This window comes from Wolbachia endosymbiont of Drosophila aff. chauvacae BK-2020, assembly GCF_032848195.1.
Taxonomy (GTDB): domain Bacteria; phylum Pseudomonadota; class Alphaproteobacteria; order Rickettsiales; family Anaplasmataceae; genus Wolbachia; species Wolbachia pipientis.
The window spans coordinates 865,069-980,411 of sequence record NZ_CP136586.1; the positions used below are offsets into that span (position 1 = coordinate 865,069).

General features: G+C 35.7%; 111 protein-coding genes, 4 tRNA genes and 11 pseudogenes. 89 read left to right on the top strand and 37 right to left on the bottom strand.

Annotated features, from left to right (window positions below; translation table 11 throughout):
- Positions 1-27: 27 nt before the first annotated feature.
- Both R0F62_RS04565 and R0F62_RS04570 read left to right on the top strand, forming a co-directional pair.
- Positions 28-186 (top strand): hypothetical protein, encoded by a 159-nt coding sequence (locus R0F62_RS04565; protein WP_274979140.1) that lies wholly within the window; start codon positions 28-30, stop codon positions 184-186.
- A gap of 152 nt (positions 187-338) precedes the next feature.
- Positions 339-3,017, top strand: coding sequence for a hypothetical protein (locus R0F62_RS04570; RefSeq protein WP_095742669.1), 2,679 nt, complete (start codon positions 339-341; stop codon positions 3,015-3,017).
- On the opposite strand, the gene R0F62_RS04575 is transcribed toward R0F62_RS04570, so the two are convergent.
- The 5 genes and pseudogenes from R0F62_RS04575 to R0F62_RS04595 form a co-directional block, all read right to left on the bottom strand.
- Complete coding sequence (locus R0F62_RS04575) at positions 3,009-3,605, bottom strand: Maf family nucleotide pyrophosphatase (RefSeq protein ID WP_010082554.1); 597 nt, start codon at positions 3,603-3,605, stop codon at positions 3,009-3,011. The genes R0F62_RS04570 and R0F62_RS04575 overlap by 9 nt on opposite strands.
- Positions 3,583-3,846, bottom strand: a complete 264-nt coding sequence (infA, locus tag R0F62_RS04580; RefSeq protein WP_007550159.1) for a translation initiation factor IF-1 — start codon at positions 3,844-3,846, stop codon at positions 3,583-3,585. Before infA ends, R0F62_RS04575 begins: the two co-directional genes overlap by 23 nt.
- 112 nt (positions 3,847-3,958) lie before the next feature.
- Positions 3,959-6,436 (bottom strand): coiled-coil domain-containing protein, encoded by a 2,478-nt coding sequence (locus tag R0F62_RS04585; protein ID WP_316660083.1) that lies wholly within the window; start codon positions 6,434-6,436, stop codon positions 3,959-3,961.
- A gap of 251 nt (positions 6,437-6,687) precedes the next feature.
- A pseudogene (locus R0F62_RS04590) lies at positions 6,688-7,416 on the bottom strand (IS5 family transposase).
- Positions 7,417-7,519: 103 nt separating this feature from the next.
- Positions 7,520-8,797 carry an adenylosuccinate synthase gene (locus R0F62_RS04595; RefSeq protein ID WP_070357042.1) on the bottom strand — a complete coding sequence of 426 codons (1,278 nt, stop codon included), beginning with the start codon at positions 8,795-8,797 and terminating at the stop codon, positions 7,520-7,522.
- A 180-nt stretch (positions 8,798-8,977) separates the two neighbouring features.
- Between R0F62_RS04595 and R0F62_RS04600 the strand changes: the two genes are divergently transcribed.
- The gene (locus R0F62_RS04600; protein ID WP_274978978.1) at positions 8,978-10,582 is read left to right on the top strand and encodes a hypothetical protein; all 1,605 of its coding nucleotides are present in this window, start codon (positions 8,978-8,980) and stop codon (positions 10,580-10,582) included.
- Between the two features lie 51 nt (positions 10,583-10,633).
- Here R0F62_RS04600 and R0F62_RS04605 read toward each other — a convergent pair whose 3' ends face one another.
- Positions 10,634-11,050, bottom strand: a complete 417-nt coding sequence (locus tag R0F62_RS04605; RefSeq protein ID WP_083250453.1) for a GNAT family N-acetyltransferase — start codon at positions 11,048-11,050, stop codon at positions 10,634-10,636.
- Between the two features lie 8 nt (positions 11,051-11,058).
- On the bottom strand, positions 11,059-11,769 hold the full coding sequence (gene ccmC, locus R0F62_RS04610; protein ID WP_010962525.1) for a heme ABC transporter permease CcmC: 711 nt from the start codon (positions 11,767-11,769) through the stop codon (positions 11,059-11,061).
- A gap of 135 nt (positions 11,770-11,904) precedes the next feature.
- Between ccmC and R0F62_RS04615 the strand changes: the two genes are divergently transcribed.
- The 4 genes and pseudogenes from R0F62_RS04615 to R0F62_RS06805 all read left to right on the top strand — a co-directional run bounded on the left by R0F62_RS04615 (position 11,905) and on the right by R0F62_RS06805 (position 14,434).
- Positions 11,905-12,735 carry a pyruvate, water dikinase regulatory protein gene (locus tag R0F62_RS04615; RefSeq protein WP_274978979.1) on the top strand — a complete coding sequence of 277 codons (831 nt, stop codon included), beginning with the start codon at positions 11,905-11,907 and terminating at the stop codon, positions 12,733-12,735.
- A 49-nt stretch (positions 12,736-12,784) separates the two neighbouring features.
- Positions 12,785-12,913 carry a ribosomal protein bL36 gene (locus R0F62_RS04620; protein WP_191111540.1) on the top strand — a complete coding sequence of 43 codons (129 nt, stop codon included), beginning with the start codon at positions 12,785-12,787 and terminating at the stop codon, positions 12,911-12,913.
- Positions 12,914-12,962: 49 nt separating this feature from the next.
- On the top strand, positions 12,963-13,277 hold the full coding sequence (locus R0F62_RS04625; protein WP_010962526.1) for an FtsB family cell division protein: 315 nt from the start codon (positions 12,963-12,965) through the stop codon (positions 13,275-13,277).
- 79 nt (positions 13,278-13,356) lie between these two features.
- A pseudogene (locus R0F62_RS06805) lies at positions 13,357-14,434 on the top strand (IS3 family transposase).
- A 57-nt stretch (positions 14,435-14,491) separates the two neighbouring features.
- Here R0F62_RS06805 and R0F62_RS04650 read toward each other — a convergent pair.
- The 4 genes and pseudogenes from R0F62_RS04650 to R0F62_RS06810 form a co-directional block, all read right to left on the bottom strand.
- Entirely contained in the window at positions 14,492-15,574 is a 1,083-nt protein-coding gene (locus R0F62_RS04650; protein WP_274979221.1) for an efflux RND transporter periplasmic adaptor subunit, read from the bottom strand.
- 201 nt (positions 15,575-15,775) lie between these two features.
- A complete protein-coding gene (locus tag R0F62_RS04655) occupies positions 15,776-16,858 on the bottom strand; it encodes a Fic family protein (protein WP_010082532.1) in 1,083 nt (360 codons plus the stop codon).
- Between the two features lie 237 nt (positions 16,859-17,095).
- Positions 17,096-18,844 carry a DNA primase gene (dnaG, locus tag R0F62_RS04660; protein WP_274979220.1) on the bottom strand — a complete coding sequence of 583 codons (1,749 nt, stop codon included), beginning with the start codon at positions 18,842-18,844 and terminating at the stop codon, positions 17,096-17,098.
- Positions 18,845-19,459: 615 nt separating this feature from the next.
- A pseudogene (locus R0F62_RS06810) lies at positions 19,460-19,549 on the bottom strand (WPE palindromic element domain-containing protein); the annotation flags it as partial.
- Positions 19,550-19,744: 195 nt separating this feature from the next.
- Between R0F62_RS06810 and ubiG the strand changes: the two are divergent.
- On the top strand, positions 19,745-20,920 hold the full coding sequence (ubiG, locus tag R0F62_RS04670) for a bifunctional 2-polyprenyl-6-hydroxyphenol methylase/3-demethylubiquinol 3-O-methyltransferase UbiG (RefSeq protein WP_010962529.1): 1,176 nt from the start codon (positions 19,745-19,747) through the stop codon (positions 20,918-20,920).
- Between the two features lie 11 nt (positions 20,921-20,931).
- Here ubiG and R0F62_RS04675 read toward each other — a convergent pair whose 3' ends face one another.
- Positions 20,932-21,354 (bottom strand): TrbC/VirB2 family protein, encoded by a 423-nt coding sequence (locus R0F62_RS04675; protein WP_317051343.1) that lies wholly within the window; start codon positions 21,352-21,354, stop codon positions 20,932-20,934.
- 157 nt (positions 21,355-21,511) lie between these two features.
- Here R0F62_RS04675 and metG point away from each other — a divergent pair, with 157 nt between their 5' ends.
- Positions 21,512-23,149, top strand: coding sequence for a methionine--tRNA ligase (gene metG / locus R0F62_RS04680; protein WP_038228048.1), 1,638 nt, complete (start codon positions 21,512-21,514; stop codon positions 23,147-23,149).
- Positions 23,150-23,222: 73 nt separating this feature from the next.
- On the opposite strand, the gene R0F62_RS04685 is transcribed toward metG, so the two are convergent.
- Both R0F62_RS04685 and R0F62_RS04690 read right to left on the bottom strand, forming a co-directional pair.
- The gene (locus tag R0F62_RS04685; protein WP_010962531.1) at positions 23,223-24,407 is read right to left on the bottom strand and encodes a hypothetical protein; all 1,185 of its coding nucleotides are present in this window, start codon (positions 24,405-24,407) and stop codon (positions 23,223-23,225) included.
- An 87-nt stretch (positions 24,408-24,494) separates the two neighbouring features.
- On the bottom strand, positions 24,495-25,946 hold the full coding sequence (locus R0F62_RS04690) for a replicative DNA helicase (protein ID WP_010962532.1): 1,452 nt from the start codon (positions 25,944-25,946) through the stop codon (positions 24,495-24,497).
- Between the two features lie 114 nt (positions 25,947-26,060).
- On the opposite strand from R0F62_RS04690, the gene R0F62_RS04695 reads away from it, so the two are divergent.
- The 4 genes from R0F62_RS04695 to R0F62_RS04710 all read left to right on the top strand — a co-directional run bounded on the left by R0F62_RS04695 (position 26,061) and on the right by R0F62_RS04710 (position 28,817).
- Positions 26,061-26,143 (top strand) — tRNA-Leu (locus tag R0F62_RS04695).
- 24 nt (positions 26,144-26,167) lie between these two features.
- A complete protein-coding gene (locus R0F62_RS04700; RefSeq protein WP_190321214.1) occupies positions 26,168-26,764 on the top strand; it encodes an RDD family protein in 597 nt (198 codons plus the stop codon).
- Between the two features lie 810 nt (positions 26,765-27,574).
- The gene (gene radC, locus R0F62_RS04705) at positions 27,575-28,249 is read left to right on the top strand and encodes a RadC family protein (RefSeq protein WP_274979007.1); all 675 of its coding nucleotides are present in this window, start codon (positions 27,575-27,577) and stop codon (positions 28,247-28,249) included.
- A gap of 277 nt (positions 28,250-28,526) precedes the next feature.
- The gene (locus R0F62_RS04710; RefSeq protein WP_010082530.1) at positions 28,527-28,817 is read left to right on the top strand and encodes a GIY-YIG nuclease family protein; all 291 of its coding nucleotides are present in this window, start codon (positions 28,527-28,529) and stop codon (positions 28,815-28,817) included.
- Positions 28,818-29,141: 324 nt separating this feature from the next.
- Here R0F62_RS04710 and R0F62_RS04715 read toward each other — a convergent pair whose 3' ends face one another.
- A complete protein-coding gene (locus tag R0F62_RS04715) occupies positions 29,142-32,405 on the bottom strand; it encodes a UvrD-helicase domain-containing protein (RefSeq protein ID WP_274979008.1) in 3,264 nt (1,087 codons plus the stop codon).
- A gap of 81 nt (positions 32,406-32,486) precedes the next feature.
- Here R0F62_RS04715 and R0F62_RS04720 point away from each other — a divergent pair, with 81 nt between their 5' ends.
- The 9 genes and pseudogenes from R0F62_RS04720 (at position 32,487) to R0F62_RS06815 (ending at position 40,379) form a co-directional block, all read left to right on the top strand.
- Positions 32,487-33,353: a 4-(cytidine 5'-diphospho)-2-C-methyl-D-erythritol kinase gene (locus tag R0F62_RS04720; RefSeq protein ID WP_274979009.1), complete on the top strand. Its 867-nt coding sequence runs from the start codon at positions 32,487-32,489 to the stop codon at positions 33,351-33,353.
- A gap of 3 nt (positions 33,354-33,356) precedes the next feature.
- On the top strand, positions 33,357-33,722 hold the full coding sequence (locus R0F62_RS04725) for an Mth938-like domain-containing protein (RefSeq protein WP_010082536.1): 366 nt from the start codon (positions 33,357-33,359) through the stop codon (positions 33,720-33,722).
- A 1-nt stretch (position 33,723) separates the two neighbouring features.
- Complete coding sequence (locus R0F62_RS04730; protein ID WP_274979010.1) at positions 33,724-34,524, top strand: metal ABC transporter permease; 801 nt, start codon at positions 33,724-33,726, stop codon at positions 34,522-34,524.
- Positions 34,525-34,655: 131 nt separating this feature from the next.
- Positions 34,656-34,835: a hypothetical protein gene (locus R0F62_RS04735; RefSeq protein ID WP_274979011.1), complete on the top strand. Its 180-nt coding sequence runs from the start codon at positions 34,656-34,658 to the stop codon at positions 34,833-34,835.
- 5 nt (positions 34,836-34,840) lie between these two features.
- On the top strand, positions 34,841-35,833 hold the full coding sequence (holA, locus tag R0F62_RS04740) for a DNA polymerase III subunit delta (protein ID WP_010962537.1): 993 nt from the start codon (positions 34,841-34,843) through the stop codon (positions 35,831-35,833).
- A gap of 169 nt (positions 35,834-36,002) precedes the next feature.
- Complete coding sequence (locus tag R0F62_RS04745; RefSeq protein ID WP_010082541.1) at positions 36,003-37,049, top strand: Fic family protein; 1,047 nt, start codon at positions 36,003-36,005, stop codon at positions 37,047-37,049.
- 624 nt (positions 37,050-37,673) lie between these two features.
- Complete coding sequence (dapB, locus tag R0F62_RS04750) at positions 37,674-38,459, top strand: 4-hydroxy-tetrahydrodipicolinate reductase (protein WP_010962542.1); 786 nt, start codon at positions 37,674-37,676, stop codon at positions 38,457-38,459.
- Positions 38,456-39,214 carry a phosphate ABC transporter ATP-binding protein PstB gene (gene pstB / locus R0F62_RS04755; protein ID WP_317051344.1) on the top strand — a complete coding sequence of 253 codons (759 nt, stop codon included), beginning with the start codon at positions 38,456-38,458 and terminating at the stop codon, positions 39,212-39,214. The genes dapB and pstB overlap by 4 nt, the downstream gene beginning before the upstream one ends.
- 78 nt (positions 39,215-39,292) lie before the next feature.
- Positions 39,293-40,379 (top strand): annotated as a pseudogene (locus R0F62_RS06815) (IS3 family transposase).
- A gap of 136 nt (positions 40,380-40,515) precedes the next feature.
- Here R0F62_RS06815 and prfB read toward each other — a convergent pair.
- A protein-coding gene (prfB, locus tag R0F62_RS04780; protein WP_141456981.1) for a peptide chain release factor 2 occupies positions 40,516-41,620 on the bottom strand; the annotation gives its coding sequence in 2 pieces (ribosomal slippage) (positions 40,516-41,544 and positions 41,546-41,620; 1,104 coding nt in all).
- Positions 41,621-41,773: 153 nt separating this feature from the next.
- On the opposite strand from prfB, the gene mgtE reads away from it, so the two are divergent.
- Entirely contained in the window at positions 41,774-43,144 is a 1,371-nt protein-coding gene (gene mgtE, locus R0F62_RS04785; protein WP_274979104.1) for a magnesium transporter, read from the top strand.
- Positions 43,145-43,399: 255 nt separating this feature from the next.
- On the opposite strand, the gene R0F62_RS04790 is transcribed toward mgtE, so the two are convergent.
- Positions 43,400-44,860 (bottom strand): TrkH family potassium uptake protein, encoded by a 1,461-nt coding sequence (locus tag R0F62_RS04790; RefSeq protein ID WP_274979105.1) that lies wholly within the window; start codon positions 44,858-44,860, stop codon positions 43,400-43,402.
- 266 nt (positions 44,861-45,126) lie between these two features.
- Between R0F62_RS04790 and R0F62_RS04795 the strand changes: the two genes are divergently transcribed.
- On the top strand, positions 45,127-46,059 hold the full coding sequence (locus tag R0F62_RS04795; RefSeq protein WP_317051345.1) for a hypothetical protein: 933 nt from the start codon (positions 45,127-45,129) through the stop codon (positions 46,057-46,059).
- Positions 46,060-46,131: 72 nt separating this feature from the next.
- Here the strand turns inward: R0F62_RS04795 and R0F62_RS04800 are convergent, their stop codons facing one another.
- Positions 46,132-47,148: a substrate-binding domain-containing protein gene (locus R0F62_RS04800; protein WP_274979107.1), complete on the bottom strand. Its 1,017-nt coding sequence runs from the start codon at positions 47,146-47,148 to the stop codon at positions 46,132-46,134.
- Between the two features lie 141 nt (positions 47,149-47,289).
- On the opposite strand from R0F62_RS04800, the gene dcd reads away from it, so the two are divergent.
- Complete coding sequence (gene dcd, locus R0F62_RS04805) at positions 47,290-47,847, top strand: dCTP deaminase (protein WP_317051346.1); 558 nt, start codon at positions 47,290-47,292, stop codon at positions 47,845-47,847.
- Here dcd and R0F62_RS04810 read toward each other — a convergent pair whose 3' ends face one another.
- Positions 47,848-48,840 (bottom strand): hypothetical protein, encoded by a 993-nt coding sequence (locus R0F62_RS04810; protein ID WP_274979109.1) that lies wholly within the window; start codon positions 48,838-48,840, stop codon positions 47,848-47,850.
- Between the two features lie 281 nt (positions 48,841-49,121).
- Here R0F62_RS04810 and R0F62_RS04815 point away from each other — a divergent pair, with 281 nt between their 5' ends.
- The 5 genes and pseudogenes from R0F62_RS04815 (at position 49,122) to R0F62_RS04835 (ending at position 57,259) form a co-directional block, all read left to right on the top strand.
- The gene (locus R0F62_RS04815; RefSeq protein ID WP_274979110.1) at positions 49,122-52,457 is read left to right on the top strand and encodes a glycoside hydrolase/phage tail family protein; all 3,336 of its coding nucleotides are present in this window, start codon (positions 49,122-49,124) and stop codon (positions 52,455-52,457) included.
- A 57-nt stretch (positions 52,458-52,514) separates the two neighbouring features.
- A pseudogene (locus tag R0F62_RS04820) lies at positions 52,515-53,329 on the top strand (hypothetical protein).
- A 394-nt stretch (positions 53,330-53,723) separates the two neighbouring features.
- The gene (locus R0F62_RS04825; protein ID WP_010082551.1) at positions 53,724-54,887 is read left to right on the top strand and encodes a multidrug effflux MFS transporter; all 1,164 of its coding nucleotides are present in this window, start codon (positions 53,724-53,726) and stop codon (positions 54,885-54,887) included.
- A gap of 133 nt (positions 54,888-55,020) precedes the next feature.
- Entirely contained in the window at positions 55,021-55,518 is a 498-nt protein-coding gene (locus R0F62_RS04830) for an ankyrin repeat domain-containing protein (protein WP_274979111.1), read from the top strand.
- Positions 55,472-57,259, top strand: a complete 1,788-nt coding sequence (locus R0F62_RS04835; RefSeq protein WP_274979112.1) for an ankyrin repeat domain-containing protein — start codon at positions 55,472-55,474, stop codon at positions 57,257-57,259. Before R0F62_RS04830 ends, R0F62_RS04835 begins: the two co-directional genes overlap by 47 nt.
- A 30-nt stretch (positions 57,260-57,289) precedes the next feature.
- Here R0F62_RS04835 and R0F62_RS04840 read toward each other — a convergent pair whose 3' ends face one another.
- Both R0F62_RS04840 and tkt read right to left on the bottom strand, forming a co-directional pair.
- Complete coding sequence (locus tag R0F62_RS04840; protein WP_138264940.1) at positions 57,290-57,496, bottom strand: hypothetical protein; 207 nt, start codon at positions 57,494-57,496, stop codon at positions 57,290-57,292.
- 17 nt (positions 57,497-57,513) lie between these two features.
- Positions 57,514-59,565, bottom strand: a complete 2,052-nt coding sequence (gene tkt / locus R0F62_RS04845; RefSeq protein WP_316659880.1) for a transketolase — start codon at positions 59,563-59,565, stop codon at positions 57,514-57,516.
- Between the two features lie 113 nt (positions 59,566-59,678).
- Here tkt and rpsD point away from each other — a divergent pair, with 113 nt between their 5' ends.
- The 8 genes from rpsD (at position 59,679) to R0F62_RS04885 (ending at position 64,498) form a co-directional block, all read left to right on the top strand.
- Positions 59,679-60,293, top strand: a complete 615-nt coding sequence (gene rpsD, locus R0F62_RS04850) for a 30S ribosomal protein S4 (RefSeq protein WP_010962555.1) — start codon at positions 59,679-59,681, stop codon at positions 60,291-60,293.
- 9 nt (positions 60,294-60,302) lie between these two features.
- Positions 60,303-60,389 (top strand) — tRNA-Leu (locus R0F62_RS04855).
- A 30-nt stretch (positions 60,390-60,419) separates the two neighbouring features.
- On the top strand, positions 60,420-60,620 hold the full coding sequence (gene iscX / locus R0F62_RS04860) for a Fe-S cluster assembly protein IscX (RefSeq protein ID WP_010962556.1): 201 nt from the start codon (positions 60,420-60,422) through the stop codon (positions 60,618-60,620).
- Between the two features lie 446 nt (positions 60,621-61,066).
- A complete protein-coding gene (locus R0F62_RS04865) occupies positions 61,067-61,408 on the top strand; it encodes a DUF721 domain-containing protein (RefSeq protein ID WP_010082513.1) in 342 nt (113 codons plus the stop codon).
- 37 nt (positions 61,409-61,445) lie between these two features.
- Positions 61,446-61,760, top strand: coding sequence for a 50S ribosomal protein L28 (gene rpmB, locus R0F62_RS04870; RefSeq protein WP_006279619.1), 315 nt, complete (start codon positions 61,446-61,448; stop codon positions 61,758-61,760).
- Positions 61,753-62,616, top strand: coding sequence for a lipoyl synthase (gene lipA, locus R0F62_RS04875; RefSeq protein ID WP_317051347.1), 864 nt, complete (start codon positions 61,753-61,755; stop codon positions 62,614-62,616). Before rpmB ends, lipA begins: the two co-directional genes overlap by 8 nt.
- Before the next feature lie 53 nt (positions 62,617-62,669).
- Positions 62,670-63,386, top strand: a complete 717-nt coding sequence (ubiE, locus tag R0F62_RS04880) for a bifunctional demethylmenaquinone methyltransferase/2-methoxy-6-polyprenyl-1,4-benzoquinol methylase UbiE (protein WP_010962557.1) — start codon at positions 62,670-62,672, stop codon at positions 63,384-63,386.
- Positions 63,383-64,498 (top strand): FtsW/RodA/SpoVE family cell cycle protein, encoded by a 1,116-nt coding sequence (locus R0F62_RS04885; RefSeq protein WP_274979114.1) that lies wholly within the window; start codon positions 63,383-63,385, stop codon positions 64,496-64,498. Before ubiE ends, R0F62_RS04885 begins: the two co-directional genes overlap by 4 nt.
- 370 nt (positions 64,499-64,868) lie before the next feature.
- Here R0F62_RS04885 and R0F62_RS04890 read toward each other — a convergent pair.
- From R0F62_RS04890 to R0F62_RS04910, 5 genes and pseudogenes are all read right to left on the bottom strand, one after another.
- Positions 64,869-65,608 (bottom strand): annotated as a pseudogene (locus R0F62_RS04890) (Rpn family recombination-promoting nuclease/putative transposase).
- Positions 65,605-65,790: a hypothetical protein gene (locus R0F62_RS04895; RefSeq protein WP_084741732.1), complete on the bottom strand. Its 186-nt coding sequence runs from the start codon at positions 65,788-65,790 to the stop codon at positions 65,605-65,607. The pseudogene R0F62_RS04890 and the gene R0F62_RS04895 overlap by 4 nt, the downstream one beginning before the upstream one ends.
- Before the next feature lie 15 nt (positions 65,791-65,805).
- Positions 65,806-67,152 carry a group II intron reverse transcriptase/maturase gene (gene ltrA / locus R0F62_RS04900; protein ID WP_316659861.1) on the bottom strand — a complete coding sequence of 449 codons (1,347 nt, stop codon included), beginning with the start codon at positions 67,150-67,152 and terminating at the stop codon, positions 65,806-65,808.
- Positions 67,153-67,189: 37 nt separating this feature from the next.
- Positions 67,190-67,333, bottom strand: a complete 144-nt coding sequence (locus R0F62_RS04905; RefSeq protein ID WP_173862902.1) for a hypothetical protein — start codon at positions 67,331-67,333, stop codon at positions 67,190-67,192.
- Positions 67,334-67,787: 454 nt separating this feature from the next.
- A pseudogene (locus tag R0F62_RS04910) lies at positions 67,788-68,033 on the bottom strand (PD-(D/E)XK nuclease family transposase); the annotation flags it as partial.
- 210 nt (positions 68,034-68,243) lie between these two features.
- On the opposite strand from R0F62_RS04910, the gene ppdK reads away from it, so the two are divergent.
- The gene (gene ppdK / locus R0F62_RS04915; protein ID WP_274979078.1) at positions 68,244-70,979 is read left to right on the top strand and encodes a pyruvate, phosphate dikinase; all 2,736 of its coding nucleotides are present in this window, start codon (positions 68,244-68,246) and stop codon (positions 70,977-70,979) included.
- 84 nt (positions 70,980-71,063) lie between these two features.
- Here the strand turns inward: ppdK and R0F62_RS04920 are convergent, their stop codons facing one another.
- Positions 71,064-71,864: an ankyrin repeat domain-containing protein gene (locus R0F62_RS04920; protein ID WP_274979076.1), complete on the bottom strand. Its 801-nt coding sequence runs from the start codon at positions 71,862-71,864 to the stop codon at positions 71,064-71,066.
- 50 nt (positions 71,865-71,914) lie between these two features.
- Positions 71,915-72,352, bottom strand: a complete 438-nt coding sequence (locus R0F62_RS04925) for a hypothetical protein (protein ID WP_245683340.1) — start codon at positions 72,350-72,352, stop codon at positions 71,915-71,917.
- Between the two features lie 123 nt (positions 72,353-72,475).
- On the opposite strand from R0F62_RS04925, the gene glpX reads away from it, so the two are divergent.
- The 4 genes from glpX to R0F62_RS04945 all read left to right on the top strand — a co-directional run bounded on the left by glpX (position 72,476) and on the right by R0F62_RS04945 (position 75,146).
- Entirely contained in the window at positions 72,476-73,393 is a 918-nt protein-coding gene (glpX, locus tag R0F62_RS04930; protein ID WP_274979077.1) for a class II fructose-bisphosphatase, read from the top strand.
- A 210-nt stretch (positions 73,394-73,603) separates the two neighbouring features.
- Entirely contained in the window at positions 73,604-74,443 is an 840-nt protein-coding gene (locus tag R0F62_RS04935) for a hypothetical protein (RefSeq protein WP_274979075.1), read from the top strand.
- 201 nt (positions 74,444-74,644) lie between these two features.
- On the top strand, positions 74,645-74,848 hold the full coding sequence (locus tag R0F62_RS04940) for a hypothetical protein (RefSeq protein ID WP_223823107.1): 204 nt from the start codon (positions 74,645-74,647) through the stop codon (positions 74,846-74,848).
- Between the two features lie 52 nt (positions 74,849-74,900).
- Positions 74,901-75,146 (top strand): hypothetical protein, encoded by a 246-nt coding sequence (locus R0F62_RS04945; protein ID WP_317050322.1) that lies wholly within the window; start codon positions 74,901-74,903, stop codon positions 75,144-75,146.
- A gap of 122 nt (positions 75,147-75,268) precedes the next feature.
- Here R0F62_RS04945 and R0F62_RS04950 read toward each other — a convergent pair whose 3' ends face one another.
- On the bottom strand, positions 75,269-75,763 hold the full coding sequence (locus tag R0F62_RS04950) for a hypothetical protein (protein WP_010962761.1): 495 nt from the start codon (positions 75,761-75,763) through the stop codon (positions 75,269-75,271).
- Positions 75,764-75,968: 205 nt separating this feature from the next.
- Between R0F62_RS04950 and carA the strand changes: the two genes are divergently transcribed.
- The 36 genes from carA (at position 75,969) to R0F62_RS05130 (ending at position 96,926) form a co-directional block, all read left to right on the top strand.
- A complete protein-coding gene (gene carA / locus R0F62_RS04955; RefSeq protein ID WP_010962760.1) occupies positions 75,969-77,168 on the top strand; it encodes a glutamine-hydrolyzing carbamoyl-phosphate synthase small subunit in 1,200 nt (399 codons plus the stop codon).
- Positions 77,169-77,282: 114 nt separating this feature from the next.
- Positions 77,283-77,365 (top strand) — tRNA-Tyr (locus R0F62_RS04960).
- Between the two features lie 4 nt (positions 77,366-77,369).
- A tRNA-Gly gene (locus R0F62_RS04965) sits at positions 77,370-77,440 on the top strand.
- Between the two features lie 78 nt (positions 77,441-77,518).
- Positions 77,519-78,691 (top strand): elongation factor Tu, encoded by a 1,173-nt coding sequence (gene tuf / locus R0F62_RS04970; protein ID WP_317051348.1) that lies wholly within the window; start codon positions 77,519-77,521, stop codon positions 78,689-78,691.
- Positions 78,692-78,705: 14 nt separating this feature from the next.
- Positions 78,706-79,026 carry a 30S ribosomal protein S10 gene (gene rpsJ / locus R0F62_RS04975; RefSeq protein WP_012673184.1) on the top strand — a complete coding sequence of 107 codons (321 nt, stop codon included), beginning with the start codon at positions 78,706-78,708 and terminating at the stop codon, positions 79,024-79,026.
- 9 nt (positions 79,027-79,035) lie between these two features.
- Entirely contained in the window at positions 79,036-79,758 is a 723-nt protein-coding gene (gene rplC / locus R0F62_RS04980; RefSeq protein WP_274978945.1) for a 50S ribosomal protein L3, read from the top strand.
- A gap of 2 nt (positions 79,759-79,760) precedes the next feature.
- Positions 79,761-80,375, top strand: coding sequence for a 50S ribosomal protein L4 (gene rplD, locus R0F62_RS04985; protein WP_012673183.1), 615 nt, complete (start codon positions 79,761-79,763; stop codon positions 80,373-80,375).
- Positions 80,372-80,659 carry a 50S ribosomal protein L23 gene (locus R0F62_RS04990; protein ID WP_010962755.1) on the top strand — a complete coding sequence of 96 codons (288 nt, stop codon included), beginning with the start codon at positions 80,372-80,374 and terminating at the stop codon, positions 80,657-80,659. The genes rplD and R0F62_RS04990 overlap by 4 nt, the downstream gene beginning before the upstream one ends.
- 1 nt (position 80,660) lies before the next feature.
- Positions 80,661-81,485 (top strand): 50S ribosomal protein L2, encoded by an 825-nt coding sequence (gene rplB, locus R0F62_RS04995; RefSeq protein ID WP_015589143.1) that lies wholly within the window; start codon positions 80,661-80,663, stop codon positions 81,483-81,485.
- 3 nt (positions 81,486-81,488) lie between these two features.
- Positions 81,489-81,773 carry a 30S ribosomal protein S19 gene (gene rpsS, locus R0F62_RS05000; RefSeq protein ID WP_006279181.1) on the top strand — a complete coding sequence of 95 codons (285 nt, stop codon included), beginning with the start codon at positions 81,489-81,491 and terminating at the stop codon, positions 81,771-81,773.
- A 5-nt stretch (positions 81,774-81,778) separates the two neighbouring features.
- A complete protein-coding gene (gene rplV / locus R0F62_RS05005; protein WP_007549821.1) occupies positions 81,779-82,126 on the top strand; it encodes a 50S ribosomal protein L22 in 348 nt (115 codons plus the stop codon).
- Between the two features lie 39 nt (positions 82,127-82,165).
- A complete protein-coding gene (gene rpsC, locus R0F62_RS05010) occupies positions 82,166-82,780 on the top strand; it encodes a 30S ribosomal protein S3 (protein ID WP_264329534.1) in 615 nt (204 codons plus the stop codon).
- A 14-nt stretch (positions 82,781-82,794) separates the two neighbouring features.
- Positions 82,795-83,208, top strand: a complete 414-nt coding sequence (gene rplP, locus R0F62_RS05015) for a 50S ribosomal protein L16 (RefSeq protein WP_010962752.1) — start codon at positions 82,795-82,797, stop codon at positions 83,206-83,208.
- A gap of 11 nt (positions 83,209-83,219) precedes the next feature.
- Complete coding sequence (gene rpmC, locus R0F62_RS05020; RefSeq protein ID WP_274978944.1) at positions 83,220-83,423, top strand: 50S ribosomal protein L29; 204 nt, start codon at positions 83,220-83,222, stop codon at positions 83,421-83,423.
- Positions 83,416-83,652 carry a 30S ribosomal protein S17 gene (gene rpsQ / locus R0F62_RS05025; RefSeq protein ID WP_274978943.1) on the top strand — a complete coding sequence of 79 codons (237 nt, stop codon included), beginning with the start codon at positions 83,416-83,418 and terminating at the stop codon, positions 83,650-83,652. Before rpmC ends, rpsQ begins: the two co-directional genes overlap by 8 nt.
- 13 nt (positions 83,653-83,665) lie before the next feature.
- Complete coding sequence (gene rplN / locus R0F62_RS05030) at positions 83,666-84,025, top strand: 50S ribosomal protein L14 (protein WP_274978942.1); 360 nt, start codon at positions 83,666-83,668, stop codon at positions 84,023-84,025.
- Complete coding sequence (gene rplX, locus R0F62_RS05035) at positions 84,025-84,342, top strand: 50S ribosomal protein L24 (protein ID WP_006279347.1); 318 nt, start codon at positions 84,025-84,027, stop codon at positions 84,340-84,342. Before rplN ends, rplX begins: the two co-directional genes overlap by 1 nt.
- 6 nt (positions 84,343-84,348) lie before the next feature.
- Entirely contained in the window at positions 84,349-84,882 is a 534-nt protein-coding gene (gene rplE / locus R0F62_RS05040; protein WP_274978941.1) for a 50S ribosomal protein L5, read from the top strand.
- A gap of 16 nt (positions 84,883-84,898) precedes the next feature.
- A complete protein-coding gene (gene rpsN / locus R0F62_RS05045) occupies positions 84,899-85,207 on the top strand; it encodes a 30S ribosomal protein S14 (RefSeq protein ID WP_006279345.1) in 309 nt (102 codons plus the stop codon).
- A gap of 21 nt (positions 85,208-85,228) precedes the next feature.
- Complete coding sequence (gene rpsH / locus R0F62_RS05050; RefSeq protein WP_007551150.1) at positions 85,229-85,624, top strand: 30S ribosomal protein S8; 396 nt, start codon at positions 85,229-85,231, stop codon at positions 85,622-85,624.
- 16 nt (positions 85,625-85,640) lie between these two features.
- Positions 85,641-86,186, top strand: coding sequence for a 50S ribosomal protein L6 (gene rplF, locus R0F62_RS05055; protein WP_007551152.1), 546 nt, complete (start codon positions 85,641-85,643; stop codon positions 86,184-86,186).
- Positions 86,187-86,191: 5 nt separating this feature from the next.
- Positions 86,192-86,563: a 50S ribosomal protein L18 gene (rplR, locus tag R0F62_RS05060; protein WP_006279867.1), complete on the top strand. Its 372-nt coding sequence runs from the start codon at positions 86,192-86,194 to the stop codon at positions 86,561-86,563.
- A 12-nt stretch (positions 86,564-86,575) separates the two neighbouring features.
- Positions 86,576-87,088 carry a 30S ribosomal protein S5 gene (gene rpsE, locus R0F62_RS05065; protein ID WP_274978940.1) on the top strand — a complete coding sequence of 171 codons (513 nt, stop codon included), beginning with the start codon at positions 86,576-86,578 and terminating at the stop codon, positions 87,086-87,088.
- Between the two features lie 3 nt (positions 87,089-87,091).
- Positions 87,092-87,562 carry a 50S ribosomal protein L15 gene (rplO, locus tag R0F62_RS05070; RefSeq protein ID WP_006279863.1) on the top strand — a complete coding sequence of 157 codons (471 nt, stop codon included), beginning with the start codon at positions 87,092-87,094 and terminating at the stop codon, positions 87,560-87,562.
- Positions 87,563-87,565: 3 nt separating this feature from the next.
- Positions 87,566-88,894: a preprotein translocase subunit SecY gene (gene secY / locus R0F62_RS05075; RefSeq protein ID WP_010962747.1), complete on the top strand. Its 1,329-nt coding sequence runs from the start codon at positions 87,566-87,568 to the stop codon at positions 88,892-88,894.
- A complete protein-coding gene (locus R0F62_RS05080) occupies positions 88,891-89,532 on the top strand; it encodes an adenylate kinase family protein (RefSeq protein ID WP_274978939.1) in 642 nt (213 codons plus the stop codon). The genes secY and R0F62_RS05080 overlap by 4 nt, the downstream gene beginning before the upstream one ends.
- 59 nt (positions 89,533-89,591) lie before the next feature.
- Positions 89,592-89,960 (top strand): 30S ribosomal protein S13, encoded by a 369-nt coding sequence (gene rpsM / locus R0F62_RS05085; RefSeq protein WP_010962745.1) that lies wholly within the window; start codon positions 89,592-89,594, stop codon positions 89,958-89,960.
- 24 nt (positions 89,961-89,984) lie between these two features.
- A complete protein-coding gene (rpsK, locus tag R0F62_RS05090; RefSeq protein WP_015589137.1) occupies positions 89,985-90,371 on the top strand; it encodes a 30S ribosomal protein S11 in 387 nt (128 codons plus the stop codon).
- Between the two features lie 21 nt (positions 90,372-90,392).
- A complete protein-coding gene (locus R0F62_RS05095; protein WP_274978938.1) occupies positions 90,393-91,460 on the top strand; it encodes a DNA-directed RNA polymerase subunit alpha in 1,068 nt (355 codons plus the stop codon).
- Between the two features lie 7 nt (positions 91,461-91,467).
- Positions 91,468-91,896 carry a 50S ribosomal protein L17 gene (rplQ, locus tag R0F62_RS05100; protein WP_007550873.1) on the top strand — a complete coding sequence of 143 codons (429 nt, stop codon included), beginning with the start codon at positions 91,468-91,470 and terminating at the stop codon, positions 91,894-91,896.
- 23 nt (positions 91,897-91,919) lie between these two features.
- Positions 91,920-92,270 carry a YraN family protein gene (locus R0F62_RS05105; RefSeq protein WP_274978936.1) on the top strand — a complete coding sequence of 117 codons (351 nt, stop codon included), beginning with the start codon at positions 91,920-91,922 and terminating at the stop codon, positions 92,268-92,270.
- Between the two features lie 41 nt (positions 92,271-92,311).
- Positions 92,312-92,872 (top strand): ATP synthase F1 subunit delta, encoded by a 561-nt coding sequence (gene atpH / locus R0F62_RS05110; RefSeq protein WP_010962742.1) that lies wholly within the window; start codon positions 92,312-92,314, stop codon positions 92,870-92,872.
- Entirely contained in the window at positions 92,869-94,410 is a 1,542-nt protein-coding gene (atpA, locus tag R0F62_RS05115; protein WP_038198926.1) for a F0F1 ATP synthase subunit alpha, read from the top strand. The genes atpH and atpA overlap by 4 nt, the downstream gene beginning before the upstream one ends.
- Positions 94,411-94,419: 9 nt before the next feature.
- The gene (gene greA, locus R0F62_RS05120; protein ID WP_010962740.1) at positions 94,420-94,914 is read left to right on the top strand and encodes a transcription elongation factor GreA; all 495 of its coding nucleotides are present in this window, start codon (positions 94,420-94,422) and stop codon (positions 94,912-94,914) included.
- 6 nt (positions 94,915-94,920) lie between these two features.
- A complete protein-coding gene (gene ribB / locus R0F62_RS05125) occupies positions 94,921-95,574 on the top strand; it encodes a 3,4-dihydroxy-2-butanone-4-phosphate synthase (RefSeq protein WP_038198925.1) in 654 nt (217 codons plus the stop codon).
- A gap of 71 nt (positions 95,575-95,645) precedes the next feature.
- Entirely contained in the window at positions 95,646-96,926 is a 1,281-nt protein-coding gene (locus tag R0F62_RS05130; protein WP_316659999.1) for a M48 family metalloprotease, read from the top strand.
- Between the two features lie 21 nt (positions 96,927-96,947).
- On the opposite strand, the gene R0F62_RS05135 is transcribed toward R0F62_RS05130, so the two are convergent.
- Together R0F62_RS05135 and fabG are read right to left on the bottom strand one after the other, a co-directional pair.
- A complete protein-coding gene (locus R0F62_RS05135) occupies positions 96,948-97,283 on the bottom strand; it encodes a TrbC/VirB2 family protein (protein WP_070356877.1) in 336 nt (111 codons plus the stop codon).
- Positions 97,284-97,378: 95 nt separating this feature from the next.
- Positions 97,379-98,113, bottom strand: a complete 735-nt coding sequence (gene fabG, locus R0F62_RS05140) for a 3-oxoacyl-[acyl-carrier-protein] reductase (protein ID WP_274978934.1) — start codon at positions 98,111-98,113, stop codon at positions 97,379-97,381.
- Positions 98,114-98,378: 265 nt separating this feature from the next.
- Between fabG and R0F62_RS05145 the strand changes: the two genes are divergently transcribed.
- Complete coding sequence (locus R0F62_RS05145; RefSeq protein ID WP_274978933.1) at positions 98,379-99,899, top strand: HlyD family type I secretion periplasmic adaptor subunit; 1,521 nt, start codon at positions 98,379-98,381, stop codon at positions 99,897-99,899.
- Positions 99,900-100,041: 142 nt separating this feature from the next.
- Positions 100,042-101,092, top strand: a pseudogene (locus tag R0F62_RS06820) (IS3 family transposase).
- Between the two features lie 23 nt (positions 101,093-101,115).
- On the opposite strand, the gene R0F62_RS05160 reads toward R0F62_RS06820, so the two are convergent.
- Positions 101,116-101,948 (bottom strand): IS5-like element ISWpi1 family transposase gene (locus tag R0F62_RS05160; RefSeq protein ID WP_317051349.1). Its coding sequence is split into 2 segments (ribosomal slippage): positions 101,116-101,717 and positions 101,717-101,948, totalling 834 coding nucleotides; the frame shifts between segments, so codons are not numbered across the junction.
- 228 nt (positions 101,949-102,176) lie between these two features.
- Between R0F62_RS05160 and R0F62_RS05165 the strand changes: the two genes are divergently transcribed.
- A complete protein-coding gene (locus tag R0F62_RS05165; protein ID WP_317051350.1) occupies positions 102,177-104,003 on the top strand; it encodes a hypothetical protein in 1,827 nt (608 codons plus the stop codon).
- A 91-nt stretch (positions 104,004-104,094) separates the two neighbouring features.
- A pseudogene (locus tag R0F62_RS06825) lies at positions 104,095-104,514 on the top strand (portal protein); the annotation flags it as partial.
- A 308-nt stretch (positions 104,515-104,822) separates the two neighbouring features.
- Here the strand turns inward: R0F62_RS06825 and R0F62_RS05170 are convergent.
- The 4 genes and pseudogenes from R0F62_RS05170 to R0F62_RS05190 form a co-directional block, all read right to left on the bottom strand.
- A pseudogene (locus R0F62_RS05170) lies at positions 104,823-104,948 on the bottom strand (Rpn family recombination-promoting nuclease/putative transposase); the annotation flags it as partial.
- Positions 104,949-105,145: 197 nt separating this feature from the next.
- Positions 105,146-106,492 (bottom strand): group II intron reverse transcriptase/maturase, encoded by a 1,347-nt coding sequence (ltrA, locus tag R0F62_RS05180; RefSeq protein WP_316659861.1) that lies wholly within the window; start codon positions 106,490-106,492, stop codon positions 105,146-105,148.
- 37 nt (positions 106,493-106,529) lie between these two features.
- Positions 106,530-106,673, bottom strand: a complete 144-nt coding sequence (locus tag R0F62_RS05185) for a hypothetical protein (RefSeq protein WP_173862902.1) — start codon at positions 106,671-106,673, stop codon at positions 106,530-106,532.
- Positions 106,674-107,127: 454 nt separating this feature from the next.
- Positions 107,128-107,373: pseudogene (locus tag R0F62_RS05190) on the bottom strand (PD-(D/E)XK nuclease family transposase); the annotation flags it as partial.
- A 1,058-nt stretch (positions 107,374-108,431) separates the two neighbouring features.
- Here R0F62_RS05190 and R0F62_RS05195 point away from each other — a divergent pair.
- The 6 genes from R0F62_RS05195 (at position 108,432) to R0F62_RS05220 (ending at position 113,433) form a co-directional block, all read left to right on the top strand.
- On the top strand, positions 108,432-110,138 hold the full coding sequence (locus R0F62_RS05195; protein WP_010962562.1) for an ABC transporter ATP-binding protein: 1,707 nt from the start codon (positions 108,432-108,434) through the stop codon (positions 110,136-110,138).
- A 195-nt stretch (positions 110,139-110,333) separates the two neighbouring features.
- On the top strand, positions 110,334-110,552 hold the full coding sequence (locus R0F62_RS05200; protein ID WP_010962563.1) for a hypothetical protein: 219 nt from the start codon (positions 110,334-110,336) through the stop codon (positions 110,550-110,552).
- A gap of 93 nt (positions 110,553-110,645) precedes the next feature.
- A complete protein-coding gene (gene argS / locus R0F62_RS05205) occupies positions 110,646-112,352 on the top strand; it encodes an arginine--tRNA ligase (RefSeq protein ID WP_010962564.1) in 1,707 nt (568 codons plus the stop codon).
- Between the two features lie 94 nt (positions 112,353-112,446).
- On the top strand, positions 112,447-112,671 hold the full coding sequence (locus tag R0F62_RS05210; protein WP_010962565.1) for a hypothetical protein: 225 nt from the start codon (positions 112,447-112,449) through the stop codon (positions 112,669-112,671).
- Positions 112,649-112,951 carry a type II toxin-antitoxin system RelE family toxin gene (locus R0F62_RS05215; protein WP_233395579.1) on the top strand — a complete coding sequence of 101 codons (303 nt, stop codon included), beginning with the start codon at positions 112,649-112,651 and terminating at the stop codon, positions 112,949-112,951. Before R0F62_RS05210 ends, R0F62_RS05215 begins: the two co-directional genes overlap by 23 nt.
- A gap of 326 nt (positions 112,952-113,277) precedes the next feature.
- Positions 113,278-113,433 carry a hypothetical protein gene (locus tag R0F62_RS05220; protein ID WP_167513690.1) on the top strand — a complete coding sequence of 52 codons (156 nt, stop codon included), beginning with the start codon at positions 113,278-113,280 and terminating at the stop codon, positions 113,431-113,433.
- Positions 113,434-113,952: 519 nt separating this feature from the next.
- Here R0F62_RS05220 and R0F62_RS05225 read toward each other — a convergent pair.
- On the bottom strand, positions 113,953-115,248 hold the full coding sequence (locus R0F62_RS05225) for a Na+/H+ antiporter NhaC family protein (RefSeq protein ID WP_006280467.1): 1,296 nt from the start codon (positions 115,246-115,248) through the stop codon (positions 113,953-113,955).
- Positions 115,249-115,343 lie beyond the last annotated feature (95 nt).

Sequence of the window (115,343 nt, forward strand, 5' to 3'; positions counted from 1 at the left end):
AGGCTATGCAGCTGTTGTGATATAAGAGTGATTTCCGCCAAGAAGGATGTCATCCCAGTGCCCAGACACTGGGATCCAGGAATCTTGATTGGCACTAAGTTAGTGAGCATAAAAGTAGCTAATCTTATGTTCAAACACAACATTTTTGATGGGGTTCGTGAAAGGCTGGATTCCAGACTGGAATGACAACTTAAATCGTTTGATGTTACCATAAAATAGCTTGTGTTATCACATTAGTAACACAACCTTCCTTAATAAAAATTCAACCAATGCTTGTGATAATTATATTAGCTAGTATTAGCTAGAACTAAAGGCAGAGGGTTATTAGTGAGGGATATATGGGCACTAACGATACACAACAAGAACACATTTATAATGAGCGCATTCAAGAAATTTTTCCTTTATTTGATAAAATAAAAAAGGAAGACGACCCAATTTATAATGCTAGAGTTGATTTTAACACAGTAAAGTTTTTAACAAAACACGCCAACTGGAATTGGGACGAAGAAGAAAACAAAGATAAAGCATATGGAGTTATTCTTCAGAAATGCGACAAGACAAAGAAAGCTGGACAAGACCTTGAAAGTGAAGTTAAAGAAAGGTTGAAAGAGTATGTTGATGATGTTGCAGGAGTTTCAATATACGGTAATCACGCAAGTATTACGCTGGGAAATAACAAAAAAGAGTTTAAAATCAGCGAATTTTTAAACAGTGATTTTTGTGAGAAGAATGAAATCTCGGGATTTTCAACATTGCATAGTGATGGAAAGAGCGGAATGCATGGTTTTGTTGCCGAGGAAGAAGGGAAAAAAATAAGACATTATGTCGTAACTGATGGTTCATATGAAATGACTTTAAAGTGGTATGCGGAGGGGAAGGAATGTAAGATCAAAATTAAGATTGATGCTAACGGTGTAGACCTTGTTAAAGGTGATGATTTTTCTCTAGAACGGTTAGAAGTAAACAGAGATGTAAAAATAGGTGGTTTATTCTTGCATGAAATACAATTCAGGGAGAAAGGACAAGGAAAAGCGAATGAGATGCAACATAATAAAGACAGTAACGAGCTATCATCTGAAACTACAACAAGAATTGATGTTAATAGAGGTGTTAGCGTTCAAGCTACTGATATAACTCAAAAAAAAGAAGACCACCATTCACATTTTGGACTACAATCTAACAGCAGAAGGCAGTCTTACGATAGCGGAATTGGAAAAGATTTTGACGATAAAATTAATTCTCAGGAGGCTAAAGAAAAGCGTGAGCTTAGACAAGCAGCACGAGAAGCAAATTCGGGAGGTCAAGTTTATAACCTACAATCGCTTTTTGAGGAGAATCCTCAGAACAAAAAAACTCCTCCGCCACTTCCACCTAGAACTAGTTCACTACCACCTAAAAAAGGTGTTTTCGATGAGCAAGGGGGAGCCAAATCTGGAAGCCAAAAACCAGATGACTTGCGCGAAAATGAGCAAACACCTAATAATCAGCAAAAAGGTGCAACTTCTGATTCTTCAGATAGTTCTACTTTCACCAAGTCTGTAAGCCACAATCAAGATAATAGGCAAGAAGATGAACGGTATGACAATCCTACATTTGGACATGCTGTACCTGGAAGCCAAAAACCAGATAGAAGTGAGCAAACACCTAATGATCAGCAACAACCTAAAACCCAGCAACAAGAAGGAAATAGCAAAGGCGATCTGTTACAAGACATCAGAAATTTCAAGAAAAACAACTTACGGCACATTGATGTTGATGATAGAAAAGCATCAATTGCAGGAAGTAGAAAAAATAACCCATCACCGTTAGAGACATTAAAGGACATAATTCCTTATTCATCTTCTCCAGATAACAGTGATAACCAAGATGCTAGTGATGCTAAGTGGAAAGAAAGTGAACAGCCGCTCTCTGCTACAGCACTCAATAATAAAAGTGACTCGGGCTATTCATCTCCAACTCATGACAATAATGAACAATCTCAAGTAAATCCTGAACAGTTAAAGAAGAGCTTAGAGAACATTGAACAAAGTGATCAAACTCCACCTGAAAATCTTCTTAAAGAAATCAGAGATAGATCACAGCAGGATAATAGAGGATTAAGGCAAGTTGATCCTACTGATAAACTGTCACAAGATAAAGAAGATGGATTGCAAAAAGACGATTTAGCAGATGTAAAAATAGTGGAAGGTCCAACTATTAGTGTCTCTGCTTCAACACCAAATAGTATAAGTGATTCAGGCTATATATCTCCAACTAATAGTGATAGTAAATCTCAAACAGATTTAAAACAGGTAGGAAGGAAATTAGAAGAACATATTAGACAAAGTAATCTAACTCTATTTGAAGAACTTAAAAATACATTAGGTCAAGAAAATCTCGGGTTAAAATCAGCTGATCAGAGTCAGATTAGCGAAGAAACTAAAAAACGCTTGAGAGAAGTTGGGTTGCTAAAAGACAGCTCAACAGACATAAAAGCAAACGATTCGGGCTATTCATCTCCAACTCATGACAATAATGAACAATCTCAAGTAAATCCTGAACAGTTAAAGAAGAGCTTAGAAAACATTGAACCAAAAGAAATCGGAGATACGAGTGAGTTAAAAGGAGCATTGGGAAACCCGGATAAAGGGTTAAGAGAACCGGCACAACAGGCTACTAAAGAAAATATTCCTAAAGATTCATTCTCAGAAAACATTTTAGAAAAGATAGGAGAAGGTAAACAATATGACCCTATACGTAAGTGGTTAGAAAAAACAGTGGCAGAACGAGAAAATAATGACACTAATCCAACTGTAGATAAAAATAGCGAACTATATAAATTACTAGAGAAAGATGAAGCACAACTGAAAGCTGGAGTAATAGAAGAAGAAAGAGGAGATACTTTAACAGAACACACTGATGGTTATGATCGCAATAGAATTGCATTAGCTAACAGAAATAAAAGACCACTAGATTGGGCTAAACAGGTTGCTGAGTCACAACAAAAAAAAGATACTAATAAAGGTATTTCAATATAAATTGAAGTTAAAATAATTGCTTAGCAAACAATAGGTTTCATGTAATGGTAACCCTATAACGGAAGAGTAGGAGCCGCGTAAGAACAATACGAACACTCCAGCTAGGCCTTGTATATTGCATCCCCCCGCCCTATTTTTCCACTCTTCTGATGCTAAATAATACTTAATTTCTTGTTCACTGAGACGTTTAAATTTCACTATTGTAACCACAGTCCTGATATGTTGTTTAGATTGATCGGGAGTTAATAGACATACACTGGTGTATACTCTATGCCTTCTTCCTGATAACAAGCGGATACATTTTTCTGCTTGCTCAACGTTTTCAGCTTTGAGCAATATCCTTCTACCACAAGCAACAACTGTATCAACACCAAGCACAAAATAATTTGGATTTAAACTTTGTATTTTCTCAGCTTTACTTTTTGCCATACGGATTGAGTAATCCTTCGGAAGTTCCTTTTTTAAAGGGGCTTCATCTATATCTGCTGGCAAAATTAAACCTGGCTCAATGTTTATTTGTTTTAGTAAAGCTATACGCCTTTTCGATGATGAAGCAAGAATAAGATTATTTAGAGATCGTTCTGTCACTTGTACCTTTAAGCCTTCTAATGATCCTACCCTTTCTCGCATTCCTATCGTAAATGCTCATCTCAACTAACACCCTATCCCCTATAATGATGCGTATTTTACTTCTTCTCACTTTCCCTGATACATGACAGATAATCTCATGTTCATTGTCCAGTTTCACTCTAAATTCTGCTGCAGGTAGTAAAGCAGTTACTGCCCCTTCCACTTCAAAAATTGTTTTCGATTTCTCGTCTTTTATCATATGTTATATTATAATTTAATAATCTTTTTTAGTCTACTATAGATTTTAAATTATTATCAACACAAAAGACCTTTTGCGCCCCACTTAAGTTGCAACTTAACCCCAACCATCTTCACAATGATACCCTACCTACGTTTCTACTCTCTGCCACCTTCTCAATAGAACTTATAGGACTTATGTTGAAAGATAAATCATTATCACAATTTTCTTCATCGCTATCAAGTCCACTATCAACGCTTAAAGATCTGAGTAATGTTGTCTTCTCTCTCAGTGGAACATAAGACTCATTATCAACGCTTGAAGATTTGGATAACCTTTTCTTCTGTCGTGGAGCATTACCAGACTCATTAGAAATTTCTCCCGTTAATTGATTGTTGAAGCTCCTTTGTTCATCAGCACGAATTTTTTCTTCCAGTCCATCAAGCATTCCTACCAATTCATCACCCCATTCATTTTCTTCTTCTAATAATTGTTTACACTTTTCTTTCTCACGCTCTAGCTCGTTTCTTAACTCTTCGACTTTATCTTCATCTTTAGTGAGTTCAAGTGTAAGCACCTTATCTCCTGGAAATTCCTCGTACTCGTTTTCTAGTTCTTCAATGTTGAGTTTTAGTCTCTCTTCTCCAAGTGTATCTTGTAAATCGCTATCCTGCCTATCTGATTCTTTAATCTTTTGCTCAATTTCTACTTGTACCTTATATTCCTGATCTAATTCTCTTAGCTGATCTTTCAAGCGCTCTTTCTGCTGGCGTCGTTCAACCATTATCTGTTCCGCATCTTCTCGTGCTTGATTTAGCTCTTTTTCCAAATTCTTCTTTCCTGCATTAACAATTTTCAGCTCTTCCTTTAGCTTTCTTTTTTCTTCATATACACCTTTAAGTTCTTGTGCTTTCCCTTGTAGCTCTTTTAACACACCTGCTAATTCTTCATTTTTTTGTGCCAGTTCAGTTTGCAATTCCGTGTTTTTTTGCTCCTCTTTTTCAAACCTGTCTTGTAAATTGCTATTCTGCTTCTCTAACTTTACAATTGTTTGATTAGCTTCTGCTTGGGTTGTTTCTAGTTTCTCCTGTAGTCGCTGATTTTCTTGTATTAATTCATGGTGCTTTTTATTTATCACTTGCAACCCTGCTTCTATTTTTTGCTTCAATTCAACAGCTTCTTTTTTCAAATTTGACATTTCTTGCTTCAATTCAACGTTTTTTTCGGACAGCATCTGATTATTTAAAATCAATTCATCCATTTGTTGTGAAGCAAATTCTGTCTGAGTTCCAGTGTGCTGTAAATTGACTTCCGTTTTAGTTTCGATTTGTTGTGAAGCAACTTCTGTTTGAGTTTCAGTGTATTGTAAATTGACTTCCGTTTGAGTTGATGCATTGCTATTAATAGAAGGAGGAAGGCTATTGTCAGCATCAACTTTAGGGTCTAATTCCCCCTCTGGTTCCTCGCGATAGGCCGCTATAGACTCATTTTGAAAATTATTATTAGCAGTAGGTACAACATCAGCAGCCTTACCTTTTTCTAGTACAGCATCATATAAGGAGAGACCTTGAATATATAATTCATCGTTTTGCTTTATTAATTCTAAGATCTCATCCGATAGCACAAAATCTTCATCATTAAATTTTAGTACTTCAGTTATGCCATCGCTACTCACATTCATAATCATGGTACACATTTCGGATCCATCCTTTACAGGCCAAGTGCTTTTCATTTCATAATATGCGCCCTCTTTAAATTCATAATATCTTTCCTTACCTTTCCGATGAGAGTGTATTTCATGTTTTTTATTGCAACAGATATTCAGCTCTTTCATATCTTTCTCTTGCTGTAAAATGTCACTAATCCTGATTTGCTCACTTCTATTGTAATTAATAAGATTGATATTCAAAACTCTATGAGTGTTATCAGTTTCTGTGTAATAAGCTCGAAACTCTACGCCTTTCTCTCCAAGATATTTACTTGCAGCTTCTTTTCCCTGCTCTGCCAACTTTATGCATTTATCTATATCTTCCTTAAAGCTCTTATTAGCAGACTCTGTTACTGCTTTATCTATGTACGTTTTTTTAAAATCTCCATCATTTATTAGGTCATAAAAACTCCACTTATCCCCAAAAGCCCTCTGCACGTAAGTGAAATTCTTTTTTTCCTTTAGTTTTCCTAAGAACCACACCTTTTCTTTCAGATTTTTTAGTTGAAAGCTTACCCTTGCCTTTACACTAGAGTTTTTGGCAGGAATACTAACTTCTTCTAATTCTTTAAGTAATTTGTTATTTTTTATAATTGAGGAGCAAAACTTTACAATAGCAGAATTTGCAAACGAAGGATCTTTTTTTATATCTTCATCAATAATTTCTTTAAAACGTGCAAATTGAGGTAGAACATAAAAATTGATTATTTCTTTTTCTGATCTTGTTTTATTAGCATAAGAGATATCACCTAATTGTGAATATAACTCTTTTAATGTATAGTAGATAAGCGTAGAGTAATAAACCTCCCTATTCAGTGAAGTTGGTCCAATACACTTTTCAAGTTGATCACCTGTTTTTCCTGCCTCTGCTGTTTTTTCTTCTTTAGCCAAACTTCCAATCATAATACACCTCCTTAACTATATTTATATTATACCAATTAACATATATTAAAAGAAAGCAAACTGTATAACCTCGCCCTACACTAACTTTTATGATTACTTAATTGTGTAAAAATAACTGCAAGTGTTAAACTTGAGCTTTTATTTTTCATTATACATTTCTTACTACATGTTTATACTGTTGTCTTGCATAATAGACTATTCGAAGTTACACAAGTATTTTTTTTATTAGATAAGAGTTAGTAAGAGCCTGTTCATAATTTTTTCAGAAGTAAGGCAGTGAAAGCCAGAACTACCATTTGTAGGCTAGTATTGAGTTTTCGCTCACAATTTTTCCACAATCTTCTACATTTTTCTAACCAAGCAAAAGATCGCTCCACAACCCATCTTTTGGGCAATACAACAAAGGAACGTAATTCATTTCTTTTGATCACTTCAACGGTTGCACCAATAATCGTTTTTATTTGAGTTACAAAATTCTCTCCAGTATAGCCTGCATCAACCAGTACATTTTTAACTCCCGAGAGGTTTTCTTTTGCATTTTCGACCATTCTCACAGCACTGCTACGGTCAGTTATCTCTGCTGTTGTTGTATAAATTGCATGCTTGCGTATCTACTGCAATACGGCCCTGAAATCTTCTTGCCTGCATCATAGCTTCAGCAGTATCTGCATTTTTTATACTCTGTGCATCAATTATACAGAAGCTTTTCCGACCATTGTTTTGTCGCAATTATTTTTTTTTAATACCAGCTCCAGAACACTTTCTTTATTTACATCTGGTTTTTCACTCCACTTCTTAAAATAGTCGTAACAATTGCGCCATTTTGGGAACTCTTTTGATACCATTCTCCACTGGCAACCACTTTTTAACACGTATAACACTCCACAAAATATATCATGTAAATCAAGTGTTCTTGGTTTTGTCTTCTTTCTGCAAGATTCCAGATCTGCTACAATAATCTCAAACTTTTCTCGACTTATGTCACTTGGTTATAAACTTCGCATATCCTACTTTATATACTTTATCCTCTCACTTTATCTCTTTTTTGAGATTACGTACAGGCTCTAAGATACAAAGACGTTTTCAGAAATCTTTAAGCTTAATAACATCCTCTCTCTTTGGACTAGTTGAGATTAGATGAATTGGTACACCTATTAATTTTTCTAACCCTTCTATATATTTTATTAAATTGATAGGCAATGTTTCAATCGACCTTTTACCTTGAGTGTTTTCTTTCCAGCCAGGAAACTCTTCATATATTGGCTCTAATTCCCCTTGTATTGAATGCGATGCGGGTAAATAATCATACATTTTTCCGCTATACTTGTAACCAGTGCATATTTTAATTGTATCAAAAGAATTAAGCACATCTAATTTGGTTAATACAATGCTTGAAACTCCAGAGAGTTGTACGGCCTGGCGCACTAAAACTGCATCGAACCATCCGCAACGCCTTCTTCTATTGCTCACTGTTCCAAGTTCCTTACCTATAGTAAACAAGCTATCTCCTACTTCATTTTTCTGCTCAGTAGGAAATGGGCCATTGCCCACTCTTGTTGTATAAGCTTTTACCACACCAATAATGTAAGCATTGGAGGATAACCCTGAGCCTGTTATTGCTTGCGATGCTACAGTATTACTTGAAGTAACAAAAGGGTAAGTTCCGTGGTCGATATCTAAAAATGCGCCTTGGGCACCTTCAAATATTATTTTCTTACCTTCTTTCATCAAGTCATTTAATATCTTCCACACAGGTTTTTTATATGAAAGAATTTTTTCTGAAATCTCTTGAATTTCCTTTAATATTTCTTCTTTTTTAACCACCTGGTAGTTAAGGCCTTTCCTGATAGCATTGTGGTAATTCAAAAGAGTATCCACTCTTTTATTGAGCTCATCTGCGTTTTCTAAGTCACAAAGGCGTATAGCTCTCCTTCCAACTTTATCTTCATAACATGGCCCTATCCCTTTGTTTGTTGTACCAATTTTGTGATTTCCATTTAAATCTTCAAATAGCTTTTCCTTGTCCTTATGTATGCTAAGTATTAATGGACAGCTCTCGGATACCATCAAGTTGTTATAGTTTACGTCTACTCCTTTAACTTTCAATGACTCTATTTCTGAGATTAGAGCGTGTGGATCAAGAGCAACGCCATTTCCTATGATAGATATTTTGCCTGGCCTCAAAACAGCAGAGGGCAGTAAATTTAATTTATAAACCTCATCATCTACTACTATAGTGTGCCCTGCATTATTTCCTCCCTGAAATCTCACAACTACATCTGCATTCTCAGAAAGATAATCTACTATTTTACCCTTGCCTTCGTCACCCCATTGCAGACCAACAATTACAATGTTATTCATCATTATTTTCTAGATTAATACATAAATATTAATGCAGTACGCTACAAATGGAAAGAGAAATCTACGCCTTTCCTACACCCCTTAAATAAAGAAATATACTGTCGATTTTCTTAATATATTACCAAATTATTCATCATTATATGATATAACTTACAGCATATTTACAGTAAGGTGTTATTTATGAAAGAGACAAAAGGAAAAAATAATAAGAGTCCAGTAGTTAGATTAAAGGCCACAGCTAAAGAGTTCAATTTTAGTAAATTAAGAGCAGATCAAGATAATAAATTAGCGAATTCCGGTGAAACAATGTTCTTAGATTTTCAAAGGATGAATTTTATTATTAACGGAAAAGAAATAGATAAAAATCTTATTATTGCATTTAAGGAAGGAGCTAAGCACCGCAAAAGCGAACTTTTTAATAGTGATGATATATATAATGACGAAATATTTAACAAAAAAGGAACAAGAGAAATAGATACGGATCATGGCAAAGCTTTTGTTGCTTCAGTACTCGAAGATATTGAGAAAGAGCTTGTAAGTAATGCATTGGGTGAGCTATGGAAAAATTACTGTGAAAATTCCAAAACTGCCAATCATCAAAAAACCGATTCATATAAGAAAGAATTTGAAGAATTTTACAATGCTGGCCAAAGGTATATCCATCTATTACCAACAGAGAAAGATGAAAACAAGGATTACCGTTCCTTTGCAAAAGAAGTTTTCAAAAAAATGTTCAGATACGCTGGGGCAGAAGTTCCAAGTGATGCTATTTTAGAAGAGCTAGTTACCAATTGTAATCAAGCAGGGTATGAGGCTGCTCCATTTATACAAACCCAACTTGCACTTGGACAGTCGTTCATAGTAGAAAATCCTAAAAAAGTAATAAATATTGATTGTGCTAACCAAAATAATGTGAGAATTAGATCTGATATGAGGCTACCAATACTCTCTGTTAAAAATCAAGTTATGCATGGCGATAAGATATGTAATCTGTCTAGTTCATTGGAATTTACAATTGAATCTCACAATGGTGAAGACTTTGTAACATACAGAGATGGTAAATTGTCACTTACTATTCCTAAAGAGTTAAAAAATTATAAAGATAATGGCAAGAGCTTGTTTGACATTATTAAAGAATATTTTCAGCAATTCTGTGCAAAATTAGGATTTAAACCTGAGACAAAAATACAAATAGAGCATGGCTTCGGTGCTCAAAGTAACTATTTAGATGGTACAATATCAACCACAGGATCAGATGCAAATGAAGAATTTATCAATCTTTTAAGCGAAAATCTCAGAGAGAGGTTATTTGGGTCAGGAGTTGCTCTAGAAGATGAAGATGTTGATGATGTTGTTGAAGTCAGAGTATCTACCGTTATAGATCTATTGAGTGATTATGCTAAATTGGAAGATAATAAAGAACACAGAGAGTTATTAATAAGTAAAGTAGCAGATAATTTAGGACTTTCCACTCAAGATAAAACAGCACCAGAAGTATTGATGGAATTAGGCTCTTTACCTTCTTTGACAAAAGGTCAGGTTAAGCATAATCAAGTGCAGTCTGTTGTAAATACTTTTATTAAGTTAATTATTGAAGGGAAAAGCGAAGTATACAAAAAAGGAGGTGCGATTAATGCAATTGATGCAATTCATAAGGAGATAGATAAGGCAATTGTTGAGCAAGAAAAAAAAGCAACCAACAAACAAGATATAGAAAATGATAAATGGACAGATAGAATCAAAAAACAGAATTATTCTGCGGAATCACATGAACATTTACCTTAAAGATATTAGTAGGCTCTTTAAATATTTTAGAGTTCATGGTTACAACGGTTGCTATTTTACAGTGCATCTCACAACACTTTCTTCAAAAATATACATGTTAACATACCCTGGACGTACAAGATCACACTTATACCCAAGCTTTTCATAAAATACTTTCGCTTTTTGAAAATTCATGGTTGCAACGGTTGCTATTTTACAGTGCATCTCACGACCATAATCATGAACTTCTTCCATTAGCTGCTTTCCCATACCTTTTCTTCTATAATCAGAGTGCACCCAAAGCAAGTCAGTGTAAATTGAACCATAGATAACAAAACCGCTACAACCTACAATAATTTGTTCAGTATCATCGCGAATAAAAAAAGCAAATGGGTTACACGTACCTTTATCAACGGTTTCTTCATTAATCTTTTTGAGTAGGAATTCAATGTCTTTGCTACTTGGTGATGTGGTGTGTTCTATTTTCATCTCTCGGCCTAATACCGCATACTGATTTCTCTCTTTATCTTATATAAATTAATTAAGTAAAGTGAATACAGTATCCACACTACTAAAAAAAATGTGGCACAAAACATAAACATTGCAACCAGTGGCAACAGCAGGGAACTTTCTATTGCTATTCCACCTTTTCTCAAAATGCTTGCTGGCTGATGGAGAGTGGACCATAAATTCACGGAAAATTTTACTATAGGAATATTTATAGCACTAAAGATGGCAAATACTGCTGCTGATTTTTCTGCCCTCGCTTCATTATCAAAAGCGCTCCACAATGAAAGGTAGCCAACATATAGGAAAAATAAAATCAGCATTGAAGTAAGCCTTGCATCCCATACCCACCAAGTGCCCCAGGTTCCTTTTCCCCAGATGCTGCCTGTGATTAAGCATATTGCCGAAAAGACTGTCCCTGCAGGAGCAGCAGCATGTGCCAAGACACTAGCAATGCTATTGTTCCATACCAATGAAATGAAACCAAGTGATGCAATTAATCCATATATTCCAAGAGCAAGCCATGCAGAAGGCACATGAATGTACATGATTCGTACAATTTCTCCTTGTTTATAATCTTCTGGAGAGAAGAATAACGCCAAAGACATTCCAATTAAAAAACATGCGAAACAAATAACCCCAAGCCAAGGTAGAGCTTTCTTAGAAAAATAAGAGAAATTTGTAGGCTTTAATAAAAACATTCGTTTTGAGAATAATTGTGTTAAGAATTTACCAATTAGTTTGAGTTTTATCAACAGGATAGTTTTTCTATATTTACGTAGGTCAACAAATTAGCATAATTTCAGTAGCAGATTGCTAGCTATTATTTTTAGTATATGACCCTTAAAAAGCTTAATCTACACTTAGTATCAGATTCAAGTGGTGAAACTGTTATATCAGTTGCAAAATCAGCTCTGAAACACTTTCGTTCTGTAGAAACGATCGAATATGTTTGGTCTTTTGTAAAAGGAGAAGAGCAGATTGACAAAATTCTGGAGGAAATTAATAGGAAAAGTGATGAGCATAATTTTGTTATATGCACTATTACTGATGATGAGCTAAGAAAATATCTAAAAGATAACTGTATAAAGTTGAAAATTCCCTATAGAGCAATATTATCACATATTATTAGAGAAATTTCGTCTTATCTTGAAATTGAAAAAGACGAAAAGCTTGACTTGCATACTGAGATAAATAACGAATATTTTCAGCGCATTGAGGCAATAAACTACACTATTAATCATGATGATGGACAAAATATTCAAGATATTGATAAAGCAGATATAATTTTGGTTGGAGTTTCACGTACATCAAAATCTCCCACCAGTACGTATTTAGCTTACCGAGGCTATAAAGTTGCAAATATTCCTTTTGTTAGTGGAGTACCTTTTTATGTTGACTTGGCAAAATTAAAAAATAAACTAACGATAGGGGTAACAATAGACGTAAGTAGGCTAATAGAAATACGCAAAAATAGACTTACTTCAATTAACAACGAAGATAATAATATATATGCTAACCCTGAGAAAGTAGAAAAGGAAATTAAAGAAGCAGAGGAGCTCTTTAAACAGAGTAACTGGCCAATTATCGATGTCACGCAAAAGTCGATCGAAGAAGTATCAGCAACAATTATACAATATTTTAATAAAATGTTATCAATTGACTAACTCTTGATAAGTGATTATAATGTAAAGTAATTTAATTCTTACTATAGATATGAAAGTCAAAGGGTCGCTAAAATCTCATCGTAACAGAGATAAAAATTGTAAAGTTGTGAAAAGGGGTAGTAAGATTTACATTATAAATAAGGTAAAGCCAAGGTGTAAAGCGCGTCAAGGTTCTTAGCTTTTTGTTCACCTTTTCATGTTATATATTTTTTATATGTGAAAGTACGGTGCTTATATCTAAAAAGAAGCAAAAATTACTGTGTTTAAGCGCAGCCTTACTCATTTCTTCCCTTACATTATATTTCAGCATTAGCACAATTACAGGTAAACGTGGCTTATTGACGTTAATCGATTTAAAAAAAGAAATCGAGTACAATAAACTTTTGCTAAAGGATGTCTCTTCTGAAAAGGAAAAGTTGGACAACAAAGTATTTGGCTTATATGAAAAAAGCTTAGATTTAGATCTGCTTGATGAGCAAGCAAAAAATGCTTTAGGTTATGTGAACCCTAATGAACTTATGGTTGTTCTTGACGTGGAATAGCAGTAGTGACCTTACCCAGAAAAAGTGGAGAGAAAGAAAAGAGTTTTTTTGGGTAAAATAAAATTTTGGAGGATTAGAAATGGTAAGAGAATATACAGCAGAATTCAAATTGGAAGCTGTTAAACTGGCAAATGAACAAAGAAAGGTAGGTCAACCAGTTGCAAAAGTAGCAAGAGATCTAGGAATAAGGGATAGTGTATTAGGAAAATGGATGAAGAAATATAACGAAAAAAAGTCAGCGGCAAATGCATTTCCAGATGTAGCACCTTATGACAAAGAGAGGTTTGATTTACAAAGCAAGAGTAACAAGGGAAAGAGACATTTAAAAAAAAGCCCTGGCCAGTCAAAAAGAGTAAAATATTTTTTTATATAGTAACTGCTATAAAGTACAGGAATTATGTAGGATTTTCTGCTAGTGGCTACTATAAGTGGACCACAAGAAAAATAAGCAGTAGAGAATCAGCAAATAAAGAGCTACTCGCAGCTATTCAAAAAATATATCAAGTTTCTAAATGTAGATATGGAGCTCCTAAAATTCATGCTGAATTGAAGGCTTTGGGTAAAAGTTGCAATTTGAAAACGGTGCAAAGTATTATGCAGAAAAATGACATCAAGGCTATACTGAGAAGAAAGTTTAAAATTAAAAAACAACAAACAGATAATAGAGCTGTAGCTCCCAATATACTAGATCAAAACTTTATTGTTGATCAACCAAATAAAGTATGGGATTACTTACATCAAAACCAAGGAGGGATGGCTATATTTGGCAGCAATAATTCTCACGTATGGTAGTTAATGAGTAGTGCAATAAATAAACAATTGGTTATGAACTCTTTATTAATGGCCATTAATAGGCGTAAACCTGTTAAAAATCTACTGCTGCACAGTGACCAAGGTTCACAATATACTGCGCAAGGGTATCAATATCTCTTAGCTGTAAAGAATATAGATGAGTAATAAAGGCTGTTGTTACGACAATTCTGTTGCAGAAAGCTTCTTTAGCTCATTGAAAAGAGAAATACTTATTGATACTTCACAACACTCTGCTCAACAAACTAGAACTGCAATATTTGAATACATAGAAATTTTTTATAACAAACAACGTCACTATTAACTATTGCATTCCAGAACAATTTGATGCATCATTTTTTTTGTAAAAAACATTCCACACTTTCTCTCCACTTTTTCTGGGTAAGGTCAAAGGATCTTATGTCTTAAACCTTATCACCAGGCTTAACAAATAGGTGGCCCAATACTATTAACTTTATGGGTTTATCTTCGTTATTTGCTACTATCCAAACCCCATCGCTCTCATGATCAACAATTTCTATTGGTGCAAATACTACATAATTATTGTCATCAACAATCTTTATTCCAAGAGCACCCTCGTCACTTAAGCTCAGGGCTGAAGAAGGAACTTTATATGCAAATCTTTCGCCTGAAGGTAGCCTTACGTTGGCAGTTAGTCCCTGCAAGGATATCATTTTATTATTAGTCACCTTTACTTTTACCCTATAAGACCCAGTTTTAGGCTCAGCAATTTTACTAATAAAACTTACTTCACCTGCCAATTCTTTTCCGTCCAGCAAATTAATTTGAGCTGTGCTGCCTAGCTCTATTTTATTTACTTCATTTTCCGAAACGTATAACACTACAAGAATTTGATCGAAATTAACCACGTCAGCTATTTTTTGCCCAGCATTAACAAAATCCCCTTCGTTTGCATTGATTTTATCAATATAACCATCTATAGGAGATGTGACTGCAGTATTTTCTAAATCCAATTCTAGCCTTTTTAGGTCAGCTTTTGCACTTTGTAACGCAGTAAAAGCTGCTTCTACTTGTATTTGTGCCCCATAGCCTTTTTTATTCAGTTTGTGAGAGGAATCATACTCAATTTCACGCTGCTTTAATAAAGCTTTGGCTTTCTGAGCTTGCTCAATCCTGTCATAATCTTCTATCTTTAACACTACATCATCTCTTTTTACCTTTTCACCATCAGGTAAATAAATAGCAATAATCTTACCACTTATTTTTGAGACAAGGCTAGCTCTATGTAAGGGATTTACTGTACCAGAAAAATTTAAATATATAGTGCGGTTTTGCGGCGCACATTCTTGAGTTTTTACTGAAAAGCTACTAGTTGCATTATCGCTATGAACCGCCTGATCTTTTTTTAAAAATGCACTGCTGATAAAAAACAGTAGAATAAAAGCAATACTGGAAATGATGATTACTTTATTTCTCATCTTTAAACAATAGAATTTGTTGATCAATCTTGTTAGAAACAACTGCATAAACTTTCGAATCAGAAATGTAAGTATAATACATGTACCATTGTCACTCCATAAATAGTTTCATATGAGAACAAACACAAGATTTTCCTACAATAAGTAAGTTTTTTATTGCTAAAATGCAATTTTTAATCGAATAAAATTGCAAACAAAGTTGTGCATAAGACTGGATTTAAAAAAATCTCGAAAAACATACTAAAACTTTTAAATAATAACTTTATATCTAGTGGCTTTGCCTTCTCCAAGACGCTGTAAGTATTTCATCCCTAGCAGTTTCTTTGTAATTGCCTCTACTGTTCTTGGAGGAAATCCTAGAGCTTCTATAGCATCTTTTCTACTAAATTCTTTATCTGCAAGGCTAAGTGCCCATTCCCAGAAGAACAATTGTTTTCTTGATAATAAATATTCAGTATTCTCCCTCTCAAGAATATAATGCGCCTCATTTGCTTGCGTTTTGAGTACATTAAGAAAAAATATTAACCACGGGGAAATATCTTCTTTGCCACTTTTCCAGCTACTTTGTGTTTTATTAAGCGCTAAATAGTAATCAAGTTTGTTAGTTTCAATTATCTTTTCATGTGATACAATAGATACAAAATCATAACCCTGCTGCAACAGCATTAAATTAGTCATCAATCTACTAGTTCTGCCATTCCCATCTTGAAAAGGGTGTATTGCCAGATACTCAAAAACAAAGTTAGCAATAATAATAAGAGGATGCTTAAATTTATTATTTAAGGACCAGTGATACCAATCAATAAGCTCTTGTACTTCCTTTCTAACAAGGTAAGGTGGTGTGGGATCAAAAATTATACCAACAACTTTTCCATTCTGATCTTTTGCCTCAACTCTATTAGAACTTGCTTTGTATTTTCCTCTATGATACAAATCTTTTTCACTATAAAGTAGCATCTGGTTGTTAATGTGCAATATTGATGACTCACTAATTGGAATATCCGTATAATCATGAAATATTAGTGTAAGCATTTCTAAGTAGCCAGCAATTTCTTGCTCATCTCTATTTTTAAATTTTTTGACACGTAGGTTTTTATATAGATCCTCAACTTCTTTATCGGTTAGACGATTTCCTTCAATACGGTTAGAAGCGCCAGAAGATGTAACAATAACTGAATGAGTTAATCTTTCAATTGTTTGTGGTAGTAGTTTTTTCGTTATCTGCCAGCTATTTTTAACACTATCAACTGCAGTAATTAACTCGTACACTTGCTCAATTACAGGCCCTTCTAGGTTGAGACGCGTACTAAGACGAAAATTCTTCCAGTTCATATTCTTCTCACATGCATATTATGTGAGATAATGTGAGATAATGTGATAAAAGTCAATAGTAAACTTTATATGCACAGCAGAGCTAACTACAAAAATTATACATTTTCAAGTGATCCTAACCATATCAAAAACTACAGGGCAAAGCTGTTAGAGGAAGGCTTAATTAGTTAAAAATTTCAATCTTATGTAAAATATTGTCTTATTTTGTAATTTTCTTGTTGACTAACGAGACGATATCTACTTTTCAATAAACTCCATTTGCATTTCTTGTATACTGCTTTCTATTTGCTTTATTTGTTCTATCAACCTTTCCTCTAAGTCAAGATTACCGCTCAGCCTCGCTTCGGTTCTTTCTTTTCGTAATGCATTTAACTCTTTTAGTAACACTATATTATTCCACACAATTTCTGCAGATTTTCTCTCGTTCAGTTGGCTATTTAGTACACTAGTTTTTTCAAATACATACTTTATAACGTTAAACTGTTTCAATTCTTGTAACAAAGCCTCTTTATCGAGGTTGCTTTTGTTACTTATTACATCAATTATACGCTGTTGTAATCTTTTCATCTCATTAGTAAATTCAAAATGAGAAAATTGCTCAAAAAATATAGGACGGTTCAAGATTTCAGGAAATTCTACGGCTATACGCAAAATTACGGCCTGATTTTGCTCTGCTTCAATTAGCTCTGGAGACTTGTTATGAAGATACTCACCTTTTGTTGCTCTAGTTTTACTATTAAAAATCTGTTTTTTGAAGCTACTTCTTAGTTCACTAGCCTTATTGTAAAAATAATCTCTGTAATACCTTCTAATACTGCTGTTGCTAATAGTATTTACATATTCCATGAACTTGTGCTCAAGAATTGAATATTTTTCCGGAGCAAGTTTTTCATAATTTTGCAAATTGCTATCGATTATGTGATGCCATAAATATTCAGAATGCAGTTTTGTTGAATGGTCAAGAGCAGTCAACACGTCTTCTTTCTTGTATTCCAGTTCGTTACATATATCGTATGGATCTTTATTACTCGGCAAAGTCACAAACTTTAACGTGTATCCAGGCTCTAATATTAGCAGAGCAAGTTCTGCAACTCGAGTAGCAGCATGACGTCCAGCACTATCGCCATCCATACAGATGGAGATTTCTTTAGCAAATCTCCATAGATTTTTTATCTGTTCTGCAGAAATTGCGGTACCAAGCGGAGCAACTGCATTACTAATTCCCGCTTGATGTAGCGCTATAGCGTCCATATATCCTTCAACAACGAGTATGTGCTGTTTTTTACGTATTTCGCTTAAAGCAAAGTTTAATCCGTATAAATTCTCCCTCTTCTTGAAGAGCTGACTCTCTGGACTGTTTAAATATTTCGGCTGTTGCTCAGAACTTAGCGCACGTCCGCCAAAACCAATAACTCTCCCTGCAATGCTCTGTATAGGAAATATCAGCCGGTCATAAAAATAATCATGAAAATTTTTGTTTACTAATCCAATATCAATTAAAATTTTGTCTTCAATACCTGAAGAGTTTAAATACTCTTTCAAACCAGAGCTTGGTGCATAACCTATCTTAAATTTATCTATGATTTTAGGTAAAATCTTACGCTGCTTTAAATAATCTACAACACCTTGATTTTTTTGTGCAAACCAATTTGCAGCTAAATCAAGCGCTAAAAATAGTTTATTGCCCTCTTTTGTAATACTAAGATTTTTGGGCAGTTCAACACCTGTAACCGATGCTAATTTTTCCAATGCTTCTTTAAAGCTTAATCCTTCAGTTTGTGAAATAAATTCAAATGCATCACCACTAGCCAAGCAACCAAAACAGTAATATAACCCCTTAGTATTGCTCACCGAAAAAGATGGGGTTTTTTCGTTATGAAATGGACAGAGCCCAACAAAACTATCTCCTCTTTTTATTAATCTGACTTTTTTACCTACTAGGTCGGATAATAATAATTTTGATTTTATAATATCTATATGATCCATCTTGTTAAATTAGTAGTAGGATAAAAATTATATAGAATTTATACACATCTGACTCGAAATTTATTTCTATAACTAAAGCAATTTGGATTTACCGACAATGTAGCTATACAAATTCAAGAGCAATCCTGTCATCCAGGTAGCCCACAGAAACAAAAAACTTCCTTGACAAACCTCGCCAGCGCCCTTATCATGAAACTGAAGCTATTTATTTGTCTTCTCTGTACAGATTAAATGACAAAAAAACTCAACGTATCTGGCGTCTCATGTTTAATTTTTTGCACTATGTGCACCTTATGTCTTTATCAAATTTCCGGGTTTTGACCTACAAAAGCTGAAATACGCTTATAAAGCATTTAAAACATTAAAAAACGCCAACTTAAAAAATGGATAGTGAATAACTAGCTACCCTAGGGTTTCTTTTGCCTTTTTTTCTGTTTAGTAAATTTCTTAACGTTTATAATTTAGATTAGTTGCGGCTTAAAAGCAGCTAAATCGCGGTTATTAAGTGTTTAGAATAAAAAAACGCCATACTTGAAAGTATAATGTAAGTAATTAGCCAACCACGGGGCTTCTTTTGCCTTTTTTTTCGTTTGGTAAATTTCTTAATATTTATACAGAAGGTGTCATTCCAGTGCTTGACACTGGAATCCAGTTCTTATTATACAGCTATCTGGTGTACTTATTTAAAATTAAGTTTTCTGGATCTCAGTGCCAAAGCACTGGGATGACACCCTTCCTGGCGGAGATTATTCTCAAATCACAATGTTCGTACAGTTGTGGAATGAATTGCGGTATGACGTAGGAAAACCTTAGCTATAGCTTTAGAACTCCCAAAAGGTCAGAAGCATTGAATGACTTGACAGAAAGTTCAAACCCATATAAAATGTCCTTATTTCTTATATGTTAGGTATAGTATCAATTGCCTCAGATCATGCTGGTTATGAATTAAAATCAGAAATAAAACCTTACCTGGAAGCCCTAGGTTACAGAGTAGTAGATCAAGGCTGCACTGCTAAGCAAAAGTGTGTAGATTACCCAAACTATGCTGTTAAAGTTGTAGAAGATATAACAAGCAAAAAAGCAAATTATGGGATATTAATTTGTGGTACAGGTTTGGGCATGAGTACTGTGGCAAATCGTTTTGAAGGAATCTACGCTGCTTTATGTAACAGTGTTGAGATCGCAAAATTAGCTCGCGAGCATGGCAACGCAAATGTACTGTGTCTTGGTGCAGGATTTACTGCGAGTGGATTAGCAAAAGACATAGTCAAACAATTCCTCGAAACAGAATTTTCAAAAGAAAGCAGACATAAAAAACGCCTTGATAAACTCAGCAATATAACCTCTAAGAAAAAAAAAACAAAAACTTATAACGAAGATGAAATATCAAAATTCGCTAAAATGGCAGGCCAGTGGTGGGATGAGAACGGCAAATTCAAACCATTGCACATAATGAATCCTGTTAGAGTATCTTACATTATTGAGAAAATAAAAGAGTTAAAAAAATGCAATTTGAAAGAATTATCATTGCTTGATGTTGGATGCGGTGGTGGCATTTTGTCAGAGTCAATGGCACGCGTTGGCATTAACGTTGTGGGAATAGATGTATGTGAAGAAAACATAAAAGTAGCGCATTCACATGCAAAAAAAGTAGGGTTAAATATAGAATATATACACACCAGCATTGAAGAGCTAAGCAATGACAAGAAGTACGACGTGGTTCTGCTGATGGAAGTAGTTGAACATGTGGATAATTTAGAGCTTTTCATGAAAAAAGCGATAGAACTGCTAAAACCGGAGGGGTTAATCTTTATATCCACAATAAATAGAACTATTAAATCCTTTTGTCTTGCAATAATTGGTGCAGAGTACATATTAAATTGGCTGCCAAAAGGTACACATAACTGGAATAAATTTCTCAAGCCGTCAGAAATTGCAAATCACTTAAGAGAAAATAATGTAACGCTGCAAAACATGGCTGGCATGGAGTACAACGTAATAAAGCGTGAGTGGAATCTAACTAAAGGCGTGGATGTTAATTATATACTCTGCGGTTTGTTAGATTTAACTCTATAAAAGCACCATTTTCACTTCCAATACTTTGAAGGATCTTGGCCAGCTTTTATACAGTAGCCTTTATTAGTTAGCGCCCAACCGGAACGACAAGCATAACCTGTACCTACACGTTCATATCCAGGAGCAGCAACACACTTTCCATTCTCCAAGGTTTGACCTTTAAAAAGACAACAAACTTCTTTTTCTGTTACCTTTGTTACAATTTGAGGAGCACCAAAAAGCACAGCAACAAACATACCCAGTGCGAAAAGTGCAGGCCAAGGCATTCTGCCAAATATTGCAAGTAAGCTTGAACCAATTATTACCACTGTAATCATTGGTCCACCTATTCCATGAACGTAACCTATTACATTACACATTACATCTGTTGCTCCATCAGCGTGTGCATCAAATGCATAGAAAACTATAAATAGAATTACAAGAAAATTTCTCATTGTTCTTTCAATAATCATGCCTGATTGTTTCTTATTTTAATAAAATTTCAGTAAATAGCTTTTTTCAAAAATTATGCTTAACCCAATCAATATTTATTTATTACTGCCTTTTTAATACTATAATTAACTCAGTTGATTTTTATCAAAATGCTAAACCATGGAACAATTCGAGAACTTTTACATCACCACGCCAGTATATTACGTAAACGATAAGCCGCATATTGGTCATGCATACACTTCTCTCTTGTGTGACGTGGTGGCAAGGTTCATGAAACTAGCTGGGAAAAATGTCAAATTTACCACTGGTACAGATGAACATGGACAAAAAATAGAAAAAGCAGCTAAAGCAAAGGAAATGCAGCCAAAAGAATTTACAGATGAAGTGAGCGTTTCATTTAAAGAATTGGCTAAGTTCATGAATTTTGAGTATGACGATTTTATTCGCACTACGGAGGAACGTCACAAAAAAGCAGTTATAGCTTTATGGAATAGACTTGAAGAGAGAGGGCAAATATATTTGGATTCCTATTCGGGTTGGTATTCAGTTCGTGATGAAGCATTTTATCAGGAGTCAGAGCTGATAGATGGCAAAGCACCAACAGGTGCTGAGGTCCAGTGGATAAAAGAAGAGAGTTACTTTTTTCGCTTATCAAACTGGCAAGAAAAATTACTGGAACTCTATAAAAATCAGCCAAGTTTTATCTTTCCTGAGAGCAGAAGAAATGAAGTGATATCGTTTGTAAGATCAGGGCTCATTGACCTCTCAATCTCTCGCACTAGTTTTAACTGGGGAATAAAAGTACCAGGTAATGACAAACACGTAATCTATGTCTGGATAGATGCATTAACCAATTATCTTACATCAATAGGTTTCCCTAGTACTGAAGGTGAGGAATATAAGAGGTTTTGGGCAGAACCAGAAACACAGATTCCAGTGTCAAGCACTGGAATGACACCAAACCAAGGGAAAACGCAGATTCCAGTGTCAAGCGCTGCAAACCTAGCTGACAACTCTTTCAACGTTCATGTAATCGGTAAAGACATATTGCGCTTTCATGCTGTATATTGGCCAGCGATTCTCCTTGCAGCAGACCTGCCACTGCCAAAACAAATTGCAGTTCATGGTTGGTGGTTGAACGAGGGAGAGAAAATATCCAAGTCCCTTGGTAATGTCATAGATCCAATTGGCCTCGCTCAAGAGTTTGGTGTTGATCAGCTACGCTATTTTCTCCTCAGGGAAGCAAGCTTCGGCCAAGATGGCAACTTTAGTAAGAAAAATATGATCAGCCGGATAAATTCAGAACTGGCAAACAACATAGGCAATTTAGTACAAAGAACAATTTCATTTTTACACAAGCAATGTTCTGGAATTGTACCAACAATCGATCAAAGCCTACTTAAAGGTGAAGAAAGTCTTCCAGGTTGCAAAGCTATACTCGATCAAGTGATGAATCACCTATCAAAGTATGAATTTAACCATATCATACTTCTAATCATCAACATCTCTTCTGAAGCAAATGCCTACATAGACAAAAGTGCACCCTGGACACTAAGCAAAACTGACAGAGAGCGCATGAATTTAGTAATTTACAAGTTACTGGAATATATCAGGATAATAGGCATTTTATTGCAGCCAATCGTTCCCAAGTCAGCAGAGATGATACTAAATCAACTGCAAATTCCGAAAGAACAACGAGATTTAAAATCTTTGTGCGACGCGTGCGTAAGTTCAGGCATAACATTGCCTAAACCTACGCCGGTTTTTTTGAGGGTTGATGCTAAAGAGGAGAAATAGTGTAAAAACTATTTCTCCTGGATGGGATTATCTTTAGTTAACGACGGTGCACACCGCTGTCTACATATTCAAGTTAGGTGGCAAGTGCCTTAGTTACTTTAGCACAATATGGTTTAGTAACATCAGCACCTATCACTACTACTTCAGTAATTGCCGACTTAACCTTTCCTAGGCTCCATGCAAACCAGCCTTGACCATTTTCTTCTTTAGTTGGCTGACTTTCTGGGCTAGAAATCTCAGTACCTTTTTCATCACCAGATTCTGCATCATAAAATACATCCTGATCTTCAGAAAGACTCATTAAATAACTTTTAGCAGCATCAACATTTAAATGATCAGGTTGCTTAGGAACGTTATCAATATTTAAATAATCCAAACTATTAGCTCGTTGCTTTTGCTCACTGGAAAGAACCTCAAGATTTAAATAATCCAAACGAGTTAGTTCTTGCATGCTAGGTTTAGATCCATCTTCACGCTTAAACTGCTCTTCCGGACTAGAAACCTTAGTACCATAAATCCTACTGTACAAGCTGCTTCCAACGCTGTTAAGTGCTCCTCTTACAGATGCAATTGACGCATCATAAGTATTTTTCAAGCCACCTCCAATACCACTAAGTGTTCCTTTTGTAGACTCAGTTGATGGCACATAATTATCGTAAGCATATTTGCCAGAATACAAGACACCATTAACTGCTTCTTTTGCAAACCAAACAGCGCTATTAACTGTTCCTTTTGCAAGCTGAACAGTGCCATCAGCAATTGCCACTTTTAATTTGTCTTCTTCTATCTTTTTATTTTTTTCAGCTAGTTGAGTTTTTTGCTCAGAACTTTTCTGCTTTTGAGTGCGTACTTGATCTTTTAACTTAGAATTTTCTTCCTCTTGAGCTTCTACTTTATTTTTTAACTTAGAATTTTCTTCCTCTTTAGCTTTTACTTCCGCTTCTTTTTTAGCTAGTTGAGTTTTTTGCCCAGAAATTGTTTGCTCTTGAGCTTTCATTTTATTTTTTAACTCAGAATTTGTTTTGTTCTCACTAATTGCTTGATACGAAAGTGCAATAGCTACAGCAGAAAATACAGCACCACCAATAATAAATGGAAGGCCAACACTTAATGCTGCAACTGGAGCTAAGAAACCAATATAAGGAGCTGCAGCAAACACTCCAGATGCTAATAAAGTTAAAGCAGCCAGAGTTCCAGCTATATAATAGGGTACATTGTTTTTATTCATCATCTCACGTATTATAAAATATAATACCATTACAAAAGGATTTTTAAGAAGTTGTCAAGCTATCTTTACATAAAAAAAATAATTGATAAACTTGGGAACAAGAAGATTGCTGTCAAGCTATGAACTATGCCTTTCCGTGTAATCTTTAAATGCACCTCTGTTAGAGTCAAAATATAGCTTCACACTGCCAATTGGCCCGTTCCTCTGCTTTGCAATAACAAGCTCTGCAATATTTCTAATTTTCTCCATTTTCTCTTGCCATTCCCGATGTTTATTGTTTCCTTCACTTGGTTGCTTTCTCAATTCGTAGTATTCTTCTCTATAGAGAAACATTACTATATCTGCGTCTTGCTCTATGCTCCCTGAATCACGTAAATCAGAAAGTTGTGGTTTTTTATCATCCCTCTGCTCAACAGAACGAGAGAGCTGAGATAGTGCAACAATGGGAATATTTAGCTCCTTTGCAATTGCTTTCAAACCCTGCGTCACTTCCGAGATTTCTTGCACTCTATTTTCATTACTCCTTTTTGTTGTTCCTCTGATTAGCTGCAAATAATCAATGAATACCACTTCTACATTATATAATTGATACAGCAAGCGTATTCTGGTGCGAAGGGCACTAATTGATAGCGCAGGGGTGTCATCTATGATGAAAGGCAGTTCAGATAATTCTGTACTAGTATTGATAAATTCATGCAATTCAAAATCACTAATTCTCCCGGTTAATGCCTTATAATAACTAATCCCTGAATCTATAGTGATCAGCCTTGCAGTTAATTGCTCTGCTGACATTTCAAGCGAGAAAAACGCTACATAGTGTTGCTTATCTGCTCTTTTTTGCAACATCTTACAAGCATTAAGTGCGATGTTTAGCGCCAATGCTGTTTTACCCATAGAAGGCCTTGCAGCTAAAATTAATAAATCAGATTTTTGTAGACCACCTAGAAGCTGATTTAGATCTTGAAGTCCGGTTGTAACGCCTAGCGCTTCTGGATTATTTTTCAGTGTGCTGATCTTCTCAACTACATCTTTAATTGAACTTGCAAGTTTTATATATGTTTTCTCACCTTGTTTTTTTACTGCCAAATTGAACAATTTTGTCATTGCTTGTTCAATTTGCGCCTGTGCAGGATTTTCAATATCGTAGTTGTAGCTATCACCAACTATTTCTTGCCCGAGTTTGATTAAACATCTCCTTAAGTAAGTATCACGGATTATTCTAGTCAAACTATAAATATCAAGTGCAATACTTGCCTTCGCTGCAAGCTTTGCTAAGTACTCTACCCCGCCACACTCGGTAAACGCTTGGTCGTTCTCAAAAAACATTTTGAGGCTCAGTTCATTGGCAACTATACCGTGTTTCCTGGTTTTAGATATTTGCGTAAAAATACTTTGATGCAGTGGATCATAGAAATTTTCTGCTGTAATTGTGTCTTCAACTGCATCACAGATTCTATTATCACGAATCATTGCACCAATAAGCATCTGTTCAGCTTCTAAATTATGCGGTAATTTACATATTTCCTTATCTACACTTCTTGAACTGAGGAGATTGGCTAATTCATTCATTTTAAGTTTTGAGAGTAACTGTTGATTATTGTAGAATATTTAGTCCTCATTTGAAAGATGTAAAGGCAAAAAAATTTGACTAATTCCGTGTTGCCTATAGCATTAAAACTTAATGCCCCTGTGGTGGAATGGTAGACACGGCAGACTCAAAATCTGTTGCTTGCAAAAGCATGCTGGTTCAAGTCCGGCCAGGGGCACGTTAAATATTGGAAAGTATATATATGTTACATAAATTTTTTAATCGTTTATTTTCTATTTTTTCTTCTATAAATGTTATTCAAAAGGTAAAGAAAGATGAAAATGGGATATGTTATGTAACGGGCCTCAGGCGCTATATATCAGTATTGCTTGATTTAATTATTATCGTTTTGTTCTTGCAGTTTTGCAGCCAAGCCTTTAATCAGCTCTTTACAAACTCAGAGGATAGCAAAATATTCAGCCAAGTTGCTGCAAAATCCCCAATGCAAGTGCCACTTTCTATAGAAGAAAAGGCAATGCAGAGTAGACTTGTAAAATTAATGATTCTAAATCAAATAGTCCAGTTTATTATGCTCTTTTGCTATGTAATATATATGTGGGTAAAGTTTGCTACTACACCTGGAAAACTATTATTTGGGCTTAGAGTTGTGGATGCACAAACTTTCGAAAAGATGACCCTAAAACAAGCAACAAAGAGATTTTTTTCCTTTATATTGTCAGTTGCACCATTGTTCTTGGGCTTTTTATGGTCAAATTTCAACAAACGCTGTCAAACTTGGCACGATAAGATCGCAGGCACAGTGGTTGTCACGAGTAAAAGCCTTAGAAGGCAGAGCTAAAAACTACTTGACACCCTTCGCCAGCCCCTTTATCATGATAGTGAAGGTATTCAGTTATCTTCATCTGTGCAGATTAAACAGCAAGAAAACAACGTAGTTGGCGTCTTATTTTTAATTTTTTGCACTATGTGCACCTTATGTCTTCACAACATTTCTGGGTTTTTACCTATATAAGCTGAAACGCGCTTATAAGTCGTTTAAGACAGTATAGTACGCCAATTTGCAGGATTAGAGAGTGACAACTAGCTAACGCGGGGTTTCTTTTGCCTTTTTTTCTGCTTAGTAAATTTCTTAAACATTTAAACTAAGGTGAGTTGCGTTTAAAAGCAGCTAAATTGCAGTGTTTAAGATTTAAAAAACGCCAAATACTGAAAATAGACAATGACTAGGGCTTCTTTTGCCTTTTTTTTCATTTGGTAAATTTCTTAATGTTTGTAGCTAAACGACAACCGTCATCCCTGTAAAGATCAAGTATCCCGCTACTTGTTAGCGGGACCTAGAGATACCGCGAATGAATCGCGGTATGACGGTTCACGGTGGCATGACGGTTAAGTAATTCGTCATCCCGCTACTTGTTAGCGGGATCTCTTGTTAGCGGATGAGATACCGCGAATGAATCGCGGTATGACGGTCTGCGGCGGTATGATGGTCTGCGGCGGTATGACGTAGAGCTCGCGTCAGCTACTTTCATGACACCATTTGCTGTCTTTAAAAATGAATGTTCTTACAATTGTGCGTCATGCGCTTTATTAAATATTTTACTTAAAAATCTAATTTCTTATTATACAAGAGATAAGCAATTCATTGATGATGAAAAATTACAAAAAGGGTCATAGAAAGCGCCTAAGAGAGAAAATTATTTTAGATAATGGACAATCATTACTTGATTATGAAGTTTTAGAGCACATTTTATATTCAGCATATAGTAGAATTGATGTAAAACCGGTGGCAAAGAGTTTGATAGAAAGTTTTGGCAGCTTAAATAAAGTTTTTAATGCTGACCTGGAAGCGCTGCAAAACGTTGATGATGTCAGCAATGCAGCGATATCTGCCATCTTTTGTGTAAAACAAGCCTTTGTTCGTTCTGCAAGAGAAGAAATAAAAAACCTGCCTGTAATCGATAACTGGGAAAAATTGCTTGATTATTTAAGAATAAGTATAGGAAGCCTCAATAAGGAAAATTTTCGTGTCATCTATATAAATAAAAAGTATCGTCTAATAGCGGAAGACTTGCAAAATATTGGTACAGTAGATCAAACTCCTCTTTATGTCAGAGAGATCATCAAGCGCGCACTTTTGATTGGTTCAACATCCATTGTAATATCTCACAATCATCCAAGCGGAGATACACAACCTTCAAATAGCGATATATCTCTCACTAGACAACTAGCAGAAGCTTGCCAAAGTATAGGAATAGAATTAATAGATCACATTATTATTACATTCAGTAGCTATTTTAGTTTCAAGGAAAATAGGTTGTTGTGAAAGCCTTTATAGCTACAGTAACTTAGATTTACCGACAATCGTCATTCCGCTACGTGTTAACGGCTAAGAGATACCGCGAATGAATCGCGGTATGACGTAGATTGCTGTCATCCCGCTGCTTGTTAGCGGCTGAGATACCGCCGCGGTATAGTAACTCGTCATCCCGCTACGTGTTAGCGGGATCTATCTGCGGCGGCATGACGGTAAGTTTTATTGTGGTATGATGGTGTAGTATAATGTTGGTAAACCTCAGTTACTTTAGCTATAAACGATTAAGATGAAGTTATCATATATCTATATACTTACAAATAAAGCTAATAGCACATTATATATTGGTGTAACTGCAAATTTGATCAAGAGGATTTGGGAACACAAAAACAAAATTGTTTCAGGTTTTACATCAAGATATAATGTAAATAAACTTGTATATTTTGAAGAGTTTGAAGATATAAGTTTAGCTATTGCAAGAGAAAGGCGCCTGAAAGAATGGCCAAGGCAGTGGAAAATTAATTTGATCAATCAAAAGAATCCTAGCTGGATTGACTTATATTACTTAGCTTTAAGATAGCTATGCTGAGATCCCGCTAACACGTAGCGGGATGACGAGAAAGGAGCAGCAGGATAACGGTTGAGTAATTCGTCATCCCGCTACTTGTTAGTGGCTGAGATACCGCGGCGGTATGACGGTTTGCGGTGGTATGACAGTTAAGTAATTCGTCATCCCGCTACTTGTTAGCGGGATCTATCCGCAGCGGTATGACGTAGGACTGCTGTCATTCCGCTACGTGTTAGCGGCTGAGATACCGCGAATGAATCGCGGTATGACGGTCTGCGGCGGTATGACGGTTCGCGGTGGTATGACGTAGTAGCTATTTCTTGCAATCAAGTTTCGTTAAAAGTCAGATTGAATGGTTAAATCTTCCACCCAAATAACCACGCACTCTACTTGCTTGTTTGGATATATTTCTTGTACTAAGGTTTTATAGATTAACATCTGTTTTTTTATTTCATTTAATAAGGGAACAGAAACGTTACGGTGTGATTTGTAGTCAATTATGATTGCTTTATCTTGCGTTATGCATAGCCTATCTAGTCGTACTAATACTGACTTGCCATCAATTGTTCCACTCAGTGTAATCTCTGATTTGCCTTCCAAGTCAAACAAATAGCCATATTTTTCATTAAAGGCTAATATTTTACTGTAAATTTCATCCTTATCTTCGCTGATGTTATCAAGGTATTTTCTGACCCAATTTTTTCTCCTTTCTTTTTCTATCTTGGGCATATACTGCAATATGCTGTGAATAATCAGGCCTCTTGCATAACCATCTGTCATCCAAGTAGCTGACACTGGGATCCATTCTGCTCCTTCTTTTTCACTGGATTCCAGCGTCACGCGCTGGGATGACACCGAAGAGTGGGCTAAAGCCGGTGGAAGGGAAATGACCGGAACGTCAAAATAATCACGTTTTTTATAAATGTAAGGGTAGTTTGCATTCACGCATAATACTTCAACTTTTTCTTTAAATATTGGCTGTAAATCCCTTTGTTTCTTTTCATATGGCTCTCCGTACTTAGTGATTAGATCATACCAAGAGCCCTTTTGCACTGGCTCTTTACTTAAGATGTATAACTCATCTTCAGCACGCGTGAGTGCTACGTATAATAAACGCAAATATTCATTATAATCCTCTAGTTTTTTCTCTCTTTTTACTTGATCGCAATAAGCGTTGTTGTTTTTTCCACACCAAAATGGCACTTCTGTTCCATCAAAGATAATGCTTTCACTGTTTCTTGGCACTGTGTTTGTATCAACCAAAAATACTATGGGAGCTTGCAGACCTTTTGATTTGTGAATTGTCATTATTCGCACAGCATTGCGTTCTGATTGCATATCATTCTTAATCTCCGGATTATTCTCCTTGATCCATTGAACAAACGCTTGAAGAGATGGGTTTTCAAATTGCAACACGAGGTTCATAAATTCGTCTAGAACCTCAAAGCACTCAAGACCTAGCCTTGCAGCAAATTTCTTCTTACCTGTACGCAATATATGTGTAAATAGTGCAAGAGGAGACTCTATGCGAGATAAGTTAATGAGATAGTTTAATTCACTATAGATAACCACAGAATAATCCTGAATTCTTTCCCATAGTGAATGCTCTTTACGGTCGTATGCAATGTTAAATAAATCATCCTCGGTGAAATTAAATAGCGGTGATTTTAAAGCATTTGCAAGAGCTAAATCATTTGCCTGGAGGAGTAAAAATTCGGCCAAAGCTATTAAGTCCTGCACGGCTATATAGTCCATAATTCTAAAATAATCCCGGCCTACAACTGGCACGTTTGCTTTTTTAAGTTCGCTTATTATGTAATCAACTAATACGTTTCGTTGCCGTACCAAAATCATAATGTCTCTTGGCTCTATATGGCGATCTTTAGCGACTAAAATTCGCCCTTCATTTAACCAATTGTGAATTCTGTTGGCTATTGTTTGAGCAAGTAATCGGTCTGCTATTATATAATTTTCCCTGCATGTCAGAGGAATTTGTAAAGCTTGCTGTTCTTTCTCTTTGCGCCTTGGTAACGCTGGCCAAATTTCAATATATCCTTGGTCATTTTCTCTATGTGGAACATGTTTTATTTCATTATCATTAAAAGATATTTCTGCGCGGAAGTTATTAAATATTCTATCTACAAGCATCAAAACTTCTGGAGTTGAGCGAAATGACTTTTCAAGTTGGCATGATATCCAATCTCTACCACCAGTTTTCGTATGAAAGTATTGTTGCATATAGTTGAATAGATGGGGATTTGCTCCTTGAAATCTGTATATGGATTGTTTTACGTCACCAACAACAAATAAGGTTCGCTTTTCATCATTACCGGCAAAAAATTCATCGCAGAGATTTGTTATAATTTTCCACTGGCTGATGCTATTGTCTTGTGCCTCGTCAACAAGGATGTGATCTATTTTTTGATCCAAGTTAAACAATATCCAATCTTTATAGTTTGGATTGCTAAGAAGATTTGTTGCTAAGTTGATTATATCATTGTAGTCAAGCAGTGCATTTTTTGATTTTTCACTATTATACAAATCAACATATACTTTAAATACACCAAGTAAGCTACTGGTTCTCTTGAATATTTGATAAAAGTTCATGTCTCTTATATGGGTAAATACTACATTCTGAACGCTCTCTATTATTTGCTCTGCATCTTTGAATTTCTCCAAAATACTTTTTGTTGCAATGGATGATATGCTCTTTTTTTCGTGCGATTCTGATTTTAAAAAGACCTTGGCTAGGTTTTCTACTTTAGTGTCATTCCAGCGCGTGACGCTGGTTCTTTTCTTCTGGATCCCAGCTGGGATGACAGTAGAATCAAGTATTTCACTATAACTCTGATCTCTTTTACTGCCTTCACTTAATATCTCGGCTAGTCTTTCCACGTGCTCAATTGTTTCACTCTGTAAGTCATGAATTTCATCTGGGGCGCTCAATTTATCTTTGATATATTTCGAATCATTTGCTGACGCTGATCTTTTTACACATAAAGTATAAAGCAAATCGCGTAGTTTATTTTCATCAATTTCAGTTGCAATAAGGTTGATATCATCCTGCACAGTTTCGTTATGAAGCACTTTATTGAATATGATGGAATGTAATTCTTTGCATTCGCTCAGCGTGCAATTTGGAGCAATGCCAGCTTCTATAGGAAAGCTGGAGATTAATTTGTAACAGAAAGCGTGTATGGTTTGTATAGTTAGACCAAGATTTTCCAGTTCAGAGAAAAGCCTTCTTGCTCTTGTTAAATAATCTTTATTTTTTCTGGATCCCAGTGTCACGCACTGGGATGACAAGTAGGGGTGCTGAGATCCCAGTGTCACGCACTGGGATGACATTGGAAAGAAATCTAGTTGTTCTAGATCTGCTGCCAACACACTATCTGAACATATTGCCCACTTACTGAGTATGCTGTGAATGCGATTCTCCATTTCGTTTGCTGCAGCATTGGTGAATGTTAAGCAAAGAATATTTCTTTTGTTTTCTAATAAAAGTCTCAATACTCTATCTATTAAGATTTTTGTTTTGCCTGTACCAGCGGACGCATTTACCCACACAGAGAAATTAGGATTTATGGCATTTGATCTCATCAGAAGTGCGAGAACCTTATAAAAGTTGACTAGAATAGCATTATACATATAATGTAAAAATAGTGTTAGTGAAGATATATAATGAAAAATTTTTGTGTAAAGGCGCCTGCAAAAATCAATCTTTTTTTGCATGTTGTAGACAAAAAAGAAACAGGGTATCACTTGATTGAAGGTTTATTTGTCTTTGCTAATCTCTCTAATTTTTTGGAAATAAAAGTAGGTGAGAAGGATTCTAGATACGATAACTCTACAGTTGAATTTATAAACTCCGAGTCTAAAATAAATAACCAATATAACACTGTAATGAAAGCGGTTAATCTGCTGCTTAGGCATGCTCCTGTACGCACTAAAGTCACTGTAAAGGTTGTAAAAAACATACCAATTGCTGCAGGACTTGGTAGCGGATCCTCAGATGCTGGAGCTGTGGTACGTACGCTAGGGAAGCTGTGGGAGATTGATAGGACGATTTTAAATGAAATAGCCTTAAACGTTGGTGCTGATGTTCCCGCAAGCGTAGATAGCAAGCCAGTTTTTGTTAGAGGTATTGGCGAAGAATTATGCCACATTAAAAAATTCTCTTTACCTACAAATGTGGTGCTTGTGAAACCGAAAAAAAGGTTTTTGAGTACACCAGAGGTATTTTCCAAACATGAAGGAAAATTTTCTGAGCCAATTAAATGGAGCGATGACGCTGAAAAGGATTTGTTGAAGTTTCTTAAAGAGACGAGAAACGATCTTCAAGAAATAGCAATAAGCTTTGTACCTGAAATTAAGGATGTGATATCAACACTTAAGTCACAAGAAGGCTCTATACTTTCTCGCATGTCAGGCAGTGGTGTATCATGCTTTGGAATATTCGATAGTGAGGAAAATGCAAAAGCTGCTGCAGTTAATATCGGAAAAAAGCAACCAGAATGGTGGGTATGCAACACTCAATTAATAGTTTGACTTATGGATATAACTCCCTTAATTTCCGAGAATAAAAATCTTATAAATGGTTACAGGGAAGGAAAATTTTTGGTAAACAATCAAGAATATTGCGGCTCAATTATAATTTTTCCTGAAAAGGTGATAAAATTGAAAGAAAGTGATATAAACAGCAAGGAGTATTTTGAATCTTTTTTAACAGAGGAAATAGAAATTTTGTTAATAGGTACTGGTAAAACACGCAATATACTAAGTTCTTCAGTGAAGTCCTATCTTATGGAACAAAAAGGTCTAAATTTTGAATTTATGACAACAGGTTCTGCATGCAGAACCCATAATATTCTGATATCCGAAGATAGATTTGTTGTCAGTTATCTAATAGCCATATAGCATGCTTACCCAGGACTTTTTCATCAACAGTCTAGTTGCAGTAGTTGTAATTAGCCTAGTAACAGGCGCTTTAGGATCGTTTATGATATGGCAAAGGTTATCTTATCTTGGTGATAGTTTGTCCCATTCTTCGTTGCTTGGTGTTGCACTTGCTTTAATCTTTAAGATTAGCCCATCGCTTAGCATAATGCTCATTGCAATTACATTTGCTATACTACTTTCTCTTAATTTTAACAGATTATATTCTGCTGATACGATATTGAACATTGTTACCAATGTAGTTTTCTCATCGAGTTTAATACTTATGTCTTTTCTTCCATCTGGCAATAATAGTATTATTAGCTCACTGTTTGGTGATATATTAACGCTCGATCAAAGTGATATAGTATTGATTTTTTTAACCTCTGCAGTAGTTACTTTGATATTAATATTTAGATGGCGTTATTGGTTAATGATTTCAATTAATCAAGATTTAGCAGTAGTTGAAAAAATTAATGTTACCTTTGTTAGACTAGAATTTTTAATCACTCTTGCTATATTTATAGCAATTGCTGCCCAACTAATAGGAATATTACTCATTGCTGCATTTTTGCTAATACCAGCAGCATCTGCAAGGCTCATTTCGAAAACTCCAATGCAGATGATTATTGTTGCAACAGTTTTTTCTGTGATCTCTGGGATATCAGGTCTCATGTTATCTGCAAGTTTTGATTTGTTAACTGGACCTGCAATTATACTTGTTGCAGCGGTATATTTAATTATCGCTTATTTTATAAGGCTAGTATTAAGCAGGTTGGCTTAATTTTGATCTCGAATGTTAATAATTTTGTAATATACTCATTATAAAACATCACCATCTTAGCACAAAATAGTTTTTGCTATACTATTATTTATATGCTAATGATAAGTTGTTAATTTTATGGAGTAAGCAATATGAGCGGAGAAGGATTTTTTTCCAAATATATATCTCAACCTGTGAAAAAATTTTATAATTATATTACAGGAAAAACAGAAGAGTCAGATGATGTAGCAGGTGATGTGCATAATATTGCACAAGGAGACTCAGAGTCTTTGGATACTCATGTACAGTCAAATGAGAATGATATCATATAGATAGCATGAGGGTCACACCATCCAAAGTTAAAAAATTCCTAGAGAAACCTGATGCTTTACGTGGTGTGTTAATTCATGGAAGTGATAACAGTAGGGTTGATTTTTATGTACAAGAAATAATTGCTAATTTGGGTGAGTATTCAGTTCAGGTGATGGATTTTGCAATAGTGAATAAGTCACCCAGTTTACTGTTTTCTGAATTGGCAAACGTTTCGATGTTTACCAGCAAAAAATTAATTAAGCTGATAAATGTGAGTGGAGGTATATCCAAGGAGTTAAAAAATGTATTGGATTATAACGCAAGTGGTCATTATGTAATGATGGTAGCAAATGATCTTCCATATAATTCTGCGACTAAAAGTTATATGGAGAGTTCAAAAATTTTTGGTGTGATTGCTTGCTATAAGGACAGCAACAGCAATCTTTATGACATTATATCAAGTTACTTAAAACAAAATGATATAAAATGCACAAATGAGATAATCTACCATTTGCAATCTTACTTTAATCATAGCAAGCTGCCTATATGTTCAGAACTTGAGAAGTTAGTTTTATACTTAGGGGAGAGAAAAGACCTAAAACTTACTGATATAGAATTATGCTTTTCAACTTCCGGCAACGACTATGCTACACTTGATGATCTATGCTCTGCCATAGCAAGTAAAGATATGTCGCGTTTCATTAGAATTTCTGATGCATTGATATCGCAAGAAAATTTTTCACCGATAGCACTAATTCGCATTATATCAAATTATTTCCTACGCCTTGAAAACGTTTTGCTGTCAGTGCAAGGTGGAATGAGTGAGCAGGCTGCGATTGATCAGCTAAGCCCTCCATTGTTTTTTAAACAATTGCAGAGTTTTAAATCTCATTTGAAAAGTTTGCAACTTTCAGAACTTAAGAAGATCTTGGAAAAATTGATAAGCTTAGAAGTTACCTGTAAAAAAACTGATTTAGATCATAAAATGATTTTTCAACATGCACTGACAGGTAGCTGACTACTCGGATCCAGCCTTTCTTATAATTTCATCAAAATGTTGTATTTTAACATAAAATAGCTGCTTTTATGCCTACCAAAATTCATTCTTTAGTGTGTGTCTCATAAGTATTCTTTGCTAATAGGATATTTTCGAATATAATTGAATATAACTAGATAAAAATACAGATATGTTTGACATTTCAAAAATTGTAATAACACCTGAAATGTTAAAATTAGTTGCTGAAATTGATGAATTTAAAGGAGCATGGCAATTATTTGGTAATTTAGCTCCAGAACGTTTACAAATGCTCAAGAAAATTGCAACAATTGAAAGTATTGGTTCTTCTACTCGTATTGAAGGGGCAAGATTATCAGACCGTGAAGTTGAGCAATTACTATCCAAACTTGATACACGCTCATTTCGTTCTCTAGATGAACGAGAAATAGCCGGATATGCGTATGTGTGTGAAGAAGTATTTCAAAACTTTAACAAGATGCCATTTACAGAAAACACTATAAAACAGTTTCACATCTGGCTTTTACAATTTTCATATAAAGATCAAAGGCACATGGGAGAATATAAAAAATTCCCCAATCATGTTGAAGCGTTTGATGAATCTGGAAAAAGCTTGGGCATAGTTTTTGAAACAGCCTCTCCATTTGAGACAGCAACACAAATGCAAGAACTTATTTATTGGACTAGCCAGCAATTAGAGGTGAAATCGTTACACCCTCTATTAATTATTGGCATTTTTATAGTTACTTTTTTAGCTATTCATCCCTTCCAGGATGGAAATGGCAGATTATCACGCATTCTCACAACTTTCTTGTTACTAAAGTTAGGGTATATCTATGTACCTTACAGTTCCCTTGAAAGTATAATTGAAAGTAATAAGGAGAGTTACTACTTAGCTTTGCGTCGTACTCAACAATCCTTGAAGACGAGCAGCTATGATTTTAATCCATGGCTTATATTCTTTTTAAGGTCACTACAAAAGCAAAAATTTCATCTTGAACAAAAGGTGTCACATGAAAAAGTGTTAAATCTCTATTTACCACCACTTTCTGCTAAAGTATTAGCACTACTCAGCAAACATGGACGTCTTACAATTAAGGATTTGGAAAATATTACTAAAGCAAACTGCAATACCTTAAAGAAGCACGTATCTAATCTCGTAAAGAGTAATCACATCACTCAGCATGGAAAAGGCAAAGCAACCTGGTATGTAATATAGAGCTCAATAGGATATGTATTCATTTTGAATTGTTAAATTATTCAGCTATAGAATATAGATCACAGCTGTACAAACATTGTAGTTTGAGCCCACTAGATCCCAGTGCCCTATTCTTGTCATCCCAGTGCCCAGACACTGGGATCTCATTTTACTTTATAATGGTGTCATGAAAGTAGCTGACACTGGGATCCAGAAAACTTAATTTCAACCAAATAATAAAGGCTAGATCCCAGTGTCACGCACTGGGATGACAAAAAAAGGAGCACTGGAATGACAGTAGTCCTACGTCATACCGCGATTCATTCGCGGTATCTTTTAGCATAGATCCCGCTAACAAGTAGCGGGATGACGGTTGTCAGGGTGTCATCCCAGTGCCCAGACACTGGGATCCAGAAAAGTTTGCTTGTAAGCAAGCAAACTAGCATAGAAAAACGTTTTCGATGAGATTGCAGAAAGGCTAGATTCCAGACTGGAATGACATCGTTCACTATGTACCATATTGCAATAGTTGTGGTCAAGGCACTGGGATCTGAAATTGCAGTGTTCGTACAGCTATAGAATATAGATCAGAAGTGACAGAGCTTAAAAAAAGGCCTAACATTCTTAATAAACGTAAAAAGCTTTATGAAAATCAGAGTTGGAGTAATAGGCTGCTTAGGCAGAATGGGCAAAAAAATACTCAATGAATTAATTACAAATACCAAAGTGGAAATAGCAGGTGCTGTTGCCCGTTCAGGTAGTAAGTACATAGATTCAGATATTGGACCAATTATAGCCAATCTAGGAATTAAAGTTACAAGTTCTATTAGTGGCATATTTGAGTCATCTGACGTTGTAATAGATTTTACAACTAAAGAATGTATGTTAGACTGCCTTAAAGCAGCTGTAAAATTTAAAACACCGCTGGTTAGTGGCACAACTGGAATAGAAGGTGTCGATTTGAAAGAATATGCTGCTGAAGTTCCAATATTATGGTCAGCAAATATGAGTGTTGGGGTTAATGTGTTGCTGAAATTGGTAAAAAAAGCTGCTGAGCTTTTAGGTAATGAATATGACGTTGAGATTTGGGAAATGCATCATAACTTAAAAAAGGATTCACCATCTGGAACAGCTATAGAACTTGGCAAAACAATTGCTAACGCTTCAAAAGTGGATTTTCAGTCCAATCAATATTTACATAGTGGTTCAAACATAAGGAAAAAGGGGGGAATAGGTTTTGCAGTATCTCGTGGAGGTGGAGTAATAGGAGATCACAGCGTGATGTTTGTTAATTCTGATGAACGGATAGAACTAAACCACAAAGCAATTGATCGCACAACATTTGCTAGAGGAGCTGTTCAAGCAGCAGTATGGCTATACGAAAATAAAAGAGAAATTCCGGGGCTCTATTCAATGCAGGATGTGATATGAGCAATACACGTGCCTCTGTTAAAGATTTAAATCTCTGGTACGGCTCTAAGCAAGTTTTATTCGATATAAATTTGAATATTTATAAAAGAAAAGTTACTACTTTTATCGGACCATCCGGGTGCGGTAAATCAACATTTTTGCGTTGTTTTAATCGTATGAATGACTATGTACCAGGTTGCAAAACTGTTGGTGAATTAGATATCGATGGGCTGGGTGATATATATTCACGCGATATGGATGCTGTACTACTTAGAGCAAAAGTTGGTATGGTATTTCAAAAGCCAAATCCTTTTCCAAAATCAATATATGATAATGTTGCTTGTGGGCCAAAATTGCATGGTATGGCGAAGGATAAGCAAAAATTGAATGAGATGGTGGAAAATAGTTTAACCAAGGTTGGTTTATGGGAAGAATTGAAGGACAGATTGCAAGATAGCGCACTCAATTTATCCGGTGGCCAACAACAGAGGCTATGCATCGCTCGCGCAATTGCAGTGAAGCCAACTATTTTATTAATGGATGAACCGTGCTCTGCTCTTGATCCAATGGCAACCAATGCAATCGAAAATCTTATACAAGAGCTAAAATTAAGATTTACTATAATTATGGTGACTCATTCAATGAAGCAAGCTAAAAAGTTATCTGATAGTGTAATTTTCTTTCATAATGGCAGAATTGTTGAGTCTGGAAGCACTCAAGAAATATTCGAAAATGCTCAATCTCCCTTAACAAAGGAGTATATCCTGGATCATTAAATTTCTGACCTTACCCAGAAAAAGTGGAGAGAAAGAAAAGAGTTTTTTTGGGTAAAATAAAATTTTGGAGGATTAGAAATGGTAAGAGAATATACGGCAGAATTCAAATTGGAAGCTGTTAAGCTGGCAAATGAACAAAGAAAGGTAGGTCAACCAGTTGCAAAAGTAGCAAGAGATCTAGGAATAAGGGATAGTGTATTAGGAAAATGGATGAAGAAATATAACGAAAAAAAGTCAGCGGCAAATGCATTTCCAGGTAGAGGTAACATGGCTCCTTACGACAAAGAGAGGTTTGATTTACAAAGCAAGAGTAACAAGGGAAAGAGACATTTAAAAAAAAGCCCTGGCCAGTCAAAAAGAGTAAAATATTTTTTTATATAGTAACTGCTATAAAGTACAGGAATTATGTAGGATTTTCTGCTAGTGGCTACTATAAGTGGACCACAAGAAAAATAAGCAGTAGAGAATCAGCAAATAAAGAGCTACTCGAAGCTATTCAAAAAATATATCAAGTTTCTAAATGTAGATATGGAGCTCCTAAAATTCATGCTGAATTGAAGGCTTTGGGTAAAAGCTGCAATTTGAAAACGGTGCAAAGTATTATGCAGAAAAATGACATCAGGGCTATACTGAGAAGAAAGTTTAAAATTAAAAAACAACAAACAGATAATAGAGCTGTAGCTCCCAATATACTAGATCAAAACTTTATTGTTGATCAACCAAATAAAGTATGGGATTACTTACATCAAAACCAAGGAGGGATGGCTATATTTGGCAGCAATAATTCTCACGTATGGTAGTTAATGAGTAGTGCAATAAATAAACAATTGGTTATGAACTCTTTATTAATGGCCATTAATAGGCGTAAACCTGTTAAAAATCTACTGCTGCACAGTGACCAAGGTTCACAATATACTGCGCAAGGGTATCAATATCTCTTAGCTGTAAAGAATATAGATGAGTAATAAAGGCTGTTGTTACGACAATTCTGTTGCAGAAAGCTTCTTTAGCTCATTGAAAAGAGAAATACTTATTGATACTTCACAACACTCTGCTCAACAAACTAGAACTGCAATATTTGAATACATAGAAATTTTTTATAACAAACAACGTCACTATTAACTATTGCATTCCAGAACAATTTGATGCATCATTCTTTTTGTAAAAAACATTCCACACTTTCTCTCCACTTTTTCTGGGTAAGGTCACTTTTCCACTGATCATATTTAATCGCCATAACTTTACTCCTACTTTAACAATATTTTAATTATCATATATTATGGCAAGAAAGTCAACCCTACCTAATTTTGCTTAGTAAGCACACTAACTATGAAACAATCTATATTACCATCAAAAACAGAATTTATATTGCCCACTTCATGTCCGGTTCTTAAATCCTTCACCATTTGATATGGATGCATAACGTACGATCTGATCTGATTGCCCCAGCCTATATCGCATTTTTTACCATATTCTTCAGCCATTTTCTGTTCTTTTTTTTCCAGTTCAATTTGGTATAAACGTCCTTTAAGTAATTTTAACGCCTCATCTTTATTTCTGTGTTGAGAACGACCATTTTGGCATTGAACTACAACACCAGTTGGAATATGCGTAATGCGTACCGCACTTTCAGTCTTGTTCACATGCTGACCGCCTGCTCCGGAAGCACGATAGGTGTCGATCTTTAGATCCTTTTCATCCACAGCAATATCAATTGAATCTTCTATCACTGGAGTTACTCCTACACTTGCAAAACTGGTATGACGTTTACCATTTGCATCAAATGGCGATATTCTAACCAGCCTGTGAATTCCACTTTCACTTTTTGCCCACCCATAAGCTTTTTCTCCAACGATTTTTATCATTGCAGACTTTATACCAACTGACTCTCCTTCTAATTTTTCTACAACTTCAACTTTAAAGTTGTGATAAATTTCTGCCCACCTTATATACATGCGCATCAGCATTTCAGCCCAATCATTGCTCTCGGTTCCGCCAGCTCCTGAGTGGATTTCTAAAAAGCAGTTATTATTATCTGCTTCACCAGTAAATAAGGACTCTGTTTCTTTATACTTGATTAATTTCTCTAGCTTAGCTAATTCATTTTCAACTTCAGAGAAAAATTCTTCATCATTTTCATCAATAGCAGACTTCATTAAGCTGATGGCATCGTTGTAATCGCTTTCCAGCTTTAAAAACGACTCTACGTCATTCTTAATTTTAGAACGTTCTTTTAAAACTTCTTGTGCTTTTTGGTTATCTTGCCATAGGTCATCATTCGACGCTTGGGAGTCAAGCTCTTCAAGACGCAACTTTAATTTTTCTATGTCAAAGACACCTCCTGATAAGAGAAATACTTTTATTTAAGCTTTGAAAGTGTTCAAGAATTTCTGGATAAGTTTTCATTATACTTTAGATTTTAATATATTTACTATCAATAACAATAACAGTAAACAAAATAGAAATTTAACCATATGATAGTTAATTTAAATAATTTCATTATACTTTAATGTTTAAGGAAATCAAGCGCGTATATTTATTAAAAAACAAGGTAAAGTAATGAATATTGAAATAAGTTCCCATTATGGTTTAGACAAAAAGGCTATTGATGACTTAATAGAGTCACTTGATAACGAGGAGCTAGAGAATGTTCGTAATATTGTAAAAACGATAGACAGTGTTCAGTTAGCTTATTTTTTATCTACTTCGATCAGTGATCACAGGGAGAAATTAGTTAATATCCTCGATCAACATTTGTTAAGTGATGCCCTAGTGCATGTAGTGCCAGATTTACAAATAGAGATCATAGAAACATTGGGAATAGAAAATACAGCAAAGTTACTAATGCTCCTTGATGTAGAAGATATAGTAACCATAGTGAAAGATTTAGATAGAAAGTCTGTAGAAAATATACTTTACTATTTGCCCAGCAAAACTCAGAAATCGGTAGAGGAGTTGCTATCATATCCAGAAGAAAGTGCAGGAAGGTTAATACATAAAGATATGGTTATAGCTCCATATTATTGGACAATAAATCAACTGACAGAATTTGTGTGCAACTATAAAAAAATACCAGAAAAATTTCACCAGATATTCATTATCAACTCAAAATTAGAGCCTATAGGCAGTGTTAATTTAAATAAGGTAATATCTCACTCAGGAGACACAATAATAAAAGAGATAATGGATCATGACATAAAAATCATTAAAACTGGAATAGACCAAGAGGAAGTAGCAAGAATATTTAAAGATTACTCTCTATTATCGGCTCCGGTAGTAAATAAGAATGGTAAAATTATTGGTGTGATCTTAATTGAAGATGTGATAAAAGTTGTTCAACAAGAAACAGAAGAGGATGTACTCAAAATAAGCGGTGTATCTTCTAAAGCCGATATAAATGCCCCTATACATAAAACTATAATTAAAAGGCTACCTTGGTTACTGTTTAACCTCTTAGCTGCAACAATGTGTTCCATAGTAGTTGGCTTTTTCGATGATGTAATAAAAAGTTTTATAGTGCTGCCAATAATCATGCCGATAATTGCATCAATGAGCGGAAATGCAGGATCCCAAACAGTAACGCTAACCATCCGGGCAATCGCAACAAAATATCTAACTGAGCAAAATGCAAAAAGAATACTGATGAAAGAATTTTTAATAGGTCTTATAAACGGGGTGATCTTATCTACTATTTCATTAGTAGTGTTAGCAATAAGGGTTCACAACTTCAAAGTGGAGATGATTTTTGTGGTCTCCATGATTATGATGTCAATTATTGCAACGTTCATCGGAACTTTCATTCCTATAATGCTTCATCGCTTAAAGTCTGACCCTGCCGTTTCTTCTTCAATCCTAACATCGGCAACAACTGATATTCTCTCAGCTTTTATATTTCTTGGTTTAGCTACGATCTTTTTATTAAATAGCTAATACTATCTATAGCTATACCGCCGCGAACCGTCATGCCGCGATTCATTCGCGGTATCTCTTAGCATAGATCCCGCTAACAAGTAGCGGGATGACGAGAAAGGGGCTACTTGGATGACATTCTTCTTGGTGTGCCCAAATCACAATGTTCGTACATCTGTGGATTTATTCGCGGTATAGATATCGCTAACGAGTAGCGGAATGACGGTTTTTCAAATTGTCGTAAGTCAGTTTAGCTATAATATCAAGTTTCACCAACTATTTCTCTCTATTAAATAAGAATAAATTACCTATACAAAAATAGATTGGCAATATTTCAAGTCTGCCAAGCAGCATTAAAAACGATAGAAATAATTTTACTTCATTACTGAAAGAAGAATAGTTACCTGAAGGACCTATTAAGTTGCTGAACCCTGGACCAGAGTTTGTAAGCGTTGCAGAGACTGAACTGACGCTAGTTATAAAGTCTGCATTGCTTAAGTAAGACATCACTATTGATGAAATGGTAAACGTTAACATGAAAATTGCAAAAAATATAAAGACAGAGTGAATTTCATCATTCTTCAGGGTTTTTCCATTGAATTTTACTCCATTGTCTGCATCAGGGTTTAATAAAAGGTAAAAGTCATTTCTTATAGACCTTAAAAGAACAATCAAGCGGAAGATTTTGACACCACCACTTGAAGAACCACTACATCCACCAACAAAGGTGAGAAAAAAAGCTAAGACTGAAATGAAACTCCAATCTATATGATTACAGATTGCATAACCAGTTGACGTAATCAAGGAAGTGATGGTAAATGTGCTGCATCTAAATGATAATGACACTCCTAAATCAACATTTTTATACAACCAAAAACAAGCAAATAAAGATGAGATAGTAGCTATCTTAACAAAGTAAGAGACCTGTTCATCATAGCAAATGTCTAACCGTCTTATAATTTTTAAATAGCTAAGAAAAGGCAGAGAACCCAAAATCATAAAAATGATCGTTATGACTTCTAACATAGGGTTATTATAGTGCCCTATAGAATCATTATAGTTAGCAAATCCACCAGTTGATACAGAGGACATTCCGTGGCATATTGCATCAAACAGTGGCATACCAGCTAGATAATAGGAAAATATACATAACAAAATTAAGCCATAATATATTGCCGTAACATGAATCACTACGCTTCGCGTATTCGGCAACTTCCTTTTGGTAGCATCTGAATACTCAGAATAAAGTAAATTATTTAGGCTGAGAACCTTAAACATAGGAAAAACTGCAATTCCTAAAGTGATTACACCAAAACCCCCCATGCCATGTAGCATTGCTCTCCATAGCAGTATTCCTGGAGATTGTTTTTCAATATCATTAAATATAGTTGCTCCTGTGGTTGTGATGCCAGATATCGTTTCAAACAATGCATCAACATAGCTCAGATTATCAAAATAGAAAGGAATAGCTGCAAACAGAGACAAGGCAATCCAGGTGCAACTAGTAATCGCAAAAATTGCTGGCATTCCATGCAATCTACTTAATTTACCGAGTAAAATAAAAATTGCGCCAGATGTGCAGGTAATTATGAATCCAGCGAGGAAATTTTTCCATTTGTAGCTGAGACATTTATTAGTAATAGCAGGAATAAGCATTGCTAAGCTAAACAGCAATAGGAATATTCCCACAATAAATACAATTGAACGCAAATTTTGTAAACGTTGATGATTTTTCATAGAATTACTTCCTCGCTATACAAAGCCATAAAAGCTACTCTAACGTCAAGCATTTTGTTGGCCTTTATTAACAGTTATTAACAATATACTTGATTTACTTGTAAATATGTGTGATAATTAAATTTTTATTAGAGGTAAGATATGGTTGAATTAACTGATATACAAAAAAAATTCGAGCTTCATTAATTATAGCAATTAGCAATAACTACCCTCAAAAGGTCCAGGGCATATTCGACAATAATGAATGTGATAATATACAAGCAGTTTTGAACCACGAGGGGATTGGGGCTGGTTACAAAGATAATTTTTTAGATTTTGCTATTATTGGTCTTGACGCTGGAGTTAAAGTTCAAGGAGAAATTGGAGAAAACGTAGAGATCATTAAACAAATTTGGAAAGTTGCTAATCAGAAAACTCGTGATTTTGTGTGTTGTCGTGCAATAGAGAGTTTTCGAGGATTTGGCCTTTATAACATACCTGCTCTTAAAACAGTTATTCAAGAAATAGAAGAGCACAAGAGGGTAATGGATCTTGATATGGCACTAAGGCGTGCAATAAGAAGTCTTAATGTTGATCAAGTTAAAACAGCACTAGAGAATTGCGGTGAAGATGTAGAAAGTGTTTTGACGCGAAATGTATATTGGAGTGATGCTACTGATATTGATTGCTTGTTAATTTATCCTCTGATGGTTGACTATGAAAGAAATCTTGGCAAAGAAGAATTTGAAAAGATAAAAGAGATCACTAAACTTCTTTGGGATAAAGCTTCCCCTGATGTTCGTAACTTCTGGCTTGAAGACCACATGGTTAATAGAGAAGGTCAAAATACAGAAGATAACTATATAATAGGTTCTCTTGAAAAGCAACAAAAAGAGTATGCTAATATAGCTGGTGAGGGATGGCTTGAAGACTTTATTCAAGAAGTTAAGGGTTATAAAAAGGACAGAGAAATAAAGCTTAATGAATACAAAGGGAAGATCGCTCTAGGCGTTATTGGACTATGCGTAGTTGGTGCTATTGCAGCCTATGTGCTGGCATATCCTGTAGTTGCATTAGTTTTAGAAGTTTCAGCAGTTTCAGCATTGGCTGTACTAGCTTATATTGGAGGAGTTTGTGAGAAATCAGAAAGTCCAAATACGAAAAGTTTGAACCCGGTTGTTTCTGGGTGTTGCAACAACGCAGAACTGCCTAATCAGTAATCCATTGTCATCCCAGCGCGCCGCGCTGGGTCTGACTACGCTAGAACAAAGAATATAAAAGAAACGTTGCCGTCACGTTATATCATAAACCTTTGCTGAAGCTTTCTTTATATCTTCACTTGAAAGTGGAATTAGACCAAGCCTAGATAGGTACCCATCTTCAATGCCGATCGAATCTATAATTTCTTTTACGAATTCTCTTAATCCATCAACAGTATCCAAGTGTTCCCTCTTTATGTAAAGGTATAGAGGTCTTGCTAATATATATTTTCCCGATGATATATTTTCGTAAGTTGGCTCAATTCCTGCAATTGTGCTCCCTTGTATTTTATCTTGATTCCTCATTAAAAAGCTGAAACTAAATATCCCTAAGGCGTTCTTGTTACTTTTCAATTTTTGTATTATTATATTTTCATTAATTCCAACTTCTATATACCTTCCGTCATCCCTTATATTACCACATGCTTTCTTTCTTTCTTCCTGATCTTTATAATTCTCTTTGAAAATTCTCGAGTTCATGCATGAATATTGATCAAGCATAATAGAATTAACCAAAGTTTCGTATGTACCTGTATTTTGATGTGGACCATAAATTTCAATTTCTGTTTTTGGTAAGGCTTGATTGACATTAGACCAAAACTTCTTATTACTTTTTACTAATTTATCATTTTCTTGAGAATATGCAGATAAAGTTTCAAATAAGTCCTTCTTTGTGAAATCAAATCTATGGCTTTGATTTGAATTTGCAATGACAACTCCATCATAGCCAATGATGATTTCTATCACTTCATTAATTTTATTCCTTTTACATAGTTCTCTTTCTACTTCCTTCATAGGGCGAGATGAAGTGGTGATGTCTGGAGTGTCTTCCCCTATTCCTGAGCAAAACATTTTGAATCCTGATCCACTTCCTATCGATTCCACAACTGGAGTCTTAAAGGAGAATACACGGTTGAACTCTTCGGCTATAAACGAGATAAAAGGAAAAACAGTTGAAGATCCAACAATTCTGATGTATTTCCTGGCATCAGCATTTGATAGCGGCGTGAATAATACGAATACAAAAATCAGGAGAAAGTTTCTAAGCATTATTTTTAGTTAAGAACATAAATCTAATTATTGTAATAAAAAATCAAACTGAAAAGCTTTAATTGCATGACAAAAGCTACAGTTTACATTTAAATTTTATTTTATATTATTGTAAGTGTTACACAACTTTAAGGGGCAATTATGGCAGTTATGCCAGATAAATGGATAAGAGAAAAAGCTGAAAATTTTGGAATGATAGAACCTTTTGTGAACCACAAAAGCAGCAAAGGTGTTATATCTTTCGGACTATCATCTTATGGTTACGATGCAAGAGTGGATAATAAATTTAAAATTTTTACTAACGTTAATTCAGCCATCGTGGACCCTAAAAATTTTTCTGAGAATAGTTTCATAGATAAGGAAACAGACGTATGTATAATTCCACCAAATAGCTTTGTGCTTGCAAGTACAGTGGAATATTTTCGTATACCAAGGAATGTACTGGTCATTTGTGTTGGTAAATCAACTTACGCAAGATGTGGAATTATAGTAAACGTTACTCCCTTAGAACCTGGATGGGAAGGTCATGTCACACTCGAATTCTCAAACACCACTCCACTTCCTGTGAAAATTTACGCTAATGAAGGCGCATGCCAATTCGTATTTTTAAGCGGCGAAAGTGAATGCGAGAAATCATATGATGATATGAAAGGAAAATATATGGATCAGCATGGTATTACTTTGCCGCTGGTGAAATAATTACTGCTTTCGTTGTGAGCTACCAAACTGCTCTATAGACAATATTCCACTATCACCAGATAGCAAAGTTCGCGCTGATTCACTTTGCTTAAGATGTTTAATTGCTTGCTTTTTGTCAGTTCCAGTGCGCATACTGCAGCCAAGTTGGAAATCTATTCCATTTGCAACAATGTTACATGAAAACCCCATAGCAGTAGCGAAACCTTCTTGTTTATTAGTAGCATTTCCGGTAACAACACCACAAACAGTGAAGTTACGATCATTTCCAACTGTTCGCATCACCATTCCACCATCTCGTATACCATCATTATTTATATCCTTTGCTATAACAGTCTGGTCTACAAATCGCGTATTACCCACTTCTCGAGATATTACTTCTACAGTCGGTTGATTATGTAGTTGACCATTACTTACTAATGCTTGATTACATGCTGAATGGTGTTGTTCTGAATTACTTTGACTATTACTCCTTAGTTCATTTTGCTCGTGCTCTTCATTATTTTGATGTTGGTCAGTTCCTGATATGCTAGCTTCTTTTTCAACACGCTCATTGTATTCTTTATCATTACTTATCTCAACTTTATTTACTGGTTGACCTTGACTGTTTTCTATGTCTTTATGAATGTAATAAAAAATAAGACCAGGTATCAGTGAAATTATTAGATTTAATACAATGCACGGAATTAAAACCACGGTAGCAGCTATATAGATTAGAGAGCTAACTATAAACTTTATTACTTTAGATAATTTAGAATCATCTTTTTGAACATTAACAGCATTCAAAAAAAGCATAGTTAAGCTAAGAGATAATGCTGTTATAGCAGTAGGCACGATGATTGGAACAAGTAAAAAAGCATTGATTAATTTTTTTCCAGAACTAGTTGGTTTAGTGCTATTATTCAGTGATGTAAGATAGTTTTGACCAACATTAGTAATCCATTTTGTACCAGACAAGACTCTTTTACTATTTTCTTCCGACATTTCAAATTTCATTGGCACCCCCAGGTTATAATGCTAAATTGTACTAAAAATTAATATAAAATCAACATAAATTTTTCACTTCCGCACTTTTTCATTGTTGCTTACAATAACTATAGCTACACGATTTACTTGTGTGCTTTTCTTAATTAAAAACTTCAACTATCCATTGTAAGCTGCTGAATTTCTTATCATAGTATCTGTCATCTCAGTACCACTTTCTTGTCATCCAAGTAGCGTGACACTTGGATCTTCTCTCAACAATTTCAAAAAAATCTATCAAAAGGAGGATTACCATGTCTACAATAATTTTATCATCAATTTTTGGTCAAGCAGGCAGCATTTTTGGTCCAATTGGCCGGATTATCGGCTCAGAACTCGGTGCTCTTCTTGGTGCACAGCTAGATGGGGCAATGTTCGGCCTTGATGCCGAGCAAAAAGTAACGCATGGTACGAGACTAAAAAATCTGCAAGTTCAAACCTCAACCTACGGCAGAACGATTCCAATTATCTATGGCACTGCTCGTGTTGCAGGGAACATTATTTGGTCACAGCCAATAAAAGAAGAGGCGATAACCACCAAAAGCAAAATTGGAAGAGGTATGAACGTTACATATAATTACTACGCAACGCTTGCAATTGCGATCTGCAAGGGGAAAGTAGAAAAATTAAACAGAATCTGGGCAGATACAACATCACTTAGCTTTGATGAAATAGATTATACTTTTTACAGCGGCAGAGAAGACCAAAATCCTGATCCATTTATGTCATCAATTGAAGGAGAGGGGAATGTGCCGGCTTATAGGGGAATATCTTACATAGTCATCAAGAATTTTCCTTTAGCAGACTATAACAATCGCGTCCCGATATTTACATTTGAAGTGCGAACTGCATTAAAGCCCGTTGGGTTTTCAATAGCGGAAAATATTCGGAATATCAATATCATACCAGGTTCAGGTGAGTTTGTATATGATACAAAAATACAGAAGAAAATCGCGCAAGAGAAAATAAGCAGCAACCAATATATCCCATATGGGCTGGCGCAAAGGGTAAATCACAACAACCACACTAAAAAGAGCGATGCAATGCTTTCTTTGGATCAATTAAAAGAAGATTTGCCAAATGTTGAGTTGGTGTCGGTGGTAGTCAATTGGTTTGTGAATGATCTGAACATTAAAGATTGTAAAATATATCCTGCAGTTGAATTTCAAGATGATTCCGCAATATTACCTGATGATTGGCAAGTAGGGGGTGTAACCAGAGATAATGCTCAGCTAATTTCAAAAGATGCGAGTGGAAACCCAAGGTATGGTGACACAGTTAGTGATGCAGCGTTGATAAGATATATAGAAGAGCTACACAGCAGAGGCTACAAGGTGATGCTCTATCCAATGCCCTTACTTGACACAAAGAACAAAGAGTGGCGAGGAAAATTGAGCGGGACCCCTGGGGATATAAGTGATTTTTTTGAGAATCAATATAACAAATTCATAGAGCATTATGCAAGCATTGCCAAACAAACTAAAGTGGAAGGGTTTATCATCGGATCTGAATTTGCGCAACTTACCAAAATCAGGGATGAACAAGGGAATTACCCTGCCGTTATAGAGCTAGTTAAGCTTGCAAAGCGAATAAAACTTCAGCTTGGAAAAGAAGTAACGGTAACTTACGCTGCTGATTGGAGTGAATACCATTCATATGATGGTTGGTATAATATGGATGAGCTTTGGTCTTCAGAGTACATCGACGTTATTGGCATAGATGCTTATTTTCCACTGACTGATGGTCCAGAGCCTCCTTTTGGTTATTCCGCGGAAGATGTAATGGGTGGTTGGAGCAGTGGAGTGGGGTATGATTATTTCTATGATTACTCAAAGAGTGAACCTGAAAAAGTAAAGTATAACGACAGCAGGTATGCGTGGAAAAATATAGAGAAATGGTGGAGTGAAACTCACATAAACCCCAGTGGTAGTAAAACGAAATGGCAACCAAAAATGAAAAAAATATGGTTTACTGAGTATGGATTTCCCAGTATGAACGGCTGCACTAATGAGCCAAATGTGTTTGTTGATAAAGGCAGCATAGAGAGCAAATATCCACGATATTCAAACGGAGAGGTGAGCTTTCTTTCGCAAAAAATTGCAATTGAAGGAACGCTAAAGAAGTGGCAAAGCTCGGAAATGGTAGAAAAAATGTTTCTCTGGGCATGGGATGCAAGGCCATTTCCTTATTTCCCCAATTTGTGTGATATGTGGACTGACTGCCATAATTGGCAGACAGGACATTGGATTCAGGGAAAGCTTTCACAGCTTAATATTTCCGATGTTTTATCGGATCTATTACAAAAAGCAGGTTTAAAAAGCGATCAGTTCGATACGAGTGATATTAAAGGATTATTGTCTGGATATGTAATAAATGACCAGCAATCGGTACGTTCAATTATTAAAATGCTGCAAAGTTGCTATTTTTTTGATGTGGTTGAACAGGACTCTAAACTGAAATTTGTCCAAAAGGGCAGGGGAGTTACGACTGAAATACCAATTGGTGAAACGGTTTTCAGTAACAATTCAAAACTTGCTAATATCAGTCAATTAGATTTAAACAATAAAGTTAACGTCGTTTATTTTAATCGCAATTTTGGCTATCCAATTGATGTTAAATATGCTGAGTTGCCAAAGCAAGGCGCTGCTATAACAGTTGAAATACCGCTCATTATGGAGGAGGGAGAGGCGCAAAATATCGCTGAGGTTTTACTTTATTCTTCGTGGCAAGAGAGAAATATATACAATTTCAAGCTACCGATAAAATATGCGTGGCTTGTGCCAAGTGATGTAATAACGATTTTAGACAGTGAGAAAAAACATACGGTGAGAATTATAAAAACGAAATTTGAAAGCATGTCCATTCAAGTAATTGGCGTTGGTTATGATCACTCTATATATAAGCTTTCTTTTCCTTCAACAAGGTCACTTATGCTGAAGGAATACCCTCCTTCTCATATCAGCAAAACCATCGTAGAAATGATAGATTTACCGGATATTAAAGGTAATAGTGCAAGCTTTACTTTAATTAGTGAGGAAAAGAATTGGAAAGGAGCAACACTCTTTATTTCGTACAACGATAAGGATTATAAGCCTATCGCAAACACAAACAAGCAGTCTACTTACGGATATGTAATGGAATCTACCGACGAGGGGCTTATAGTAGTGTTACGTTTTGGTGTATTGAGTTCTTCATATAACCATTATTTAAGTGATGGTGTCATTCCAGCGCTTGACCATATTTCTCCTGGATCCCAGTGTCTGGGCACTGGGATGACAGAAGAGGGTTTTACAAGCACTAATGTTAGTACTATAAATGTAAGCAATTTAGCACTGGTTGGAAAAGAGATAGTAAAATTTCAGAGTGCCGAACTTATAGATAAAAATAAATATAAGCTTAGCAACCTAATTAGAGGGCAAGAGGGCACCAAAGAGTATCAGCACACCGCAGGTGAAAAATTTACTCTGCTTGATGATTCAGTAATATCTTTCGAAGTGCAAAGGGGAAAAAAGTTTTACCTAAAAGCAGTGACTTACGGTGACTCGCTGGAAAATACGGAAGTGAAAGTGATAAATTCATTTAGTAATTGAAATTTAATAAAGTAAGTGCTAGAATTAATATACAGGTATTAATGGTAGAGATATAACATGTCAAAGGAAATGGTCAATGCGTTGAAAGCTGAAGTGAAGAAGCTCAAATATGCTGATTTCAAAGCTAACACTTGGGACGAAGTAATTTCTGGTGAGGGAACATATAAGGATCTTAATAGAACACACGGCCTTGCTATTAACGGACAAAAAATAACTAACAATTTATTAACAATCTGTATTTAAAACATAAAAATCTAATTCTACGGGATGAAAACGGAAAAGGGAATTATCGTCCATTTCTCAGACAAATTTTTACAGAAATGTTTAAACACGTTGGTGCAACAATTCCCAATAACTCTATTATTGAGGAGTTAATAAATAACTATTATCAGGGCGGATATACTCATTTTCTTCTTAATGATATGAGTCAAGCTCTTGGATCTTTTCATTTGTCAACGCAAAGCAACTGTATGACAAGAGAGTATATTATGGATTGTCGTGAACCCAATTGTATAAAGCTTAGTTTTAGCATGAAATATACAAAAATGCTTAACTATGATGATTGTACATATATCGAAACACCAGGTTTTTGCAGTTCAGTGGAGTTTAAACTGAAATGTGAAGATAAAAATGTAACATATGAAGATGGTAAAGTACTTCTTACCATTCCTAAAGAGCTAAAAAACTACAAAGTAAGTGGTAAGAATTTGTTTGATGTTATTGTTGAATATTTTCAGAAGCTTTGCGAAAAATTGGGCTTTAAATTTGAGACAAAAGTGGAACATAGCCTTGGTGAACCACTAAAGGTAGTAAGTGAGGCAAATGCATCTTCTGTTGAAGACTTAAAGCTTAAAGTGAATAATCAAAGGTAAGATATTGAAATTCGTGCTTTTCATGATTTTAGCTTAAGATTTCAGTGTCAAAGCACATAACTGTACGAACATTGTGATTTGAATCCACTAGGAGGGTGTCATCTAAGTAGCCTCCTTCTCCTGTCATCCCAGTGCCATGACTACTTGGATCCAGAAACTTAATTGCAAGTAAGTAAACTGCTTTGATGAAATTGTATAATGGAAACTAGATCCAAGTAGTCATGGCACTGCCCTACTGGATAGAGCCTTCACAGGCTTTTTCTTGAATAGCTACTCTTAATTTCAGTAGTTAATTTAATATACTAATGAAAAAAATACATTATAATTAAGTATATTTAATCCAGTAAATCATTAAGTGAAAACAGCTCTTTCGCAAAATATCATCTCTCTTATTATGATATTGTCTGTAGCAATTGTCGATATGGCAACTGACCTATACTCAGTTGCACTACCAAGCATTGCCAATTATTTTAAAGTAGAAGGCAGTGTAGTGCAGCTTACAATTAGCTTAAATCTAGTTGGATTTGCGGTATCTGGCTTAATTTATGGTCCATTATCGGACCATTATGGTAGGCGTCCAATGATGCTGATTGGTATGACAATTTTTACTTTGGCAAGTGTCATGTGTTATATAGCCGACAGTATTATGCTCTTGATACTAATTCGCTTCATACAAGGGGCAGGAGCTGGTGTTGCAGGTGTTGTTGGGTATGCAGCAATAAGGGATATGTACTCGGGTAGTGAATACTCGAGAGTAATTTCAAAATTAAATATGGTTGTGGCACTCTCACCTGGAATAGCTCCAGTGGTGGGCAGTTATATAATTTCACATGGGTATCATTGGAAATTTTTGTTTTTTATTATGTCACTCGCGGCAATTGCTATACTTATTTTTATCTACTTTAAGTTACAAGAAACACTCACTGTAAATAAAAATGAAACCAGTATAACTAACATAACTACTAATATCTTCAAGCAATATATATCAATATTTAGAAATTATCGTTTCCTTGGGTTTTCAGCCATTCATGGATTAACTTTCATGTGGCTTTGGGCATACATTGCTAACTACCCGTTCATATTTGAATCGATGGGCATTGAAGTACAGTATTTTGGCTACCTCATATCGATCATAGTCATATTCTACATAATTGGAACTTTAATTAATAGAAGGTATGTACCAAAAGTAGGGGTTAGCAAAATGCTAATAATAGGTTTGGTGTTACCGATAATATCCGATAGTTTATTGGTATATTTTTATTTCGCGGACAAGTTGAATATATTCATTCTTCAAACTGCTTGGATTCCAGCCAATATCGGACTTGCATTAATAATAAGCAATAACGTAACTTCTGCTTTAGAAACGATCAAAGGTATAGGGCTTGGTAGTGCAGTCCTCTCATTCTGCAATATGATGTTTGGGGCTATTGGAATATATATAGTAGGAAAATTTTTTCGCTATGGTATTTTACCAAATTTACTATTAACAATAGCATGCTCTACAATTGCGATTCTTATGTACAGCCAGCTCAAATGTACTGAAAAACACAGGGAATAACCATTATTTGCGTGATCCAGAGCTCATGGGTTATTAATGACTTTATCATGATAATATAATTTTACAGGGGGTGAGAGCTCATAGATTATTAACGACTTTATCATAACAATATAGTTTTACAAAGAGGTGTAGGATGAGTAGTTCACAAAGTAGAGATAATTTTTTTAAGGCTGTTGAAAGAGGTGATATTGATGCAGTAAACCGTCTAATAAGTGAAGGAGCAGATGTTAAGGTAGAAAATGATAAAGGAGAGACTCCTTTACATATTGCTGCTGTATGGGGCCATAAAGAGGTAGTAGAAGCTCTATTGGACAAAGGGGCAAATGTTAATGCAGAAGATGAAGAGGGAAACACTCCCTTAGTTTTAACTACTGACGAAGAAATAAAAACTCTATTACAAAGCACAGCTAAATTACTTGAGGTTGCTAAAAGCGGTAATATTCAGGAAGTAAACAGTCTAATAAGTGAAGGAGCAAAGGTTAATGTAAAAGATCAAGATAACAAGACTCCTCTACATTGGGCTGCTGAAAAGGGCCATAAAGAGGTAGTAGACGCCCTACTGAAAGTAAATGAAATCAATGTTAATGCAACAGATTGGTCCTTTACATTGGGCTGCTGTAGAGAGCCATAAAGAGGTAGTAGAAGCCCTACTGAAAGTAAATGGGATCAATGTTAATGCAACAGATTGGTTGCAAGAAACTCCTTTACATTTAGCTGCTGTAAAGAACCATAAAGAGGTAGTAGAAGCCCTATTGGGAAAAGATGGAATCAATGTTAATTTACCAAATAACAAGAAAGATACTCCTTTACATTCTGTTCTTAAAAAGGACAACATAGATATAAATGTATTGAACGCTCTACTGGGAGCAGAAGGAATCAACGTTAATGCACAAGATGAATATGGCGAAACTCCTTTACATTTGGTCCTTAAAAAGGGCAATATAGACATAAATGTATTGAACGCTCTACTGGGAGCAAAAGAAATCGATGTTAATGCACAAGATGGAGATAGGGCTCCTTTACATTTGGCTGCTGAAAAGGGCCATAAAGAGGTAGTAGAAGCCCTACTGCAAGTAAAAGGAATCGATGTTAATGCAACAAATCAGCAGAAAGAGACTCCTCTACATTGGGCTGCTGAAAAGGGCCATAAAGAGGTAGTAGAAGCTCTATTGGACAAAGGGGCAAATGTTGATGCAGAAGATGAAAATGGAGACACTCCTTTAGATTTAGCCACTACTCAAGACATACGAACTCTATTACAAAACACAGATGAATTACTTAAGGCTGCTGGAAGAGGTGATATCGATACAGTAAACGATCTAATAAATCAAGGAGCAAGTGTTAATGCAACAGATCAAGATGGAAAGACTCCTCTACATTGTGCTGCTAAAAATAGCCATGAAGAGGTAGTAGAAGCCCTATTGGGAAAAGATGGAATCGATGTTAATTTAGCAGATAAGAATAAAGATACTCCTTTACATTCTGTTCTTAAAAAGGGCAACATAGATATAAATGTATTGAACGCTCTACTTAGAAAAGAGGGAATTGATGTTAATTTAGCAGATAAGAATAAAGATACTCCTTTACATTCTGTTCTTAAAAAGGACAACATAGATATAAATGTATTGAACGCTCTACTGGGAGCAAAAGAAATCAATGTTAATGCACAAGATAAAGATGACAGGACTCCTTTGCATTTGGCTGCTAAAAAGGACAACATAGATATAAATATATTGAACGCTCTACTGGGAGCAGAAGGAATCGATGTTAATATAAAAGATAAACTTGCAGAACAGACTCCTTTACATTGGGCCGTTGTAAAGGGCCATAAAGAGGCAGTAGAAGCCCTATTGGGAAAAGATGGAATCGATGTTAATGTAGAAGATAAACATGGAAACACTCCTTTCAAATTAGCCACTGATGAAGGAATAAAAACTCTATTGCAACCCGCAGAAAAATCTGATGATGGTTCAGCGGGTGGATCATCGACAGATAGTGAAGGGGGTCAAGAGGAAGAAAAACGAGTAGGTGATGATACTGAACTACAATCAGATAATAGCAAAGAAGGGGAAAAAACCAGCACCACCAGTGCAGAACAAGGAACTGATGTACAAGACAACGATGTAGGTCCTGTTGCTTCCACAGAACCTGCACAAACAGAAGAACAGCCGAGCTCTTTTTTTGGTAGTTTGTTTAGTATACTTATGAAGCCTTTTTCATTAATTGCATCATTTTTTGGTGGTTTTTTTCATGGTTGTTTGGGTCTGACGAAGAAAAGTCTGACACACAACCTTATGATGATTCTTCTTCACCTGGGGTCGATCAATCAGTTGAACAAAATAATGGTGATCATAATGACCAGAGCAATGTGATTTGATAGTGATCTTCTACCGGAAAAGGTGTCATCCCAGTGCTTGACACTGGGATCCAGGAAACTTAATTGCAAGTAATGCATTGGGTTTGGTGAGTATGGGTTTTGCGTTATAGAATGAAGCACTTTTGGTGAATTTGTAAAGAAAACTAGATGCCAGTGTCAAGTGCTGGAATGACATCATCTTGGATGGAAATAACGTCACGTACTGGGATGACAAAGAAGAGTGGGCTTTCATATGGTTATGCAAGAAGTCTACTGAATGTAAACCAGTTTCTCACACACACATTTTACCACATGATCTGCGCTGATATTAAAATGCTCATAGAGTGTTTTATAAGGTGCTGATTCTCCGAAGCTTTTCATGCCAATAAATATACCGTTTGAACCTATATATTTATGCCAACCCATTTCACTTCCGGCTTCAATTGCAACTTTAATGCTGTCATTATTTAATATTGCCGCTTTATATTCATCGCTTTGCTTGTCAAAAAGCCTCCAGCATGGCATAGAAACAATCCTTGTACCTATACCCTTTTCCTGCAATTTCTCCCTTGCTTCAACTGCAATTTCAACCTCGGACCCCGTAGCAAATATCGTCACTTTTAATTCTTTTGAACATTCACACAAAATATATGCACCAAACTTCGATAAATTAGCAGATTGATCGATATCAGAGTAGAACTTGCGCATGTAACTTACGTTTTGCCTTGAGAGCGCAAACAGTGCTGGAGATTCTTTCTTTTCGAGTGCAATGCTAACACACTCCAGAGTTTCAACTGCATCGGCTGGCCTAAAAACATATAGATTTGGTATAGCACGCAAAGAGGCTAAATGCTCTATTGGCTGATGAGTCGGGCCATCTTCTCCCACTCCAATTGAGTCGTGAGTCATGACATACATAACCTGCTGCTTCATCAGAGCTGAAAGACGTATAGCAGGACGACAATAGTCGGAAAATACCAAAAAAGTGCCGCCATAAGGAAGAATCGCGCCGTGAAGTGCCATACCATTCATACATGCTGCCATAGCGTGCTCTCTCACTCCATAGTGGACATAAGAGCCACTATAATTATTGCTATTTATTACCTGCATGTGCTCATATTTAGTGCAATTTGACCCGGTAAGATCAGCAGAACCGCCGATTAATTCCGGCATAGACTCAGTTAAAAGTTCCATTACTCTGCCGAAAGAAGATCGAGTAGCTTCGTTTGGCATTAGCTCACATATTTGTTTCTTCAGGTCAGCTAAAACACCAGCGATATTATCTGGTAGATGTTTATCTAACCGTCTTTGAAGTTCTGCATGATACCCTGTCATCCCAGTACTCTCTCTTGTCATCCCAGTGCTTGACACTGGGATCCATTCTTTTTCTTCTTTCCTGGATTCCAGCGTCACGCGCTGGAATGACATCGTGTAGTTTTGTTTTGCTCTCTCAACAGTTTTCTTCCAGGCATTTTTCACATCTTCTGGTACATGGAATGGTTCATAATTCCAGTTTAATTTCTCTCTCATCTGTTTTATGTCTTCCTCCGAAAAAGCACCACTGTGAGCAGAGGATGTGCCAGCACGGCTTGAAAATTTTCCGATAATAGTTTTGCAGCAGATCATTGTAGGTTTATCAGACTTTTTTGCTTGCTCTATTGCAAGGGATATGGCATCAAAATCATGGCCATCAATTTTGTCAACATTCCATCCATACGCTAAGAAGCGTTTCTCTACATCGTCAGAACAGGAAAGGCAAGTAGCGCCATCTATAGAAATATCATTATCATCAAAAAGAGCTATAAGCTTATTCAATTTAAGATGCCCAGCAAGTGATGCTGCTTCATGGCTTATTCCTTCCATAAGACAGCCATCCCCTAGCATCACATAAGTGTAGTGATTGATTCTAAACTGCTTTTCAAGTATCGATTCAGCAAGTGCCATGCCAACAGCAGCGGCAAACCCCTGACCGAGCGGGCCTGTTGTTGCCTCTACCCCGGAAGTCAAGCCGAACTCTGGATGACCTGGGGTCTTGGATCCCATTTGTCTGAAGTTTTTTAGCTCATCTACGCTAATATAACCTGTCAAATATAATATTGAGTATAGTAACATTGACCCATGACCGTTTGATAAAACAAAGCGATCTCTATTGAACCATTTAGAATCATCAGGATTATGATTCAGATATTTAGCAAACAAAACAGTTGCAACATCTGCCATGCCAAGTGGCATACCTGGGTGTCCAGAGTTTGCTTTTTGTACTGCATCAATTGATAAAAAACGGATGGCGTTTGCCATAGATTTTAAATGTGAATGATTCATGTGTTAATAGAAAAACTTAAAAATGAAGTATAAAAGATTATATCAGCAAAAACAAGTTGACACTGAGTGCTAAAATCCTTAATAATCTAAAGTTAAATCGTGAGAGTTTTTATATGACAACTGTTATCACTAGAAAGTATAGGATTAGCCGTAGACTTGGTGTAAATTTATGGGGTAGAGCTAAAGACCCAGTAAACAAAAGGAAATACCCTCCAGGTCAACATGGTATTCTTGGATTCAAGAAGTTATCCGACTTTGGTAAGCAGTTTGCTGCGCATAAGAAATTTAAGTTTTACTATGCGATTTCAAGTAAGCAGCTCAGACGTACATTTTTAGATGCTTATAACAGAAAGGGTTATACGGCTGATAATTTTATCGGTATCTTAGAATCGAGATTAAGTTCTGTTTTATACCACTCTGGTCTTGTTCCAACAATTTACTCAGCAAAGCAGCTCATATCTCACAAGCACGTTACAGTTAATGATAAGGTGGTTAACATATCGAGTTATCGAGTGAAGCCAGGTGATATAATAAAAATAAGAGAAAGGGCAGCAAAAATCCCTGTAGTAGTAGAGGCTGAACAAAAACAAGAGCGCAAGGCTCCGGATTATTTAGAAGCAGATAGTAAAGAGCATTCAGTGAAGTATTTGAGGTCACCTCAATATTCTGAGGTTCCTTATTCAGCAGACATGGAAGTCAATTTAGTAGTAGAGTTTTACTCTAGATAGATAAAAAAAGCCCGTGTGGCGGAATCGGTAGACGCAGCGGACTTAAAATCCGTGGGTTTTGCGACCTTGGGAGTTCAAGTCTCCCCATGGGCACCAATTTAACTTAGCAGATAAATACAAAAAAGTATGAAATGGCTTGATATAGAAGATATTGTAGAAGCTCTGGAAGAAAAATTTCCAGATGAGAATATAATTAGTATTAGATTCACTGAGCTTAAAAAAAAGGTATTGAGTTTAGAGGAATTTGATGATGATGAAAAACGCTGTAACGAAAAAATACTCGAAGCTATTCAAGCAGCTTGGATTGAGGAAAGATTAACTGCATAGCAATAAACCATACGCAAACGTGATTTCTATTGCAATTTGCATATTGATTATGCTATTTTTTGGATCTAGCCTGGCAAGTTAATAATAATTTAACCAATTACAATTAAAACAGCTATAAGGTTAATTATGAGGCAAAACAAAAATTTTTGAATGGAACGATCTTGACAAGTGCTACGTTGAGATAAGTTTTGCATAAAAATACTGCTTTTACGGTGTGAGGCCAGAGGGTAGAGCCTTTGTAAAGCAGTTAGAAGGTTGTCATCTAAGTAGCGTGACCAGAGCTAGATTCCGCGAACACGCCGCGGAATGACGACTATGCAATATGCGTTGCGGAGTGACGATTATGGTCATACCGTCACGGTATCTCACAAACATGTAGCAGTAATGACAAAATCTCAAGTTATATGTATACTTTTATATTATCTACTTACTAAAAAAACAGAAAAATGCTCAAACGTAGCGGTCCAAAAAAATTAAAGTCTATAATTGAAAACTATGCATTAAAATGCATGAAAAATAAGATTAGTAAAAATGAAATACGTCTTATTTTAAACTGGCGAAATATAGTAGGGAAAGAAATAGCAGAGTGTACAAAACCGAAAAAGATCTCATATGCACAGAATATAAATTCGGGTGTGTTGCATCTGGTAGTAACAAATGGCAGCAAAGCATTGGAAATTCAGCATATGATTTCTCTTATAATAGAAAAAATTACGATATTTTTTGGTTATAAAGCAGTATATGGTATAAAAATTAAGCAAGAGAGTATTGACTATTTGACTATATAAGGTAATCTAAGTACATAGAATAATTTGGTATATTGAAGTGAGTAGAGTTTGTGAATTAACAAATAGAAAAAAATCTTTTGGTAATAAGGTATCACATTCGAATCGTAAAACAAAGCGTACCTTTCTTTTAAATTTACATAAGGTTACGTTGACAAGTGATATATTGAATAAAAAGTTTAGATTTCGTGTGGCAACAAGAACTTTGAGAACTATAGATTACAAAGGTGATTTAGATGCTTTTTTGCTCAACACAAGAACGATTAAACTAAGTGAGAAAGCGCAGAAGATAAAAAGAAGGTTGAAAAAAGTTTTAGTAAAGCAAGAGGTAGAGTTAGCAGTTTCAGATGCATAGCAAACCTCAATGGCTCAGAGCAAAAGCTCCGACCGGTGAAGTATTCAATGAGACCTTAAACATAGTTAAACTGCATAACTTGCATACAGTGTGCGAAGAGGCTGCATGTCCAAACATTGGTGAATGTTGGAATAAACGTCATGCTACTGTGATGATTCTCGGTTCTGTTTGCACTCGTGCTTGTGCATTTTGCAACGTTGCAACTGGCATTCCTGATAAACTAGATCCTTATGAACCAGAAAATTTAGCAAAAGCAATAAAAAAGTTAAACTTAAAACATGTTGTCATTACTTCCGTTGATCGTGATGATTTGCCAGATGGTGGCGCAAATCAGTTTATACAGTGCATAGAAGAAATTAGAAAGATAACTTCAGAAACAACAATAGAGATTTTAACTCCTGATTTTTTAAATAAGAAAGGAGCATTTGAAGCAATCGCTGTTGCATCACCTGATGTCTATAACCACAATATTGAAACAGTGCCGAGATTGTATGCAAAAATAAGACCACGAGCTCGCTATTTTCATTCACTATATTTGTTGAAGATGGTAAAGCAGATTAATCCTAAAGTTTTCACAAAGTCAGGGCTTATGGTTGGTCTTGGAGAAACAAAAGAGGAAATACTTCAGGTTATGGACGATTTGCGCAGTGCTGAGGTTGATTTTATTACAATTGGTCAATATCTACAACCAACTCCAAAACATGCAAAACTTGATAGGTATGTTACCCCAGAAGAGTTTGAGCATTATAAATACATTGCTTACTCCAAAGGTTTCTTAGTGGTTGCATCAAGCCCACTAACTCGGTCATCATACCACGCTGAAGAAGATTTTAACAGGCTCAAGGCCTGTCGTTGACATTTGTGTTAATTCAAATTAATTTTTACTAATTATAAAGGAGTTTTTACGTAATGTCTACTATAAAAATCGAGAAGAAATCACAATTAGTTAAAGAGGTATTCGATTCCGTGGCAAGTCGCTACGACACCATGAATGATATAATGAGCCTCGGAATGCACAGATTATGGAAAGATAAGATGGTAAATAGTGTGCATTTTACAAAAAACTCTAAGGTTTTAGATGTTGCTGGAGGAACTGGAGATATAGCAATAAGAGTAGTAAGAAAAGAGCCAAGTGCTAAGGTTACAGTATGCGATATAAATCAAAACATGCTAAACAGAGGACGTGATAAAGCTATAAATTCAAACCAAATTAATTTTGATTGGGTATGTGCAAGTGCAGAAAGTTTACCATTTGAAGACTCCGAATTTGATTATTGCACAATAGCTTTTGGCATTCGAAATGTTTCTGACCGCAAGAAGGCTTTAAATGAGGCGCACAGGGTATTAAAACCACATGGGAAATTTATCTGCTTAGAATTTGCCCCTATGCACTATCAAAATGAGATATTTACCAAACTTTATGACTTATATTCATTTAAAGTAATTCCTAAAATTGGCAGCATAGTTGCTAAAGACAAGAGTTCTTATGAATATTTAGTGAGGAGCATTAGAGAGTTTCCAACTCAGGCTGATTTTAAAATGGAAATTGAAGAGGTAGGCTTTAAGAATGTTGAGTTTCATAATATGAGCTATGGAATAGTGGCATTACACATTGGAACAAAATGAATATTAAACTCTGGTATAGAACGCTGGATTATTATCTCATCCTTCCAGTGTTTTTTTTGCTCACTATAAGCTTCATTCTTGTTTATTCAGCAAGCCCTGTAATTGCGCAGCGTCTTTCTCTACCACAGGATTATTTTATACGGCGCCATACAATTTATATAGTCCTGTCACTAATTACCTTGGTGACATTTTCTTTTCTCAGCACAAGAACTATACTTAACCTCTCATTCGCAGGTTTCGCTTTATTTACTATTCTAGTAGCAACTGCGATAATACTTGGTATAGAGGTAAAAGGTGCGAAACGATGGTTACATATTGTCAAAATTTCTGTTCAACCATCTGAGTTCGTAAGGCCATTTTTTTCTGTTGTTATAGCTAGTATCTTGGCCAGCGAAATGAAGTTTAAAACACACATATCAATCATAATATTTCTGTTAGTTTTTGTGTTGTTACTTTTGCAACCTGATTTCAGTATGTCTATGCTTTTAACATATTCTTTTATCGGTCAAATGTTTATTGCATGTATACCATTTTTATACTTTCTATGCATAATAGGAATGGCCACAACTGGAACTACAATAGCTTACTTATGCCTCCCACATATAAAGCAAAGGATTTACAATTTTGTCTTTTTTACGCAGCGCGATAACTTTCAAGTCACAAAATCATTAGAAGCATTCAAAAGAGGTCAATTAACTGGAGTTGGACCTGGTGAAGGTAGCGTAAAAGCCTCTCTTCCTGATTGTCATACAGATTTTGTGTTTTCTGTTTTAGCAGAAGAATTTGGTTTGATTACGTGCTTAGCCACATTGATGTTATTTGGCATCATTTCCGCCCGCTTGCTTTACATTGCATATAGGGAAAATGAATTATTTAATCTGTTGGTGATTCTCGGTATCTCAATGCAATTCATCACACAATTCATAATAAACATAGGGGTAACATTGAGTGTTTTTCCTACCACCGGCATAACCCTGCCGTTACTTAGCTATGGTGGTTCTTCTCTTTTATCTTCGAGCATCGCACTTGGCATAATGCTGTCTTTCAGTAGAAACCAAGCTATCGCATTAAAGTTTCGTGAGCGTGTTATGCTTGGAAGGTATATGGACTAAACTTGTACCGCTCACAACTATTATTGGTATCCCTCCAAAATGGGTATCTGTTCAGATGAGTGGCAAAATAAGGTAGACGAGAAAAGCAACTATAGGAACAAATGGGTGTCATGCAAGTAGCTGACACTGGTATCCAGTCCTTTTGCACAGTTCCATCAAAAACGTTGTAAAGCGCTTTCGTGTTTACCAACTTAGTGCCCAATCTGGATCCCAGACTGGGATGACAAAAAAAGGAGCACTGGAATTTTTGTTTCAGCATTAGCCATGCATCTGAACAGATACCAGAAAATATTCCACTGACATGCTGAACAACAAATATATCACTATGTCGTTTATCGCAAAAACTTATATTTTTCGTAACCATTCACACTTAATTCTGCAATTCTTTGATCTCACTCATAGAAAGACCAGTAGTTTGAGCTATAATATTAAAAGAAACACCTGCTTTAAGTAGATTCTTTGCGACTTCAATTTTCCTCTCTTTTCTACCTTCCTCTTTAGCAAGATCAAGTCTGTATTCAAGAATGGCTTCTTCTTTGCGCAGATCCATTATTCTTTCTTCATAAGTTATTAGATCTTTTTCATTCCAGTGAAACTTATCTAATTCATCATATGCTAGCTTTATTATTGGTGATTTTTCCGCAATTTTTCTGAGATCTTCGTCCGTTGTTTCATCTGCATATTTGAAAAAAATAGCCAACGGTCTACTACACTTTCTAGTTGTTCTTCTCTACTCTTAGGAAATTTTGGCAGCTCTATGAAGATAAATTGAAAATCTTTTAAGTCATGCTCATTGGTTTTTTCATCTCTTATGGTATGGCTAGATATATAGTCAAGCTTATCAGGGAATAAGGTACAATTTGAAATCGCGATAAAGAAAATCTTCTTTAAATCAACGTATTTACCAGATTTATCAGCTTGTCTTGAGTAAGCCTTAGCAGCATAAAGTTGTGCGCGTTTTTCAAAGCCTTTATCACGAGCGAGCTGGTTAGGTAAGGAAGTAGTATTGCTACTACTCCCTCCCTTAGAAACGCAGCATGCAGGTTTCCCCACACTACGCTTGAGCCCCTTATCTAAGTCCTTCTTTTCTCGAACCGGCTTGTCCTTCATGATTCCTCAGAAAACATCATTCTTAATGGTGACACCAACAGTAGAGAACCTTCTCTTGAGAAAGAGCTTGCTAACATTTTTGTTTGTTTCACTCTTTCATCAAAATACTTTTTCCATTTTAAGTCAAGTGGATTTGCATCCGCCCTGATTTTAACATGTCGTCTGATAGGTATATCAATCAACCTAAGCAGTCTTAATTACCTTATCTCTTTCGGTTTGTTCTTGCATATGGGTGCAGCAAAGACCCATTGGCGTTGTTTCATTACCTTGAAGTAACGATTCTTTATCCAACGTAATCCTTTACGAGGATGTCTTTTCTTTGCCCATTTCCATAGAGCACACATAATTTCATGGTCTATTTTGTTAAAAGCTCTTTTCGCACACACATGGCTGTAGTAATTTCCCCATCCCCTTAATAGGGAATTGAGCAACTTGATTAGTACGGCCTGAGTGTTCGCTATGTTTGCCTTTATCAATGTACGTGCTTTATTAAGAAGTTTCTTAATACTTTCTTTTGAAGGTTTTATAATTAACTTCTTATTATACCTGCGTACATTACAACCAAGAAAGTCAAACCCTGTTGTAATAGATGTAATTTTTGTTTTCTCTTCGGAAAGGATAAGACCTCTCTCCTGAAGAAAGGACGATACTAGAGGTTTTACTTCATTTTCCAGTACTTCACGTGTGATTCCTGAAATGATAAAGTCATCTGCGTACCTGATTACATTTACTCCACTTCTGATTTTGCTTCTTCTTTTACTGCCAAGTTTACCAAATTGACTTTCCAATGATTTTTCAAGTCCATTTAGGGCTAGATTTGCTAGTATTGGAGAGATGATACTACCTTGTGGGGTACCTGCAGTTGTGGAATACAGAGTTTTTGATTCTAGGAAGCCAGCTTTTAACCAGCTATGAAGAATTTTCTTCTCCATAGGAATATGCTTCATGAGCCATTCATGGTTAATGTTATCAAAACACCCTTTAATATCACCTTTGAGTATCCATTGTAGTTGGTTACGGCTTGCCAGTAACAAGTGACAAGCCACAGTAGCGTCTGCGCAGGATCTTTTTGGTCTCAAACCATAAGAGTGACGATCACTGATCGTTTCAGCTATCGGTTCCAAAGCAAACAAGTATAATGCTTGCATGGCTCTATCTTTTATCGTAGGGATTCCAAGAGGTCTTCTTTTGCCATTAGACTTACTGATGTATATCCGTTTTAGCGGAGAAGGTTTGTATCCTCTTTGTTTTAATAGCTTTATTCCTTGAAATTTTGTGTTGCAAGTTGACCATATTTGACGATCTACACCTGCTGTGTTTTTTCCTTGGTTTTCAGTTACTCTCTTAACCGCCAAAGCTTTGCCGCTAAAAGAGCGTGTGAGAAGGTGTTGTAAAGTTTTCACCTTACCCCATCTGCCTTGTTGGACAGCCTTAACAATACGCCTCTGTAGCCTCATAACAACTTTTTGGCATTTCTTCCAGGGTAACTGGTTCCATGCTTCGGAGTTATTGGTAGGTGCACTTACAGTTGTACTTGTAATCATCTGCTTTCCTACCTTAAGTGGTTAACAAAGTTTCTTGTCATGAGGGACCAAATGGAAGTCTGCTCGTTTTCACGCGAATTAATGTTACAAATTCTATCCATTTCGTTACAAAATGGCATTCGCTTTCTCCATTATCCTTTACCTGCACATCCATCAGCATTCCTTGCGGGTTGCCTGCCATATAGGCGAAAATACAGGCTTATCCTGTTCCTTTTGTCATACAATAGTGGGTTAGGTGGCTTCTCTATACCGGTGGAATTATTATTTGCGTACCTCCAGAAATGAAAAATGTAACTCATCCACATTACCTTTTGGTCGGAGCTTATCAGCATCTTTAGCTCTTTAATCGTTACGATACTTATGAAGCTTCACTTACGTTCACCATACCACTAAGCCTAGCCCTCCAACCACATGATGCTTGTAGTTTATGCTTTCTCTCACGATTGAGCATCTTCTTTATCAAGAGGAGGTTCATTGTCCGCGTCGCTCGGCACCAACTGGTTACCCAATTCGCACTGATGCGTAGACTCAGATGGCAAAACATCTGGTTCAATAAGCTTTAGAATCCTTTCAGTTTCTTTCTGAATGAATTCCTCTCCTTTTAAACAATATGACCGAAGGCTTTCAGGTCGCACCATTTCAATCACATACCTAGCCCCACTAGAGTCCCTGCAAAGAACATCAACTATACTTTGCTTATCAGAGGCAATTTCAGCATCTTGAATAGTGCTGAGGAATTCTATTTCTTTTATTTCATCTTTGCCAGTGAACCCCAAAATATCATTGAGAAAGTGAATGAGGATGTCTTTATTTTTTTCAGTACCAAAAATACGCCGGAACGCAACATCATTCTTGGGGTCGAGAAATTTAGAAAGAGCCATAAAAAAATTTTTAAATGTATTTTTATATTATATATTCTTATTAATAATAATTCAATAATTTGTCGTCTTTTTTGTTAACTTTACTGATGTTGTTGTAAGGAACGTTGTTGCAAAATTTTGTAAAATTTATTATCCTAAGGTTTCAAGTTCTCACAGGTTTATTGGAGCTATATGTACAATGTGTTTATCAGTGAAAATCCGGAGAAAATGATGGGGGAAAAGTTAATACATTACTTTAGCCAGGGTAAATGCGAAGGCAATGCAGAAATGAAAAATCTGCTGGGAGGAAAGGGGGCAAATTTAGCAGAAATGTGCAATGTTGGCATTCCTGTTCCACCTGGTTTCACAATTTCCACCTCTGCTTGCAAAGTCTATTATCAAGACAATAGATCTTCTGTTATCCAAGTAGCTGACTACTCGGATCCAGAAAAAAATGTGGTCACGCACTGGAATGACATATGTAGTGGAATCAAAAACTACATGGCGATGCTCGAAAATGACATCGGTTGTAAATTTGGGGATTTAAATAATCCCTTATTAGTTTCCATACGCTCTGGTAGTGTTAGTTCAATGCCGGGCATGCTTGATACTATTTTAAATGTTGGTCTAAATGATGAAACCGTTGTTGGGCTTGCAAAAAAAAGTGGCGAACGTTTTGCTTACGATAGCTACTGCCGTTTCATCATGATGTACTCCAATGTTGTACTACAGCTTGATCATCACCTATTTCAAGATGTTGTTGATAATAAGCAGCAAAAGAGTGGAGCAAAAAGCTTAGCTGATCTTGATGTTGATGTTTTAAAAGAAATTGTTAACAATTTCAAAAGGATAGTACATGAAAAAACAGGAAAACATTTTCCGCAGAACGTTGAAGAGCAATTGCTCAGCTCAGTGAATGCAGTATTTGCTTCTTGGAAAAATGATAGGGCTGTTTCCTATAGAAAAATACATAATATTCCTGAAAACCTTGGAACAGCGGTCAACGTGCAAGCAATGGTTTTTGGTAATTTAAATGATAATTCTGCAACTGGTGTGATATTTACACGAAATCCTTCAACTGGAGAAAAAAAATACTTTGGTGAATTTCTGATTAATGCTCAGGGTGAGGATGTGGTTTCTGGTGTTTATACTCCTATGCCAATTGACGGAGAGCAAAAAAACACCATGGAGAAGTTGCTGCCAAGTGTCTACCGAGAATTATGCGTGGTATGTGAAAAACTTGAAAGGCATTATAAAGACATGCAGGATATCGAATTTACTGTGCAGGACGGTAAGTTATGGATTTTGCAGACTAGGTCTGGCAAGCGCACGGCTGAAGCTGCTATTCGCATAATAGTTGATATGGTAAACGAAGGAACGATTACAAAAAAAGAAGGAATATTGAGAATTGATCCAAAAACCTTTGACAGTTTATTGCATCCAGTTCTTGACGTTAAGAGTGACCAAAAAGTAATAGGGAAGGGGCTGCCGGCTTCTCCAGGGGTTGCTTCTGGATATGTAGTGTTTAGTGCAAGTGATGCTGAAAAAGCTGCAGAGCAGGGCAAAAAAGTGATTTTAGTAAGGTCAGAAACGAGTCCTGAAGATATTAATGGAATGAATGCTGCAAGTGGCATAGTAACAGCACGGGGAGGGATGACCTCGCATGCTGCTGTTGTAACCCGTGGAATGGGTAAGCCATGCATTTGCAGTGTGAGTGGACTTTATATCGATAAAGATGGAACTTTCTTTTCTGTAGGGGATACAAAAGTAAATAAAGGTGAACCAATTACCATCAACGGAGGAACAGGGGAGGTTATGCTTGGCATTCTCCCTACAATTTCACCTGAATTATCGCAAGAATTCAAAACGGTAATCAACTGGATAGATGAAATCAAAACGGTCAAAGTGAGAGCGAACGCTGATACTCCAAAAGACGCAAAAATTGCAAAAGAATTCGGTGCAGAAGGTATAGGCTTATGTCGCACAGAACATATGTTTTTCGCTAGTGATAGAATCGAATTCATTCAAAAGTTGATAATAGCTGACGATGAAAATGAAAGGGCAAATGCGCTCATTAAACTAGAAGAAATGCAAAAGTCTGATTTCAAAGAAATATTTTCTATTATGGAGGGCAGGGAAGTCACTATACGGTTGCTTGATCCACCTTTGCATGAATTTTTACCCAATGATCAGTCTACTATAGAAAAAATTGCCAAATCACTTAGTAAGTCAGTTGAGTCAGTAAAAAATAAAATAGCACAGTTATCAGAAAAGAACCCAATGCTTGGCCATCGAGGTTGTAGACTTGCTATTTCTCATCCTGAAATATATAGCATGCAGATTAGGGCAATACTTAGTGCTGCAAGTGAATTAAAGAAAGAAAAGAAGATAGAAGTGGAGCCTGAAATCATGATTCCTTTTATCATGAGCGAGAAAGAATTTATTCTGATATGCGAGCTAGCAAAGAAAGAATCCTCTGTTATCTCAGCTGGGATCCAGACGCAGATTCCAGCTTCACGCGCTGGAATGACATCAGACAAGGCTTATTCAATTGGAACGATGATAGAACTACCAAGAGCAGCACTGATTGCTGATAAGTTAGCAAAACATGCAGAGTTCTTTAGTTTTGGCACTAATGATTTAACGCAAACAACCATGGGACTTTCAAGAGATGATTCAGTTAATTTCCTCGATTCTTATAAGGAAAGCAACATATTCGAAAACGACCCATTTGAAGTGCTGGACATCGAAGGGGTAGGGGAGTTAATCAAGATGGCCATTGAAAGAGGCAAAAAAACCCGAAAAGAAATAAAACTGGGTATATGTGGAGAGCATGGAGCAGATCCAAAATCTATAGAGTTTCTCATCGAATCAGGGGTGGATTATGTTTCATGCTCACCCTATAGAGTACCGATTGCAAAGTTAGTGGCAGCACAGTTTAGTGTTAGATCTAAATTTGCTAGGTAAGTATAGTGGCAGTGTTGGCTACTCATATGGTTTGAGCCCACCAGAGGGTGTCATTCCAGCGCGTGACGCTGGATCTAGTTTTTATTATGGCTTTCTGGATCCCAGTGTCTGGGCACTGGGATGACATCCTGTTACACGTTCAACTTCATTCTCTCTCATCTCCCTATAACTTGGTAATGTAGAATTTTTTACATGCAACCCGGTGTATATTGCAACCAAAGCAGCTATGACACTGCAAACTACTGCACCAGCTACAAATGGAACCATTACAGCAGCAGTAATGAATAATCCTGTAATAACAACTCCAACAACATCTTTTGTCAATGAGGTGTAAAAATCCTTTTTGCTCTCTTTATATTTAGTTTCTTGTTCATTTGGCATAGAAAATTGAGCATCTACGAAGCCGTTAGCTTTATTATCATTATTTGGTGTGGCAGTTTGCTTAGTATTTGTTTCCTCTGGTATTACAGGCGTTTTGTTTTTGTTATTATGATTATCACCATTGGTACTGGTGAGAGGAACTGTTGCTATAGGTCTACTACCAATGTTCCCATTACTGCTGCAAGGTTTTGCTCTGTTTTCTTCATTAAGCTTACCACTATTCAAGAACGCATTAACAATTTCAGTTTTACCTACCTGTATGGCCACTTCTAAAGCCTCTTCCCTGTTTGCAGGACTCACGTAACCTAAAATTAGCTCAACTTCTTGGACATTACCTTGAACAATAGCAGAATTCAAGGCATGCAATTTTTCTTCTTCATTAAATTTGCCACTATCCAAAAGTACCTTAACAACGTCAGCTTGTTTTGTTATTGCAGCTATATCCAATATAGTCCTGGAAGCAGTATCTGTAAGATGGATTACAGCATCTAAATCTGTAAACAATTTTACAACATCTAGAAATACGCTACGATCGCCGGTAATATTGGACTCTCTTACAGCATTTGCAAACGAGTCAAAAATTGCCGAATTTGTTTTTTTCCTTGTATTAGTTGCCCGTAAAGTACTTCAGCAGTCATACCAGGGTTTATGGAGTTACTAGAATCTACTTCATTACTGTCTGCTCTATTCTCTTCCACATTAGGTGCCTCTTCTTCCTTGTTTATCGCTGCGGTTATTTGCTCTTGTTGAAGGGGTTTACACCCATTTTGGAGGAGAAAATCCTTAACGCGTGTGTTGTTATTTTCGGTTGCATGTTTTAGAAGTAAGTCTTCTAATGAATTGTCTCCTTCACATTTATCTTGGAAATTAACTTCTTTCCACTTTGGTTCCTTTTGCAAATCTTTAAGACTAGCAATTCCCTTATCATCATATTTTACAATTGTAGCTATCTTTCGATACAACTCTCTAATATCATCATTACTATATACCATAACTAAACCTACTACTATATGTTAGTTTATTACAGCAACTTTCCCACAACCAGTCAAGACATATTGCAGTCTAAAGTTGCATGATATATATTGGATTCTTTATTTATGACTCTCGAGCAAATGATGGAAGATTTAGCTTATAAATTAGTTAAAGTGACCGAAGCTGCAGCACTTGCTGCATATAAACTAGCAGGCTTCGGCGATGAAAAAAAGGCTGATCAGGTTGCAGTTGATGCAATGCGTACAGTATTAAATTCAATGGAAATAAATGGTACTATCGTAATTGGTGAAGGTGAGAGAGATGAAGCGCCGATGCTATATATTGGCGAGAAGGTTGGCACTGGAAATGGTCCTGAAATCGACATTGCCGTTGACCCACTTGAAGGCACTACGATTTGTGCTCATTACAAATCAGGGGCAATGTCCGTTCTTGCTGCAACGAAAAAAGGTAATTTTTTACATGCACCTGATGTTTATATGGAAAAGATAGCAGTAGGAAAAAATCTTCCAGAGGGTGTAGTCTCACTAAAAAGTAGCATTGAAAAGAATCTAGACAATTTAGCCAAGGCAAAAAAATGCAAAGTGAATGATCTCGTGGTAACTGTACTTAAACGTGAAAGGCACAATGAATTAATAGAGAAAATCAGGAAATTAGGAGCAAAAATTAAACTAATAGATGATAGCGATGTTGCAGCCGTAATTTCACTAGTAAATGGCAATCATGATATGTATATCGGAATAGGAGGGGCACCAGAAGGGGTGCTTGCGGCTGCAGCGCTGAGTTCAATCGGTGGGCAGATGGAGGGAAGATTAATATTTGACACGGATCAATTAAAAGAAAGAGCAAAAAATTTAAATATCCATGACCCAGAAAAAATCTACACCGTAAAAGATATGGCAAGAGGTGAATCAGTGTTTATTGCAACTGGAGTAACAAGCGGAGAACTTGTGGATGGAGTTGATAACATATGTTCAACTAGTTCTTTAATAATTCTACCTAATAAGCTGATAAAGCTGCAAACAATGCAGAACTTATGTTAGCTTTTTTAGTTTCTAATTTTAGCTTTACAACATTTAGCATTAAGATATAATCAAGTTTACTTATAACAATAGAGGTGTGAAATGTTTTCTAGTATTGTAAATCTATTGAATGGTTTTTACAAAAATTCGAGTACCAAGGAAAGTGAAGAAAAGTTGACTCTTCTATCTCCTTAAGCAAATCTTCAATTCGATGAGACTCAGGTACAAAGTGTGCTCTCAGATTTTGAGAAATTGGAGTTTAAGGATAATAAGTGTTTTGACAAAATAGCAGACGGTTATGAAAAGAAGGGGAAGAGTTCCCTCTTTAATTACGTGATATTGAATAAGCGGAAAGAAATAATCGATATATTAGATAGGAATCTTCCTCTTCTCGAAGAACAGGAGGAGTTTAGAAAGAAATATAGTCAATATGTTTTTCAAATTGACAAAGGAATGAGTTATGGAAAAGAACTTCAAGATAGACTTCAGTCTTTTAAAGATAGGGCAGAAGAAGTGTTATCAGATTTTGAAAAATTGAATTTCAATTTTAAGGATAATAAATGTCAAGATTCTTCTGATTCTGTAAATTATAATAACGGCCGGCCAGCGGATCCATTTGACAAAATAGCAAACTATTATCGACGGGAGAAGGAGAGCATTTTCCTTTTTAACTATGTGGTATTCAGTAAGCAAAGAGAAATAATGGATATATTGGATAAGAAGCTTACTTCTAAAGATCAGGAGGAGTTAAAAGAAAATTTTAAAAAGAGGTTGGGTAGATATCTTCTTCGAATTGACGAAGGAATGAATGATGCAAAAGAATTTCTAAACAAAGATGATCTAATTGGTTTCTTTGATGGATGTTATTGGCCAGACAAAAAGGCAGGACATCTTGTTAATCATTATGATAATCTTAGTATCAACATTACTAAACCTGGACAGAGTTTAGAAACTAGTCGTCTTTTTAGCGAAAAGATTAAAAGGATGGAAACAATTAAAAATGAGGTACAAAGAGTAAAAATATACAGTAATGATAAAAGAATAGTAACAATTGAGAAGAATGAGAAATAACAGAGGAACTACTCCTTTACAAAATTTGCAATATGTGACATCGAAATTAGTTGGGATGCAAAAGATGAATCTGGAAAAGACCTTAACTGTACTGTTGTTCTAAATATAAATTTAGGTCAAGTTAGTATTAAAAAATCAACTATTGACGGTAAAGATGTTGAACCAAAGAAAATTTTAGAGTTAGCTAAGCAAAACGAGGCTGTGCTTATAAAAGGTAAAGCTTTACATGAAGTTTTAGCAGCACATTTCATTAAGCAAACACCATGTGAGGAAAAGAAGGATATGCAATCGCACGAGAATATCGTTGTACCTGGTTCCGGTGCACCTCGCTCTATTAATGAGGAAATAACTGTAGAGCATCCGTTCGGGAAAGCGGCAAATAAAGATAATCATAGAGAAATGTGAGTTTACAACAAATGGTGCCATGAAAGTAGCTGATACATAACTGTACGAACGTTTGTTTGCGAAGAAATGTTATAGCAGGTTTTGCCTCAAACACAAAGGTGTCATTCCAGTGCTTGACACTGGAATCCAGCCCTTTTACGCAGTCCCATTAAAAACGTTGTATTTTAACGTAGGATTAGCTACTTTTATACTCACCAATTTAATCTCTAATCAAAATTCCTGGATCCCAGTGTCTGGGCACTGGGATGACATCCTCCCTAGTGGATTCAAATCACAATATTCGTATAGTAAGCACTGACCACTTTTGCTTCAATATTTGCGATGCCCCTGAACAGATACAATTATTCTATTATCAGGAGGATGCCATTAATCGCTTTATATAATGCTACTTGTAACACTTATGCCCTGAACGGAGACAGTTTAGGCTGTTATGCCTGGCGGCTTTGTTGGAATAAGTTTTTCAACACTGCTAACAATAAAATTGATTGTATCGTCAGCTACCTTATCGAATTTATCATTTATCTCTTTTCCTATTTCTTGATTTTTAACATATTCGTGTAGAGCTAAAGCAGTTATAGCTGCACATGCTGCAATTAAGCCAGTTTGTGCTATAATGAATAGTGATAATCCTCCTACGAATATAGATGTTAATCCAATAGCCAGGTTTATAATTTTACTTTGTGTTGTTTGTTGCGTCGCTTGGCTTTGATCTGCCTGTTTATCCTCTAAAGCATTCGATATTGTTTTTAAGGCAACTTTTATCGCTATTGCTGCAACTGAAACCATAATTAGCCCTATAGCTATTTTTGCTAAAAGAAGAATCGACGGTAGCATCATTACAAATAATAGCGCGCCAATTCCTCCAGCTAACCACTTCTCATTTATTTTTTTTGATTGATTTGTACCAGTGTTCATTATTACCCTCCACTTTACTTATGATTTACCTATATCTAATACGAAATATGAAGGTAGTCAACTATATATTTTATATGAAAGATTGTATTAAAAGTTTTTCATGTTATTTTTTGCTGCTTCGTGGTTAAATTTGGAATTTTAGAAAGAGTTACGTATTATTTGAAATTCTTGTATACTGTTTTGAATCAGTTAAATAGATAATGAAGTGCAGGACGCAGTTTTAATTTTACAAGATGGCAAGTGCTTTTGGGGAAAATCAGTAGGTAAAAAAGGCAAGTGCATAGGCGAGGTTTGTTTTACCACTGGTATGACCGGTTATCAGCATACTATAACTGATCCTTCTTTTGCCGATCAAATTATAACGTTCACTTTTCCTCATATTGGTAACATTGGAATAAATCATAAAGATAATGAAGGAAAGAAAATTTTTGCAAGTGGTGTGGTTATGCGTGAACTTTCTTCTATGTCCCACCCTTCTTCATATATCAGTTTAAATGATTGGTTAGAGAAAAATAACGTGATTGGGATATCAGGAGTTGATACTAGAGCTTTAACAAGACATTTGAGAGAACATGGATCTCAAAATGGAATGATATGCTCATCGAGTAAGGCGCATGCATTAGACAAATTGAAGGAATACAAACCTGTAAATGGGATAGAAATAACTAATAAGGTTAGTTTAAATAACAGTTTTGAAAATAATAGACTAGCGGAGCACTTTGTCATCCAAGTAGCTGACTACTCGGATCCAGCAAAAAATATATGGATTCCAGTGTCACGCACTGGAATGACATCAGATAGAGCTATTGACCTTAATGCAAAATATAGGATTGTAATCGTTGATTTTGGCGTAAAAATCAGTATAGTTTCACGCTTAATAGAACTTGGTTGTACAGTTGAATTAATCAGACCAAGCACAGGTTTTGCTCAAAAAGTGTTGAGTATGAATCCAGATGGTATAGTGCTTTCAAATGGTCCTGGTGATCCGCAAGAAATAGGAGAAAGTGTAGTTTCAGAAATAGACATTATTATAAAATCTAAAATACCAATTTTTGGCATATGCATGGGCCATCAATTACTTGCGATTACTTTGGGGGCAAAGACCATCAAGATGGATATAGGTCACCGAGGGAGTAACCATCCAGTTTATGATGTAATTAGTGGAAAAGTTGAGATCACTAGCCAAAATCATGGTTTTGTTGTTGATTCAGCTTCTCTTCCAAGTAATGTTGAAATTACTCACATTTCTCTATTTGATAATAGTGTAGAGGGAATAATGATGAAAGATTACCTAGTCTTTTCTGTGCAATATCATCCAGAAGAAGCGCCAGGTACGCATGATTCGCATTATTTGTTTAGGCGTTTTATTGGCAATATTGTGTTATATAAAATGAAATCTGCATGATTTTAATCAGGGTAGGTTTTATTGCTTGATTTTTTAATTTTAGGCGTTTAGTATTAAATACAATAAGAGCTTAAGTTAAGATGCTAAAATAGTATTCTCTTAACAAATTTTTGCGGAGGAGTGACCGAGTGGTTAAAGGTAACAGACTGTAAATCTGTCCGCGTGAGCGTACGTAGGTTCGAATCCTACCTCCTCCATTGTGCGGGTATAGCTCAATGGTAGAGCTCTAGCCTTCCAAGCTAGTGACGTGGGTTCGATTCCCACTATCCGCTCTTTTTTTTGTTGTATTTTTATAAAATCAACATATTATTTATTGATGTATTTGTATTTTAGGTAGAAAAGTTTAAATTATGACAGCAATAGTGGAAGCATTTGGAAAGCCGCATGTAAATGTGGGAACAATAGGACATGTGGATCATGGGAAGACGACGTTAACAGCGGCGATAACGAAGCATTATGGAAATTTTGTAGCGTACGATCAGATAGACAAAGCGCCAGAAGAAAGGAAGAGGGGGATAACGATAGCAACAGCGCATGTTGAGTATCAGACAGAGAAAAGGCATTATGCACACGTTGATTGTCCTGGACACGCTGACTATGTAAAGAACATGATAGTAGGTGCAGCACAGATGGATGCGGCGATATTGGTAGTGTCGGGGGTTGATGGGCCAATGCCACAAACGAGAGAGCATATATTGCTGGCGAAGCAGGTAGGTGTTGGATATATCGTGGTGTATATAAATAAAGCTGATGTTGCTGATGCTGATATGATAGATTTAGTAGAAATGGAAGTGAGGGAATTACTGAGTAAATACGGATTTCCAGGGGATGAAGTGCCTGTGGTGGTTGGTTCAGCGCTCAAGGCGCTGGAGGATGACAGCAGCGAATATGGAAAGAAATCAATAGATAAATTGATGGAAAAGTTAGATGAATATGTAGCGGTTCCACCAAGGCCTGTGGATTTACCATTTTTATTGCCAATCGAAGATGTATTTTCGATATCGGGGCGAGGAACAGTGGTAACAGGAAGAATAGAGAAGGGAGAGATAAAGACGGGAGAAGAGATAGAGATAATAGGTCTGAAAGCGACGCAAAAGACGATATGCACAGGTGTTGAGATGTTTAAGAAGTTGCTGGATAAGGCAAGTGCAGGACTCAATGTAGGAATATTGTTAAGAGGAACAAAAAGAGAAGAAGTGGAGAGAGGGCAAGTATTAGCGAAACCGGGGACGATAACACCGCATAGAAAGTTTAAGGCGGAGGTTTATATATTAAAGAAAGAGGAAGGAGGAAGGCATACACCATTTTTTGCGAATTACCAGCCACAGTTTTATTTAAGGACAACGGATGTAACTGGGAGCATAAAATTGCTAGATGGGAAGGAGATGGTAATGCCAGGAGATAATGTGAGTGTAGAAGTAGAATTGCAAGTACCGATAGCAATGGATAAGGGATTGCGTTTTGCGATAAGAGAAGGCGGTAGAACTGTTGGTTCTGGTGTTGTTTCTGAAATTTTGGAGTGAGTGTAGTAACTAAGATGAAGCAAGATATATATATTAACATTAAGGCTTTCGATTGTTCTTTATTGGAGGAGTGTGTTCGAAAATTTGTTGATGAATTAAAGCGGTCCAGTGCAAAATTATCTGGTCCGATTGCGTTGCCAAGGAAAGATTCTAAATTTATTGTGAATAGATCTCCTCACGTTGATAAAAAATCTCGTGAACAGTTTGAAATGAGAACTTCTAGGCGTTTGATTGTTTTACATGATCTTACTCCTACTATGATGCAGATGCTTACAGGTTTATCTTTTTCTGCTGGCGTAGAAGTGGATTTAAAAGTCAAGGAAGTTAAGGTTTAGGAGAAGGAAATGAAGAGAATAAATTCGCTGAGGAGAATTGGTTTACTAATGATGAATATTGGTCATACTGCTATGTATTCTGACAATAGTCGCATGGCTGTAACTTTATTGCATCTCAGCGAAACTCATATTATTGATATAAAAGGACAAGATAAATGTGGCTATAATTCAGTCATTTTAGGCACAGGAGATTTTAAAAATATAGCAAAACCTCAGTTGGAATATTTAAAGAAAAAGGGTATAAATAATAAATGTAAGTTATACGAAAGTAGATTAAATGACCTGTCGGGAATAGAATGTGGTAAAAAAGTGGGAATCAATCATTTTGTGGTTGGTCAATATCTTGATATTACGGGTTATTCTATAGGTAAAGGATTTGCTGGTGTGATGAAGCGGCATAATTTCAGTGGGCTTAAGGCATCTCATGGTGTTTCTATTGCTCACAGATCACAAGGTTCCACTGGCCAATGTCAGGATCCTGGTAGAGTATTCAAAGGAAAGAAAATGGCTGGTCATTTAGGTAACAGCAGGATAACTGCACAAAATATGAAGATATTATCCATTGATCATGAAAATAGTATAATTGCTGTGAAGGGTAATAATGTTCCTGGGTTTAAAAATTCCTATGTTTTTGTAAGAGATGCAGTTAAAAAATCTTTACATAAAGATGTTCCTTTTCCGGTAGGTTTACTGTTAGATGTAAATGATGATGCTAGTAATTTGGTAAGTTAGTTATGGAATGTAATTTAGTTAATCTATCTAATGATAATGTAGGTACTGCTCAGCTCAATCCTTTGATATTTTCTGCTAAGCAAAAATTGAGTATTTTGCATGATATAGTGAGATGGCAATTAGCGAAGAGAAGAGCTGGTACTCATAAAACAAAAGGTATTAGTGATGTCTCTGGTACAACAGCTAAACCTTATGGTCAAAAACGTACCGGTAGGGCAAGACAAGGGAGCTTGCGATCTCCTCAATTTAGAGGTGGTGGGATTATTTTCGGCCCTGTTGTGAGGAGTCATACTTATTCTCTTAATAAGAAGGTACGCAAATTTGGTTTAAAAATTGCTTTATCTCTAAAGTATTTAAATAATCAAGTAATTATTCTGGATAATTTAAATATTGATGTGAAGAAAACGTCTGAAATGTGTAAATGTATTAAAAATTTTAAATTTTCTTCCTTTTTGATAGTTGGTGATTATGGAGATGATTTGTTGCGTGCGGCTAAAAACTTGCACTATGTAGACTTAATCAAACCTATTGGGTTAAATGTTTTTGATATATTGAATCACGAATGCGTGATGTTGACAAAGGATACTTTAAAGCATCTTGAAGGTAGATTGTTATGATCAAATATAATAATATAATAAAATCTTCTATAATTACAGAAAAGGCCTCTTTTTTGAGGGAGAAGTTTAATAAATATTCTTTGTATGTTTTTGTAAATGTAAATAAGCGTCAAATAAAGTTGGCAATAGAGTCTCTATTTGATGTTAAAATTTCTTCTATAAATGTTGTTAGAATTAAGCCTAAATATAGGCGTTTTAGGGGTGTGGTTGGTTGTGAAAAACAGAAAAAGAAAGTTTATTTTTCTTTGATGGATGGTCAAAAATTAGATATAATGAGCGTTTAGTATGGGTATGAAATTTTTTAATCCTGTTACTCCGTCTTCTCGTGGGACTGTGTTAGTAAGTAAAGTTGGTTTATCAAAAGATGAGCCAGAAAAGTCTCTTACATCCGGTAAAAAGTCCAGTGGTGGAAGAAATAATCATGGTAGAATTACAACTCGTCATAGGGGTGGTGGTCACAAAAAGAAGTATAGAGTGATAGATTTTAAGCGTAATAGAAGTGGTCAAGGTATAGTTGAAAAAATAGAGTATGACCCAAATAGAAGTGGGTTTTTGGCGTTAATATCATATAAGGAAGATGATATTAAGTCTTATATATTAGCTCCTCAAGGTATGAAGCCAGGTGATGTTGTTACAGCTGGGAATGATGCTGATATTTTGCCAGGGAATTGTTTACTACTCAAGCATATACCTGTTGGTTCTTTCGTTCATAATGTTGAGCTGAAGCCAGGTAATGGTGCTGCGATTGCTAGAGCTGCTGGTTGTTATGCACAAATCGTTGGTCGTGATGGCCAATATGTTTTATTACGACTCAGGTCTGGTCAAATTAGGTTGATTTTATCTTCTTGCAAGGCTACTATTGGTGTAGTATCTAACCCTGACCATAAGAATAGAAAGTTGGGTAAAGCTGGGAGAAGTAGGTGGCTTGGGATTAGACCTACTGTACGTGGAGTTGCAATGAATCCAGTTGACCATCCTCATGGAGGCGGGGAAGGAAAAACCTCTGGTGGTCGTCATCCTGTTACTCCTTGGGGTGTTGCAACAAAAGGAAAGAAAACTCGAAGGAGAAATAAATCTAGTGATAAGTATATAAAACAATTGAAAGGTTAGTTTATGAGTAGATCTGCATGGAAGCCTCCTTTTTGTCATCCTTCTATATTAAAGTCGGTGAATAATGCTTTAAACAAGGGGTTTGTTAACATGGCTATAAAAGTTCATTCCAGGGCTTCTGTAATTCTTCCTAATTGTTTAGGTTTAAAGTTTGCTGTTTATAATGGTAAGGATTACATTCCTGTGAATGTTAATGATCAGAATATGATAGGTCATAAGTTTGGTGAGTTTTCACCCACTCGTAAATTTACTGGGCATAGTGGTGATAAAAAGGCGACAAGAAGGTAATTGATATGAAAAACAGAGATGTAATAGTTAAAGCTGGTTCTAGGGTTTTAAAATCAACTCCTCGTAAATTGAATTTGGTTGCTGGTTTAGTACGTAATAAAAAAGTTTCTTTTGCCACTGTGCAATTAAGATTTTGTGAAAAGAAAGCTGCAGGTCTTATAAGGAAGGTATTAAATTCTGCGATTGCTAATGCTCAAAATTATGGATTGGATATCGATAATTTATATATAAAAGAAATTTTAATAGGTAAGTCTCTTACTTTGCGTAGGGTATGTCCAAAAGCTATGGGTAGAGCTAATAGAGTTAGTAAACGTTATAGTAATATAACTGTAAAATTGGGGGAAATTATATGATTCATAAAAATAGAAAATTAATAAGGAAAGTGCAAAAATATGGGAAACGTTAATCCTAAAGGATTTAGGTTAAAAATAATTAATACTTGGTCATCTATTTGGTATGCTGAGAAGGGTTATAAACAAGGGTTGCATCAAGATTTATCTATTCGCAGTTATATAAATGAATCTTTTAAGCATGCTGGTGTTTCTAAAGTAATTATAGAGCGTACGATCGATTTGGTATCTGTAATAATACATTCTTCTAGACCTGGAGTGATAATAGGTAAGAAAGGCTCGGATATTGAGAAGATAAAGCAAAAGATAGCTGAAAAAGTAAAAAATAATGTGGAAGTGAATGTAGTAGGGGTTAAAAGGTCTGAAATAGATGCAGTTTTAATATCAAACAGCATTGCACAGCAGTTAGAAAAAAGGGGTTCATTTAGAAGAGCGATGAAAAAAGCTATTCAAAGTTGTTTGAGGATGGGTGCTAGAGGTATTAAAGTAAGTTGTTCTGGGCGCCTTGGCGGAGCTGAGATAGCTCGTACTGAGTGGTATAAAGAAGGCCGTTTGCCTTTGCATACTTTACGTGCTAATATAGATTATGCTTTTGCTGAAGCAAAAACTATATATGGCATCATAGGAGTTAAGGTCTGGGTTTATATTGGTAACTAATTAGGTATATTGAAATGTTTATTCCTAAAAAAAGTAAATATAAAAAAGTATTTAAAGGACGAATTAAGGGTAACACGAAAGGTGGTAGCACATTATCTTTTGGAGATTATGGTCTAAAGGCTATGGAAGCAGGTAGGATTCAATCTAAGCATATTGAAACTGCAAGGCGTGTAATATCTAGAACATTAAAACGCTCTGGTAAAGTGTGGATAAGAATTTTTCCTGATACCCCTGTTAGTAAAAAGCCGGCGGATGTGCGTATGGGTAAAGGGAAAGGTAGTGTTGAGTTTTGGGTATTTAAAGCTAAGCCCGGTAGAATGTTGTTTGAAATTAGCAGTGATGTTCCCATGCATTTAGCAAGATTGGCGCTTGAAAAGGCAACTGCTAAGCTTCCTATGAAGTGTAAATTTGTATCTAATCATAATTAAATGGAGTTGCAATGGATATAGCTGACATTGAATCGAGGTCCTCGCAAGAATTGCATGAAATTCTTGTGAATTTGAGAAAAGAGTTTGTTAATTTGGTTTTTCAAAAGAAGCTGGGCCAGTGGAACAATATTTCGCGTTTTAGCTTAATAAGAAAGAGCATAGCTCGTATTTTAACTACATTAAATAAAAGAAGAAGAGAGGAAAAGAATGCCTAAAAAGGTTTTTTGTGGTACTGTAACTAAGGCTAAGTGTGATAAGACTGTAAAGGTTTCGGTATTACAAGTGTATAAGGATGAGCTGTATAAAAAGGTTATAAAAAAATACAAGAAGTATACAGCACATGATGAGAATAATAGTTGTAAAGAAGGGGACAAGGTTTTAATACAAGAACACAAGCCTATTTCTACTACTAAAAAATGGGTTATTGTTAATAGCTCACGTTGAATAGGATATTTATATGATTCAAAAAAATACATTGTTGGAAGTAGCTGATAATTCTGGCGCGCGTGCAGTGCTTTGTATTGGTTTATTGGGTGGTAGAAAGTCTGCATCTATAGGTGACACAGTTATTGTATCTACTAAATCTATTACTCCAAGAGGGAAAGTTGAGAAGGGAAAAGTATATAGAGCAGTTGTGGTGAGGGTGAAAAGCCCTATTAGGAAATCTGATGGTTCTGTAATTCGTTTTGCTAGCAATGCTGTAGTTTTGATTAACGATCAAGGTGAACCACTTGGCACTCGGGTGTTTGGTCCGGTAAAAAAGTTATCATCTGGTTCTTTTATGAAGATAATGTCATTAGCTGTTGAGGTTTTATAATGAGTGCGAAAATAAAAAGTGGTGACGACGTTATAGTTTTAACTGGTAAAGATAAGGGAAAAATTGGTAAGGTAATCAAAGTTATAGCACGTGATGCTAAAAAGAAAGTAATTGTTTCTGGAGTGAATGTGCATAAGAGACATACTAAACCAAAAGCTGGTAGTAGTGGTGGTATATTAAATAAAGAGTTAGCTATTGATATATCCAACGTTGCAACATTGGACCCTAAATATAAAACTCCAACTAGAGTGGGGTTTAAGGTTATAGACGGTAGAAAAGTGCGTTTTGCAAAAGTTTCTGGAGAAGTGATAGATTAGGTTGATATGTTTAAAGAATTGTATAAAGATAGCATAGTAAAGTCCTTGAAGGATAAGTTTAATTACGGCAATATAATGCAAGTGCCTAAACTTGTCAAGGTGTGTATCAATATGGGCGTTGGAGATGCTGCTACAGATAGTAAAGCAATAAATGAACCACTTGATAGCCTATATTTGATTGCTGGGCAGAAGCCTTTATCAACTTTTGCAAAAAAATCTATTTCTGGCTTCAAGATCAGAAAAGGTGCTACAGTAGGTTGCAAAGTAACTTTGCGTAGAGATAAAATGTATGAGTTTTTAGAAAGATTGATATATATTGCTTTGCCAAGGGAAAAAGATTTTAGAGGATTTAGTGTGAAGCAATTTGACGGTAATGGTAATTTTTCCTTTGGTATAAAGGAACATATCTCGTTTTTAGAAATAGACTATGATAAAATAAGTAAAATGAGAGGTATGGATATTAATATTATAACAAGTGCAGTTAGTGATAAGGAAGCAAAGGAATTATTACTGGCTCTTAAATTTCCTTTTTTTGATTAATTGAGAGGAGAAATATATGGCAAAAAAATCTATGATAGAAAGAAATCTTCGCAGAATAAAGTTGTGCGATCAATATAAAGAAAAAAGAGAAAAATTGAAATCTATAATAAATAATAAGAATTTGTCTATTGTAGAAAGGTTTACAGCTCAAAATAAATTAATTAAAAAATTGCCTAGAAATTCTTCTAAAACCAAAATTAGAAATAGGTGTGCTTTAACTGGGAGACCAAGAGGAGTATATAGAAAATTTGGTTTATGTAGAATTGTTTTGCGTGATTTATGTTCTTTTGGGCAAATTCCAGGAGTTACAAAGTCTAGTTGGTAAATATAATATAAGGAGTATATTGTGGCGTTATCTGATAGTATTGGTGATTTTTTAACAAGGATACGTAATGCTCAATTGGCAATGCATAGGGCAACAAGGGTACTATTTTCTAAGATGAATTCTTCTATATTGGAGATTTTAAAAGAGGAAGGGTATATCCTTGATTATGAAAAGCAAGTTGTAGATAACTTACCTTCTTTCATTGTAAAATTGAAGTATTATGAGAAGTCACCTGTAATTAGTGACATAGTTAGGGTGTCAAAGCCTGGTTGTCGTCGTTATTCTAAGTATAAGGACATTTCTAAAGCATATAATGGTCTTGGTATTTTTATTATATCGACACCCAAAGGAGTGATGACTGATTATAATGCACATAAATTAAAGGTTGGTGGAGAAGTTTTGTGTCGTGTGTTTTAAATAATAGGAGAAATTCATGTCTCGTATAGGTGCTGCTCCTATCAATATTCCTGCTGGTGTTTCAGTTGAATATAATAATGGTAGTATGTTAATAAAGAGTGCTAAGGCTGAAAAGGAAGTTAGCTTGATCAGGGATGTTGTGTGTCAGATTATTGATAATCAGCTATTGCTTTCTGTTGATCAAGATAAAGATAATTATGATAAAATAAAGCCTATGTGGGGCACTTATAGGAGTAATATTAATAATATCATTAACGGCATGGTTGATGGTTTTTCTGTTAATCTTGAGATTAACGGTGTGGGATATAAGGCAGAGTGTGATGGTAAGTATTTGACTTTATATCTTGGTTATAGCCATAATGTTAAATATAAAGTGCCTAAAGATGTTGAGATTAAGTGCATAAAGCCAACTCACTTAGTAGTTAGTGGTATGGATAAGCAGAAGGTCTATATGGTGGCGTCTGATATATGCAAAATTAGAAAATATGATCCTTATAAAGGTAAGGGTGTTGTAATAAAAGGCAAATTTATGCTGCGTAAGGTTGTAAGTAAAAAGAAGTAATAAAAATGAAAAGATCGTATAATTTTTTAAGTAATTCTGAAAAAAGGAAGTTACGTAATAGAGCGAAGCTTGACAAGAGCGCTGAACGTTTACGTATATCCATATTTAAATCTAATAGGCATTTTTATGTCCAGTTAATTAATGATGTAAAAGGAATAACTCTCACTTCAGCTTCTACTTTGGATGCTAAAATTAAGGATGTATGTAAAGGGAAAGTCAACGCTGAAACTATAAAACAGGTTTCTTCTTTAATGGTTGAGCGTCTGTCTGGCATGAAATTAGAGCAGCAGCTTACGTTTGATCGTGGAGCGTATAAATACACAGGATTAGTTTCTCAATTTGCTGAGGCTTTAAGAAGTTCTGGATTTGAATTTTAGAAGGTTTTGAATATGGCTATAAAGAATTTACAAAATAATAATGATTTATCAGAGCTTTTAGTTTCGGTACGAAGAGTGACAACGGTTACCAAAGGTGGTAGAAGATTTTCATTTTCAATTTTGGTTGTTGTTGGCGATGAGAAGGGTAGGGTAGGGTGTGGAATAGGTAAGCACGCAGAAGTTGCTGAAGCAAGAGTCAAAGCTGTAAATGCTGCAAAGAAATCAATGATTAGAGTGTACTTGCGTGAAGGTAGAACTTTGCATCATGATATTAAAGCTAAATTTTGTTCTGGTGAGATAGTTTTAAGAACCGCAAGAGCCGGAACAGGTATTATTGCTGGTGGAGCGCTTAGATCAGTTTTTGAGGTGTTAGGTATAAAGGATGTGGTAGCTAAATCCACTAGATCAAATAATCCTCATAACGTTATATGTGCGGTGTTTAAGGCTTTTGATAGTATGTTATCTCCTCGTCAGGTAGCAAGCAAAAGAGGCAAAAAGATTAGCGAGATAGTTGGAAACAGGTAAAGTATGAATAATGCTGTAAAATTAAACTCTATATTTACTAAATTATCTAAGAAAAAGAAGCCTAAGTTGCTGGGTAGGGGTATCGGTTGTGGTAAAGGTAAAACATCCGGTAGAGGGCATAAAGGGCAGAAGGCTAGAAGTGGAGTTTCTATAAATGGTTTTGAGGGTGGACAACAGTCTATATATACTCGTTTGCCTAAAAGAGGTTTTAAGCCTATACGTAGGAGCATATACTCTATAATTAATGTTGGCGATATACAGCGCTTAATGGAAGCTAAAAAAATAGTGAAAGACTCTGTTATAGATAAGGAGAGGCTGTATAAATTAGGTTTTATAAAGTCTATTAAGGATAAAATTAAACTTCTTAATAAAGGTAAGTTGAGCGAAAAATTTGTGTTTCATGTTGATTTTGCGTCAGAAGCTGCAAAAAAATCTGTAGCTTCAGTTGGTGGTAGTGTGGAAATACTATCGTAAGTCATGGGCAATAAATCAGCATTTAATAGCTTGGATCCTACGTTGTTATATAAAGGCGATTTATTAAAGCGTATATTTTTTACGCTAATAGCTTTAATTTGCTATCGCTTGGGTACTTATGTGCCTATTCCTGGAATTAATCTTGATGTAATTAATGATATATTTCCCAAAGATGGCTCAGGCGTTTTTGGAGTATTTAATTTATTTTCTGGTGGTGCATTGGCTAGAATGACAATTCTAGCATTGAACGTTATGCCATATATAATGGCTTCTATCATTATTCAGTTACTTTCTTCTGCGATTAAAGGAATGAAGGAAGTTAAGAATGATGGAGAGTCAGGCCGTAGAAAGATGAATTCTTATATACGCTATCTGACCATAGTAATTTGTGTATTTCAATCAATTCCAATTTTGGTTGGATTGGAAGGGATGAATAGGGAAGGGGTATTGGTTGTAATCGAACCTGGTGTTATGTTTCGTACAATAGGTGTTTTCAGCCTTTTAGGTGGAACTATGCTTTTAATATGGCTTGGTGAACGAATCAGCGCTAGCGGTATAGGCAATGGTATCTCATTAATCATTTTCACGGGTATAATATCAGAGTTACACAGCGCTTTGTCATCTTTGTTAACGTTAAATAAAAACGGTAGCGTATCGTTATTTATTATCCTTTTTGTTTTGGTATTGTTTTTTTTGCTGCTACTCTTAGTCATTTTTGTAGAGTCTTCTTATAGAAAGGTTATTGTTCAACATCCTAAAAAGCAATTTAAAAGATTACATAATGACGATTTTACTTATATTCCATTGAAGATTAATTTATCTGGTGTAGTACCAACCATTTTTGCTAATGCAATTTTATTGACACCTATTTCAATTGCAAATTTCTATAAGGGGCACGCTTTTTCTGATTTTATTTTGAATTACTTTATGGCAAATAAAGTAGTATATATTGTAGCCTATTTGGTGCTGATAGTATTTTTTAATTTTTTCTATACCAATTTTATATTTAATCCAGAGGAAAACGCAGATTTTCTTAAAAAAAATGGTGGTTTTATACCTGGTAGAAGGCCTGGGAAACATACTTCTGATTACCTTCAAGATATAGTTTTTAAGTTGACATTCATTGGCTCTGCGTATTTGGTAGTCATATGTACTGTACCTGAAGTTATGAGATATTATTATGATATACCATTTATTTTTGGTGGGACGAGCTTACTGATTATAGTGAACGTTATTACTGATACTATTATGCAAATACAATCTTATATTTTTTCAAATAGGTACGACAACTGGATCAAGAAATATGAGTCTAAAACGAGGAAAGTAAGATGATCATTACGATTTTTGGTCCTCCAGGTTCTGGTAAAGGTACTCAGTCAAGCTTGTTAATAGCAAAATATAATTTAAAATTAATTTCAGTAGGGGATTTATTAAGGAATATTATATCTAGCAGTAGTGAGTTAGGTAAAAAAATAAAGGGTACCGTGGAATCTGGTAATTTAATTCAAGATGAAATTATATGTGGATTATTACGTGACCAGCTTGCATTAGTGGATGATAATTGCTTATTAGATGGTTTTCCGAGAAATTTAAACCAGGCTCATTTTTTGACTCAAGTTTTGCAAGAAAAATATAATAGGGATGTTGGCATTGTAGTTGAGCTGCAGCTTGACGATAATATTGCAATCGATAGGTTAAAAAATCGTCTCGCGTGTTTGGACTGTAAAAGCATATATAGTGTATCTTCTTTTAAGAGTACTACTTGTGCTAAATGTAAAAGTACGAGGTTAGAGAAAAGAATTGATGATGCTGATATGTCTGCAATTAATAAGAGAATAAGTGAATATCACCTTCAAATGAAAGGTTTACGCGAGTATTATAAAGGCAAATTATTAACAATTGACGCTAATTTGAGTGTTGATGAGGTAACGCAAGAGATTGAAAGTAAAATTTCTTGTAATTTGGTTTGACTCTGAGTTGTTTTATGGTATAAATTAAGAGTTGTTATTAATAAAGTATCGAGGTACCAGTGGCACGTATTGCAGGCATAAATATTCCAGTGAGGAAATGTGTTCCTTTTGCATTAACTTATATATATGGTATAGGTATTGCTACTGCGAATGTAATTTGTCACGCTTGCGAAGTTGATAAGCGCAAACGTGTTTCAGAATTACGAGATGAAGATATAGAAAAGATCAGCGGTTTCATTAGACAAAATTATGTTATAGAAGGTGAGCTCAGAAAAGAAGTGGCTATGAACATAAAATCTTTAGTGGAAATGGGATGCTATAGAGGGGTGAGACATAGAAAAGGTTTACCTGTGAGAGGGCAAAGGACTCATACTAATGCTAAGACTCGTAAAGGTAGATCTCGGTTGCCTATTGCTGGGAAAAAATAAAATTTATTATTATTGTGAGTTTTAATGAAAAAAGTCAAAACGGTTAGTAAGAGTAAGAAGGAGTTTATTACTGGTGTTGTCCATATTCGTGCAACTTTTAATAATACTTTTGTAAATGTAACTGATGTTCATGGTAATACGCTATGTCAAACTTCTGTGGGTGCATGTGGTTTTTCAGGTTCGAGAAAATCCACACCTTATGCTGCAGGTAAGGCTGCGGAGTCTGCTGCGAAGAACGCAATGGAGAGATTTGGTATGAAGGTTGTCTCTGTAATAATTCGCGGCCCTGGCTTTGGTACCGAAGCTGCGGTTAAAGCACTTCAGAGCTGTGGGTTGACTGTGACTTCAATTGCAGATAAAACCGCAATTCCTCATAATGGGTGCAGGTTAAGAAAAAAAAGAAGAGTATAGGATATTTGAAAAGGTTGTTTTATGTATTATAATAATGATGTTTCTCTCTGTAGCAATTTAGATAAATTGATTAAACCTAGTTCAGTTAAGGTAATATCAGATGATTCAAGTGAAAAAAGTGATATAGTGCTAGAACCGTTGGAAAGTGGTTTTGCTTTAACATTAGGCAATGCATTAAGACGTGTAATGTTATCTTCTCTTAAAGGTAGTGCTGTTTATGGAATAAAAATTGAAGGTGTAACTCATGAGTTCACTTCAATTCAAGGGGTAAGAGAAGACGTAACTGATATAGTATTAAATATGGGTATGTTGAGGTGTAAATTAAATGGTGCTTCTAATAAATGCTTAAATTTAAACGCTAAAGGGCCTTGCCAGGTATTAGCTGGGATGATAGAAACTGATGATCAATGCTCTATTGTTAATAAAGATTTGTTAATATGTACGCTGGGGCAAAATGTGGAGCTTAACATGACCATATATGTGGCTAGCGGAAAAGGTTATCTTCCTGTAACTAAATATAAAGAAAATGAACTTTTGAAGCTTATGAGTGAGCAGGATTTAATTGGTTTTATTCCAGTTAATGCTTTGTATAGCCCTGTCAACAGGGTTTCGTACAGGGTAGAGAACAGTCGTGTTGGCCAAGTGACTGATAAGGATAAGCTGATATTGTCAATTGAAACTGATGGTACAATTTCTCCGAGTCAAGCTGTTGACTCTGCTGCAAGAATATTACAGGAGCAACTTCAGCCCTTTATTAGTTCTGATGTAAGTTATAAAAAATCGCAGGTTTCTTCGTCTAGTGATGCTAAAGATTTGGGTTATGACCCTGTCTTATTGCGTAAGGTAGATGAAATGGAATTATCTGTCAGGTCTCATAACTGTCTGAAAAACGAAAACATCACTTATATAGGCGATCTTGTACAAAAGACAGAAGGTGAAATGTTAAGAACTGCTAATTTTGGCAGAAAGTCTTTGAATGAGATTAAGGCAGTTTTGACTAATTTTGGCTTGTCTTTGGGTATGAATGTGCTAAACTGGCCACCTAAGGATATAGATGAGTTGGCTAAACAACATACTGATGAAGATTAGGTGATATATGAAACATGGAATAAAAAAACGTAAACTATCTCGTTGTACTGAACATAGATTATCGACGTTAAAGAATCTATCTATCTCATTAATTAACCATGAGCAGATTGTAACTACTTTACCAAAAGCTAAGGAACTTCGTCCATATGTCGAAAAGTTTATTACAATTGCTAAGAATAAGAATACTTTACATGGTAGAAGACTTTTGCTTTCACGCCTTCATAATAGTAAGTTAGCAGTTGATAAGTTATTAAACGTCTTAGCCAGCCGTTATCAAGATCGTAAAGGTGGGTATTCTAGAATAATAAAATTTAGCACTCGAAAGGGTGATTGCGCTTCAATGGCAGTGATAGAACTGGTTGATAGGGATATTGCAGCAAGAGGTAAGGTTTATAGTAAAAATAAAGAAGGAGGCAAAGTAGTTACACAAAGTTAATTGTTATCATAATTGTTCTTCTTGTGGTAAGTAGGTTACGCTACTTTGTAGGTTACTTTGGCGAGTTATTAGTTTTAGTATATTTAAAACTGAAATGGTATAATGTTATAAAACGCCGTTACCGTTGTAAGTTCGGTGAAATTGACTTAATTGTATCTAAAAAAAAGGAGCTGATTTTTATAGAAGTTAAAACAAGTTTACTTGGAAAAGAAATACCGATATCTCATCTTCAATGTCAGTCTATTATAAATTCTTCTAAGTATTTCTTAAGTAAAAACCTTAGTTTTTTAGATTATTCAGTCAGATATGATTTATATTTTCTTTCCTTAAAGAGAAGATCTGTTTATATAAAAAATGCTTGGATTGAAGAATGAAAGATTTGTAGCTGAATTAATTTAGATTTACTGGATTTAATATGAAAAAGACCCAATACAATAATTTAGTTTCATCTTACGCTAGAGTGCTATTTCATGTCTCAGGAAGCAGGTTAGGTATTATAAGGAAAGAAGTAGAATTTTTGTTGGCTTTTTTTAAGGATCAACGTGATGTTTTTGTGTACCTATCTCATCCTATGATTTCTTTTGCACACAAAAAAGAAGTGATGCTTTCTATAAATGAGCACTTGAGTGAGAATTTAGTAAAATTTATTATGGTTATATTTGCAAATAAACGCTCTAGTTTATTGATCCTTATATTAGAAAAATTCTTAAGTCTTGCAAGAGAAAATGAAAATGAATTCGAAATTACTATAAAGTCAGCAGAAACTTTAAAGGAATCTGATATAAAAATAATTACTGAATCTTTGAGCTTTCTTGGTAAAATAATAAAAGTAAGCAATGTGGTTGACCCTTCTATACTAGGTGGCTTCGTAGTTAGGTATGGTTTTAATTTGATCGATGCTTCGCTAAAAAGTTACTTGGATAGGTTAGTTGACTTAAGTAAAATGGAAATATTAAAAGTAAGGAATTTTGTATGAAGAACAGTATGAATGTTTCTGAGATAGCAAGTATAATAAGAGAAAAGGTTGAGACGTTTGATAATCCTATAAAGCGGGAAAATATAGGTGAAGTAATTTCAGTAACAGATGGTATCGCATTGGTTTATGGGCTGGAAAAAGCAAAATTCGGTGAAAAGGTATTTTTTGCAAGTGGTGTAGAAGGAATAGTTCTCGATTTAGATCATAATACGGCTGGAATAGTTGTGCTTGGTAATGACCGTGATGTGAAAGAAGGGGACGTTGTAAAATGTAGTGGTGATGTTGTGCAGGTGCCTGTAGGGCATGAATTGTTAGGGAGAGTTGTAAATGCGTTGGGCCATCCTATGGACGACGGTGGGGAAATTAGAGCCAAAAACAGAATGGATATAGAATCTAAAGCGCCAGGCATTATTGATCGTAAGTCTGTGCATGAGCCACTGCAAACAGGAATTAAAATTATAGATTTGCTAATTCCAATAGGTAGAGGGCAGCGTGAATTAATTATTGGTGATAGACAAATTGGTAAAACTACTATTGCGCTTGATACTATTATCAATCAGAAGAAGATTAACGATGAGGTAAACGAAAATCAAAAAGTTTACTGTGTTTATGTTGCTATTGGGCAAAAAATTTCAACAGTAGCAAAAGTGGTAAATAAGCTGAAAGAAAGCGGAGCATTAGAGTATACAACTGTAGTTGTGGCTAGTGCATCTGACTGCGCGCCTATGCAATTTTTAGCACCTTATGCTGGTTGCACTATTGGGGAATTTTTCCGTGACAATGGAATGCATTGTTTGATTATATATGATGATTTATCTAAGCATGCTGTGGCATATAGGCAGATGTCTTTATTGCTCAGACGTCCTCCTGGTCGTGAAGCTTACCCTGGAGATATATTCTATGTACATTCTCGCTTGCTTGAAAGAGCTGCTAAAATGTCTGATAAAAAAGGGCAGGGTTCTTTAACTGCTTTGCCAATTGTCGAAACTCAAGCTGGTGATGTATCCGCATATGTGCCAACAAATGTTATTTCAATTACCGATGGGCAGATCTTTCTTGAGTCTGAATTATTTTATAAAGGATTTCGACCTGCAGTAAATATAGGTTTGTCGGTTTCACGGGTTGGTTCTGCTGCACAATTAAAGTCTGTGAAAAAAGTTGCTGGTTCTATAAAGCTAAGCTTAGCTCAGTATAGAGAATTAGAAGATTTTGCAAAATTTGGTTCTGATCTTGATGCTAGTGTTCAATTATCCTTGAATAAGGGTAAATATCTTGTTGAGTTATTAAAGCAAAAACAACATTTACCTATGTCAATAGAAGAGCAAGTAGTGCTGATGTATATTTTTTCTAACCTGTATAATCAGTTAAGTAAAATACAAATAAGTAACGTTAATAAATTTGAACATGATCTTGTTAATTATTTTCGTACTGTACACCCTGGGGTTTTAAAAAAGTTGTCAAATGACATGAATGGTGATATAAAAGGTGATATTTTTAATATTGTGAGTAATTTTGTTACTCAATTTAATTGCGTTTAGGTGGTAATTATGGCTTCATCTATTATTAATAAATTTCCTATGACGAGGGAAGGTTTTGAGAATATGCAAGCCGAACTTGAAAAATTAAAGGAAGAAAAGCCTTCTGTTATACAAGCTATTTCTGATGCTCGTGATCAAGGTGATTTGTCTGAAAACGCAGAGTATCATGCTGCACGGGAAAGGTTAGGTTTTATTGAAGGCCGTATAATGGAGATAGAAAGTAAGCTCTCACATGCGGAAGTAATAGAAGTAAAAAATTTGTCTGGTGATTCAGTAATATTTGGTGCAACTGTGACATTAAGAATGTTAAGTGATAATAACGGTGAAGTGGAATATGTTTATAAGGTTGTAGGCGAATATGAAGCTGATGTTTCAAAGCAGTTAATATCTACTAGTTCACCACTCGGGAGTGCCTTAATCGGCAAAAAAGTCGGTGAGTATGTGGAAGTGACAGTGCCAAATGGAGAGAAATTGTATAAAATAGTTAAGATTGAATTTAAGTAAATTATTATGGTACAGGCCACTTATGCTTCAATGAGTCTACCCGGTATTTCTTCTGTGGAAGATGTATTAGAGGATGCTCGTTCCGGTAAATTGTTCATTTTAGTTGATGATGAAAGTAGAGAGAATGAAGGTGATTTGGTTGTCTTAGCTGAAAAAGTAAAACCAGAACATATGGCTTTTATGGTTAGATACGGTACTGGTATTGTATTTTTAGCTATGACAAAGCTTCATATGAGTAAACTAAATCTTGAGTTTATGAGGAAGAGCAATGTAGATGAAAAGCTTACTCCTCATACTGCATTTACTACGTCAATTGATGCGCGTTATGGCATTACAACAGGTGTTTCTGCTCATGATAGAACGCATACGATACTTACTGCCATTGATGAAAAGAGTACTAAGGACGATATTATTACTCCAGGGCATGTTTTCCCTATTATTGCAAATGAAGGCGGGGTTTTAGCACGCAATGGTCACACTGAAGCAAGTGTTGAAATAGCAAAGTTGGTTGGTCTTAATCATGCAGCTGTAGGGTGTGAATTAGTGAATGATGATGGCTCTATGATGCGCTTACCTCAGTTGCTTAAATTTGCTGAACAACATAAAATTAAGTTAACTACCATCGACAAACTTATCAGTTACGTTAAAAAATTAAACTAGCGTTTATAAATTTGTATAATTTAAGTGTTAAAATATAAAATTCCTGTAAATTATACAAGCACAGAATTTTCATGTTTAGAATTGCTAAGTTTTTGACCTTATTGTTCTTTTTTGCATATTATAATAATGCTTACTCTATTAACATTATTAGAGATAGTGAGGTGGAAGCAATAGTGAAAGAGCTAGCGCAACCTTTATTTTCTGCTGCAGATATTGATCATGATCAAGTGAAAGTTTTTGTAATTAATGACAGTTCGATTAATGCTTTTGTAATTAACAATAACAGTATCTTCATTCATTTAGGGCTTTTACGATATTCGGCTAAACCTTATGTCTTGCTTGGTATATTAGCACATGAGATTGCTCACATATCTGCTGGTCATATATTGCAAATGAGTAGTGCTATGGGTTATTTTCAATCGATAGCAATGATTAGTTATATGGTAGGATTAGTTTCTAGTATTATCATTAACCCTCAGGTTGCTGGTGCAACTTTGCTTAGTGGTGTAGCACTCAGTTCAAGGCTATTTTTTAACTATTCTCAAGAGCAAGAAAGTGTAGCAGATAGCTATGCTTTAAGGTACCTTGATGAATCTGGCTATGATAATTCAGGTATGAAAGAGATTTTTGATTATTTTAAAAGTATTGAGCATGAGAATACCGAGGAATATTTCCGTACTCACCCACTTAGTGAGAAACGTATATTTGCTGTACAGAATTATAAGGTCAAAAACAACGTAAAACCAATTTTTGCGGATAAGTTACTAAAGTTTGAGCGTGTGGTTGCAAAGCTAGACTCTTTCTTTGCTCCTATTCATGTGTTATCTAATAAATATGAAGATAATTCTGAGTATGTAAATGCTATAGTTTGCTATAGGCAAGGAAAGATAGAGGAGGCTATTGCTAAAGTTAATTCATTGATTCAAGAGTCACGCAATGACCCATACCTATATGAATTAAAAGCAGAAATGCTATACAAGGCTGGAAATTTAAGTGAAGCAATAAAAATGTATGAGGAATCGCTTAGGTATTTATCTGAGAAAAACAGTTATTTAGTGAAACTTGCATTATCTCATACTTTATTATTACACGGTGATGCAAAAAAGGCAATTTTTTACCTGGAGCAGATTTTGAATGTAGAACCAAATAACGCTTTTGTCTGGAAATATTTAAGCGTTGCATATAAATGTGACGCTGATACGGCAATGCATTATTTTGCTTTGACAAAAAAGGCTTGTATTGAAGGTGATTTAAAGCAATTTACAAAATATGCTGAGCTAGCTGTTAAAACTTTACCAAAAGATAGCCCTTATTTGTTGCAAGTTGAAGATATGAAGCGATTTAATGGATAACAAAAAAGCATTTCTGTACTTTTATGGGTTTCTCTTTCCACAATTTTCCAACATAGCTTTTGCTTCATCGCTTACATTGGGCATAATTTTCGTTATGATAGTTTTAGCGCCAAAAAATACACCACAGAACATGCCAAGAGCAAAGAGGGCTGGCCACGGCATCCTGCCAAATATTGCAAGCAAAGCTGCACCAATTATTACTACCGTCATAAGTGGACCGCCTATCCCCCAAACATAACCAATAATATTGCATATTACTTTAGTTGTGTCATCCATATCAGGGTCAGCTGCATAACCTGAGAAAGAGAAAAGCAATACTACGCAAAAAACACTAAAAAATTCCATTATAGAGCTCATTTTTTTGCCTCTAAATAATAAATTAACGTAAACCTACACCTACACATATTTTTATTTTAAAGTAAAAATTATAATTTGTCCATACATAAGTGTTGCTACATAAATAACCCACCATTAATGTTAAGCACATGCCCTGTTATATATTTTGCTTCATCACTTGCTAAAAATAAGACCCCTGCTGCTATTTCTTCCCCTGTTCCCATTCTTTTCATTGGAATATTATCTAATATTTTTCCCTTTTGCACTTCATTTAAAACTTCAGTCATTTTAGTATCTATAAACCCAGGAGCAATACAATTTACTGTTATATTACGACTTGCAACTTCTTTTGCTATAGATTTGCTCATAGCTATTATTCCAGCTTTAGACGCTGCATAATTTGCTTGCCCGGCGTTTCCTGTCCGCCCTATTATTGAGGAAATATTTATAATTCTTCCCCAATTATTCTTAATTAGTTTCCTGCATGCTTCTCTACTCAGCTTAAATGTAGAACTCAAGTTAATATCAATTACTTTTTGCCATGTTTCATCTGTCATTCTCAATAATAAACTGTCTTGCGTAATGCCCGCGTTGCATACAAGCCCGTCAAAGCCTTCCATCAACTCACTTGCTCTGTTTACTAGTTGATTTACTTCCTCAGCATTTGATAAATCACAAGGGAGTACGTGCATATTTTTTTCATATTGTTTAGCAACTTCTTCGAGCACTTCTTTTTTTGTGCCAGAAACACATAAAGTTGCTCCGGCTTTGTGCATAATTTTTACAATTGCTTGCCCTATTCCGCCTGATGCACCAGTAATCAGGAACTTTCTGCTTTCCAATCCAAACATAATAACTTTATATTATCTTAATTCCTAACAGAATATTGACTAGTTGGCAATAGATTTCTTACATAATATAAGTAACTCAGATATTCACAAAATAAAGGAAAAGTTATAATAAAGTTAAACGTCAAAAAATTTTAAAAACATAGTTATGCAGGAATTGTTACTAAATAGTTTATTCTGGTGCTCTACAGTCTAAATGGAATGCTTAAATTATAGATTCTTTGTTTTTGTGTGTTATCTTGAGTTAACACAAATTCACAGTAGTATTATGATCAGTAAGTTAAAAAAGCTTAGCACTGGATTTTCTTTGACAGGCTTGATTGGCCATAGTGATAATATAAATATGCAAGGAGCAAAAAATAAAAAGAAGAAGTACCCAAAATTTTTGGATAAGACGTTCGCATTGATTGATGCGATGATAAATTTTATTTTAAAACGTGAAAGTAATAACGTAAATGAAGTTCTGAGAGTAACATGGGGACCACTATTTTTTGGTCTGGTAGTAATACTTATCTTTTTTGGGATAGGTGGTATTTGGTCGGCTATAGCTCCAATTGACGGTGCGGTGCATGCAAGTGGAGAAGTTATTGTATCTTCAAATAGGAAAATAGTTCAACACTTGGGTGGAGGAATAATAAGCAAAATTTTAGTCAAAGAGAGCCAAGCAGTTAAAAAAGATGAGCCTCTAGTTTTGTTGAGTGATGTTAACGAGAAGGCGAATTTAAGTATTATCAAAGAGAAGCTCTTATCATTTTTAGCAACAGAAGCAAGGCTTCTTGCAATCAGAGTAGATTTGGACACGCTCGAGTTTCCTGATGAGGTTAAAAAATTATCTCACGATGAACTTGTAAATAAAGCGATAAAGAATCAAGTAAAGTTGTTCAACTCTCAGAGAAAGAGCATATTGGGAAAAACAGACATACTGCAACAACGTATAAAGCAGTTAAATGATGAATTAGCGGGGCTAAACTTTCAACTAAATGCAGCTCATAAGCAATATGACTTGATAACTGAGGAGTTGGAAACAAAAAGACAATTACTTGATAGTGGCCATATAAGCAAACCACACATTTTAGCTTTAGAAAAGCAGTTTGCTGAAATTGAAGGCAGAGTTGGACATTACCGTTCTGCAATATCTCAAGTGCAGCAAAAAATTGGAGAGAACGAATTAGAAATTATAAACGTGAGAAACGATTCTCAAGAAAGAGCAAACGCTGAACTTAAGGAAGTTAGTACGTCTATTGCAGACTTGAAAGAGAGGCTGATGGTTGCTGAAGATTCATTAGCACGTACAATAATTAAATCGCCTCAAGATGGGATAGTCACAGATATAAGATACCATACTGAAGGTGGTGTTATACAATCTGGAGTTCCGATCATGAGCGTAGTGCCATCGGATGATGACCTAATAATAGATGCTAAAATTCAGACCAGAAACATAGAAGAGGTACTGTCGGCACAAAAGAAAGATAGCAACATAGTCTCTATTGATGGGCTAGAAGGGCTAAAGGTTAAAGTCCGGTTAAGTGCTTACAGTGCACGTCGTTTAAGTTTAATTAGTGGTATAGTAAGCCATATTTCTCCTGACGCTCTTGATGATCCAAGACTAGGGCGTTATTATTCAGTACGTGTAGTGATACCAAAACCAGAGCTTGCTCAGTTTAAAAACGTATACCTATACCCTGGTATGCCAGCAGAAGTGTACATAGTTACTCAATCTCGTACTCTTTTATCATTCTTGTTTGCGCCTATAATTGCAACAGTCGATAGGTCTTTTATAGAAAGGTAGCTCACTCGTTAAAGTAGTAGTGAAAGTGCCGTAATAAAATTTAGGTACATAATTAGACAATAGGCTTCTTGACCTTACCCAGAAAAAGTGGAGAGAAAGAAAGGAGTTTTTTCGGGTAAAATAAAATTTTGGAGGATTAGAAATGGCAAGAGAATATACGGCAGAATTCAAATTGGAAGCTGTTAAGCTGGCAAATGAACAAAGAAAGGTAGGTCAACCAGTTGCAAAAGTAGCAAGAGATCTAGGAATAAGGGATAGTGTATTAGGAAAATGGATGAAGAAATATAACGAAAAAAAGTCAGCGGCAAATGCATTTCCAGATGTAGCACCTTATGACAAAGAGAGATTTGATTTACAGAAAGAGTTAGCAAAAGTAACAAGAGAAAGAGACATTTTAAAAAAAGCCCTGGCCAGTCAAAAAGAGTAAAATATTTTTTCATAAAAGAGCATAGTAAACACTATAAAGTGCAGGAATTATGTAGGGTTTTCTGCTAGTGGCTACTATAAGTGGACTACAAGGAAAATAAGCAGTAGAGAATCAGCAAATAAAGAGTTATTAGCAGATATTCAAAAAATATATCAAGCTTCTAAATGTAGATATGGAGCTCCTAAAATTCATGCTGAATTAAAGGCTTTGGGTAAAAGTTGCAACTTAAAAACAGTGCAAAGTATTATGCAGAAAAATGGTATTCAGGCTATATTGAGAAGAAAATTTAAAATTAAGAAACAACAAACGGACAGTAGCTCCCAATATATTAGACCAAAACTTTATTGTCGATCAACCAAATAAAGTATGGGATTACTTATATAAAAACCAAAGAAGGATGGCTATATTTGGCAACAATAATCGATCTATATTCACGCATGGTAGTTAATGAGCAGTTCAATAAATAAACAATTGGTTATGGACTCTTTATTAATGGCCGTTAACAAGCGTAAACCTGCCAAAAATCTACTATTACATAGTGATCAAGGTTCACAATATACTTCGCAAGGTTATCAATATCTCTTATCCATAAAAAACATAGATGAGTTATAAAGGTTGTTGTTACGACAATTCTGTTGTGGAAAGCTTCTTCAGTTCTCTAAAAAGGGAGTTACCAATAGACACCTCTCGGCACTCTAAACAGCATATCAAAACTGCTATATTTGAATATATAGAAATTTTTTATAACAAACAACGTCACTATTAGAGGTTGTCCGGAAACTAGTAAATTCAAGCATATTCCCTCTTTAACATAACCCTACTCATAGCTAGGTATATGAAATTCTCAGTGGATGTTGTGAGTAAATCATACTCCTTCGATAGCCTTCTATTCCTATTAACCCAAGCAAAAGTCCTTTCTACAACCCATCTTCTTGGCTGTACTTTAAACCCTTGTTCTCTTGTTGGTAGTAGCTCAGGTGGCGTATCTTTGTGCACCCAAAATCTACATGGAGGCCTTTTAACAATTTCAATATCTATGTCATATTCTTCCTTTATGTGATTCTTTAAATTTCTTCCTTGGTATCCCATGTCAGCCCACATTTTTTTAACTTTAGTATATTTTGTTCTCATATTGTTTAATGCTATTTTCATACCATCTCTATCATTTTCGTTAGCAGCGCCTACGTAACAACCTAGTATAAAACCCTGAGTGTCTGTAATTATATGCCTTTTTCTACCCTTTACTTTTTTTACTTCCATCATAGCCTTTGATCCCCCCTTTTCTGTAGTCTTTACAGATTGACTATCTACTATACAGGCACTCGGCTGCTCATTCCTTCCTATTTTTCTTCTACTATATTTTGTAATTTCATAATTCATTTTCTCAAAATTCCCTGCTTCTTCCATTGCCTGAACTGCTCATACACAGTCTTCCATAGCGGAAAATCATTTGGTAAATACCGCCATTGACACCCTGTACGCAATACATAGAAAATTGCTTCTAATATTTCTCTTTTGCTATACTTTGGCGGCCTTCCTCCTTTCTTGTATGATACTCTGAAGTGTTTTTCTATTCTTGCCCATTCCCTTTCGCTTAGATCTGTTGGATACTTTTTTCTCATCTTTACCCCGTACTAAAATTTCAGATATTATAGCCTTTTACTTGTTTCCGGACAACCTCTAATACTTAAATTAGGCTTAGGACTTTGTGATGAGATTGATGGTGGTGAGCTGAAGCATCTAGTCTTTGCTCAGGATAAGTTAAAAAGTGATAACAACTTATCAAGAAGCCAAGAAATGGTCGATGGTATTGTTGATGAGTATAGGGGAGACTTTGAAGGTAGTGGAAGATGTTAGGGTTACTTAGTGGTCTTGGTAAAGGAGCGCTCGAGGGTAAATATGAGCAAAGACTTTTGGAACGAAAACGCTTTGAGGAATTCCAAAAGCAACACATGGAACAACAACTTAAAGCTCAGGAGTTATTACCTGATGAAAAAGAGTACATTTCAAATGTACCAAGATATCAAAGAGCGATAGATTTAGCTTATGAGAAGCTGGGTGCTGCGGAAGGTGCTTTGCCTGATTCTAGATTTTCCAGGCTACTCTATGGTGATAAAATTAATTCAGTTATGGATCTTTTTAGAGATGAATCTAAAGTCAATGCTCGCAATGAGTTTGGCCGTTACCTAGAAGGCGAGCTTTTACCTGCAATTATGCAGATTGAGGGTTTGCCTATAAATAAGTATTCAGTGGAGGCTTTCAAAGAAAAGTTCGATGTCAATAAACTCTCAGCCAAGAGTTGGAGGAAGTTTTTTGATGAAACGAGGGAAAAGCTTGATGCCCGTGCTGGGGATATTCAGAAGAAAATTAGAGGGCTAAATGAGACACAGCTTGGTCAGCTAATGCAAGATCCACAGATACAGGCAACCGTGAAGGAAGAAGCTACGAGAAAACTTGATAGTCAGATTGAAGGCTTAAGTGATGATGAACTTGATACTTTAATTAAGTTTTCAGGTAATCCTGAGATTATTAATGAACCACCGGAGATAAAGAAAAACTTTTTTCGAGAACTGGGGTTACAGATGATAGCGGATATTCCGGCTGTTGCAATAGGAGCTACGCTTGGGGCACCTTTAGGACCTATTGGGATGTTTATAGGAGGCAGTCTTGGAGGTTTGGTAGGAGCATATGCTGGAACTGCTGCTGAAAGAGGAATGGCAGGTGATCCAAATGCGCTCTCTAATGCGTTTACTGATACAAAAGAAGATGCAGCTTTGATTCTCGTAGCTCATGGGCTGGGTAATGTGGTAGCTAAAGGTGGAAAAGCAGTAACAGGTCTGTTTAAACAGGGTAGAGAACCTGTACGCAATGTAGTTAGTCGTGGTTTTGATACTGCAATAAAAGACGTACCAGATATTAAAGTAAATGATGTAGGAAAGTTCTTAAAGAGTGCTACTAAGGAAACTAACAATCCTTTTCAAAGAATTGTTGCTAAGGATTTAGCAAAGAAGTTTTCTAGTAAAGATGGAAATTATACATCCAAAGAATTTGCCGATATATTATCAGGACTCAGGGAATCTTCTCGAAATTTAGCCAAAAAATATGATGTACCAGAAAATCAGATCAGAGATGTTGTAAGCAAACTAGAAGAACACTTTTTACCGCTGCGTGCCAATGTCAGTAAAACAATGGGGCTACTAAGCGGTGCGAGTAGTGCCTTAGAGAAAGGGAACGTTAGAAAAGTAGCTGAAGTATTTGGTGAATTACCTGAAAAGATTGCTATTGACAACGGAGTATTTACTAAGGACCAAGTAATTAGAGGTTTTTTGTTAGAAAATGCTGACGCTATTAGAAATAAGTTTATAGCACCTGTTGCTTCAGAAAAATTGACAGAGTTTGCTAATAAAACAGGATGGTTTGGTCATTTATCTGGAGGAGCTATAAAAGAAGTCTTAGCACAAATAGGTCTCAATGGATTTGCAGATGGCAAAATTGCTAAGTTATTTGCCCAATATTCTTTTGGTTCTGCCAAAGATCCAGTAACACGAGAACTACTATCTGCTTTGCAAGGCAAGATTATCGAAGAACAAAGTGGTTTCATCTTAGAAATGCTTAAAAAAGCAGCTATGAGTGGTGGTAAAGTAGCTCTTCGTGGACGGGTAAAAGGAAATGACTAAGCTAGAGTACTTAATGAGACTGCGCAATAGTTGGTTTGATTATTGGAGTCAAAATATCGAGCAGGCACGGCGGCAGCATAAGTTCGTGATCATGGGGCAGCAATATACTGAAAATGAACAGCGAGAGCTGCTAAATATTGGTGCAGAACCGATAGTTTTCAACGTCACATTTGCGATGGCTGAGAAGATTTTAAACACTGTACGCGGCAAAAGGTATGACTTGGAGCTTAAGGTTAATGGTGAGAGCAAAGATCCGGAGATTATGCAATTGATGCATAATCATATCACGGATCTGATCTTTAGTCAAGATCACTATGTGGAATATAGCAAAGCATTAAAAGAAGCAATAATAGGAGGATATTCTGCGCTTTATGTTGGTTTTGGTTACAATAACGAAGATATCGAAGATGATGAATTGACCTTTAAAATCAGGGCAATAAACGGTACTGAAAGTTTCTTCTTCGATCCACATAGTAATGAGCCACATAAGGGTGATGGACGTTACTGTGGTATTATTCATCGCTTATATAAAACTAGCTTGGAAAAAATGGGTTTTTCCCCTGCTAAAATTGCAAAGCTGGAATTTAAAGATAAAGATACTGTTCCTTATATTGAAGTTACTGATTTGTATTTAAAAAAAGATGGTGGCATAACTTTTTATCGCTTTACGAATGAAGAGATTCTTGAAACTAAGGAATTATATGGTCACAGACATTTGCCACTGGTATTTCATGGTGGCTGCTCTCATTATATTGATAATCATGAGGTAACAAGACCGCTGGGTGTTATGTGTCATTATGCACAGAAAACCTATAATCATTGGTTAGGTAAGGAAGTAGTATTGCTACTACTCCCTCCCTTAGAAACGCAGCATGCAGGTTTCCCCACACTACGCTTGAGCCCCTTATCTAAGTCCTTCTTTTCTCGAACCGGCTTGTCCTTCATGATTCCTCAGAAAACATCATTCTTAATGGTGACACCAACAGTAGAGAACCTTCTCTTGAGAAAGAGCTTGCTAACATTTTTGTTTGTTTCACTCTTTCATCAAAATACTTTTTCCATTTTAAGTCAAGTGGATTTGCATCCGCCCTGATTTTAACATGTCGTCTGATAGGTATATCAATCAACCTAAGCAGTCTTAATTACCTTATCTCTTTCGGTTTGTTCTTGCATATGGGTGCAGCAAAGACCCATTGGCGTTGTTTCATTACCTTGAAGTAACGATTCTTTATCCAACGTAATCCTTTACGAGGATGTCTTTTCTTTGCCCATTTCCATAGAGCACACATAATTTCATGGTCTATTTTGTTAAAAGCTCTTTTCGCACACACATGGCTGTAGTAATTTCCCCATCCCCTTAATAGGGAATTGAGCAACTTGATTAGTACGGCCTGAGTGTTCGCTATGTTTGCCTTTATCAATGTACGTGCTTTATTAAGAAGTTTCTTAATACTTTCTTTTGAAGGTTTTATAATTAACTTCTTATTATACCTGCGTACATTACAACCAAGAAAGTCAAACCCTGTTGTAATAGATGTAATTTTTGTTTTCTCTTCGGAAAGGATAAGACCTCTCTCCTGAAGAAAGGACGATACTAGAGGTTTTACTTCATTTTCCAGTACTTCACGTGTGATTCCTGAAATGATAAAGTCATCTGCGTACCTGATTACATTTACTCCACTTCTGATTTTGCTTCTTCTTTTACTGCCAAGTTTACCAAATTGACTTTCCAATGATTTTTCAAGTCCATTTAGGGCTAGATTTGCTAGTATTGGAGAGATGATACTACCTTGTGGGGTACCTGCAGTTGTGGAATACAGAGTTTTTGATTCTAGGAAGCCAGCTTTTAACCAGCTATGAAGAATTTTCTTCTCCATAGGAATATGCTTCATGAGCCATTCATGGTTAATGTTATCAAAACACCCTTTAATATCACCTTTGAGTATCCATTGTAGTTGGTTACGGCTTGCCAGTAACAAGTGACAAGCCACAGTAGCGTCTGCGCAGGATCTTTTTGGTCTCAAACCATAAGAGTGACGATCACTGATCGTTTCAGCTATCGGTTCCAAAGCAAACAAGTATAATGCTTGCATGGCTCTATCTTTTATCGTAGGGATTCCAAGAGGTCTTCTTTTGCCATTAGACTTACTGATGTATATCCGTTTTAGCGGAGAAGGTTTGTATCCTCTTTGTTTTAATAGCTTTATTCCTTGAAATTTTGTGTTGCAAGTTGACCATATTTGACGATCTACACCTGCTGTGTTTTTTCCTTGGTTTTCAGTTACTCTCTTAACCGCCAAAGCTTTGCCGCTAAAAGAGCGTGTGAGAAGGTGTTGTAAAGTTTTCACCTTACCCCATCTGCCTTGTTGGACAGCCTTAACAATACGCCTCTGTAGCCTCATAACAACTTTTTGGCATTTCTTCCAGGGTAACTGGTTCCATGCTTCGGAGTTATTGGTAGGTGCACTTACAGTTGTACTTGTAATCATCTGCTTTCCTACCTTAAGTGGTTAACAAAGTTTCTTGTCATGAGGGACCAAATGGAAGTCTGCTCGTTTTCACGCGAATTAATGTTACAAATTCTATCCATTTCGTTACAAAATGGCATTCGCTTTCTCCATTATCCTTTACCTGCACATCCATCAGCATTCCTTGCGGGTTGCCTGCCATATAGGCGAAAATACAGGCTTATCCTGTTCCTTTTGTCATACAATAGTGGGTTAGGTGGCTTCTCTATACCGGTGGAATTATTATTTGCGTACCTCCAGAAATGAAAAATGTAACTCATCCACATTACCTTTTGGTCGGAGCTTATCAGCATCTTTAGCTCTTTAATCGTTACGATACTTATGAAGCTTCACTTACGTTCACCATACCACTAAGCCTAGCCCTCCAACCACATGATGCTTGTAGTTTATGCTTTCTCTCACGATTGAGCATCTTCTTTATCAAGAGGAGGTTCATTGTCCGCGTCGCTCGGCACCAACTGGTTACCCAATTCGCACTGATGCGTAGACTCAGATGGCAAAACATCTGGTTCAATAAGCTTTAGAATCCTTTCAGTTTCTTTCTGAATGAATTCCTCTCCTTTTAAACAATATGACCGAAGGCTTTCAGGTCGCACCATCTCAATTATATACCTGTTCCCACTAGAATCTCTGCAAAGAACATCAACAATGCTTTGTTTATCAGAAGCAATTTCAGGGTCCATAATGGTGCTTAAGAATTCTACTTCTTGTATAGTGTTGACTTCAGTACATCCTAAAATATCGTTTAAAAAATGGATAAGAATATTCTTATTTTTTTCAGTGCCAAAGATTTTCTTAAATGTTAAATCTAACTTTGGATCGAGAAATTTAGAAAGAGCCATAGTAAAAATACTGAGAAAAGATTAATAATTATACACTATTATTAACAACTATTCAACCATATTTTTAAGTATAGCTATACCGCCGCGGCGCTAACACGTAGCGGGATGACGAGGTTATCGTCACGCTGCCACGAACCGTCATACCGCCGCGGCGCTAACAAGAGATCCCGCTAACACGTAGCGGGATGACGAGCTTATCGTCACGCCGCCACGAACCGTCATACCGCCGCGGTATCTCTTAACATAGATCCCTTACTTAACCGTCATACCTTAACATAGATCCCGCTAACAAGTAGCGGGATGACGAGGTCATGCCACCGCGCGAACCGTCATACCGTCACGGTATCTCTAGATCCCGCTAACACGTAGGGGAATGACGAGGTCATGCCGCCGCAAACCGTCATACCGCCGCGGTATCTCTTAGCCGCTAACACGTAGCGGGATGACGGTTGTCGTTTAGCTACAAACGTTAAGAAATTTACCAAATGAAAAAAAAGGCAAAAGAAGCCCTGGGGTTATTATCCGCTTTAAAATATTGGCGTTTTTTATGTTTTAAACGCTTGACAAGCAAGATTAAGCTGCTTTTAATTGCAACTAACTTACGCTGCAAATGTTTAAGAAGTTTACTAAGCAGAAAAAAAGACAAAGAATCCCCGAGTTAGCTAGTCTTTTACTATCTCTGTCGAGTATTGGCATTTTTTGATGTCTTGTAACGCTTTATAAGCGCGTTCAGCTTATTTAGATAAAAATCTAGATGTAGATGAAGTTTTGTAAAGACATACAGTATCTATGTACTGCAAAAAATTAAACATAAGACGCCGATACATTAAGTAATCCTTACCTTTTAATCTGCAGATTGGCGAAAGCAAATACAATAGCTTCAATTTTATGATAAGGGGGCTGGCGGAGTTTGTCAAGTAAGTTTTTTGTTTCTGCGAGCTACTACCCTTTCTTGGTGGACTAAAATCACAACAGCTGCAGAACCTAAATTGCTTCATACTACACCTTTCCCCTGAAACTAAAATCTATATACTTAACTTTAGAAACTTTAAAATAAGATGCGATCTAATATTAGGCAGTTATTTTACTATATAAAGCCTAATCTATCCTATTTTGTCATAGCTTTTATTGCAGTTTTATTTTCAGCCTTAACGATCCTCCTCTTTGGCAGAGGCTTAAGCAATATAATTGATTCTGGCACAGAGCACGATTTTACTACCAAACTATTAGTTGCAATACTTATAGTTTTAGCCATTTCTCTCACTGCATTTACTCGGTTATATTTCATTGGCATTGGCAGCGAGAAAGTTATCGCAAGAATCAGATATGACTTATATAGCAGTATCACTAACTTGCAACCAAGTTTCTTTGAGAACACAGGCGTACAAGATGTTATCTCAGCGTTAATTACTGATACCTCTGTGCTGCAATCAATAATAAACAGCAGCTTACTAACCATATTACGAAATTTTGTGATTCTGATTGGCAGTGTTGCTATGTTATTATATACAAATATACAACTAACTGCGTATGCAGCCGCAATAATACCTATACTACTCATTATCATGACCTCACTTGGAAAAAAAGTGCGTAGCTATGCACGCTTTGCCCAGGATAAATTAAGTGAGCTTGCGTCATTTAGTGAGGAAAATTTTAGATCTATAGTGACTATCAAATCGTTTGTACTCGAAGAAAATGAAAAAACCCGTTTTAAGGAGTATTTAAACTCAGTATCAAAATCATACGTAAAATTAGTACTCTTGCGTGCTATTCTAGTAACTCTAGTTATCACGTGTGTGATAGGTTCACTAGTTGTTTTGCTCTTTTTTGGTATTAAAGAAGTCTTAAGCAATAATATAACTATTGGAGAACTCTCCTCATTTGTGTTTTATTCAGCGCTTGCGGCAGGAGCTATAAATAATTTGAGCGATAATATCAGTGATTTACAACGAGGTCTTGGAATAGTAGAGCGTTTATTTGAATTTAAAAATATGAAAAGCTCTATAGTAGATGCCGATGATCCTATAAAAATTTATAGTGTTCAAAAAGGAATTTCGTTTAATGGTGTAACATTTTTTTATGCTGATAAGCCAGCATTAGATAACGTATCATTTTCTATAGAGGCAGGTCAAGCAGTATCAATTGTTGGACCATCTGGCAGTGGTAAAAGCACCATTTTAAAGCTTCTGCTCCGTTTTCATGATCCAAACAAAGGTAGCATTACTATCGATGGGCACAATATTAAGTCAATTGCGCTAAATGACCTCAGATCGTTGTTTGGCTTAGTGCCACAAGATCACATGATATTTTCTTGCTCAATAATGGAAAATATACTATATGGCAAACCAGGTGCCGAATATGAGGAAGTGAAGCAAGCAGCCATCAGCGCTTATGCGATGGAATTTATTGATAAGCTGCCTGATAAATTTGATACATTTGTAGGAAAAAGAGGATTAAAACTTTCTGAAGGACAAAAACAACGTATTGTAATAGCAAGGGCCATACTCAACAATCCTCAGGTTTTAATACTGGATGAAGCAACCTCTGCCCTTGATTACAAAAGTGAGAACCTCGTGCAAAAAGCATTGAGCAAGTTAATGCAAAACAGAACAACAATCGTAATTACACACAGGCTATCAACCGCACTCAAGACTGACAAGATTATAGTAATTAATCATGGAAAAGTAGAAGAAGTAGGAACTCATGACTTTCTAATGAGTAAAGACGGGCTGTATGCAAAACTGGCGAAGATACAGTGGAATTGAAAGAAAATTTAAATCATACCGTTAGTTGATATGCTAGATTTATAATTAAAATTATTCAATTTTTAATTTTATTATTTTATAATGGTTCCATAGTTATCCGGAAATTTCGTGATCTGTAGTTTCTTTCATTCACGTTATATTCATAGCTTGTTCTATCTTAATGTAATTCCAATTTTGACTGTATAGGAGGTCTCTATGTTAAAACATAACTATAGTGATAAAATCAATAATCGCTATTCATATACTAACAAATTTTCTTATAGTGATGAGGGTGTAGACGAGACGATCAAGGATAAAATCACAACTGAAGATCAGGTAGTAACTGATGATGTTGAAGAGCCTGATGCTGGTAATGATGGTTACAGCGAAGGTATGGCTTTCTCTTACCATGGTTACGGCAACGACTTAATATAAACTCTGATCCAGGAAGATAAAATAGTTAAGATAAACCTTCAACTAGTCCCACTTATTCACTATACTGCTATAGATTTTATAGCAATATAGTGAATGAACATTTTTAAGCAGATTTCCTCTCTAATCTTTAGTAAATTGAATGAGTTGAAACAAAGGGGTGTTATAAGCACAAGTGCAGCAAACTTTATCATAGAGCCTCCAAGCAATAGAGTCCATGGAGACATTTACACAAATGTTGCTATGGTGCTTGCAAAGCATGAAAAGAAGAATCCCATTGAAATTGCAGAGGTTTTAGCCAAAGAATTTGAACTTTTTGATGAAGTTGCAAAAGTGGAAATAGCAGGCTCTGGTTTCATCAACATGCACTTAAAAATAGAAGTGTGGCATGGAATTTTAAAACAAATAAATGAGCTAAAAACAGAGTTTGGGACCCTAGATATAGGGAACAATCAGGCCATTAATGTTGAATTTGTATCTGCAAATCCAACTGGTCCACTGCATATTGGTCATGCAAGAGGGGCAGTATTTGGTGACGTTCTGGCAAATTTATTGAAAAAAGTTGGTTATAAAGTTACTAAGGAATACTATATTAATGATGCTGGAGCGCAGATAGATACGCTAATTCGGTCAGTATATTTGCGGTATAAGGAAGCTCTGGGAGAAAAAATCAGCATCGAAAAAGGTTTATACCCAGGTGAATATTTAAAACCAATAGGGACTGGGCTGGCCAAAAAATATGGCGCAGAGCTTCTAGAAAAGCAAGATAATCAAGTGATTAGAGACTATACTTTAAGTTCTATCTTAGAAATCATAAAGGAAGACATGAACTTACTTGGAGTAAATCATGATGTTTTTACTTCAGAGTATGAGCTACAAAAAAGTGGCAAAATTGAAGAGAGTATAAAGATATTGTCTGACAAGGGTCTAGTGTATGAAGGGTACCTGGAGAAACCAAAAGGCAAAGAAAGCGAAAATTGGACTTCCAGAAAAGAGATGCTATTTCGCTCTACAAAATTTGGTGATGACGTTGACCGTGCATTGAAGAAAGAGGACGGCAGTTGGACTTATTTTGCCTCGGATATCGCTTACCATTTTGATAAGATATCGCGTGGTTTTAACAATATGATCGTAGAGCTTGGTAGTGACCACGGCGGTTATGTCAAAAGACTCAAAGCAGTCGTCTCTGCGCTCAGTGATGATCAAGCAAAAATAGAGGTAAAACTGCATAATATTGTGAATTTTTTCGAGAACGGCAAACCTGTTAAGATGTCCAAAAGATCAGGAAACTTCCTAACAGCAAGAGATGTAGTGGAAGAAGTTGGCAGGGACATAACTCGTTTTATAATGCTAACACGCAAGAATGATATGGTCTTGGACTTTGATTTTGCTAAAGTTAAAGAACAGTCAAAAGACAACCCTATTTTTTACGTGCAATATGCGCATGCTCGTGCTCATTCGTTAATGCGTAATGCTCCAAAAGAGCTCCCAACAGCAGATCCTTCACTTTTAAGGACAGGTGGAGAGCTCTTCCTCATAAAAACCTTAGCAAAGTGGCCAGATGTGGTAGAAATTGCAGCAAGGCTTTGTGAGCCACACAGAATTACTTTCTACTTACTTGAAGTTGCAGAAGCGTTTCACGTTTTATGGGGGTATGGCAAGAGTGATTTAAACATGCGTTTCATACTGGAAGACAACTTAAACCTCACCGCTGCAAGAATGTTTCTCGTGCAGGCCTTAGCACACGTCATCGCTTCTGGACTTTCTATCTTCAATATAGAGCCTTTGGAAGAGATGAGTTGATTTTTTTATGCAAGATTGTTTTTTCAACGAATAGAGAAGTTGACAAAATTAAGTAAAAATGTTATAGTTTATAGTAGTATTTTCTGGTTAATATATGGCTCACAGTCAAAAAAAGCTCAATGTTAATGTAAGTTTTGACAGTAAATTGGCTCAGTATCTTACAGAAATGGCAGAGACTCAAAATAAAACTATTCCTGAAGTTTTAGTAGATTTAGTGGAAGAAGAGTTCGAAGAAGATGTAGAGCTATCCAAAATAGCTGACGATCGCCTCTCTGAAGGTGAAGAAGAAGTAGAGGATGATGAAAACATCTGGAAATAAAACTTACACTATAAAATTCTTAAAAAATGTTATTGAAAAAGAAATTCCAGCTCTTCCGGCAAAGATTAAATTAATGGTTCAGGAGGCCATAAAGAAACGCCTTACAGTTGATCCTTTTAATCTAGGAAAGCCTTTATGTCATAGCTTTAGAGGGCAATATAGGATAAGGGTTAGCAACTACCGTATAATTTACATCATAAATCATTCAGAACGTAAAGTACTTATTACTGCAGTGGGGTATAGAAAAAACATTTACAAACACAGAAGATTACACAATTAAAAATATAAGAAAGATCTCACCGCTGCAACTTGTCCAAGCCTTAGCACACGTCATTGCTTCTGGACTTTCTATCTTTAATATAGAGCCGTTAGAAGAAATGAGTTGATTTTTTTTTGTTACAATATGTAATGATCAAAATATTATTCAAAGTAGGGTAAAGTTATGACGATCAGTTTTAGGGAGTATTCAACTGTATTCACTGAAGTTGCGGAACAGACAGATTTAAATGGAAATAACATAATTGAAAGAATAAAAGGGCATTAGCATAGATCCCGCTAACAAGCAGCGGGATGACGGTTGTCAGGGTGTCAGGCTAGTACCTTCTCTTGTCATCCCAGTGCCCAGACACTGGGATCCAGAAAAGTTTGCTTGTGAACAAGCAAACTAGCATGGAAAGTGGTTACAACATTTTCGATGAGATTATATGGAAAACTGTATTCCAGTGTCAAGCACTGGAATACATCACAGGGGCACTGGAATGACACCCTTTACGGGCTCTTAAATTGCAACTATAAATGTTTAAGAAATTTACCAAATAAAAAAAAAGGCAAAAGAAGCCCCATGGTGGTTGGCTATTTACTATGTACTAAAATATCGGCGTTTTTTTTATTCTAAAACGCTTGATTAAGAGCGATTTAGCTGCTTTTAACTTGCAACTAACCTACACCGCAAGTGTTTAAGAAATTTACTAAGCAGGAAAAAAGGCAAAGAAACCCCGTAGTAGCTAGCATTCAAATTCTCCCTTATCAATTTGACGTTTTTTGCTGTCTTAAACGCTTTGTAAGCGCGTTTCGGCTTATATAGGTAAAAACCCAGAAATTTTTAAAGACATGCGATGCACGTAGTGCGAAAAATTAAACATGAGACGCCAAATACCCTAAGTTTTTTGTCATTAGCCTGCACAGATTGCGAAGATAAATAAATAGCTTCAGTTTCATGATAAGGGGGTTGGCGAAGGGTGTCAAGTAATTCCGTTCCTTATGGGTAAAAAAAGAGAAACTCTAAGTTGCAGCCGCACAATGTTTCTCTTTTCTGCTGTTGATGATTATTTCGCCTATTGTAACTGCCGCTAGAATAAAGCAATAATATACCTGTGTTAATAAAGAAATAGGTGATACAGAGGCGATGCTACCTGCTAGCAATAGTTGGGAACCATAAGGTAAGATACCTTTTGTAGCACAAGCAAAAACATCTAATAAGTATGCGCTGCGATGTGGCGCAATACTGTGTTTTTGTGCAAGCCTTTTTGCAATGCCACCACTTAGTAAAATAGCAATGGTATTATTGGCAACTAAGGTAGTAAACATAGACGCAATTCCTGCTATCACAAATTCAGCTTTAGTTTTTGTGATATTGCTTTCATCGATGAGTTTATGCAACGCTTTTTGACCTTGCTTGTACATTATATGGCTCAATCCACCGATAAATAGAGCAAATATCACTATTTCGTTTACTTTTTTGAAACCGTCATACACGTCATGAGGAAATTGAATGATAGCATAGTCAAAAAAAGTTATTCCTAGCACACCAGCAATAATTATGTTTATAGTTATTGTTACTAAAGTGGCGACTTCAAGCAGCCCCATGATTATTAAAGAAATGTAAGGAATAATTTTTATTATAGAATAATAATCTAAATTTGATATAGAAATAATTTTTGTACTATTTGAGGCAACTGCTAGGTAGATGAGTGTTATAATGCTGGCAATAAGTGCAACTTTAGAGTTCATTTTAAGTTTATCTTTTGCTGAAGCTTCCTGTGAAGAAACAGATGCAATGGTGGTATCAGATATCATCGAAAGGTTATCGCCAAACACGGCACCACCTACTACAGTTGCAGTTCCTATTTCGAGACCAAAAGCTCCACTTTTTGCCAGATTAACAGCTATAGGTACCATCAGCGCAACAACTCCCATAGATGTGCCAATTGCAGTTGAAATAAAAGCAGAAGCCAAAAATACTCCAGGCAGCAGTAATCTTGCTGGAAGGAAATTAAGAATTAAATTAGCAACAGTGTCTGCGCTACCGATTGATTGAGTCACCGCAGAAAATGCTCCAGAAAATAAAAAAATTAAACACATAGTAAGGGTGTTTTTGTCACCCATGCCCTTGATAACAGTATCGATGTTATGCTGAATTTTATTTGTACCACGTGAGACAGCAAAAAATAGTGCTGGTAATAAGCAGATTACTGGTGAAACCTGATGAAGTGGATTATCAGTTCCGATAAAAGAAAAATAAGCACCACTTCCAAGATACAAGATTAAAAAAATAATCAAGGGGACAAAAGCTGTCATTTTACTGTACCTAAACTTATAACTATAACTAATTAAGTGGTTTTAAGCAAGTTTGGTTTTCACTAGTTCTACAGGAAGTCAATAGCAGAGTTTTA

What these genes read in the sequence shown, in the direction of transcription:
- R0F62_RS04570 (WP_095742669.1), top strand. Translation starts at nt 339, where the DNA reads ATGGGCACTAACGATACACAACAAGAACACATTTATAATGAGCGCATT.
- infA (WP_007550159.1), bottom strand. Translation starts at nt 3,846, where the DNA reads ATGATAAAAGACGAGAAATCGAAAACAATTTTTGAAGTGGAAGGGGCA.
- R0F62_RS04585 (WP_316660083.1), bottom strand. Translation starts at nt 6,436, where the DNA reads ATGATTGGAAGTTTGGCTAAAGAAGAAAAAACAGCAGAGGCAGGAAAA.
- R0F62_RS04595 (WP_070357042.1), bottom strand. Translation starts at nt 8,797, where the DNA reads ATGAATAACATTGTAATTGTTGGTCTGCAATGGGGTGACGAAGGCAAG.
- R0F62_RS04600 (WP_274978978.1), top strand. Translation starts at nt 8,978, where the DNA reads ATGAAAGAGACAAAAGGAAAAAATAATAAGAGTCCAGTAGTTAGATTA.
- R0F62_RS04605 (WP_083250453.1), bottom strand. Translation starts at nt 11,050, where the DNA reads ATGAAAATAGAACACACCACATCACCAAGTAGCAAAGACATTGAATTC.
- ccmC (WP_010962525.1), bottom strand. Translation starts at nt 11,769, where the DNA reads ATGTTTTTATTAAAGCCTACAAATTTCTCTTATTTTTCTAAGAAAGCT.
- R0F62_RS04615 (WP_274978979.1), top strand. Translation starts at nt 11,905, where the DNA reads ATGACCCTTAAAAAGCTTAATCTACACTTAGTATCAGATTCAAGTGGT.
- R0F62_RS04620 (WP_191111540.1), top strand. Translation starts at nt 12,785, where the DNA reads ATGAAAGTCAAAGGGTCGCTAAAATCTCATCGTAACAGAGATAAAAAT.
- R0F62_RS04650 (WP_274979221.1), bottom strand. Translation starts at nt 15,574, where the DNA reads ATGCAGTTGTTTCTAACAAGATTGATCAACAAATTCTATTGTTTAAAG.
- R0F62_RS04655 (WP_010082532.1), bottom strand. Translation starts at nt 16,858, where the DNA reads ATGAACTGGAAGAATTTTCGTCTTAGTACGCGTCTCAACCTAGAAGGG.
- dnaG (WP_274979220.1), bottom strand. Translation starts at nt 18,844, where the DNA reads ATGGATCATATAGATATTATAAAATCAAAATTATTATTATCCGACCTA.
- ubiG (WP_010962529.1), top strand. Translation starts at nt 19,745, where the DNA reads ATGTTAGGTATAGTATCAATTGCCTCAGATCATGCTGGTTATGAATTA.
- R0F62_RS04675 (WP_317051343.1), bottom strand. Translation starts at nt 21,354, where the DNA reads ATGAGAAATTTTCTTGTAATTCTATTTATAGTTTTCTATGCATTTGAT.
- metG (WP_038228048.1), top strand. Translation starts at nt 21,512, where the DNA reads ATGGAACAATTCGAGAACTTTTACATCACCACGCCAGTATATTACGTA.
- R0F62_RS04685 (WP_010962531.1), bottom strand. Translation starts at nt 24,407, where the DNA reads ATGGTATTATATTTTATAATACGTGAGATGATGAATAAAAACAATGTA.
- R0F62_RS04690 (WP_010962532.1), bottom strand. Translation starts at nt 25,946, where the DNA reads ATGAATGAATTAGCCAATCTCCTCAGTTCAAGAAGTGTAGATAAGGAA.
- R0F62_RS04700 (WP_190321214.1), top strand. Translation starts at nt 26,168, where the DNA reads ATGTTACATAAATTTTTTAATCGTTTATTTTCTATTTTTTCTTCTATA.
- radC (WP_274979007.1), top strand. Translation starts at nt 27,575, where the DNA reads ATGAAAAATTACAAAAAGGGTCATAGAAAGCGCCTAAGAGAGAAAATT.
- R0F62_RS04710 (WP_010082530.1), top strand. Translation starts at nt 28,527, where the DNA reads ATGAAGTTATCATATATCTATATACTTACAAATAAAGCTAATAGCACA.
- R0F62_RS04715 (WP_274979008.1), bottom strand. Translation starts at nt 32,405, where the DNA reads ATGAGATCAAATGCCATAAATCCTAATTTCTCTGTGTGGGTAAATGCG.
- R0F62_RS04720 (WP_274979009.1), top strand. Translation starts at nt 32,487, where the DNA reads ATGAAAAATTTTTGTGTAAAGGCGCCTGCAAAAATCAATCTTTTTTTG.
- R0F62_RS04725 (WP_010082536.1), top strand. Translation starts at nt 33,357, where the DNA reads ATGGATATAACTCCCTTAATTTCCGAGAATAAAAATCTTATAAATGGT.
- R0F62_RS04730 (WP_274979010.1), top strand. Translation starts at nt 33,724, where the DNA reads ATGCTTACCCAGGACTTTTTCATCAACAGTCTAGTTGCAGTAGTTGTA.
- R0F62_RS04735 (WP_274979011.1), top strand. Translation starts at nt 34,656, where the DNA reads ATGAGCGGAGAAGGATTTTTTTCCAAATATATATCTCAACCTGTGAAA.
- holA (WP_010962537.1), top strand. Translation starts at nt 34,841, where the DNA reads ATGAGGGTCACACCATCCAAAGTTAAAAAATTCCTAGAGAAACCTGAT.
- R0F62_RS04745 (WP_010082541.1), top strand. Translation starts at nt 36,003, where the DNA reads ATGTTTGACATTTCAAAAATTGTAATAACACCTGAAATGTTAAAATTA.
- dapB (WP_010962542.1), top strand. Translation starts at nt 37,674, where the DNA reads ATGAAAATCAGAGTTGGAGTAATAGGCTGCTTAGGCAGAATGGGCAAA.
- pstB (WP_317051344.1), top strand. Translation starts at nt 38,456, where the DNA reads ATGAGCAATACACGTGCCTCTGTTAAAGATTTAAATCTCTGGTACGGC.
- mgtE (WP_274979104.1), top strand. Translation starts at nt 41,774, where the DNA reads ATGAATATTGAAATAAGTTCCCATTATGGTTTAGACAAAAAGGCTATT.
- R0F62_RS04790 (WP_274979105.1), bottom strand. Translation starts at nt 44,860, where the DNA reads ATGAAAAATCATCAACGTTTACAAAATTTGCGTTCAATTGTATTTATT.
- R0F62_RS04800 (WP_274979107.1), bottom strand. Translation starts at nt 47,148, where the DNA reads ATGCTTAGAAACTTTCTCCTGATTTTTGTATTCGTATTATTCACGCCG.
- dcd (WP_317051346.1), top strand. Translation starts at nt 47,290, where the DNA reads ATGGCAGTTATGCCAGATAAATGGATAAGAGAAAAAGCTGAAAATTTT.
- R0F62_RS04810 (WP_274979109.1), bottom strand. Translation starts at nt 48,840, where the DNA reads ATGAAATTTGAAATGTCGGAAGAAAATAGTAAAAGAGTCTTGTCTGGT.
- R0F62_RS04815 (WP_274979110.1), top strand. Translation starts at nt 49,122, where the DNA reads ATGTCTACAATAATTTTATCATCAATTTTTGGTCAAGCAGGCAGCATT.
- R0F62_RS04825 (WP_010082551.1), top strand. Translation starts at nt 53,724, where the DNA reads ATGATATTGTCTGTAGCAATTGTCGATATGGCAACTGACCTATACTCA.
- R0F62_RS04830 (WP_274979111.1), top strand. Translation starts at nt 55,021, where the DNA reads ATGAGTAGTTCACAAAGTAGAGATAATTTTTTTAAGGCTGTTGAAAGA.
- R0F62_RS04835 (WP_274979112.1), top strand. Translation starts at nt 55,472, where the DNA reads ATGCAACAGATTGGTCCTTTACATTGGGCTGCTGTAGAGAGCCATAAA.
- R0F62_RS04840 (WP_138264940.1), bottom strand. Translation starts at nt 57,496, where the DNA reads ATGAAAGCCCACTCTTCTTTGTCATCCCAGTACGTGACGTTATTTCCA.
- tkt (WP_316659880.1), bottom strand. Translation starts at nt 59,565, where the DNA reads ATGAATCATTCACATTTAAAATCTATGGCAAACGCCATCCGTTTTTTA.
- rpsD (WP_010962555.1), top strand. Translation starts at nt 59,679, where the DNA reads ATGACAACTGTTATCACTAGAAAGTATAGGATTAGCCGTAGACTTGGT.
- iscX (WP_010962556.1), top strand. Translation starts at nt 60,420, where the DNA reads ATGAAATGGCTTGATATAGAAGATATTGTAGAAGCTCTGGAAGAAAAA.
- R0F62_RS04865 (WP_010082513.1), top strand. Translation starts at nt 61,067, where the DNA reads ATGCTCAAACGTAGCGGTCCAAAAAAATTAAAGTCTATAATTGAAAAC.
- lipA (WP_317051347.1), top strand. Translation starts at nt 61,753, where the DNA reads ATGCATAGCAAACCTCAATGGCTCAGAGCAAAAGCTCCGACCGGTGAA.
- ubiE (WP_010962557.1), top strand. Translation starts at nt 62,670, where the DNA reads ATGTCTACTATAAAAATCGAGAAGAAATCACAATTAGTTAAAGAGGTA.
- R0F62_RS04885 (WP_274979114.1), top strand. Translation starts at nt 63,383, where the DNA reads ATGAATATTAAACTCTGGTATAGAACGCTGGATTATTATCTCATCCTT.
- ltrA (WP_316659861.1), bottom strand. Translation starts at nt 67,152, where the DNA reads ATGATTACAAGTACAACTGTAAGTGCACCTACCAATAACTCCGAAGCA.
- R0F62_RS04905 (WP_173862902.1), bottom strand. Translation starts at nt 67,333, where the DNA reads ATGGCAGGCAACCCGCAAGGAATGCTGATGGATGTGCAGGTAAAGGAT.
- ppdK (WP_274979078.1), top strand. Translation starts at nt 68,244, where the DNA reads ATGGGGGAAAAGTTAATACATTACTTTAGCCAGGGTAAATGCGAAGGC.
- R0F62_RS04925 (WP_245683340.1), bottom strand. Translation starts at nt 72,352, where the DNA reads ATGGTATATAGTAATGATGATATTAGAGAGTTGTATCGAAAGATAGCT.
- glpX (WP_274979077.1), top strand. Translation starts at nt 72,476, where the DNA reads ATGGAAGATTTAGCTTATAAATTAGTTAAAGTGACCGAAGCTGCAGCA.
- R0F62_RS04950 (WP_010962761.1), bottom strand. Translation starts at nt 75,763, where the DNA reads ATGAACACTGGTACAAATCAATCAAAAAAAATAAATGAGAAGTGGTTA.
- tuf (WP_317051348.1), top strand. Translation starts at nt 77,519, where the DNA reads ATGACAGCAATAGTGGAAGCATTTGGAAAGCCGCATGTAAATGTGGGA.
- rpsJ (WP_012673184.1), top strand. Translation starts at nt 78,706, where the DNA reads ATGAAGCAAGATATATATATTAACATTAAGGCTTTCGATTGTTCTTTA.
- rplC (WP_274978945.1), top strand. Translation starts at nt 79,036, where the DNA reads ATGAAGAGAATAAATTCGCTGAGGAGAATTGGTTTACTAATGATGAAT.
- rplD (WP_012673183.1), top strand. Translation starts at nt 79,761, where the DNA reads ATGGAATGTAATTTAGTTAATCTATCTAATGATAATGTAGGTACTGCT.
- R0F62_RS04990 (WP_010962755.1), top strand. Translation starts at nt 80,372, where the DNA reads ATGATCAAATATAATAATATAATAAAATCTTCTATAATTACAGAAAAG.
- rplB (WP_015589143.1), top strand. Translation starts at nt 80,661, where the DNA reads ATGGGTATGAAATTTTTTAATCCTGTTACTCCGTCTTCTCGTGGGACT.
- rpsS (WP_006279181.1), top strand. Translation starts at nt 81,489, where the DNA reads ATGAGTAGATCTGCATGGAAGCCTCCTTTTTGTCATCCTTCTATATTA.
- rplV (WP_007549821.1), top strand. Translation starts at nt 81,779, where the DNA reads ATGAAAAACAGAGATGTAATAGTTAAAGCTGGTTCTAGGGTTTTAAAA.
- rpsC (WP_264329534.1), top strand. Translation starts at nt 82,166, where the DNA reads ATGGGAAACGTTAATCCTAAAGGATTTAGGTTAAAAATAATTAATACT.
- rplP (WP_010962752.1), top strand. Translation starts at nt 82,795, where the DNA reads ATGTTTATTCCTAAAAAAAGTAAATATAAAAAAGTATTTAAAGGACGA.
- rpmC (WP_274978944.1), top strand. Translation starts at nt 83,220, where the DNA reads ATGGATATAGCTGACATTGAATCGAGGTCCTCGCAAGAATTGCATGAA.
- rpsQ (WP_274978943.1), top strand. Translation starts at nt 83,416, where the DNA reads ATGCCTAAAAAGGTTTTTTGTGGTACTGTAACTAAGGCTAAGTGTGAT.
- rplN (WP_274978942.1), top strand. Translation starts at nt 83,666, where the DNA reads ATGATTCAAAAAAATACATTGTTGGAAGTAGCTGATAATTCTGGCGCG.
- rplX (WP_006279347.1), top strand. Translation starts at nt 84,025, where the DNA reads ATGAGTGCGAAAATAAAAAGTGGTGACGACGTTATAGTTTTAACTGGT.
- rplE (WP_274978941.1), top strand. Translation starts at nt 84,349, where the DNA reads ATGTTTAAAGAATTGTATAAAGATAGCATAGTAAAGTCCTTGAAGGAT.
- rpsN (WP_006279345.1), top strand. Translation starts at nt 84,899, where the DNA reads ATGGCAAAAAAATCTATGATAGAAAGAAATCTTCGCAGAATAAAGTTG.
- rplF (WP_007551152.1), top strand. Translation starts at nt 85,641, where the DNA reads ATGTCTCGTATAGGTGCTGCTCCTATCAATATTCCTGCTGGTGTTTCA.
- rplR (WP_006279867.1), top strand. Translation starts at nt 86,192, where the DNA reads ATGAAAAGATCGTATAATTTTTTAAGTAATTCTGAAAAAAGGAAGTTA.
- rpsE (WP_274978940.1), top strand. Translation starts at nt 86,576, where the DNA reads ATGGCTATAAAGAATTTACAAAATAATAATGATTTATCAGAGCTTTTA.
- rplO (WP_006279863.1), top strand. Translation starts at nt 87,092, where the DNA reads ATGAATAATGCTGTAAAATTAAACTCTATATTTACTAAATTATCTAAG.
- secY (WP_010962747.1), top strand. Translation starts at nt 87,566, where the DNA reads ATGGGCAATAAATCAGCATTTAATAGCTTGGATCCTACGTTGTTATAT.
- R0F62_RS05080 (WP_274978939.1), top strand. Translation starts at nt 88,891, where the DNA reads ATGATCATTACGATTTTTGGTCCTCCAGGTTCTGGTAAAGGTACTCAG.
- rpsK (WP_015589137.1), top strand. Translation starts at nt 89,985, where the DNA reads ATGAAAAAAGTCAAAACGGTTAGTAAGAGTAAGAAGGAGTTTATTACT.
- R0F62_RS05095 (WP_274978938.1), top strand. Translation starts at nt 90,393, where the DNA reads ATGTATTATAATAATGATGTTTCTCTCTGTAGCAATTTAGATAAATTG.
- rplQ (WP_007550873.1), top strand. Translation starts at nt 91,468, where the DNA reads ATGAAACATGGAATAAAAAAACGTAAACTATCTCGTTGTACTGAACAT.
- atpH (WP_010962742.1), top strand. Translation starts at nt 92,312, where the DNA reads ATGAAAAAGACCCAATACAATAATTTAGTTTCATCTTACGCTAGAGTG.
- atpA (WP_038198926.1), top strand. Translation starts at nt 92,869, where the DNA reads ATGAAGAACAGTATGAATGTTTCTGAGATAGCAAGTATAATAAGAGAA.
- greA (WP_010962740.1), top strand. Translation starts at nt 94,420, where the DNA reads ATGGCTTCATCTATTATTAATAAATTTCCTATGACGAGGGAAGGTTTT.
- ribB (WP_038198925.1), top strand. Translation starts at nt 94,921, where the DNA reads ATGGTACAGGCCACTTATGCTTCAATGAGTCTACCCGGTATTTCTTCT.
- R0F62_RS05130 (WP_316659999.1), top strand. Translation starts at nt 95,646, where the DNA reads ATGTTTAGAATTGCTAAGTTTTTGACCTTATTGTTCTTTTTTGCATAT.
- R0F62_RS05135 (WP_070356877.1), bottom strand. Translation starts at nt 97,283, where the DNA reads ATGAGCTCTATAATGGAATTTTTTAGTGTTTTTTGCGTAGTATTGCTT.
- fabG (WP_274978934.1), bottom strand. Translation starts at nt 98,113, where the DNA reads ATGTTTGGATTGGAAAGCAGAAAGTTCCTGATTACTGGTGCATCAGGC.
- R0F62_RS05145 (WP_274978933.1), top strand. Translation starts at nt 98,379, where the DNA reads ATGATCAGTAAGTTAAAAAAGCTTAGCACTGGATTTTCTTTGACAGGC.
- R0F62_RS05165 (WP_317051350.1), top strand. Translation starts at nt 102,177, where the DNA reads ATGTTAGGGTTACTTAGTGGTCTTGGTAAAGGAGCGCTCGAGGGTAAA.
- ltrA (WP_316659861.1), bottom strand. Translation starts at nt 106,492, where the DNA reads ATGATTACAAGTACAACTGTAAGTGCACCTACCAATAACTCCGAAGCA.
- R0F62_RS05185 (WP_173862902.1), bottom strand. Translation starts at nt 106,673, where the DNA reads ATGGCAGGCAACCCGCAAGGAATGCTGATGGATGTGCAGGTAAAGGAT.
- R0F62_RS05195 (WP_010962562.1), top strand. Translation starts at nt 108,432, where the DNA reads ATGCGATCTAATATTAGGCAGTTATTTTACTATATAAAGCCTAATCTA.
- R0F62_RS05200 (WP_010962563.1), top strand. Translation starts at nt 110,334, where the DNA reads ATGTTAAAACATAACTATAGTGATAAAATCAATAATCGCTATTCATAT.
- argS (WP_010962564.1), top strand. Translation starts at nt 110,646, where the DNA reads ATGAACATTTTTAAGCAGATTTCCTCTCTAATCTTTAGTAAATTGAAT.
- R0F62_RS05210 (WP_010962565.1), top strand. Translation starts at nt 112,447, where the DNA reads ATGGCTCACAGTCAAAAAAAGCTCAATGTTAATGTAAGTTTTGACAGT.
- R0F62_RS05215 (WP_233395579.1), top strand. Translation starts at nt 112,649, where the DNA reads ATGATGAAAACATCTGGAAATAAAACTTACACTATAAAATTCTTAAAA.
- R0F62_RS05225 (WP_006280467.1), bottom strand. Translation starts at nt 115,248, where the DNA reads ATGACAGCTTTTGTCCCCTTGATTATTTTTTTAATCTTGTATCTTGGA.